117 protein-coding genes, 1 other RNA gene, 1 pseudogene and 1 other annotated feature (2 of these 120 cut by a window edge) are annotated in these 111,348 nt (G+C 55.2%); of the genes and pseudogenes, 78 read left to right on the top strand and 41 right to left on the bottom strand.

Annotation, left to right across the window (positions count from 1 at the left end; translation table 11 throughout):
- From KK102_RS03785 to KK102_RS03755, 8 genes are all read left to right on the top strand, one after another.
- A protein-coding gene (locus KK102_RS03785; RefSeq protein WP_017145563.1) for a phage holin family protein crosses the window boundary here: on the top strand, positions 1-117 show its end. Its footprint begins 279 nt before the window's first position; the window shows 117 of its 396 coding nt (coding positions 280-396); its start codon lies beyond the left edge, outside the window; it ends in the stop codon at positions 115-117.
- A complete protein-coding gene (locus tag KK102_RS03780; protein WP_045338888.1) occupies positions 104-385 on the top strand; it encodes a phage holin family protein in 282 nt (93 codons plus the stop codon). The genes KK102_RS03785 and KK102_RS03780 overlap by 14 nt, the downstream gene beginning before the upstream one ends.
- Positions 385-1,026 (top strand): glycoside hydrolase family 19 protein, encoded by a 642-nt coding sequence (locus KK102_RS03775; protein WP_216356989.1) that lies wholly within the window; start codon positions 385-387, stop codon positions 1,024-1,026. Before KK102_RS03780 ends, KK102_RS03775 begins: the two co-directional genes overlap by 1 nt.
- A 205-nt stretch (positions 1,027-1,231) precedes the next feature.
- The gene (locus KK102_RS03770; protein WP_216356988.1) at positions 1,232-1,510 is read left to right on the top strand and encodes a hypothetical protein; all 279 of its coding nucleotides are present in this window, start codon (positions 1,232-1,234) and stop codon (positions 1,508-1,510) included.
- Complete coding sequence (locus tag KK102_RS22195; RefSeq protein WP_244991987.1) at positions 1,461-1,640, top strand: hypothetical protein; 180 nt, start codon at positions 1,461-1,463, stop codon at positions 1,638-1,640. The genes KK102_RS03770 and KK102_RS22195 overlap by 50 nt, the downstream gene beginning before the upstream one ends.
- A 13-nt stretch (positions 1,641-1,653) precedes the next feature.
- Positions 1,654-2,016 (top strand): hypothetical protein, encoded by a 363-nt coding sequence (locus KK102_RS03765; protein WP_244991833.1) that lies wholly within the window; start codon positions 1,654-1,656, stop codon positions 2,014-2,016.
- Positions 2,013-2,285, top strand: a complete 273-nt coding sequence (locus KK102_RS03760) for a hypothetical protein (RefSeq protein ID WP_216356987.1) — start codon at positions 2,013-2,015, stop codon at positions 2,283-2,285. Before KK102_RS03765 ends, KK102_RS03760 begins: the two co-directional genes overlap by 4 nt.
- Positions 2,286-2,441: 156 nt before the next feature.
- Positions 2,442-3,899, top strand: coding sequence for a glycosyltransferase family 2 protein (locus KK102_RS03755; protein ID WP_216356986.1), 1,458 nt, complete (start codon positions 2,442-2,444; stop codon positions 3,897-3,899).
- A 147-nt stretch (positions 3,900-4,046) separates the two neighbouring features.
- Here KK102_RS03755 and KK102_RS03750 read toward each other — a convergent pair whose 3' ends face one another.
- On the bottom strand, positions 4,047-4,568 hold the full coding sequence (locus tag KK102_RS03750; protein WP_069732457.1) for a hypothetical protein: 522 nt from the start codon (positions 4,566-4,568) through the stop codon (positions 4,047-4,049).
- Between the two features lie 107 nt (positions 4,569-4,675).
- On the opposite strand from KK102_RS03750, the gene KK102_RS03745 reads away from it, so the two are divergent.
- Positions 4,676-5,284, top strand: coding sequence for a hypothetical protein (locus tag KK102_RS03745; protein ID WP_216357357.1), 609 nt, complete (start codon positions 4,676-4,678; stop codon positions 5,282-5,284).
- A 16-nt stretch (positions 5,285-5,300) separates the two neighbouring features.
- On the opposite strand, the gene KK102_RS22190 is transcribed toward KK102_RS03745, so the two are convergent.
- On the bottom strand, positions 5,301-5,480 hold the full coding sequence (locus tag KK102_RS22190) for a hypothetical protein (protein ID WP_077064159.1): 180 nt from the start codon (positions 5,478-5,480) through the stop codon (positions 5,301-5,303).
- Between the two features lie 101 nt (positions 5,481-5,581).
- Here KK102_RS22190 and KK102_RS03740 point away from each other — a divergent pair, with 101 nt between their 5' ends.
- From KK102_RS03740 to KK102_RS22185, 23 genes are all read left to right on the top strand, one after another.
- Positions 5,582-5,938, top strand: a complete 357-nt coding sequence (locus KK102_RS03740) for an HNH endonuclease (RefSeq protein ID WP_149121228.1) — start codon at positions 5,582-5,584, stop codon at positions 5,936-5,938.
- Positions 5,939-5,952: 14 nt separating this feature from the next.
- A complete protein-coding gene (locus tag KK102_RS03735) occupies positions 5,953-6,498 on the top strand; it encodes an HNH endonuclease (protein ID WP_216356985.1) in 546 nt (181 codons plus the stop codon).
- 133 nt (positions 6,499-6,631) lie between these two features.
- Entirely contained in the window at positions 6,632-7,129 is a 498-nt protein-coding gene (locus KK102_RS03730) for a phage terminase small subunit P27 family (protein ID WP_216356984.1), read from the top strand.
- Positions 7,129-8,865 (top strand): terminase large subunit, encoded by a 1,737-nt coding sequence (locus KK102_RS03725; protein ID WP_216356983.1) that lies wholly within the window; start codon positions 7,129-7,131, stop codon positions 8,863-8,865. Before KK102_RS03730 ends, KK102_RS03725 begins: the two co-directional genes overlap by 1 nt.
- On the top strand, positions 8,865-10,169 hold the full coding sequence (locus KK102_RS03720) for a phage portal protein (RefSeq protein ID WP_048210281.1): 1,305 nt from the start codon (positions 8,865-8,867) through the stop codon (positions 10,167-10,169). The genes KK102_RS03725 and KK102_RS03720 overlap by 1 nt, the downstream gene beginning before the upstream one ends.
- A gap of 13 nt (positions 10,170-10,182) precedes the next feature.
- A complete protein-coding gene (locus KK102_RS03715; protein ID WP_216356982.1) occupies positions 10,183-11,031 on the top strand; it encodes a head maturation protease, ClpP-related in 849 nt (282 codons plus the stop codon).
- Between the two features lie 9 nt (positions 11,032-11,040).
- The gene (locus KK102_RS03710) at positions 11,041-12,252 is read left to right on the top strand and encodes a phage major capsid protein (RefSeq protein ID WP_216356981.1); all 1,212 of its coding nucleotides are present in this window, start codon (positions 11,041-11,043) and stop codon (positions 12,250-12,252) included.
- Between the two features lie 42 nt (positions 12,253-12,294).
- Complete coding sequence (locus KK102_RS03705) at positions 12,295-12,621, top strand: head-tail connector protein (protein ID WP_045359099.1); 327 nt, start codon at positions 12,295-12,297, stop codon at positions 12,619-12,621.
- Positions 12,622-12,684: 63 nt separating this feature from the next.
- On the top strand, positions 12,685-12,897 hold the full coding sequence (locus tag KK102_RS03700) for a hypothetical protein (protein WP_216356980.1): 213 nt from the start codon (positions 12,685-12,687) through the stop codon (positions 12,895-12,897).
- 1 nt (position 12,898) lies between these two features.
- Positions 12,899-13,231, top strand: a complete 333-nt coding sequence (locus tag KK102_RS03695; protein ID WP_216356979.1) for a phage head closure protein — start codon at positions 12,899-12,901, stop codon at positions 13,229-13,231.
- On the top strand, positions 13,224-13,763 hold the full coding sequence (locus KK102_RS03690; protein ID WP_216356978.1) for an HK97-gp10 family putative phage morphogenesis protein: 540 nt from the start codon (positions 13,224-13,226) through the stop codon (positions 13,761-13,763). Before KK102_RS03695 ends, KK102_RS03690 begins: the two co-directional genes overlap by 8 nt.
- Positions 13,760-14,125, top strand: coding sequence for a tail completion protein gp17 (gene gp17 / locus KK102_RS03685; RefSeq protein WP_216356977.1), 366 nt, complete (start codon positions 13,760-13,762; stop codon positions 14,123-14,125). The genes KK102_RS03690 and gp17 overlap by 4 nt, the downstream gene beginning before the upstream one ends.
- 55 nt (positions 14,126-14,180) lie before the next feature.
- The gene (locus KK102_RS03680; RefSeq protein ID WP_216356976.1) at positions 14,181-14,672 is read left to right on the top strand and encodes a phage tail tube protein; all 492 of its coding nucleotides are present in this window, start codon (positions 14,181-14,183) and stop codon (positions 14,670-14,672) included.
- 53 nt (positions 14,673-14,725) lie between these two features.
- Positions 14,726-15,106 (top strand): phage tail assembly chaperone family protein, TAC, encoded by a 381-nt coding sequence (locus KK102_RS03675; RefSeq protein WP_023296822.1) that lies wholly within the window; start codon positions 14,726-14,728, stop codon positions 15,104-15,106.
- A gap of 110 nt (positions 15,107-15,216) precedes the next feature.
- Positions 15,217-15,393: a phage tail assembly protein T gene (locus KK102_RS03670; RefSeq protein WP_420842078.1), complete on the top strand. Its 177-nt coding sequence runs from the start codon at positions 15,217-15,219 to the stop codon at positions 15,391-15,393.
- Positions 15,394-15,446: 53 nt separating this feature from the next.
- Positions 15,447-15,905, top strand: coding sequence for a hypothetical protein (locus tag KK102_RS03665; protein WP_023296821.1), 459 nt, complete (start codon positions 15,447-15,449; stop codon positions 15,903-15,905).
- Positions 15,906-15,948: 43 nt separating this feature from the next.
- Positions 15,949-18,429, top strand: coding sequence for a phage tail tape measure protein (locus KK102_RS03660; protein ID WP_155019293.1), 2,481 nt, complete (start codon positions 15,949-15,951; stop codon positions 18,427-18,429).
- Between the two features lie 16 nt (positions 18,430-18,445).
- Complete coding sequence (locus tag KK102_RS03655; protein ID WP_032667419.1) at positions 18,446-19,039, top strand: hypothetical protein; 594 nt, start codon at positions 18,446-18,448, stop codon at positions 19,037-19,039.
- Positions 19,039-19,623 (top strand): hypothetical protein, encoded by a 585-nt coding sequence (locus tag KK102_RS03650; RefSeq protein WP_063843780.1) that lies wholly within the window; start codon positions 19,039-19,041, stop codon positions 19,621-19,623. Before KK102_RS03655 ends, KK102_RS03650 begins: the two co-directional genes overlap by 1 nt.
- A 6-nt stretch (positions 19,624-19,629) precedes the next feature.
- Positions 19,630-20,028: a DUF6950 family protein gene (locus tag KK102_RS03645; RefSeq protein ID WP_216356975.1), complete on the top strand. Its 399-nt coding sequence runs from the start codon at positions 19,630-19,632 to the stop codon at positions 20,026-20,028.
- Complete coding sequence (locus tag KK102_RS03640; protein ID WP_216356974.1) at positions 20,028-22,826, top strand: phage tail tip fiber protein; 2,799 nt, start codon at positions 20,028-20,030, stop codon at positions 22,824-22,826. Before KK102_RS03645 ends, KK102_RS03640 begins: the two co-directional genes overlap by 1 nt.
- Before the next feature lie 3 nt (positions 22,827-22,829).
- A complete protein-coding gene (locus KK102_RS03635; RefSeq protein ID WP_216356973.1) occupies positions 22,830-23,798 on the top strand; it encodes a DUF6453 family protein in 969 nt (322 codons plus the stop codon).
- A gap of 61 nt (positions 23,799-23,859) precedes the next feature.
- Positions 23,860-25,089 carry a hypothetical protein gene (locus tag KK102_RS22185; RefSeq protein ID WP_244991831.1) on the top strand — a complete coding sequence of 410 codons (1,230 nt, stop codon included), beginning with the start codon at positions 23,860-23,862 and terminating at the stop codon, positions 25,087-25,089.
- Positions 25,090-25,155: 66 nt separating this feature from the next.
- On the opposite strand, the gene KK102_RS03625 is transcribed toward KK102_RS22185, so the two are convergent.
- On the bottom strand, positions 25,156-25,395 hold the full coding sequence (locus tag KK102_RS03625; RefSeq protein WP_216356972.1) for a DinI family protein: 240 nt from the start codon (positions 25,393-25,395) through the stop codon (positions 25,156-25,158).
- Between the two features lie 86 nt (positions 25,396-25,481).
- Between KK102_RS03625 and KK102_RS03620 the strand changes: the two genes are divergently transcribed.
- A complete protein-coding gene (locus KK102_RS03620; protein ID WP_216356971.1) occupies positions 25,482-25,721 on the top strand; it encodes a hypothetical protein in 240 nt (79 codons plus the stop codon).
- A 618-nt stretch (positions 25,722-26,339) separates the two neighbouring features.
- Here the strand turns inward: KK102_RS03620 and KK102_RS03615 are convergent.
- Positions 26,340-27,623 (bottom strand): YeaH/YhbH family protein, encoded by a 1,284-nt coding sequence (locus tag KK102_RS03615; protein ID WP_216356970.1) that lies wholly within the window; start codon positions 27,621-27,623, stop codon positions 26,340-26,342.
- A gap of 73 nt (positions 27,624-27,696) precedes the next feature.
- Positions 27,697-29,631, bottom strand: coding sequence for a protein kinase YeaG (yeaG, locus tag KK102_RS03610; protein ID WP_042717518.1), 1,935 nt, complete (start codon positions 29,629-29,631; stop codon positions 27,697-27,699).
- Between the two features lie 433 nt (positions 29,632-30,064).
- Between yeaG and KK102_RS03605 the strand changes: the two genes are divergently transcribed.
- Positions 30,065-30,811, top strand: a complete 747-nt coding sequence (locus tag KK102_RS03605) for a MipA/OmpV family protein (protein ID WP_126543748.1) — start codon at positions 30,065-30,067, stop codon at positions 30,809-30,811.
- 83 nt (positions 30,812-30,894) lie between these two features.
- On the opposite strand, the gene KK102_RS03600 is transcribed toward KK102_RS03605, so the two are convergent.
- Both KK102_RS03600 and gapA read right to left on the bottom strand, forming a co-directional pair.
- The gene (locus KK102_RS03600; protein WP_126543749.1) at positions 30,895-31,779 is read right to left on the bottom strand and encodes a D-hexose-6-phosphate mutarotase; all 885 of its coding nucleotides are present in this window, start codon (positions 31,777-31,779) and stop codon (positions 30,895-30,897) included.
- Positions 31,780-31,853: 74 nt separating this feature from the next.
- Positions 31,854-32,849 (bottom strand): glyceraldehyde-3-phosphate dehydrogenase, encoded by a 996-nt coding sequence (gapA, locus tag KK102_RS03595; RefSeq protein WP_014831506.1) that lies wholly within the window; start codon positions 32,847-32,849, stop codon positions 31,854-31,856.
- Positions 32,850-33,190: 341 nt separating this feature from the next.
- Here gapA and msrB point away from each other — a divergent pair, with 341 nt between their 5' ends.
- Together msrB and KK102_RS03585 are read left to right on the top strand one after the other, a co-directional pair.
- Positions 33,191-33,604 carry a peptide-methionine (R)-S-oxide reductase MsrB gene (gene msrB, locus KK102_RS03590; protein ID WP_126543750.1) on the top strand — a complete coding sequence of 138 codons (414 nt, stop codon included), beginning with the start codon at positions 33,191-33,193 and terminating at the stop codon, positions 33,602-33,604.
- 56 nt (positions 33,605-33,660) lie between these two features.
- Entirely contained in the window at positions 33,661-33,924 is a 264-nt protein-coding gene (locus tag KK102_RS03585; RefSeq protein WP_244991960.1) for a YeaC family protein, read from the top strand.
- 48 nt (positions 33,925-33,972) lie between these two features.
- Here KK102_RS03585 and chiD read toward each other — a convergent pair whose 3' ends face one another.
- From chiD to sppA, 4 genes are all read right to left on the bottom strand, one after another.
- Positions 33,973-35,229, bottom strand: a complete 1,257-nt coding sequence (gene chiD, locus KK102_RS03580; RefSeq protein WP_216356969.1) for a chitinase ChiD — start codon at positions 35,227-35,229, stop codon at positions 33,973-33,975.
- Positions 35,230-35,444: 215 nt separating this feature from the next.
- Positions 35,445-36,086, bottom strand: coding sequence for a bifunctional nicotinamidase/pyrazinamidase (pncA, locus tag KK102_RS03575; RefSeq protein WP_216356968.1), 642 nt, complete (start codon positions 36,084-36,086; stop codon positions 35,445-35,447).
- A 9-nt stretch (positions 36,087-36,095) separates the two neighbouring features.
- Positions 36,096-37,112, bottom strand: coding sequence for an asparaginase (gene ansA, locus KK102_RS03570; RefSeq protein WP_216356967.1), 1,017 nt, complete (start codon positions 37,110-37,112; stop codon positions 36,096-36,098).
- Positions 37,113-37,174: 62 nt separating this feature from the next.
- Entirely contained in the window at positions 37,175-39,031 is a 1,857-nt protein-coding gene (gene sppA, locus KK102_RS03565) for a signal peptide peptidase SppA (protein ID WP_216356966.1), read from the bottom strand.
- Between the two features lie 167 nt (positions 39,032-39,198).
- On the opposite strand from sppA, the gene KK102_RS03560 reads away from it, so the two are divergent.
- From KK102_RS03560 to KK102_RS03550, 3 genes are all read left to right on the top strand, one after another.
- Positions 39,199-39,750 carry an NAD(P)H nitroreductase gene (locus KK102_RS03560; RefSeq protein ID WP_100166983.1) on the top strand — a complete coding sequence of 184 codons (552 nt, stop codon included), beginning with the start codon at positions 39,199-39,201 and terminating at the stop codon, positions 39,748-39,750.
- 116 nt (positions 39,751-39,866) lie between these two features.
- Entirely contained in the window at positions 39,867-40,910 is a 1,044-nt protein-coding gene (selD, locus tag KK102_RS03555; protein WP_216356965.1) for a selenide, water dikinase SelD, read from the top strand.
- A 4-nt stretch (positions 40,911-40,914) separates the two neighbouring features.
- Entirely contained in the window at positions 40,915-42,822 is a 1,908-nt protein-coding gene (locus KK102_RS03550) for a DNA topoisomerase III (protein WP_216356964.1), read from the top strand.
- Between the two features lie 71 nt (positions 42,823-42,893).
- Here the strand turns inward: KK102_RS03550 and gdhA are convergent, their stop codons facing one another.
- Positions 42,894-44,237 (bottom strand): NADP-specific glutamate dehydrogenase, encoded by a 1,344-nt coding sequence (gdhA, locus tag KK102_RS03545; RefSeq protein WP_126543757.1) that lies wholly within the window; start codon positions 44,235-44,237, stop codon positions 42,894-42,896.
- 228 nt (positions 44,238-44,465) lie between these two features.
- On the opposite strand from gdhA, the gene KK102_RS03540 reads away from it, so the two are divergent.
- Positions 44,466-44,738 (top strand): YnjH family protein, encoded by a 273-nt coding sequence (locus KK102_RS03540; RefSeq protein ID WP_089599082.1) that lies wholly within the window; start codon positions 44,466-44,468, stop codon positions 44,736-44,738.
- Here the strand turns inward: KK102_RS03540 and KK102_RS03535 are convergent.
- A complete protein-coding gene (locus tag KK102_RS03535) occupies positions 44,698-45,114 on the bottom strand; it encodes a pyrimidine (deoxy)nucleoside triphosphate diphosphatase (RefSeq protein ID WP_276516102.1) in 417 nt (138 codons plus the stop codon). The genes KK102_RS03540 and KK102_RS03535 overlap by 41 nt on opposite strands.
- Before the next feature lie 75 nt (positions 45,115-45,189).
- Between KK102_RS03535 and KK102_RS03530 the strand changes: the two genes are divergently transcribed.
- Together KK102_RS03530 and KK102_RS03525 are read left to right on the top strand one after the other, a co-directional pair.
- Positions 45,190-45,759, top strand: a complete 570-nt coding sequence (locus KK102_RS03530) for a carboxymuconolactone decarboxylase family protein (protein ID WP_216356963.1) — start codon at positions 45,190-45,192, stop codon at positions 45,757-45,759.
- Complete coding sequence (locus tag KK102_RS03525) at positions 45,752-46,369, top strand: CDP-alcohol phosphatidyltransferase family protein (RefSeq protein WP_216356962.1); 618 nt, start codon at positions 45,752-45,754, stop codon at positions 46,367-46,369. Before KK102_RS03530 ends, KK102_RS03525 begins: the two co-directional genes overlap by 8 nt.
- On the opposite strand, the gene KK102_RS03520 is transcribed toward KK102_RS03525, so the two are convergent.
- The 6 genes from KK102_RS03520 to xthA all read right to left on the bottom strand — a co-directional run bounded on the left by KK102_RS03520 (position 46,366) and on the right by xthA (position 52,547).
- The gene (locus tag KK102_RS03520; RefSeq protein WP_216356961.1) at positions 46,366-47,673 is read right to left on the bottom strand and encodes a sulfurtransferase; all 1,308 of its coding nucleotides are present in this window, start codon (positions 47,671-47,673) and stop codon (positions 46,366-46,368) included. The two genes, KK102_RS03525 and KK102_RS03520, sit on opposite strands and share 4 nt — an antisense overlap.
- A 73-nt stretch (positions 47,674-47,746) precedes the next feature.
- Positions 47,747-48,367, bottom strand: coding sequence for an ATP-binding cassette domain-containing protein (locus tag KK102_RS03515; RefSeq protein ID WP_216356960.1), 621 nt, complete (start codon positions 48,365-48,367; stop codon positions 47,747-47,749).
- A complete protein-coding gene (locus KK102_RS03510) occupies positions 48,367-49,902 on the bottom strand; it encodes an ABC transporter permease family protein (protein WP_216356959.1) in 1,536 nt (511 codons plus the stop codon). The genes KK102_RS03515 and KK102_RS03510 overlap by 1 nt, the downstream gene beginning before the upstream one ends.
- Complete coding sequence (locus KK102_RS03505; RefSeq protein ID WP_185805589.1) at positions 49,875-51,035, bottom strand: ABC transporter substrate-binding protein; 1,161 nt, start codon at positions 51,033-51,035, stop codon at positions 49,875-49,877. The genes KK102_RS03510 and KK102_RS03505 overlap by 28 nt, the downstream gene beginning before the upstream one ends.
- A gap of 15 nt (positions 51,036-51,050) precedes the next feature.
- Positions 51,051-51,734: a TVP38/TMEM64 family protein gene (locus tag KK102_RS03500; protein WP_216356958.1), complete on the bottom strand. Its 684-nt coding sequence runs from the start codon at positions 51,732-51,734 to the stop codon at positions 51,051-51,053.
- 6 nt (positions 51,735-51,740) lie between these two features.
- Positions 51,741-52,547: an exodeoxyribonuclease III gene (gene xthA, locus KK102_RS03495; RefSeq protein ID WP_126543766.1), complete on the bottom strand. Its 807-nt coding sequence runs from the start codon at positions 52,545-52,547 to the stop codon at positions 51,741-51,743.
- A gap of 433 nt (positions 52,548-52,980) precedes the next feature.
- Here xthA and astC point away from each other — a divergent pair, with 433 nt between their 5' ends.
- From astC to ves, 7 genes are all read left to right on the top strand, one after another.
- On the top strand, positions 52,981-54,201 hold the full coding sequence (astC, locus tag KK102_RS03490; RefSeq protein WP_048991592.1) for a succinylornithine/acetylornithine transaminase: 1,221 nt from the start codon (positions 52,981-52,983) through the stop codon (positions 54,199-54,201).
- Positions 54,198-55,232, top strand: coding sequence for an arginine N-succinyltransferase (gene astA, locus KK102_RS03485; RefSeq protein WP_216356957.1), 1,035 nt, complete (start codon positions 54,198-54,200; stop codon positions 55,230-55,232). The genes astC and astA overlap by 4 nt, the downstream gene beginning before the upstream one ends.
- Entirely contained in the window at positions 55,229-56,716 is a 1,488-nt protein-coding gene (gene astD / locus KK102_RS03480) for a succinylglutamate-semialdehyde dehydrogenase (RefSeq protein WP_216356956.1), read from the top strand. Before astA ends, astD begins: the two co-directional genes overlap by 4 nt.
- On the top strand, positions 56,703-58,028 hold the full coding sequence (astB, locus tag KK102_RS03475; protein WP_216356955.1) for an N-succinylarginine dihydrolase: 1,326 nt from the start codon (positions 56,703-56,705) through the stop codon (positions 58,026-58,028). Before astD ends, astB begins: the two co-directional genes overlap by 14 nt.
- Positions 58,029-58,037: 9 nt before the next feature.
- Positions 58,038-59,003, top strand: coding sequence for a succinylglutamate desuccinylase (gene astE, locus KK102_RS03470; protein ID WP_126543770.1), 966 nt, complete (start codon positions 58,038-58,040; stop codon positions 59,001-59,003).
- Between the two features lie 329 nt (positions 59,004-59,332).
- A complete protein-coding gene (spy, locus tag KK102_RS03465; RefSeq protein WP_100166970.1) occupies positions 59,333-59,827 on the top strand; it encodes an ATP-independent periplasmic protein-refolding chaperone Spy in 495 nt (164 codons plus the stop codon).
- A gap of 259 nt (positions 59,828-60,086) precedes the next feature.
- Positions 60,087-60,644: an environmental stress-induced protein Ves gene (gene ves / locus KK102_RS03460; RefSeq protein WP_108416801.1), complete on the top strand. Its 558-nt coding sequence runs from the start codon at positions 60,087-60,089 to the stop codon at positions 60,642-60,644.
- Here the strand turns inward: ves and cho are convergent.
- Complete coding sequence (cho, locus tag KK102_RS03455; protein WP_216356954.1) at positions 60,622-61,500, bottom strand: excinuclease Cho; 879 nt, start codon at positions 61,498-61,500, stop codon at positions 60,622-60,624. The two genes, ves and cho, sit on opposite strands and share 23 nt — an antisense overlap.
- Before the next feature lie 148 nt (positions 61,501-61,648).
- Complete coding sequence (nadE, locus tag KK102_RS03450; protein WP_216356953.1) at positions 61,649-62,476, bottom strand: ammonia-dependent NAD(+) synthetase; 828 nt, start codon at positions 62,474-62,476, stop codon at positions 61,649-61,651.
- 232 nt (positions 62,477-62,708) lie between these two features.
- Here nadE and osmE point away from each other — a divergent pair, with 232 nt between their 5' ends.
- From osmE to chbG, 7 genes and pseudogenes are all read left to right on the top strand, one after another.
- On the top strand, positions 62,709-63,053 hold the full coding sequence (gene osmE, locus KK102_RS03445) for an osmotically-inducible lipoprotein OsmE (RefSeq protein WP_003857836.1): 345 nt from the start codon (positions 62,709-62,711) through the stop codon (positions 63,051-63,053).
- Between the two features lie 240 nt (positions 63,054-63,293).
- On the top strand, positions 63,294-63,650 hold the full coding sequence (locus tag KK102_RS03440) for a PTS sugar transporter subunit IIB (protein ID WP_260591518.1): 357 nt from the start codon (positions 63,294-63,296) through the stop codon (positions 63,648-63,650).
- A gap of 80 nt (positions 63,651-63,730) precedes the next feature.
- A complete protein-coding gene (gene chbC / locus KK102_RS03435) occupies positions 63,731-65,089 on the top strand; it encodes a PTS N,N'-diacetylchitobiose transporter subunit IIC (protein ID WP_126543774.1) in 1,359 nt (452 codons plus the stop codon).
- 47 nt (positions 65,090-65,136) lie between these two features.
- A complete protein-coding gene (gene chbA, locus KK102_RS03430) occupies positions 65,137-65,484 on the top strand; it encodes a PTS N,N'-diacetylchitobiose transporter subunit IIA (protein WP_126543775.1) in 348 nt (115 codons plus the stop codon).
- 11 nt (positions 65,485-65,495) lie between these two features.
- Positions 65,496-66,332: pseudogene (gene chbR, locus KK102_RS03425) on the top strand (transcriptional regulator ChbR); the annotation flags it as partial.
- 110 nt (positions 66,333-66,442) lie between these two features.
- Positions 66,443-67,798 carry a 6-phospho-beta-glucosidase gene (locus tag KK102_RS03420; protein WP_126543776.1) on the top strand — a complete coding sequence of 452 codons (1,356 nt, stop codon included), beginning with the start codon at positions 66,443-66,445 and terminating at the stop codon, positions 67,796-67,798.
- A gap of 11 nt (positions 67,799-67,809) precedes the next feature.
- Positions 67,810-68,559 (top strand): chitin disaccharide deacetylase, encoded by a 750-nt coding sequence (gene chbG / locus KK102_RS03415; protein WP_126543777.1) that lies wholly within the window; start codon positions 67,810-67,812, stop codon positions 68,557-68,559.
- Positions 68,560-68,647: 88 nt separating this feature from the next.
- Here the strand turns inward: chbG and katE are convergent, their stop codons facing one another.
- Entirely contained in the window at positions 68,648-70,897 is a 2,250-nt protein-coding gene (gene katE, locus KK102_RS03410) for a catalase HPII (protein WP_216356952.1), read from the bottom strand.
- A 167-nt stretch (positions 70,898-71,064) separates the two neighbouring features.
- Between katE and cedA the strand changes: the two genes are divergently transcribed.
- Entirely contained in the window at positions 71,065-71,340 is a 276-nt protein-coding gene (gene cedA, locus KK102_RS03405; RefSeq protein ID WP_191091794.1) for a cell division activator CedA, read from the top strand.
- Positions 71,341-71,388: 48 nt separating this feature from the next.
- Here cedA and tcyP read toward each other — a convergent pair whose 3' ends face one another.
- The 4 genes from tcyP to hxpB form a co-directional block, all read right to left on the bottom strand.
- Entirely contained in the window at positions 71,389-72,780 is a 1,392-nt protein-coding gene (tcyP, locus tag KK102_RS03400; RefSeq protein WP_216356951.1) for an L-cystine transporter, read from the bottom strand.
- Between the two features lie 127 nt (positions 72,781-72,907).
- Positions 72,908-73,498, bottom strand: a complete 591-nt coding sequence (locus tag KK102_RS03395) for a metal-dependent hydrolase (protein WP_126543871.1) — start codon at positions 73,496-73,498, stop codon at positions 72,908-72,910.
- A gap of 94 nt (positions 73,499-73,592) precedes the next feature.
- A complete protein-coding gene (gene kduD, locus KK102_RS03390; RefSeq protein ID WP_216356950.1) occupies positions 73,593-74,354 on the bottom strand; it encodes a 2-dehydro-3-deoxy-D-gluconate 5-dehydrogenase KduD in 762 nt (253 codons plus the stop codon).
- A 128-nt stretch (positions 74,355-74,482) separates the two neighbouring features.
- Positions 74,483-75,154 (bottom strand): hexitol phosphatase HxpB, encoded by a 672-nt coding sequence (gene hxpB / locus KK102_RS03385; RefSeq protein ID WP_216356949.1) that lies wholly within the window; start codon positions 75,152-75,154, stop codon positions 74,483-74,485.
- 148 nt (positions 75,155-75,302) lie between these two features.
- Between hxpB and KK102_RS03380 the strand changes: the two genes are divergently transcribed.
- The gene (locus KK102_RS03380; RefSeq protein WP_216356948.1) at positions 75,303-75,839 is read left to right on the top strand and encodes a YniB family protein; all 537 of its coding nucleotides are present in this window, start codon (positions 75,303-75,305) and stop codon (positions 75,837-75,839) included.
- Positions 75,840-75,868: 29 nt separating this feature from the next.
- On the opposite strand, the gene KK102_RS03375 is transcribed toward KK102_RS03380, so the two are convergent.
- From KK102_RS03375 to pfkB, 3 genes are all read right to left on the bottom strand, one after another.
- A complete protein-coding gene (locus tag KK102_RS03375) occupies positions 75,869-76,729 on the bottom strand; it encodes a fructosamine kinase family protein (RefSeq protein WP_216356947.1) in 861 nt (286 codons plus the stop codon).
- A gap of 105 nt (positions 76,730-76,834) precedes the next feature.
- Positions 76,835-77,125 carry a type V toxin-antitoxin system endoribonuclease antitoxin GhoS gene (ghoS, locus tag KK102_RS03370; protein ID WP_216356946.1) on the bottom strand — a complete coding sequence of 97 codons (291 nt, stop codon included), beginning with the start codon at positions 77,123-77,125 and terminating at the stop codon, positions 76,835-76,837.
- 105 nt (positions 77,126-77,230) lie between these two features.
- A complete protein-coding gene (gene pfkB / locus KK102_RS03365; RefSeq protein ID WP_126543872.1) occupies positions 77,231-78,163 on the bottom strand; it encodes a 6-phosphofructokinase II in 933 nt (310 codons plus the stop codon).
- A 295-nt stretch (positions 78,164-78,458) separates the two neighbouring features.
- Between pfkB and KK102_RS03360 the strand changes: the two genes are divergently transcribed.
- On the top strand, positions 78,459-79,217 hold the full coding sequence (locus KK102_RS03360; RefSeq protein ID WP_126543784.1) for a DUF481 domain-containing protein: 759 nt from the start codon (positions 78,459-78,461) through the stop codon (positions 79,215-79,217).
- Positions 79,218-79,479: 262 nt separating this feature from the next.
- Positions 79,480-79,680 carry a YdgH/BhsA/McbA family protein gene (locus tag KK102_RS03355; RefSeq protein ID WP_126543785.1) on the top strand — a complete coding sequence of 67 codons (201 nt, stop codon included), beginning with the start codon at positions 79,480-79,482 and terminating at the stop codon, positions 79,678-79,680.
- A gap of 135 nt (positions 79,681-79,815) precedes the next feature.
- On the opposite strand, the gene yniD is transcribed toward KK102_RS03355, so the two are convergent.
- Positions 79,816-79,923 (bottom strand): small membrane protein YniD, encoded by a 108-nt coding sequence (yniD, locus tag KK102_RS03350; RefSeq protein ID WP_010426102.1) that lies wholly within the window; start codon positions 79,921-79,923, stop codon positions 79,816-79,818.
- 99 nt (positions 79,924-80,022) lie between these two features.
- Entirely contained in the window at positions 80,023-80,115 is a 93-nt protein-coding gene (gene yncL / locus KK102_RS03345; protein ID WP_071985389.1) for a stress response membrane protein YncL, read from the bottom strand.
- Positions 80,116-80,437: 322 nt separating this feature from the next.
- Between yncL and thrS the strand changes: the two genes are divergently transcribed.
- From thrS to selO, 14 genes are all read left to right on the top strand, one after another.
- Positions 80,438-82,366 carry a threonine--tRNA ligase gene (gene thrS / locus KK102_RS03340; RefSeq protein ID WP_126543786.1) on the top strand — a complete coding sequence of 643 codons (1,929 nt, stop codon included), beginning with the start codon at positions 80,438-80,440 and terminating at the stop codon, positions 82,364-82,366.
- A gap of 3 nt (positions 82,367-82,369) precedes the next feature.
- Positions 82,370-82,912 carry a translation initiation factor IF-3 gene (gene infC / locus KK102_RS03335; RefSeq protein WP_023616141.1) on the top strand — a complete coding sequence of 181 codons (543 nt, stop codon included), beginning with the start codon at positions 82,370-82,372 and terminating at the stop codon, positions 82,910-82,912.
- Between the two features lie 97 nt (positions 82,913-83,009).
- On the top strand, positions 83,010-83,207 hold the full coding sequence (rpmI, locus tag KK102_RS03330) for a 50S ribosomal protein L35 (RefSeq protein WP_001124225.1): 198 nt from the start codon (positions 83,010-83,012) through the stop codon (positions 83,205-83,207).
- A 49-nt stretch (positions 83,208-83,256) separates the two neighbouring features.
- Positions 83,257-83,613 carry a 50S ribosomal protein L20 gene (gene rplT, locus KK102_RS03325; RefSeq protein WP_000124850.1) on the top strand — a complete coding sequence of 119 codons (357 nt, stop codon included), beginning with the start codon at positions 83,257-83,259 and terminating at the stop codon, positions 83,611-83,613.
- Between the two features lie 117 nt (positions 83,614-83,730).
- Positions 83,731-83,855: a sequence feature (Phe leader region), on the top strand.
- Positions 83,736-83,780, top strand: coding sequence for a pheST operon leader peptide PheM (pheM, locus tag KK102_RS03320; protein ID WP_001386830.1), 45 nt, complete (start codon positions 83,736-83,738; stop codon positions 83,778-83,780). It overlaps the preceding feature by 45 nt.
- 62 nt (positions 83,856-83,917) lie before the next feature.
- Complete coding sequence (gene pheS / locus KK102_RS03315) at positions 83,918-84,901, top strand: phenylalanine--tRNA ligase subunit alpha (RefSeq protein WP_010426091.1); 984 nt, start codon at positions 83,918-83,920, stop codon at positions 84,899-84,901.
- A 15-nt stretch (positions 84,902-84,916) separates the two neighbouring features.
- The gene (gene pheT / locus KK102_RS03310) at positions 84,917-87,304 is read left to right on the top strand and encodes a phenylalanine--tRNA ligase subunit beta (protein ID WP_216356945.1); all 2,388 of its coding nucleotides are present in this window, start codon (positions 84,917-84,919) and stop codon (positions 87,302-87,304) included.
- 4 nt (positions 87,305-87,308) lie between these two features.
- A complete protein-coding gene (gene ihfA, locus KK102_RS03305; RefSeq protein ID WP_003857805.1) occupies positions 87,309-87,608 on the top strand; it encodes an integration host factor subunit alpha in 300 nt (99 codons plus the stop codon).
- Between the two features lie 103 nt (positions 87,609-87,711).
- Positions 87,712-88,692 carry a vitamin B12 ABC transporter permease BtuC gene (btuC, locus tag KK102_RS03300; protein ID WP_126543873.1) on the top strand — a complete coding sequence of 327 codons (981 nt, stop codon included), beginning with the start codon at positions 87,712-87,714 and terminating at the stop codon, positions 88,690-88,692.
- A gap of 33 nt (positions 88,693-88,725) precedes the next feature.
- Positions 88,726-89,277 (top strand): glutathione peroxidase, encoded by a 552-nt coding sequence (locus tag KK102_RS03295; RefSeq protein WP_042714875.1) that lies wholly within the window; start codon positions 88,726-88,728, stop codon positions 89,275-89,277.
- Positions 89,277-90,032, top strand: coding sequence for a vitamin B12 ABC transporter ATP-binding protein BtuD (gene btuD, locus KK102_RS03290; RefSeq protein WP_216356944.1), 756 nt, complete (start codon positions 89,277-89,279; stop codon positions 90,030-90,032). Before KK102_RS03295 ends, btuD begins: the two co-directional genes overlap by 1 nt.
- A 73-nt stretch (positions 90,033-90,105) precedes the next feature.
- Positions 90,106-90,570 carry a C40 family peptidase gene (locus tag KK102_RS03285; protein ID WP_108416813.1) on the top strand — a complete coding sequence of 155 codons (465 nt, stop codon included), beginning with the start codon at positions 90,106-90,108 and terminating at the stop codon, positions 90,568-90,570.
- Positions 90,571-90,864: 294 nt separating this feature from the next.
- Complete coding sequence (locus KK102_RS03280) at positions 90,865-91,575, top strand: EAL domain-containing protein (RefSeq protein WP_042714871.1); 711 nt, start codon at positions 90,865-90,867, stop codon at positions 91,573-91,575.
- 64 nt (positions 91,576-91,639) lie between these two features.
- On the top strand, positions 91,640-93,082 hold the full coding sequence (gene selO / locus KK102_RS03275; protein WP_216356943.1) for a protein adenylyltransferase SelO: 1,443 nt from the start codon (positions 91,640-91,642) through the stop codon (positions 93,080-93,082).
- On the opposite strand, the gene KK102_RS03270 is transcribed toward selO, so the two are convergent.
- The 8 genes from KK102_RS03270 to ppsR form a co-directional block, all read right to left on the bottom strand.
- Positions 93,079-93,858, bottom strand: a complete 780-nt coding sequence (locus tag KK102_RS03270; RefSeq protein WP_216356942.1) for a heme ABC transporter ATP-binding protein — start codon at positions 93,856-93,858, stop codon at positions 93,079-93,081. The genes selO and KK102_RS03270 overlap by 4 nt on opposite strands.
- Positions 93,851-94,843, bottom strand: coding sequence for a FecCD family ABC transporter permease (locus KK102_RS03265; RefSeq protein WP_126543793.1), 993 nt, complete (start codon positions 94,841-94,843; stop codon positions 93,851-93,853). The genes KK102_RS03270 and KK102_RS03265 overlap by 8 nt, the downstream gene beginning before the upstream one ends.
- Complete coding sequence (locus tag KK102_RS03260; RefSeq protein ID WP_216356941.1) at positions 94,843-95,664, bottom strand: heme/hemin ABC transporter substrate-binding protein; 822 nt, start codon at positions 95,662-95,664, stop codon at positions 94,843-94,845. Before KK102_RS03260 ends, KK102_RS03265 begins: the two co-directional genes overlap by 1 nt.
- A complete protein-coding gene (chuS, locus tag KK102_RS03255; protein ID WP_216356940.1) occupies positions 95,661-96,689 on the bottom strand; it encodes a hemin-degrading factor in 1,029 nt (342 codons plus the stop codon). The genes KK102_RS03260 and chuS overlap by 4 nt, the downstream gene beginning before the upstream one ends.
- Positions 96,690-96,712: 23 nt before the next feature.
- Complete coding sequence (locus KK102_RS03250; RefSeq protein ID WP_216356939.1) at positions 96,713-98,698, bottom strand: TonB-dependent hemoglobin/transferrin/lactoferrin family receptor; 1,986 nt, start codon at positions 98,696-98,698, stop codon at positions 96,713-96,715.
- Between the two features lie 76 nt (positions 98,699-98,774).
- Entirely contained in the window at positions 98,775-98,963 is a 189-nt protein-coding gene (gene hemP / locus KK102_RS03245; RefSeq protein WP_010426061.1) for a hemin uptake protein HemP, read from the bottom strand.
- A 191-nt stretch (positions 98,964-99,154) separates the two neighbouring features.
- A complete protein-coding gene (gene aroH, locus KK102_RS03240) occupies positions 99,155-100,201 on the bottom strand; it encodes a 3-deoxy-7-phosphoheptulonate synthase AroH (protein ID WP_126543797.1) in 1,047 nt (348 codons plus the stop codon).
- 152 nt (positions 100,202-100,353) lie between these two features.
- Positions 100,354-101,187 (bottom strand): posphoenolpyruvate synthetase regulatory kinase/phosphorylase PpsR, encoded by an 834-nt coding sequence (gene ppsR / locus KK102_RS03235; protein ID WP_042719439.1) that lies wholly within the window; start codon positions 101,185-101,187, stop codon positions 100,354-100,356.
- A gap of 335 nt (positions 101,188-101,522) precedes the next feature.
- Between ppsR and ppsA the strand changes: the two genes are divergently transcribed.
- The 3 genes from ppsA (at position 101,523) to KK102_RS03220 (ending at position 107,914) form a co-directional block, all read left to right on the top strand.
- Positions 101,523-103,901: a phosphoenolpyruvate synthase gene (gene ppsA / locus KK102_RS03230; RefSeq protein ID WP_216356938.1), complete on the top strand. Its 2,379-nt coding sequence runs from the start codon at positions 101,523-101,525 to the stop codon at positions 103,899-103,901.
- 233 nt (positions 103,902-104,134) lie between these two features.
- Positions 104,135-105,535, top strand: coding sequence for an MFS transporter (locus KK102_RS03225; protein WP_126543799.1), 1,401 nt, complete (start codon positions 104,135-104,137; stop codon positions 105,533-105,535).
- Positions 105,536-105,538: 3 nt separating this feature from the next.
- Positions 105,539-107,914, top strand: coding sequence for a glycoside hydrolase family 3 N-terminal domain-containing protein (locus tag KK102_RS03220; RefSeq protein WP_216356937.1), 2,376 nt, complete (start codon positions 105,539-105,541; stop codon positions 107,912-107,914).
- 5 nt (positions 107,915-107,919) lie between these two features.
- On the opposite strand, the gene rprA is transcribed toward KK102_RS03220, so the two are convergent.
- An RNA gene (rprA, locus tag KK102_RS03215) (antisense sRNA RprA) lies at positions 107,920-108,027 on the bottom strand.
- 209 nt (positions 108,028-108,236) lie between these two features.
- Positions 108,237-109,352 carry an AI-2E family transporter YdiK gene (gene ydiK, locus KK102_RS03210; protein WP_216356936.1) on the bottom strand — a complete coding sequence of 372 codons (1,116 nt, stop codon included), beginning with the start codon at positions 109,350-109,352 and terminating at the stop codon, positions 108,237-108,239.
- A 200-nt stretch (positions 109,353-109,552) separates the two neighbouring features.
- Between ydiK and ydiJ the strand changes: the two genes are divergently transcribed.
- A protein-coding gene (gene ydiJ / locus KK102_RS03205; protein ID WP_216356935.1) for a D-2-hydroxyglutarate dehydrogenase YdiJ crosses the window boundary here: on the top strand, positions 109,553-111,348 show its 5' portion. Its footprint extends 1,261 nt past the window's final position; 1,796 of the gene's 3,057 nt are visible here — the first part of the coding sequence; it begins with the start codon at positions 109,553-109,555; its stop codon lies off the right edge, out of view.

The raw sequence follows: 111,348 nt of genomic DNA, 5'->3' as shown, positions 1-111,348 counted from the left end.
ATCGTAGCCGCTATTGCTATTAAGCTGCTGACGTTCGTTAACAGCCAGGATTTGGGTAGCCTGTTTGGAATTCTCTCACGTTTACGTGGAGGAGGGACCAGCAATGGTAACAAGTGATCCGAGTGCAATGGCGAATGCCATCATCTGCGGGGTGATCGTTCTTGCCCTCATGTTCTACCAGCGTGGAGGGGCGAGACATCGTCCACTGATATCGCTGATGGCTTATTTCACGGTGCTGGTTTATGCCAGCGTCCCTTTCCGTTACCTGTTCGGCCTGTATCACGAATCGCACTGGTTTGTGGTGCTTGTGAACGTTCTGATTTGCGCTGCTCTTCTCTGGGCACGGGGAAACATGGCGCGCCTGATTGATGCACTGAGGCACTAATGAACCAATCACAATTTCTGAAGGCGGCTGGTATCAGCGCCGGGTTAGCTGCGCGCTGGTTTCCGCATATCGACGCCGCTATGAAGGAATACGGCATCACCGCACCGCTTGATCAGGCCATGTTTATTGCCCAGATGGGGCATGAAAGCACCAGATTTACCCGACTGGTGGAAAACCTGAATTATGCGGCAGAAAACCTGGTCCCTACGTTCGGCAGCCACCGCATCACGCCACAGCAGGCCGCCGCACTTGGCAGAACAGCAACGCAACCGGCAAACCAGAAAGCGATCGCCAATCTGGTATACGGTGGAGAGTGGGGAAAAGAACACCTGGGCAATCAGGTTGCCGGTGATGGATGGAAATATCGCGGTCGTGGGCTGAAACAGGTTACCGGGCTGAGCAACTATCGCAGTTGTGGCCACGCGTTGAAACTGGACCTTGTTACCCACCCGGAGCTGCTTGAACAGGATGAATACGCCGCGCGCTCAGCTGCATGGTTCTATGTCTCTCGCGGTTGCCAGCTTCATTCCGGTGACGTGGAGCGCGTGACACTCCTTATCAATGGCGGCAGAAACGGGCTGGATAAACGCCGCGCGCTGTTTAACCTGGCGAAATCGGTACTCGTACGAAGTAGTGGTTAAGTCTCCTCATTCCTCGTTGGGAAACAGACACTGTAGTTTTACAGGTCAGGGGGGATGAGCTTCACATTGTCTGTAGCTACGAGGATATCGATCCCGGCGAAATGTTTGACGGCATGTGCGAGCTTAAAACCTTCACCTGGCTGAACTGGTCCTTTCCGTCTGGGGAACCTATCAACGTTCGCTCGTTTGAGCCAAAGGTAGCAGCATGAGCATACTGGAAATAATCATTGGCGTTATAGGCGCTATATGTGTTGCCGCAGCTGGTGGCTTTGGCCTGGGCCATATCCGCGGCACCAGCAAAGCGGAAGCGAAAGCAGACCAGCAGCGCACCGAAGATAACGCAGCGGCAACGGTCGCAGCAGCCGAAAGCCGGGTAGAAGCAACGAAAGAGGCCAGCAATGTACAGCAGAATGTTAACCGTATGCCTGATGACGATGTTGATCGCGAGCTGCGTGACACGTGGAAGCGTCCCGGTGGTGGTTGATACCGCCTGTGACTGGGTAAAGCCAATCTACCTGACTGATCACGACATCGACGTTATGGACCGCCAGACGAAGAAGGACATCCTGACACATAACAAATCTTGGGTTTCAAACTGTAGCTTGTTGATGTAGAAAGTATAAGGACTTGGATGATAAGATTGGTCATCTGCTAGGTTTTGAGGTGAACGTGTCATCTATAAATCACATTAAGAACCCTTTAACGATCGTGGGCATCTTTGCTGGGATTGTCGAGATATCGGCAAACTTTGTTCTTCCATTTTTGGATAAAGAAAACCAAGTCACTTATGTTTGGTTTTTGATGTTGTTTCCAACAATTTTGGTAATCATGTTTTTTGCTACTCTGAATTGGAATCACGGAGTGTTGTATGCTCCAAGTGACTATCAAAACGATGATGCATTTGTCCAAATTCATGCACGACAAAAAATGCACTTTGATAACAACCTCATGGAAGGCAATTCAGAAGTATTAGTTACGGTGGAAGAATGATGGAAGTGAATGGCGGCAGCATGAATAATACCAGAGTAATCCTTGATGGTATTAAATATAAGAATGTCACTTTTACTAACTGCATCATGGTGTTCAGTGGTGCAGATACGGGAAGTGCTATGGGATTGAGTGGTTGTAAGTTCATAAATTGTACATGGCACTTTGAAGGTGCAGCGGGTCATACCATTAATTTTTTAAATTCGCTTACATCAGCCATGGGAAAACCCGGCGAAAAACTTCTAAAAAATCTCTTCAAAAATTACAATTAACTAAGTTTATGCAACTAACTGCCTCGCTAATGCGGGGCTTTTTTATGCGCATCGCACGCGCACATCAAAGAAAGTCTTTCAGCTGTGAGCCTGGGCAAACCGTTAACTTTCGGCGGCTTTGCCGTGCGACAGGCTCACGTCTAAAAGGAAAATCAAATGCAGGTCACTATTGATGGTGTCCCGTATGCACCCGCCTGCGCAATTTCATCGCGGATCGGCATTGCGATAACGACACACCAGCGCGCTGACGTTCTGAAACGAGCGCTTGAACAGCACTTGAAACATCTGCCAGCCGGTGCGCTGGTGGTGGTTATTGATGACGGTTCAAAGCCTGCAGCGGTAGTTCCCGACGGCGTGCAGCTGCTTCGCCATGAAACATCACTCGGCATTGTTGCTTCGAAGAACGCTAGCCTGTCAGCCCTGATGGATGCCGGGTGTGAGCATCTGTTTTTATGGGATGATGATGCCTGGCCTATTGCTGATAACTGGCACCTCCCTTACATCCAATCGCCAGAGCCGCACCTGGCTTACCAGTTTCTCGATCTGGCTGGCCGCAACAAGCTGAATGACCTTTCGGTACTTTACCGTGACGATAAGCATGTGGCGTATACCGGGCAGCGCGGCGTTATGCTTTATTACCACCGAAGCGCCATAGAGAGGGTGGGCGGATTCGATCCGGTTTATGGTCGCGGCATGTACGAGCACAGCGACCTCGCCTTGCGCATCCATAACGCAGGACTGACTACGTGGGCTTACGCTGATGTCTTCGGTTCAGACAAGCTGATTCATTCCCTCGATGAGCATGAAGCGGTGGAGCGTTCGGTACCGAGGCCAGACCGCCAGGCGCTGGTGGAACGTAATGTGAAGATCCACAACGAACGACGTGATACCGGCTTTATCGGTTACGTTGAATATCGGCGTCAGCGCGACGTGGTTATCACTACGTTACTGACCAGCCAGCCTGACCCTCAGCGCGGCACGAAAATGACGGCCTCACCTGACATGCTGACCAGGTGGGCGGCTTCGCTTCGGAATTGTGGACGTATTGCGCTGGTGGATGAATTACTGACGGCACCGGCAGATGTTGAGCTGTATCTCGTACCTGACGTGAAGATGAATGTCTACTTTCGTCGCTGGCTGCACATCTGGCAGCACCTGCGAGATCACCCTGAATACCGGTTCGTCTGGTGTACTGATGGTACCGATGTCGAAATGCTTCGCGCGCCGTGGGAAGAAATGGAACCCGGGAAGGTGTATGTCGGTTCTGAACCGAAGACCTACGCTGACTCCTGGGCGAAACAGAATCATCCTGAGCATATCTATCAGGAATTCATTGAAGCGCACCGCGGCGATGTGATGCTTAACGCTGGTCTGCTGGGTGGCACCCGCGCTGATGTAATGGCTTTCGCCCACGGCATCATCCGACTTTACTACCGGATCGAGAGTTATCGTTTCTGGAAGAAAGAACAGGCTGTCGCTGCGGTGGGTGACATGCTGGCGTTTGGTATTGTCGCGCAATCATTCGCTGACAGGCTGGTCACCGGCCCTCTGGTGCATACAGTGTTCAAAACTGACGGAGTCGGGAAAGAAAACGCTTGGTGGAAGCACAAATGAGGTTTGAATCAACGATGAAAATTTTCACTGCTGTGATGCATAAGAATAGTTTCTACATACACGCTGACACTCGGAACCCATTTTGGGTGACACTTAGTAAAAAGCTTGGATGGGGCAAATTTGAATTAATCCGCCCCTCAGATGAATTCAGCCCTTCTGGAGGGCTCTTTGAATTAGTTGAATTGCGTTCGGCAGATTCAGAACCCCCTGAGTCAGTAGCTGTAGGGTCAAATGTTTTATGGCGTCTGCCGGAAGCTCTCGAAGTTTTGAAATCAATCCCTTCTTCTGATCTTCAGGCATATTTGCAACGCGGATTATGTCCTCAAGCGCAATTATAGTGTCGTTGTGAAGACGTACAGTTTGAACTTTTAAAATGGCACTCAAGCCGCCATCATCGAGTAAGAAATCTATACCTTTCTCGGTGATGTAGCATACCGGTGCATTGAAAATAAATTCCACACCGGCCATTGTGTCGCTGCGTACGAATGGTGTTGTTACTAGGCCATGCATTTCGAGATAAAGCATACAGGCCACGAAGTGATCATAATTATCGAACTTTTCAATGAGTTCAATCTCTTGTGACTTGTTCAACGTGTTGGGGGCACAGTCAATAAGTGCGTTGAGAATTTCCAGTTGTAATGCTCTATCGTATTTTCTTGTTTTATCCATGGATTTACTCCTTTGATGGTTACATAAGAGTAACCTGAATAGCCTTATTAGACACCCTGACAAAAGAACAGTAGCCGCCATCGTGCGGCTTTTTTATTGGAGATTCGCTGGTGGCTGAAGAGATTAAGTTTGTGGTGGTCGGCCATTACTCACGCCTGAGACATGCGCAACGCCTTGCTGCGCTGCTGGATGCTTATCTGCTTATTGATGATGGTAACCACGGCGCGAACTGGAATCATCGGCGCGCGCTTGAGTGGGCAGCAGAACAAACAAGCCGGGTAATTGTAGTTGAAGATGATGCTCAGCCTTCAAACAGTTTTACTGAACTGGTGATAGATCACTGGCTAAACCGCTTCCCTGATTCTCTGGTGAGTTTTTATCTCGGTACAGGTCGACCTCCTCAGTATCAAATGCAGATAGCCGAGCGGCTGATTGTTGCTGATAAGACTCAGGCTGACCACATCACGCTGCCGCAGCTGATACACGGGGTGTGCTATAGCGTACCTCCGCAACATATCAATCGCGTGTTGTCTCGCTGGGATAGCAGTAAGCCCGCTGATTATGCAGTGGGTGATGCTTGGGGCGGTGCAGTGGTTTATCCGTGTTACTCGCTTGTGGACCATGCAGACTTTGAATCAGTCGAGAGTCACCCTGACTCAGCGCCACGTACAGAACGGCGACGAGCGTGGAGAATCGCCTGGAAAACCGGCCAGTAGGCCGGTTTAATTAGTTTTATCTTTTGCTGTCTGGAGTCCGTTTTACTGGTTCCCATGTTGCACCAGGTTTTGAAGTTGGTGGCGCCCTATGGTTATCAGGAATGGTTGTGTAATTATCGGTTTGGCCGCCACGCGGACCGCGTTCACGATATACACCGCCATCGCGTCCACTAGACTGACCAGGTTTCAAACCCATAAATACCTCCACGAAATTAACCACAAAAGCGTGGCAAATACACTTTGCAGTAAGAATTTACGTTTTCAACGTGGTGATGACTCAATTTTTTAGGAGTGTTAATGCCATCACAAATACCGCGAGCATGCCGCAAGCGTGGCTGCTCTGGCACAACCACAGACCGCTCAGGCTATTGCCCCAAGCACCTTAACGAAGGCTGGCAGCAGCATCAGCGAGGACAGAGCAGGCATCAGCGAGGTTATGGCAGTAAGTGGGACAGGCTGCGCCCAATCGTTCTCGACAGAGATAAACACCTTTGTCAGGAATGCCTGCGAAATGGAAGGTATACACCCGCTGAGACGGTTGACCACATTAAGCCGAAAGCTCACGGCGGTACTGACGATCTCTCTAATCTGGAATCAATTTGCCGCGGCTGCCATAAAGCCAAGACAGCACGCGAGCGCCTGAACAGAAATTAAGTAACGAGGTGAAGATGACTGAATCGAAACATGGTTCAGGGCTTCCGCACGCCCAAATGAAAGATATTCCCGGTTATCCAGGATATCTGGCAAGTGAAGATGGACTTATTTACTCGCTCCGCTCAGGTAGCGTTCGGCAGCTGTCGATGCGGCTACATAACGGCTATTGGCACGTGAATGTAAACACCGGAGTAAGCAATGATACGAAAGTGAAGAAGCAAGTACACCAGCTTGTGTTGCTTGCCTTCTCCGGGCCAAAGCCATCTGACGCCCATATCACCCGCCATCTGGATGGCAACCCGCTGAACAACAGCAAAACAAACCTCGCTTGGGGAACGCCAAAGGAGAACACTTCTGACAGCATGCAGCACGGAACTGCCGCTTGTCTGCGGCGCGGACAGCGAGCGGTAGCAACAAAATTGAAGCCTGAAATCATCCTGAGCATTGAGCGAGAGGCGAGATCTGGTAAGAGGCTGGTAGAAATTGCAAAGCGCTACGGTATTACGCACACGCATGTTCGCCGCATCAGGGATCATCTGTGCCATCCAGATATTTGGTAAAAGGGGGAGGGCGGGTAAAAACCTCAGGGGAATCACCCCAAAGGACCGCCGCCTAACCTCTTTTCACATCGCCGCAGGTTAGAAAACTTTTTTTATGGGTCCCCCACTCGATGATTAATAGGAGTTTTCGATTATGTCTGGACCACCGAAAACCCCGACCCATCTACGTTTGGTGAGGGGTAACCCATCAAAACGCCCGAACAATGAAAACGAACCAAAACCAGCTTCTGGGGTACCCCCAACGCCGAAGCATTTCGACAAGCAGGGGAAATACTGGTTCAAGCGTATGGCCGAAGAGCTCGATGCGCTTGGCGTCATGTCGCAGCTCGACGCGAGAGCGCTTGAACTACTGGTTGAGGTTTACACCGAGTACCGCCATCACTGCGATACTCTGGAGAGAGAAGGCTACACCTACGCCGTTTACAGCGACGAAGAGCCAGACGAAGGCAAAGAGCGAGAGATTCGCATGATCAAGGCTCACCCGGCCGCCATTATGAAAGCTGATGCCTGGAAACGTCTGCGCGCCATGCTCGGTGAGTTCGGCATGACGCCAGCCAGCCGCTCTAAAGTGAATGCAAAAGGTCCTGATGCGGTTGATCCGATGGCCGAGTTTATGAAAGCGAGGGATTAATGGCTAAAGTTGCAGAAGGCATCCGCTACGCCGAGAGGGTGGTGGCGGGGGAAATTATTGCCTGTGAGTATGTGCGCCTTGCCTGCCAGCGTTTTCTTGACGATCTGGCACACGGCGAAGAGCGCGGTATTTTCTTCAGTGAGCCGCGCGCGCAGCACATTCTGAATTTCTATAATTTTGTGCCTCACGTAAAAGGCGCCCTGGCAGGCCAGCCTATTGAGCTGATGGACTGGCATGTTTTCATCCTGATTAATATTTTTGGTTTTGTTATCCCGCTGGTGAACGAAGAGACGGGGGAAACCGTCCTGCGTAACGACGGCAGCGGTCGGCCGGTGATGGTTCGGCGTTTTCGTACAGCAGATGTTGAGGTGGCCCGTAAAAATGCCAAATCAACGCTTTGCTCTGGCGTGGGGCTTTATATGGCTGGCGCAGACGGCGAGGGCGGGGCGGAGGTTTATTCCGCTGCAACAACCCGTGACCAGGCGCGAATTGTTTTTGAAGACGCGAAAAATATGGTCAAGAAGGCGAAAGCCACTCTTGGGCGGATCTTCGAATTCAACAAGCTCGCTATCTACCAGGAGCAAACGGCCTCCAAATTCGAGCCTTTATCATCAGATGCGAACAACCTCGACGGCCTGAACATCCACTGCGCCATCGTCGACGAGCTGCATGCTCATAAAACCCGTGACGTTTGGGACGTTCTGGAGACGGCCACCGGCGCTCGCCTGCAATCGCTGCTTTTCGGTATCACCACCGCCGGCTTCAACAAAGAAGGTATCTGTTACGAACTACGCGATTACGCAATCAAGGTCCTGCGCGGCCTGGTTAAAGACGATACGTTTTTTGCCATCATCTACACCTTAGATGAAGGTGACGATCCCTTTGATGAAAAAGTCTGGCAGAAGGCGAATCCGGGGCTGGGTATCTGTAAGCGCTGGGATGATCTGCGCCGCCTGGCTAAAAAGGCGAAAGAGCAGGTTTCGGCCAGGATTAACTTTTTCACCAAACACATGAATATCTGGGTTACCGCTGAGTCTGCCTGGATGGACATGATGAAATGGGAAAAATGCGAGTTTATCGCCCCGCAGCACGAACTTAAAACCTATCCCTCCTGGGTTGGCGTTGACCTTTCAAACAAAATTGATATCTGTGCAGCCGCTAAAGTCTGGCGCGCGCCAGATGGCCACGTTCATGCGGATTTTAAATTCTGGCTGCCGGAGGGACGCCTTGAGAAGTGTTCACGCCAGATGGCAGAGCTGTATCGTAAGTGGGCCGAGATGGACAAGCTGATCCTTACCGACGGGGATGTAATCGACCATGCTCAGATTAAGGAAGAGCTGCAGGTGTGGGTTGCTGGCGAGAGTCTGAAAGAAATTGGCTTCGACCCGTGGAGTGCGACGCAGTTCAGCCTTGCGCTGGCAGAAGAAGGGCTGCCGCTTGTGGAGGTACCGCAGACGGTTCGCAATTTCTCTGAGGCGATGAAAGAGGTCGAAGCACTGGTATACGGTGGCCGCTTCCATCACAGCGATCACCCGGTAATGAACTGGATGATGTCCAACGTAACCGTCAAACCTGACCGGAACGAGAACATTTTCCCGAATAAGTCCACACCAGAGGCCAAAATTGATGGCCCTGCGGCTTTGTTCACAGCAATGAGCCGCGTTCTGGTTAACGGTGGCAACGACCAGCAGAATCTCTCCGGATTCTTCAATAATCCCATCATGGTAGGTTTCTGATGAAAAAAAACAAACGGCCAGGCAGGGTTAAAAGCGCTCTGCTTAACTGGCTTGGTGTGCCTATCAGCCTGACTACCGGCACGTTCTGGGAGGAATGGTTTGGTACCAGCAGCAGCGGAAAGGTGGTAACGGCCGATAAAGCCATCCAGCTATCGGCTGTGTGGGCATGCGTAAGACTGTTAAGCGAGTCTATTTCAACCCTTCCGCTGAAAATATACGTTCGACAGCCTGACGGTTCGCGTAAAGCGGCAACCGATCATCCGGCCTATTCGATACTGTGCCGCCGACCCAATTCAGAAATGACACCATCACGCTTTATGTTGATGGTGGTCGCCAGTATTTGCCTGCGCGGGAACGCCTTCATTGAGAAGAAATTCATCGCAAACCGCCTGGTTTCGCTGGTGCCTTTGCTGCCACAGAACATGGTGGTTAAACGTCTCGTGACCGGGGCGCTGGAATACAAATACACTGAAAACGGTAACGAGCGCGTCATTCCCGTCAAAAACATCATGCACATTCGCGGGTTCGGTCTTGACGGTGTTTGCGGCATGATGCCAATGAAAACAGGCCGCGATGTGATCGGTTCTGCAATGGCGGTTGAGGAGTCTGCTGCGAAGATATTTGAACAGGGGCTTCAGAGTTCAGGTTTTCTCTCCGCTGAGAATGCGCTGTCTGACGAACAACGTGAAAGACTTCGCAGCTACATGGCTGCATTTACGGGTTCAAAAAACGCCGGGAAAATCATGGTGCTTGAAGGTGGATTGAAGTACCAGGGCGTCACCATGAATCCCGAAGACGCCCAGATGCTGGAAAGCCGCTCTTTCAGTATTGAGGAAATCTGTCGCTGGTTTCGCGTTCCGCCTTTCATGGTCGGTCACACCACGAAGCAAAGTAGCTGGGCATCCAGTCTGGAGGGCATGAACCTCCAGTTCCTGACGCACACCCTGCGCCCACTGCTGGTGAATATAGAGCAGGAAATAGGACGGTGCCTGCTGGACGGCGATGATGAGGTGTTCGCGGAGTTCTCTGTAGAAGGACTGCTGCGCGCCGACAGCGCGGGCCGTGCTGCGTACTATACCAGCGCGCTCCAGAATGGGTGGATGTCCCGCAATGACGTGCGCCGTCTTGAGAATATGCCACCGATTGAAGGGGGTGATATTTACACCGTTCAGCTCAACCTGACGCAACTGAAAAATCTCGAAAGCAGCAATCCTGCTGTTCAGGCTCTGGCTCTGAGAGAACTGCATAACCACATATTCCCTGACATTTCCTTTGAACAATCTCCGCTGAAACAGGCCGCTTAGGAGCACTTTCCTGATGAGCAAAAAACAACTTCCGGCAGCACCGGCGGGTCGCCCCTGCGCGCGGGTCACCTGTGAAACTTTACCCTCCGCCATGGAACGCTGGGATGGCGGGATCAAAGCTGCGGCCACCGACGACAACAGTATTTCTGTTTTTGATGTGATCGGGCAGGACTACTGGGGTGAAGGCGTAACAGCCAAACGTATCGCCGGTGCGCTTCGGGCGATGAATGGCGCCGACGTCACGGTCAATATTAACTCCCCTGGCGGGGACATGTTCGAAGGCCTGGCAATCTACAACCTTTTGCGAGAATACGAAGGCCGTGTGACGGTGAAGGTGCTCGGTATTGCCGCCAGCGCCGCCTCGGTCATTGCGATGGCCGGGGATGAAATTCAGATCGGTCGTGGTGCCTTCCTGATGATCCACAACTGCTGGGTCTACGCGATGGGTAACCGCCATGACTTTGCGGAACTGTCACAGTCTCTTGAGCCGTTCGATACCGCTATGGCAGACATCTACGCGGCGCGTTCCGGCCTTGATATGGCAGCTGTTCAGAAACTGATGGATGCCGAGAGTTATATCGGTGGCAGTGATGCTGTGGCGAAGGGACTGGCAGACAGCCTGCTTTCTGCTGATGCGGTCAGCGACGGCGACGAATCGCCTGCAGCCGCGCTTCGCAAACTTGATGCATTGCTGGCCAAGACCAACACCCCGCGCTCTGAGCGCAGAAAACTCATTAAAGCCTTATCCGGTGGCATGCCTGGCGCTGTCACCACCAACGACGGTACGCCGGGCGCTGCCGAAGACATCAAACCTGAAACCATCAATTCACTTGAAAGCGCCCTGGCGGCGTTAGTCAAATAAGGACCCTTTATGTCTGAAGTAAACGATATTCTGAAAAAAGTCACTGCCAGCATTGAAGAGGCGACCGGCAAATTCAACGCGAAAGCGGAAGACGCACTCAAAGAGGCGCAGAAGTCCGGCAAGCTGTCAGAAGAAACAAAAGCAGCCGTTGATAAAATGGCTTCTGAGTTCAACGCCCTGCGCGATGCAGAAAAAACGCTGAGGGCCGCTATGGGCGAGCTTGAGCAACATGTTGCCCAGATGCCGCTGGCAAACGCGAAGCATGTTGTGGAATCAATCGGTCAGCAGGTGATCTCTGCTGAAGCGCTGAAAACCTTTGCCTCCGGCGTGGAAGGTGGCAAGCGTATCAGTATCCCGGTTAAGGCCGCAATGACTTCTGCTGATGTGCCTGATGGTGTTGTCGAACCCCAGCGAATTCCTGGCATCGATACGGCACCAAAACAGCGCCTGTTCATTCGCGATCTGATTGCGCCTGGCCGCACTTCCTCCCCGGCTATTTTCTGGGTGCAGCAGACGGGCTTTACCAATAACGCGAAAGTGGTTCCTGAAAATACGCAGAAACCATACAGCGAAATTGAGTTCACGCCGAAAATCACTGGCGTCAGCACCATTGCCCACCTGTTCAAAGCCTCAAAGCAGATCCTGGATGACTTCGCACAGTTGCAGTCCACCGTTGATGCCGAAATGCGCTACGGGCTGAAGTATGCAGAAGAGCAGGAAATTCTCTTCGGTGATGGTACCGGCGTTCATCTGCACGGCATCGTTCCTCAGGCGTCAGCGTTCAATCCGGCGTTCACTGTCGAACAGCAGAGCGGGATTGACGATCTGCGACTGGCAATGTTGCAGGCACAGCTGGCACGCTTCCCGGCATCTGGTCATGTTCTTCACTTCATTGACTGGGCGCGGATCGAGCTGACCAAAGACAGCCTGGGTCGTTACATTCTGGCGAACCCTGCGGCGCTGACTGGTCCGACTCTGTGGGGCCTGCCGGTTGTTGCAACGGAAGCGGCAGCCTTCCAGGGTAAATTCCTGACCGGTGCATTTAACGCTGGCGCGCAAATCTTCGACCGCGAAGATGCGAACGTGGTTATCTCCACGGAGAACGCCGACGACTTCGAGAAAAACATGATCACCATCCGTTGCGAAGAACGTCTGGCGCTGGCTGTGAAACGCCCTGAGGCGTTCGTGTACGGTTCATTCAGCACCGGCGCGGGTAGCTGATAACTATTGCGGCCTTCGGGCCGCTTTTTTCGGGGCAAACAAATGCTTGATCAGAATGTGGTGAAACAGCATTGCCGCATTGATACCGACTTTACGGGTGATGATGCTCTGCTGGAGATTTACACAGGTGCAGCGGCCCGGTACGTCCAGACATGGACACGGCGAACGCTCTATGAAAAGGAAAGCAGCCCTGGCTACGCTGACGATCCGGACCCGATACTGCTCAATGATGATGTTAAGGCAGCCATGCTACTGCTTATCGGTCACTGGTATGCAAACCGGGAATCCGTGTCCATCGGGCAAACCGTTGCAGAGGTCCCGCTTGCAGTTGAAGCCCTGCTTCAGCCATACCGAATTTACGGGGTGTAAATATGGCCTGTTCAGGATGCGCGGAACGGCGTGAGTGGATAAAAAAATGGGCGAAAATTGCATATGAACGAGCAACAGGTAAACGAGCTGTTAACAGTGCTACGCGAACAGACAGAAGCACAGAGGGCGCAGACGGACGCGATAAACCGGCTGGCTGAGTCAAATATGGCGTTATGCGATGTCATTATCCAGTCACTGGCTGAAGATGATGGGGGTGAAATTACGCCACTGAGCGATTTGAAGCCGCAGTATCTCAGCCAAAAAGCCAGGGGGTAGAATGCAGGCCGGGAAACTACGTCACCGGGTAACAATCCAGGAGCCGGTGATGGTTCAAAACCCAGAGACTGGAGCTGTAAATAAAACCTGGCAGGACATAGCAACCGTATGGGCGGAAGTCTCCCCGCTGTCGGCACGCGAGTTTATTGCAGCCCAGGCATCGCAGGGGGAAATAACCACCCGTATCACAATACGCTTTCGACCGGGAGTTACCCGGATGAATCGCATCCTGTTTCGCGGTGGGATATATAACATCGAGGGCGTGCTTCCTGATACGAAAAGTGGCCGCGAATATCTCACGCTTCCCTGCTCAGAAGGGGTAAACGATGGCTGATGGCGTTGAAGTAAGTCTTACCGGACTTGATTCCCTGCTTGGGAAAATGGAGGCAGTATCAGACGTCACCCGTGACAAAGCGGGACGATTTGCGCTTCGTAAAGCCGCTAACCTAATAAGGGACCGTGCCCGGAGTAATGCTGCCCGGGTTGATGACCCACTGACCAAAGAGGCCATCTATAAAAATATCGTTGCCAGCTTTGGTAGTCGTGAATTCCGGAGAACGGGTAACCTGACTTTCCGCGTTGGCGTTATGGGCGGTGCTCGACAGTATGCCCAGACAAAAGCCAACGTCAGAAAGGGGCGAGCCGGTGGAACCTACAAAACAGCAGGCGACAAAGGGAATCCTGGCGGCGACACTTGGTACTGGCGAATGCTTGAATTCGGAACAGAGCATGCAGCAGCACGACCTATCATCCGCCCCGCGATGAACGGTATCGATGGCCCTGTCATTAACGTTTTTGCGGAAGAAATGGAAAAAGCTATCGATCGTGCGATCAGGCAGGCTGTGAAAAAGGGGATCAAAGCATGATAGCGCCTGTTTTTAAAGTTTGTGCAGCCAGCCAGGAGGTTCGCTCCCTGCTGGGAGAATATCCCGTAAGGCTGTACCCCTTCGGCAAGCATTTTGATGAAGTTGTCTATCCCTATGCGGTCTGGCAGAACATTGACGGTGATCCACAAAACTACCTGAAGCAGCGACCTGATATAGACCGCTTTTCTGTTCAGATTGACGTTTACGCCGACACAGATACAGAAGTCATCACGGTTGCGCGGGCGCTTCGTGATGTGATCGAAGGCAGCGCAATAATCACCAGGTGGGGTACGCAGGAACTGGAACCCAGTACCATGAAGTACCGTTATTCCTTCGACGTCGACTGGCTCGTCAAACGATAAACCAACTTTCCATATCACACCGGCGCAGCCGGTTTTTTTATACCCGGAGATAACCATGTCAGTAGTGACTCAAGGCACACAGTTGTACGTGCTCGCGAATGGTGTCGTGAGCGAAATTGAATGCATCACTGCATTTTCACCAGGTGGGAGCCCGTCAGATCAGATTGATGACACCTGCCTGAGCGAACGTAACACCAGAAAATATAAAAAGGGATTGCGTACACCGGGGCAGGCAACGGCCACGCTTAACGCAGATCCTGCTAACGCCAGCCACCTGATGCTCAGCAATATGGCTGAGTCAAACGACCAGAGCGACGTAACATTTGCTATCGGCTGGTCTGATGGCGAATCAGAGCCGACAGCGGGAACTGGTCCGGGTGCTGTAGATGGCCTGGTGCTTCCTCCCGATCGAACCTGGTACGTATTCAAGGGATACGTTTCAGACTTCCCGTTCGACTTTCAGGGGAATACGGTCGTGCAGACTTCTGCCACTATCCAGCGTTCCGGGCAGGGGGCATGGATTCCGAAAGAGCAGTCCGGCAGCTGATCACTGGCGGGGTTGAATCCCCGCGTTTCAACAAACAATATCAGGAAAGATAAATGAAACTGACACTCGACACCCTGAAAGAAACGGGAGCCTTCACCGGACGCCCGGTGGAAAAAGAGATTACCTGGAAATCACAGGATGGTAAGGAACATACAGCGACAACGTATATCCGTCCTCTTGGTTATCACACTGCCACATCAGATGTGCTTGCTGGTCTGGGCCGTATTGATGGAGTTGCTGGGCGTATCGCAGCGTCAATTTGCGATGAGCATGGCCATCAGGTGTTTACGGTTGCCGATGTTACCGGCGAGGCCGATCCAGACCGTGGCGCGCTGGATGGTGGCCTGACGGTGGCGCTGCTGGTGGCTATTCAGGAAGTTAACGATCTGGGAAAGACGGACTCAGCGCAGAAGACGAAATCTGGTGCGAACTAGTCCTTAACGGGATAGGTGGCCGCACTATCGCTGAGGCAAAAGAACGCCTCAGCTTCCGCGAGTTCCAGCAGTGGGTACAGTACCGGCATAAATACGGCAATCTGAACCCGATGATGCGAACAGAGTGGGGGGCGGCACTGGTTTCTTCTGTGCTGGCAAACGTAAACCGTACCAAAAACACTCCTGCCTTCAGCATTGCTGATTTCGCGCCTCATATTGCCGCTGTTGAGCTGGAGGCAGCAAACGAGCCGATCAAACTTGAAGACGCTATGCGTACCTGGGGGTGATACATAAATTTCTCATGTTAAACTGTAACTTGAACTTCAAAGGGGAAGTAAACATGAGAAACTTAGGATGGTTGTTGTCGTTAGGTGGTGTTGCGTTAGGCGTCTTTGCATTACTCATGGATGTAAGCGTTCCTGTCGGAGATGGTTCACGCGTCAACAACATTGGTCTGATGGCTGAGCGGCAGAATTATTTAATTGTTGCAGCGGTTTTGTTTATTGGTGGAATATTGCTTGCAAATAAAACAAAGAGAAATATGCCTAGAAATAATTACAAAGCCTATGACCTATCAACCATAAACAAAGATGATTTCATCAAGGGTGACGGTAGTATTAATTTAGAGGAAGTCCGCAATTTTTCAATCTTCCTGCTTGAAAAACACTCTGGTAAATCGGTATCAGAAATTACTTTCATGAACATGCCTCTTATTGAGCGTATTGCAGGGGAAATGCCTGCCCCTCTTGGGAAAAACTTCAAGAGCGAGCTTGAGCGAAGTCTAAAAGCAAACATATGAAAATCAGCCCGCTATGCGGGCTTTTTTATTTCTGGAGTTAATTATGGCTGGGAAATCACTCGGGACCCTTACACTCGATCTTGTTGCCAAGGTTGGCGGTTTTGTTTCTGGCATGGATAAAGCGGAAAGAGCCTCCCAGCAGTGGGCTAAGCAAGTTCAGAAGGATGCCGCTGAAACTACCAAAGCTTTTGCCTCCATTGGTTCAGCAACAGTTGCTTTAGCCGGCGCTGTTGGTGTTGCTGGTTTTCAGCTTCTAAAATCTACCTCGAAACAAATAGCAGAGACAGACCGTTGGGCTAAATCACTAAATATTTCCACTCAAGAGTTGTTATCGTGGCAGTTCGCTGCCGAAAAGGCCGGTGTGTCCGGCGATCAAATGGCCGATATCTTCAAAGATATTGGTGACAAAATCGGCGATGCGGTCCTGAATAAGTCAGGTGAGGCCGTTGATGCCCTGAATGCTCTTGGATTATCCGCTGAAAAATTATCCAAAGTAAGTCCAGACAAACAACTTCTGGCGATTGGTGAGTCGCTTGGTAAAATCAGCACAAACGCTGAAAAAACCACAGTACTTGAAAGCCTTGGCAATGACCTTTCGAAACTTCTTCCTCTGTTTGATAATAACAATGAGAAGCTTAAGCAGTTTTTAAGTCTCGCTAAAGATTTCGGAGTTGCTCCAGACCCTGCATCAATAGACGATCTCGTTAAAGTGAATCAGATATTCGAGGATATTGAAGCACAGGTTCGAGGGTTAAAATTAGAAATTTCAGCAGGACTCGCCAAAGTAGACTTATCTCCTCTTACAGACTCACTTGATCAATTGAGGAAAGTTTTAACAGATCCAAAGGTTCTTCAGGGTATAACTAACTTAGTGTCTGAGGTGGCAGAGCTTACTGGATGGTTGGTAAAATCAGCTGCTGCGGCTGGACAATTAGCAGCAAGCACAGGTAATAGGATAGCTGCCATCGGTGGTAATATTGACCGAAAAAATCTTGATCAGGTAAAAGAACGAATTGACTGGCTTCAAAGAAACATTGATGCAGGTAACTTTCCTGAAACTGAAAGTATTATTGGCAGTGTGCTCGATTCAAATATTACTCTGGCAAATGCAAAAAAAGAGTTAGAAGATTTAATAAAATTAAAGGGTCAATTAGTTGCTGGTAGCCCAGCAAAACTGCCAATTCAACCTGCAACAGTAGGTGGGGGCTACGCGCTTGATAAAGACGAAACAAACGGGAAGACAAAACCCGATTCAACCCTTAAAAAGCTTGAGTCTTCGTTTAAATCTATGGAGACAAGTTATCTTCGTCAAATTGCTCTGATCGACACTACTGGAAAGAAAAGCGCAGAAGTCACAGAACAACAAAAGCTTCAGTTTGATATTGCGGATGGCAAGCTGGCTGGACTTAATGAAACTCAGAAGACTCGCCTGGAGCAGCTCGCTACTGAGGTTGATCGCCTCAATTCAGTTAAAAAGGCCAATGAGGAAAATATCAGGCTCGCCGAATATGTTGCGAACCTTCAGCGCGAAAATGCTAACGCTGCAAGCTCCCTCGATGCGGATGTTATCGGCGCCGGGTTAGGGGATAAAGCACGCGAACGAATGCGTGAGCAACTCGATATTGAGCGTGAATTTAACGAGAAGCGTGAAGACCTGCAACGCAGATTCCAGAGTGGAGACATTAAGACCTCTACCGAATATGACCGCTATAACCAGGAACTCGATAAGGCACTTGCGGTACGGCTTGAAAAATATCGTTCCCATTATGAGGATCTGGACAAAATTCAGGGCGACTGGCTCGCTGGTGCACAGGATGGGCTGGCAAACTGGATTGACACTTCCAGCGATTATTACAGTCAGGTATCGGGTCTTGTGGGCAACACCCTGGATGGGTTGGTTGACAACATGGCGGATGCACTCAACGGGAATAAAGCGGACTGGGCGGACTGGGCTAACAGCGTGCTGAGCGAACTCCAAAAGGTTCTGCTTAGAGCTATCCTGGTCAATAGCCTCAAGTCTGCCGGTGATAGCGGGCTTCTCGGCTCGCTTGGCGGGATGTTTGGAGGCGCGTCTTCTGGTGGCAGTACGCCATCTGGTGCCTACGATTCAGCCGCTTCTGGTTTAACCCTGAACGCAAAAGGCGGGGTTTATGATTCCCCTGATCTGAGCAAATTCCGCAATGGTATTGTGAACAGCCCTACGATGTTCGCCTTCGCTAAAGGTGCTGGCTTGATGGGTGAAGCTGGGCCAGAGGCGATCATGCCGCTAACCAGAACCGCAGACGGCTCTCTCGGCGTGCGAATGGTAGATGATGCTGTTTCCTCCGTTAGCGCGGGAGGGAATAGCATTCAACAGACCATTCAGCAGCATTTCTCCATTTCCGGTAATGGCGATGCCGCGCTTAAGCAGGCGATGGAGGAGGCTGCCGCTAAAGGGGCCAGAGACGGCGCGAAGAAGGCGCGGCAGGACATGCTGAGTGATTTCCAGACTAACGGGCAGGGCAGGCGACTGCTTGGCGTTTAATAAGGAGTGAATAAGTATGGCTGCGCTTGAATGGCCTGCTGATGTATGCCCGTCGTCTCTGACATGGCGACCGGAAAGTAACACCAAAACATTTCGCTCTCCCTTTAATGGTGCCTCACAGACCGTTCGCTTCCCCGGCACCCGCTGGATCTGCTCCCTGACGTTTAACAACCTTACCGACGATAAATCCCGACGTATTGATGCGCTGGTGGCCGATCTCGATGGTGAATACGGCAGGGTGAAAATTCGCGACTGGGGACGCGAGGGGAGAACGCCCGCCGGAAATCCGGTAGTGCAGGATGCGAACCAGACGGGGACCCAGCTCAGCAGTAAAGGCTGGACGCCCGGCAAGCTCGTACTGCGCACCGGAGATTATCTTACCGTGAACGACGAGCTGAAGATGGTCACTGCTGATGTGACCAGCACTTCAACGGGTACCGCAATGATTCCGATTGCGCCGATGCTGCGTACCTCGCCGCCGGTTAACGGCAAAATTGAGGTGGCTAACCCCTACGGCATTTTTAAGCTGAAAGATAACCAGCAGGGCGCGGGTAACCGGGTTCCTGGCGTGTTTACCAGCTACACACTGGAATTTGAGGAGGCGTTTTAATGCTGTATTCCCCTTTTTCAGATTCGATGATCACCTGGCTCTCCCGTGACAGGGTTACCGCGGTGCTGGCGGCCAACGTCCAGTTTGAGTCCGGGACCGCTTACGTCCATTCCGGCACCGGCACGCTGGTGCTGGGCGGATATGTCTATTACGGCATGGGAACGATGGGCGCCATTGATGATGTCAATGAAACCAACACGACGAGCCCGACGCAACTCAGGATGACGCTTTCCGGCCTGGACATGTCCCTGTTTGCCAAAACGCTTAACGAGCGCTGTGTCGGAAAACCGGCGGAGCTGTATCTGGTGGCTATGGACGACAACGGCGTTGTTCAGGTTGCTGACCTGATTTTTAAGGGTCGGGTATCCGGTACCGGCGCGACGTCGGGGGAGACCAACGCCCTGCAATACACCGTCAGTAACATTTTTGAAGACTGGCAGCGACCGTTCCCGGACCGCTATACGGACGAATCGCATCAGGCCTCCCAGCCAGGCGATCGCATTTTTCGTTACGTCGCACAGATGGCAGAACGTTCTATTTACTGGGGCAGTAAAAAAGATGCGCCAGGATTTACCTATTCGTGAGGAAGCATGAAGCATCCAGACTGGCATAACAGATTAATCGCCGTGATAAGGGCCGCTGAAAAGCGGCCTTTTTTATGGGGCGAACATGACTGCTGCCTGTTCGCAGCCGACTGCGCTGAAGCGATGACCGGGGATAATTTTGCCGACGGCTGGCGCGGGACGTATGACAGCGAAACGGGGGCGAAAAAAGCGTTGCTGCGCGGCGGCGGATCGCTGGAGAAAGTGCTGGCGAAGTACCTTGATGAAGTACCTGTGAAGATGGCCCAGCGCGGCGATATCGCGGTTGTCGAGAATGCTGGTACCCGATGCGCCGGGGTGATTTACGGCGGCACCGTGTGGGTGCCGGGGGAGGAAGGGCTGGTTTGTCTGAGAATTAAGCCACTGAGCGCCTGGAGGGTTCGCTGATGCCTGCTGCTATTCCGATTATCGCCACCGTTGCCGCTGGTGCAGCCGCTGCTAATGGCGCTTATGCCGTTGCAATGGCGATCACGATTGCTGCACAGGTGGCAACGCAGATGCTGACGAAGAAGCCCTCTATTGGTGCTTATCGTGATACCTCCGAAAGAAAGCAGGTCCTGCGCGCGGCTGCCAGCCCGAAAACGGTGGTATATGGCAGGACGGTATCAGCAGGTACGCTTTTCTTCTCCGAAGAGGAAAAAGGCGATCAGACTGATGGCGAATGGCTTCACCTTGCGATCACCCTGGCGGGACACCCGCTCTCCGGTGTAGGAACCATCTATCTCGGTGATGACGATATTGGTTCGTACCCTGATAACGCCACCTACGAAGTACATAACGACCGCCAGACCGCCGATCCGTTTATGCTTCAGAACTGCCCTTCCTGGAAAGAGGACATGATCGGCAAGGGCATTTCCTGGCTACGTGTGTCGCTGAAGTTTAACGCTGAAAAATTCCCCTCAGGTATTCCTAACATCAAGGTCGAGAAAACGGGGCGCAAGGTCTATGACCCGCGCACCGGCCGCACGGAATACAGCAACAACCTTGCGCTCTGCGTGCTGGACTATTACCGCAATTACCTGAAGGTGCCGGATGCGGATATCAACTGGGATCAGTTTCAGGAAGCCGCCAACATTTGCGACGAGACGGTAACGAACGGCGACGGAACCACGGAAAAACGTTACACCTTAAACGGTGAGTTCGACCTGAACGAAAACAAGGCCAGCATTCTTGAAGCGATGCTGGCTGTCGGAGCTGGCGAGCCAACGTACATTGCGGGTAAGCACGGCATTCTGGTTGGTGCGTATTATGGCCCTGCAACCGAAGTGATCACAGAAAGTCAGCTGGCCGGCGATATCGAAATCATGCCGGAAGTATCGCAGTCTGAGCGCGTCAACACCATTAACGGTACCTTTATCGATCCTAAGCAGACCTACGCTGAGGCTGATTTCCCGGCGGTGTCTGTCAGCGAATGGGTTGCTGAAGATGGCGTTGAGATTTCACAGGATCTGAAACTTCGCTTTGTCACCAGTGAGTTTCAGGCTCAGCGCCTGGCAGACATCAAACTGAAGCGCACCCGCATTTCACGCACGATGAATCTCACACTGAACCTGAGCGGCTATCGCTACCGTCCCGGCATGTACGTGAAGGTGAATTTCCCGTCGCTCGGAATCATTAATGTCGAAATGCGCGTGACCGACTGGCGGTTCGGTGTGCAGAACGGGGTGCAGATCACCCTGAAACAGGAGACTGCTGATGTCTGGGGTGATGCAATAGGCAAGCCAATTGAGCGGCCGCCGTTCACGCAGCTGCCATCTGGCGGGGTGGCGCAGCCGCAGAACCTGAAATACACCGTCGAGGAGATTGGGCAGGTGGTTCAGGGCGTGCTGTCCTGGCAGAACATCGGGCAGTTTGTTTACAACAAGGTTGTGATCCGCAAGGCGGGTCAGACGGTGCTCTCTGTTCAGGTTCCGGGTTCCTTTACCCGCCTGACAGGGCTTGTTCAGTCTACCTACACGGCCCACGTCACTGCGGTAAACCAGATGGGGGCAGAGTCGCCGGAGGCATATCTTGAATTCAGCATTCAGGCACCGCCAGCGCCGTCAAGGGTAGATATTGAGCAAAGCTATTTTGCCATCACGCTATACCCGCGCCTGGCAGCAGTGACGAACGTATCAACGCAGTTTGATTTCTGGACGTCCGGAGAAACCAGGCTGCCGAATACCAGCACGTCAACGGTTGAAGGCAGGGCAACGCGTGCCGGGATCGGCACCACCTGGAGCAGCCATAACCTGAAGAACGGGCACACCTATTACTGGTATGTCCGCACGATCAACGCGTTTGGTACATCTGCGTTTGTTGAAGTGGCCGCGCTGTGCCAGACCGATACTTCGGGCCTGATTGACGTCATTGACGAGTCTGTCAGGAATTCTGACGCCATGAAAAACGTGGAGAAGGGCGTTGATACCAACCTTGAAGGTATTCTGCAAAACGCGCTGGCGAATAACGGCACGGTGGAACGCCAGTTCCAGCAACTGGGGGAAGTAAATGCCGAAATCATGACGGTCAGGACAACGATCGCCACGGTAGACAAGGCGTTAGCCCAGCTCACCACCAGTGTTAAGTCTCAGTTCGAAAGCGTTAACTCGCAAATCCTCGAACAGCAAACGGCCATCAGTGATAACACGAAAGCTATAGCTTCCCTTGATACGTATGTTCAGGCAGAGGTTGGAGACCTGACGACGGCGGTTAACCAGAAAATGAACGCCGAGGTGACGAGCAACGGTACAGGCAAGGCTTCATATACCCTGAACCTTGGCATTATCCGTAACGGCGTGAAGTACAACACCGGCTTTGGTATGTCCATTGAGCCTTCAGGTGGTTCTTACAAATCCACGGTTGTATTCGCTGCTGACCAGTTCGGCATCTACTCAGGAAGCGATCCCGGCAACTATGAGGCCGCCTTCTTTGTCTATAACGGACAGGTCTTTATCCGTGACGCGATGATCCAGGACGGCAGTATCACCAATGCGAAAATCGGCAGTTATATCCGCTCGACAAACTTCGCAGCCGGGGTTCGCGGCTGGAATATCGACAAGACCGGCGACTGTGAATTCCACGGCAAACTCTACGCAGACAGCGGTAACTTTGCGTTCAACGGGACCAATGACACGGTCGTTATCAACAATAACGGTATTACCGTCAATATCCCCGGCGGTGGTCGTATCGTCGTTGGTTCATGGTGATTTATGCCTTCAGGACTTTTAATCGATCTCAATGATGGCGGTAAACCGATGGAAATTACCGCCGGATTACGTTGCCCGACATATGGCGGGGCGATAGCCGGCGGTATCGGTAACGTGAATACTGCGACAGTTGAGGGTTACGTGGCCGGTTCGAATGTCATTTTCATACCGACCCAGACGGTAATCAGCGACGAGGGGATATTCAAGCTGGACAGCGTCACTATCTCCGGCGCGAACGTCACGCAGAACTGGAGCGGCAATTCAAACCCCGGATTTCCCAATCCGCAGCGCGTGGCGTTCTCCGGCACGCTGTGGCAGATCCTGCCCGTAAGCCAGAACTCAAATGTTGGCCTACTCGTTCAGAACAGCACTGACTTTACGGCGATCACAACGGCGTCAAGGGTCGGGTACTGCATCTATAAAGCCAGGGTAACTGTCGGTACGTCCGGCTGGGTCACGCCGACCATTGCAGGATTTGATCGCAGCAAATACCTGGTTTGCTGTAAGTGGAACAGCCCTTACACGCTGGACTATGACGGAAACCGGCTGCTGTTTCTTAATGACGGATCAAACACGGAAGACCAGCCCATGAGCGGCACCGTTGATGTGGTCATCTTCGCGGGAGGTGTTTCGCCGGTGGCCGCGAATCCCGGATTCAATATCTATAACGCCGCGGGCCAGTGCACGTTCTCAACTGCGCGGCGCCCGTTCGTTTATCTCGGCGTTAATTTTGTGCCTTCCACCACGGCGCAGACCGTTCCCGGGGGCGGATATGTGCCCGTTGGCCGCTTTGGGCTGAGGGTCCCCAGCTTCGGTGGCGGTCGCATTTATCACTACCACTATGGGCTGGTCATGCAGAACGGGACCCTCAGGGTCGGAAGGGGAGTGTATGTCGGCTGGGCAGACAGGCAGCTGGCGAACGCCGGGGTTACGCCTATTTCACTCCCGGTCATTCCCGATATGTACGTTTAACGACTTCTAACTTACTGAACCTCGCTCCGGCGGGGTTTTTTATTGCTTCAAAGGAGCAACTATGTCCGCAGGAACACTGACTCTGACAAATAATTCAGCCGCGGTAACCGGCAGCGGTACCGCTTTTACCACCGAGCTGGCCGTCGGCGATTTTATTGTTGTGACGGTTGGTGGCATCCCTTATACGCTCGCCATCAAAACGGTGAACAGCAATACCTCCCTGACGCTGGTCAGTAACTATACCGGACCAACGCAGGGCGGCGCTGCATGGTATGCGGTGCCGCGCGTTGCGATGAACCTTGTTACTGCTGCGCTGGTGGCACAAAGCGCAGAAGCCCTGCGCGGCCTGAACTATGACAAACAGAACTGGCAGCGGTTATTCAGTGCATCGGGAAATATAACCGTTACGCTCCCGGACGGTTCTTCATTCACCGGTCCGTCATGGCAGTACATGGTTAATACGGTTGCCACAAAAACGAACGGAGCTGTTACTGTCAACCAGGGCGGGACCGGAGCAACGAATGCCGCTGACGCGCGCACAAACCTTGGTTTGGTAGATTCCAATGGTCTCATTCCAATTACTCTCGGAGGAACCGGAGCGAAAGATGCATCTGGAGCACGCGATAATATTGGAGCGGCTGGGTCAGGCGTGAATAGTGATATAAAACGTATGACAGCAATTGAAGCGCCATTAACAACGTCACTCGGTGCTCCAGCTGGGGGGCTTGTGTCTCAGAAAACGACAAACACATCTTCCAGTTCATTTGCCTGCAAACCATTTGTTGCGAGGTTTGGCACCGGCTCTTATACGCTCAATGCTGCATTTGGTGGGTACATGCACAGCTCAGGGCAGGCTGCCAATAGCGGTGCGTTAATAAGCTTAAGTGATGACGGAACATTTGGTTCGTACTGGTACTTCATTCAGGGCGGAAGCGTTATTCAGACCAGCAACGGGACTATCACTCCAGCCGTATCAGATATCCGTGTCAAGAATGAGAAAAAAGTCATCAGTGAAGAAGAGGCAGTGAGCTTTATTCAGGACTGGGAGTCCATTCTCTATACGCTTAAATGGTCACCCGATAAGGTTCGTGCCGGTTTTCGTGCTCAGGACATTTTGGTACGTAATGAGGAACTGATCGAACGACAGGAGCTTATTGATGGTGAGGGTGGCATTATTGAAGACGGAATGATTGTTGATGTTGCGGAAGTTGCATCAGCGTATCTTGTGCCGGTTGTGAGGCAGTTGATAAGAAGGGTGGCGGAACTTGAAAACCAGTTGAAACAAATTTAACGTCAATTGCCGCTACAACACTAGCGGCATCTTTTAACTACCTTACGATACTAGGCGAGCGGTATGTTATTCTGATGTTAACCACATATCGGAATCTCCAAACATTTCCTCCAGCATGCGATTCAGCTTTTCTCGATCACTTTTGTTGGCATCGCTATTTAAACTGTTCGCCTGCATCGGCTTCACCTTCACTTCGGCATCAGGGAAAATCTGGTGCACCCGCTTCGTCAGCTCGGCCAGAATGATCTCTCTTGCCCCTCCGAGCCCCTCAACATTACGCTTGTCATAAATCAGCTCAACGAACATCACCCTCCCTCCTTACTGACTTGATCTATTGATGTAAAAATACTACTGTATATGTATACAGTCAATGGGCAAGTGAGGGTGCTGCTATGCCTCGTCAATTTGATATTCACGCAGCTTTTTTAGCCTCTATAGAACAGAATCCAAAGGGTTACCTTTGTCTCAATACAAACAAATTCATCAATAAATTGCGCGAGAAGAACTGGCATTTCAGCCAGGCAGACGCTAACGCATGGATTGAGAGATACCAGCCAGATTTCGCTGATAAGACGACGGACGGCAGTGATAACCGTTACTGGATCTTGCGGAATATGGGGAGGGTATTCTGATGGGCTTTCCTTCACCAGCAATGGATTACCAGGAACAGCGGTTAACCATAGATCTGTTATGCGGAATTGATGGGAACAGCAGGGTAATAGAAACGTCATGCGGTTGGGCTGTCATTAACGTTGCTATGAGGCCAGAGCAGGGAGATACGCTATTGATAAGAATGGATAACAGGAACGAGTTTGCAAAGCTATACGGGGCGGCATTGATAACTGAAGATGGTGAAGCGATAGAAGGCGACGCGCTGGATGACGTGGAGGTTTTTGGCGTGCTAACGCATAGTCTTACCAGAGTGGGTAACGATGATTGCCCGGCAATTTGAAGCAGGGTTCAACCATCATTTCACCATTGATTCGCCATTCCATTTTTTGAAAACAAAAAACCAGCCGTAAGAGGCTGGTTTTCAATATGTTTTTGGTCGGCACGAGAGGATTTGAACCTCCGACCCCCGACACCCCATGACAGAAAGACAAAAAACGGTGGATTCTTGTAAGGCTATTTCTCACAAAAAGCATTCCCCAAAATAAAAACTAAGTGGATGAAAAGTATGATGAAAATTGAGCATTTAAACGCAAATAAATCAGCCAGTAAAACGCAAGTAACTGGCTGATTTTAATCATTTAATTTGCGGTTGATGTGCTTTGCTTGTGGAACAGCTCCCGGAATACCGGATAGATATCATCCTGATCGCGGATATGCTGCATGGCAAAGTTATCGAACATCGACTGCAGATGTTCATACTCCCGCCACAGGGTCTGGTGCGCGCGGCGGGTGATTTCGATATAGCTGTAGTAACGCACGACGGGCAGAATTTTCTTCGCCAGAATTTCATGACACAGCGGCGAGTCGTCTGCCCAGTTGTCGCCATCCGACGCCTGTGCGGCATAAATGTTCCACTGCGCCGGGTCGTAACGCTCTTTCACCACTTCATCCATCAGCTTCAGGGCGCTCGATACAATGGTCCCGCCGGTCTCCTGCGAGTAGAAGAACTCGTGTTCATCCACCTCTTTCGCCTGAGTGTGGTGGCGGATATAGACCACCTCCACGTTCTTATAGGTTCTGCTCAGGAACAGGTAGAGCAGAATATAAAAACGCTTCGCCATATCTTTGGTGGCCTGGTCCATGGAGCCAGAAACGTCCATCAGACAGAACATTACCGCCTGGCTGGATGGCTCTGGACGTTTTTCGTAGTTCTTGTAACGCAGGTCAAAAGTGTCAATAAACGGCACGCGGTCAATTTTTGCCCGTAGCTCGGCAATCTCTTTGCGCAGGCGCTCCTCTTCCAGCAGTTGCGCCGGTTCCGTGTTTTCCACGACCTTCAGGCTGGTTTCCAGCTCGCGCAGTTCACGTCGTTTACCGGCCGTCATCGCCGTCCGTCGCGCCAGCGAGTTCTGCAGCGAACGCACGACGCTGATATTGGCGGGCACGCCGTTTGCGGTATACCCCGCGCGATGGGTTTTGTATTCGTTAAGCTGGCGGTGCTGGTTCTTTTTCAGATTCGGCAGCGCCAAATCCTCAAACAGCAGGTCGAGATATTCATCTTTCGAGATTTGGAAGACAAATTCATCCTGACCTTCACCGTCCTGGCTGGCCTGTCCCTGACCGCTTCCAGAGCCGCCGCCACCGCCTTGTGGACGCTCGATGCGGTCATTCTGAACAAAGTGATCGTTACCTGGGTGGACGCGATGGCGCAGACCGCCTCGCCCCTGATGAAACATCGGTTCGCTGATGTCATCAGTGGGGATGGAGACAGACTCGCCGCTGTCTACGTCAGTCACCGAGCGTTTGTTGATGGCCTCGGAGATCGACTGTTTAATTTGCGCTTTATAACGACGCAAGAAGCGCTGGCGGTTCACCGTGCTCTTGTTTTTGCCGTTAAGACGCCGGTCAATAAACCAGGTCATATACCCCCCGTACTGCATTTGCCAACTTGCATTTTGTAGGCCCGGTAAGCGTGAACGCTACCGGGCACTTGTTTTAAGACGATTTGCGCACGCGCAGGTACCATTCGCAGAGCAGGCGGACCTGTTTGCGGGTGTAGCCTTTCTCCATCATACGGTCGACAAAATCGTCGTGCTTTTTCTGCTCGTCGGTTGAGGTTTTGGCGTTAAACGAGATAACCGGCAACAGCTCTTCGGTATTGGAGAACATTTTCTTCTCAATGACCGTGCGCAGTTTTTCGTAGCTGGTCCAGTTCGGGTTACGCCCGTTGTTATGCGCTCTGGCGCGCAGGACGAAGTTGACAATTTCATTACGGAAGTCTTTCGGGTTGCTGATACCGGCAGGCTTCTCAATTTTTTCCAGTTCCGCGTTCAGGGATTCACGGTCAAACAGCTGGCCGGTATCCGGGTCGCGGTACTCCTGATCCTGGATCCAGAAGTCAGCATAGGTAACATAACGGTCGAAAATGTTCTGCCCGTATTCTGAATAGGATTCCAGGTAGGCGGTCTGGATCTCTTTGCCGATGAACTCGGCGTATTTCGGGATCAGGTAGCCTTTCAGGAACTCAAGGTAGCGTTCAGCCTGCTCCTGCGGGAACTGCTCGCGCTCGATTTGCTGCTCCAGGACGTAGAACAGATGCACCGGGTTGGCCGCCACTTCCGCATGGTCAAAGTTAAAGACGCGGGAGAGGATCTTAAACGCGAAACGCGTGGACAGACCGTTCATCCCCTCGTCGACGCCCGCGTAATCGCGGTACTCCTGATAGGACTTCGCTTTCGGGTCGGTGTCCTTCAGGCTTTCACCATCATAGACGCGCATTTTCGAGTAGATGCTGGAGTTTTCCGGCTCTTTCAGGCGCGACAGAATGGAGAAGCGAGACAGCGTTTCCAGCGTTCCCGGTGCGCAAGGTGCGTGCACCAGCTCACTGTGGTTAAGCAGTTTCTCGTAAATTTTGATCTCTTCCGAGATCCGCAGGCAATAAGGCACTTTGACAATGTAAACACGGTCGAGGAACGCCTCATTGTTTTTGTTATTACGGAAGGTGACCCACTCAGATTCGTTGGAGTGCGCCAGAATGATGCCGTTAAACGGCAGGGCGGAAATACCTTCCGTCCCGTTGTAGTTCCCTTCCTGGGTGGCGGTCAGCAGCGGATGCAGCACTTTAATCGGTGCTTTAAACATCTCGACGAACTCCATAATCCCCTGGTTTGCACGGCACAGGGCGCCGGAGTAGCCATAGGCATCCGGGTCGTTTTGCGCGTGATGTTCCAGCTTACGGATATCGACTTTACCGACCAGGGCCGAAATATCCTGGTTGTTCTCGTCGCCGGGCTCCGTTTTGGCGATGGCAATCTGTTCCAGAATTGACGGCCAGACTTTGACGACGCGGAATTTGGTAATATCGCCACCAAACTCGTGCAGGCGTTTTGCCGCCCACGGCGACATAATCGTGCCGAGATAGCGGTGCGGGATGCCAAACTCTTTATCAAGGATCTGCGCATCTTCCTGCGGATTAAACAGGCACAGCGGATGGTCATTGACCGGGCTGCGTTCCCCGTTGGCACTCAGCACGTAAATCGGCACGCGTTGCATCAGGGCTTTCAGGCGCTCGGCAAGCGACGATTTACCGCCACCCACAGGACCCAGTAAATAGAGGATCTGCTTCTTCTCTTCCAGACCCTGAGCAGCATGCTTCAGGTAGGAGACGATCTGCTCGATGGCATCTTCCATGCCATAGAACTCTTCAAACGCCGGATATCGGGCGACGACCCGATTCGAAAAGAGACGGGAAAGCCGTGGCTCCAGGGCAGTATCAACCATGTTAGGCTCACCAATAGCCATCAATAGCCGTTCTGCCGCATTGGCATAGGCACTGCGATCTTGCCGACAGATGGTAAGAAACTCCTGCAGTGTGAACTCTTCGTCCTTGGCAGCTTCGTAGCGCTGGCGATAGTGATCGAATATATTCATGGCATGCCGTCCTTTCGTTTTTTAGCACAGGATAAGAGCCGTTCGTATGAGTAGTGGAGGCTCCCGGAAGAGAATTTCTCGCACCTCACTGCCAGAGCAGCAACCTGTGTGCCAGGTCAGACGCTAAGAAGTGCGGGGGTGTGCAGCAAAATCTCTTCTTAAATTAAAGCGTAGATGGCATTTGCAAAACTTGCATGCTGAGAAAATCTAATTTCAATGACATATCAATAACTCATCCAAAAATTCCCACGTGCGTAATAAGGCGAAGCCGCGTTTTTCATTCAGGGTTCACATAAATGAAAGCAGCCTGTCATCTGAAAAGTAAAAAATAACGGGTTAATCAGACTCATTAGTCAGCAAAAAATTTTGGGATGAACGGGAATGGCGGTTACACTTCACCCGCTGATTATTTGACTACAGGAAAGAATGGATTGTGACCAAACTCAAACTTCTGGCATTAGGCATCCTTGCCGCTACCGCAGTGAACACCGCACAGGCAGAAAGTCAGTGGACTGTTGGCGCGGGCGCGGGTGTCATTAACAGCCCATACAAACAGTATGACCGCGACGTGTATCCCGTTCCCGTTGTCACCTATGAAGGCGATAACTTCTGGTTCCGCGGCCTGGGCGGCGGCTACTATCTGTGGAACGATACGGCTGATAAGCTTTCGATCATGGCGTATTACGACCCGACGCACTTCAAGCCAGGCGACAGCGACAGCAACGCGCTTCGCCAGCTGGACAAGCGCAGAAGCTCGCTGATGGCGGGTCTTTCTTACGTACATAATACCCAGTATGGCTTCCTGCGTACTGCGCTTGCGGCGGATACGCTCGACAACAGCAACGGCTTTATCTGGGATCTGGCGTGGCTTTATCGCTACACCAACGGTGCGCTGACGCTGACGCCGGGCATTGGTGTGCAGTACAGCAGCGAGAACTACAACGACTACTATTATGGCGTCTCTAAAGCTGAATCTCGCCGTAGCGGTTTGAAAAGCTACAGCGCGGATGATGGCTGGGATCCATACCTGGAGCTGACCGCGAGCTATAACTTCCTGGGTGACTGGAACGTTTACGGTACTGGCCGTTACTCCCGCCTGAGTGATGAAATCAAAGACAGCCCGATGGTCGACAAATCCTGGTCAGGCATCTTCTCTGTGGGCGTGACCTACAAGTTCTGAGTGTGCATCTTTAGCGTGCATTCTGTGCATCAAAACGGGGCGCTTGCGCCCCGTTTGTTTTAGTTTGGTGCAGTGGAACCGTATTAACGCTTCACAATCTTGATCGTCTGTCCTAAACGGGACGGTTTTTCTTCGCTTGCTTTCTGCGGCGTGCTCACGCAGGCGGTTTCTACGCAAACAAAGGTTTTATAACCGTCATCCGTTAGGTCCGCCATGCTCACAGAAAGCGCCGGGCCTGGGTTCCAGCCGACTACGTCGCTGTGATGGTGGTGAACCACTTCAATACCGCGATTCAGGGCACCGTCATGGATCACGCTGCATGCTTCCGGGTGCAGGTAAACGCGGTCGGTACGGTCAGGGAACGTTTGTACTCCGTCACTCAGCTTCCCTTCTTTGGCGTTATCGACTTTGTCGATAAAGGTATCGCCAAGGCCGCTCACCTTCACTGCGCTGATGTCACCCACGTTGAAATAGGTGTGCAGGGCGGAGGTGGTTTCAAACTCGCCGTGGGCTTCCAGCTCAATCTCGCAGGTTTTCGCCAGCTTGAAGCGGGCGTACAGGGTGAAATCGTGCGGCCACAGGGCGCGAGTTTCATCGTTTGCCTGCAGTTCAAAGGTCAGCACCGCGCCGTTATCATCTTCGTTGTGTGCTTTCAGCGTCCACTGCTGGTTACGGGCAAAACCGTGAGACGGCAAACCCGGCTGTGCAGAAGGGCCAAACCACGGCCAGCAGATCGGTACGCCGCCACGGATAGCCGCCCCTTTTTTAAATGAGGTTGCATCGCTCAGCCATAAGCCTTCCACTTCTCCTTCCGGTTTCCAGGAGAGCAGGTGGGCGCCGTTCAGCGCCACGGAGGCTTTCACGCGCGGATGGTCTACAACGATAATATCAGCACCGTCGATCTGACGGCGGGAGAGCACAGGGGTAAGTTGTTCGACTACCGGAAGTGCAAAAATTTTATTAATCATTAAGCAATCCTCTGTCTTAAAACAATAAAAAAGGCGACCGAAGTCGCCTTTTTGGATCAAACACTCATCTCAACTTATTTAGAGATGTGAGCGATCAGGTCCAGTACTTTGTTAGAGTAGCCGGTTTCGTTGTCGTACCAGGAAACCAGTTTAACGAAGTTGTCGTTCAGTGCGATACCTGCTTTAGCATCGAACACGGAAGTGCACACTTCGCCGTTGAAATCGGTAGATACAACGTCGTCTTCGGTGTAGCCCAGAACGCCTTTCATTGCGCCTTCGGAAGCAGCTTTGATTGCTTTCTTAATTTCTTCATAAGAAGCAGCTTTTTCCAGACGAACGGTCAGGTCAACAACGGATACGTTAGGAGTTGGAACGCGGAACGCCATACCCGTCAGTTTGCCATTCAGTTCTGGCAGTACTTTACCTACAGCTTTAGCAGCACCGGTAGAGGATGGGATGATGTTCTGAGCCGCGCCACGGCCGCCGCGCCAGTCTTTGTGAGACGGGCCATCAACGGTTTTCTGAGTAGCGGTGGTTGCGTGAACGGTAGTCATCAGACCTTCGATGATGCCGAAGTTGTCGTTGATAACTTTAGCCAGCGGTGCCAGGCAGTTGGTGGTGCAGGATGCGTTAGACACGATATCCTGGCCAGCGTAAGTTTCGAAGTTTGCACCACGAACGAACATTGGGGTGTTGTCTTTGGAAGGACCCGTCAGAACAACTTTCTTCGCACCCGCAGTGATGTGTTTACGTGCGGTTTCGTCGGTCAGGAAGATACCGGTAGCTTCAGCTACAACGTCAACACCAATTTCGTTCCATTTCAGGTTAGCTGGGTCTTTCTCAGCAGTAACGCGGATGGTTTTGCCATTTACAACCAGGTGGCCGTCTTTCACTTCAACGGTGCCGTCGAAACGACCGTGAGTTGAGTCGTACTTCAGCATGTACGCCATGTATTCAGCGTCCAGGAGATCGTTGATACCAACGATTTCGATGTCAGAACGTTTCTGAGCAGCACGGAAAACAATACGGCCGATACGGCCAAAACCGTTGATACCTACTTTGATAGTCATATATTCCACCAGCTATTTGTTAGTGAATAAAAGGTTGCCTGTAAAATTACAAAAACCTTACGCAGCGTCAAGCGGAATCGTGTCAATCATTGCGACAAATCAATCCTGTGACTAACGTTTGTGCGACTGACTCGCCTCACTTTCCCTTTGAGCTAGCAACCACATGGGGGCTGCGGCCGGAATTTTAAAGGCCTCGCAGGATAAAAATGTGAAACAGATCACAATTGCCTGACCGCCTTTTCGCGACACATAAGTTTAGAACAAAAGTGCACGCAAGGGTGTTAATGTTTTGTTAGAATTCGGGTCAGAAGATGTCTGTTTCTACAGCGAGATGTAAGCATATGTCGAACCAACGTAACCCCGACGATTTGAAAAAAAACCTCACAGAAATGCAGTTTTACGTGACGCAGAACCACGGAACGGAACCGCCATTCACCGGGCGTTTACTGCACAACAAACGAGACGGCGTCTACCACTGTCTGGTGTGCGATGCGCCGCTGTTTAATTCGCAAACAAAATATGATTCAGGCTGTGGCTGGCCAAGCTTTTACGAGCCGGTGAGCGATGACGCGATCCGCTATCTGACGGACTCCTCGCACGGCATGGTGCGCACGGAAATTCGCTGCGGAAACTGCGATGCGCACCTTGGGCACGTCTTCCCGGATGGCCCTCAGCCCACGGGCGAGCGTTTCTGCGTGAATTCAGCCTCAATGAGCTTCACTGACGACGAAAACGGCGACCAGGTGAAGGGTTGAAAAAACGATTCAGCAAATTATTCCTTTGAAAGGGCGGGATTGTGAATATTGATGACATGATTAGCGGTATGACGCAGGAGATTTATCAGCGTCTGGTGACCGCCGTAGAGCTGGGAAAATGGCCCGATGGCGTCGCGCTGACCCCGGAGCAAAAAGAGAACAGCCTGCAGCTGGTGATGCTGTGGCAGGCGCGCAATAACACCGATGCGCAGCACATGACCATTGACACCCAGGGCCAGATGGTGATGAAGAGCAAGCGCGAGCTGAAAGAAGACTTTGGCATCACGCCGAAGCCGATTGCGACGATGAAAATGCAATAACGGTGCGGGTTGATGCCCTCTCCCACGGGGAGAGGGCTTAATGTCTTACTACTTATGCGGGATCCCGAGCGACGCCGCCAGCTGTTTCGCTAACTGGTTTTCGTCGTCCGCGCCGTACTCCCAGAACATCGCTCCGGCGAGCCCTTTCTCTTTGATGTAGTCCGCTTTAATCGCAACGGATCGCGGGTTCTCATACGAAATCGCAAACAGCGCGTTTCCATCGGCACCCTTCACCGACAGCCACGGCACTTTTGCCTGGTCGTCCCAGTGTTCGGTAAAGCGCTTCTGCGGATCGTTCAGCAGTTTTTTCACGATATCGTTGTACTTCACATAGGTATCTTTGGTCAGGTCATAGCCGAGCGACTTGAACAACCCGATCTCCTGCGGTCCGAAGTAGGGCTGGGTAACCGGATTTTTTTGCGCATCCGGTTTCGTCCAGTCGATCCCCGGCTCGACGGCGCGTTTCGGCACGCGGCCATAGAAACCGATCCCGAGGTTCATCTGCTGTGGCTTCAGCCCGGCGGCCAGATAATTGTTCACCACAAAATCGACGCTGTATTTATCGGCCGCGGCAACCGTCGGCCAGGCGCTGGAGTCATACAGGTTCGCGTTGAAATACTGCGTCCCGTACGCCATGTCGTAGGTCATCAGGTTGATATAATCGAGCAGCGGGGCGATGGCTTTGACATCCACCCAGCTTTTCGGACTTTCCGCATTCGCGCCTACCGCGATAGTGACCAGTTTTTCCTGCCCGAACGCCTCACGCATCTCTTTCAGCAGGGCGGTGAAGTTATCCCGGTCGGCAGGCGTGCTGGCAACCAGCCCCCACGCGCCGTTGACCGGATACTCCCAGTCGAGATCGATCCCGTCCAGGCCGTATTTATCGACAATCTCCTGCGCGGAGCGGATAAACACCGCGCGCGTCTCTTTGGTTGCCGCTGCGCCAGAGAAGCCGCGCGCGCCCCAGCCGCCAACGGAAAGCAGCACTTTCAGGTTCGGGTTTTGCTTACGCAGAGTGGGGATTAAGGCCAGATCGGACGCCACTTTTGGCGATAGCCAGATCTGATGCAGCTTCGCCGGATCCTTCAGCGCGGCGTTGGTTTCGTCTTTTTCGTCGTTATAGACCAGACCAAACGAGTAGTTCAGGTGGGTGATCTGGCGAACGTCCAGTTTAGTGATATCGCCACCCGGTCCGGCGGTGACATCGCCACCCCCGTTAAAGTAGCCCACGGACATCAGGGAACTGGCGGAGGCAACTGACGCGCAAAGCAAGGGTAATGCTGCCAGCAAGGGCAAACGTTTCATACAAGTTCCTCTTTGACTAAATAAAATTAACCACGCCACGGAAAAGGCGTGGCGAAAAAACAGCCTAAAGAGAATAGCATTGCCGCTTCGCTGAGGATGCGAGGGAGTTCACTTTATGGGGATCGGAGGGGTTTTGCCGGGTGGCGGCTGCGCCTTACCCGGCCTACGGGGAAAGGTAGGCCGGGTAAGCGTCAGCGCCACCCGGCTTAAAAGGCTTACGCCTGCGTTTCCAGCCAGTCTTCGAGCGTATACAGCGTCGCGCCTTCCGCAGCCATATCCATAAACGCCTGGGCGCTGTCCTGCGGGTTAATGTTCACCCCGCGGCAGCCGTCGGTGATGACGCTGACGGTATAGCCCAACTGGAGGGCGTCCAGCACGGTAAACTTCACGCAGTAGTCCGTCGCCAGGCCCACCACGATAAGCTCCGTGATTTCGTGGTGACGTAACCACGCGTCCAGCGCCGTTTTCTGACGATGCCCGTTATCAAAAAACGCGCTATAGCTGTCGATAGCCGGATTTTCGCCTTTGTGGAACACCGCATCGATGGCCTTTTGATTCAGGAGCGGATGCAGCGCCGCGCCTTCCGTCTGCTGGACGCAGTGATCCGGCCAGAAGGTTTGCGCCAGCCCGTCGAGTTCACCCTGGGTGAACGGCTCGACGTCGTGCTGGCTGACAAAGCTGCCGTGATTCGCCGGGTGCCAGTCCTGGCTTGCGACAACCGCTTCGCCGCGGGCTTTGCACCAGTCAATCAGCGTGTTGGCCACGTCAACGGTGCTGTCACCTTCGGCGACGGCCAGCGCGCCGCCGGCGCAGAAATCATTTTGCAAATCGACCAGGAGCAGGGCGCGTTGCTTCATGAGACCTCCTTATTCGTCAGGCGTCAGTTCGCCGCGCAGGTTTTGCATCATCGCGCTGCGAATGGACTGAATGTCCAGATCCTGACTCAGTAAATAGTGAAGTTTAGTCAGCGTTGCCTCGACGGTCATATCGAAGCCGCTGATGACTCCGGCATGTGCCAGCGCGTTACCGGTGGCGTAGCCGCCCATGTTCACCTTGCCGGACATACACTGGGTCAGGTTCACCACCACGATCCCGCGCTCGCTGGCTTCCTGAAGCTCTTTCAGGAATTCGCCGTTCTGCGGGGCGTTGCCGACGCCGTAGGAGCGCAAAATCAGCGCTTTCACCGGCTGACGCAGGAAGTTACGTACCACGTCCGCAGAGATCCCAGGGTAAATCGTCACCACGCCAATCGGTTGTGGGGTAATTGGGTGCACAATCAGCTCACCGGCGGTGTGCGGCGCAGGCGGCGTGCCCAGACGACGGATATGAATACCCGCTTCCAGCAGCGGCTGCAGGTTAGGCGAGGCGAAAGCGTCGAAGCCGTCGGCGTGCGCTTTGGTGGTGCGGTTCCCGCGATACAAACGGTTATTGAAGAACAGCGACACTTCGTTAATCGGATAATTCGCCGCAACATACAGGGAGTTCAGCAGGTTGATCTGCCCGTCCGAGCGCAGCTCCGCCAGCGGGATTTGCGAGCCGGTGACGATAACCGGCTTGCCCAGATTCTCCAGCATGAAGGAGAGCGCGGAAGCGGTAAACGCCATGGTGTCGGTGCCGTGCAGGATCACGAAGCCGTCGTACTGGTCGTAATGGGCTTTAATATCATCCGCGATGTGCTGCCAGTCTTCCGGCGTCATGTCGGAGGAGTCCATCAGCGGCTCGTATTCGTGGATGGTAAAGTCAGGCATTTCCGGGCGGTGGAATTCAGGCATCAGTGCAAGCTGACGCTGCAGGTGGCCGGAGACAGGAATATAGCCGTTTTCAGAGCGCTGCATCCCGATGGTACCGCCAGTGTAGGCTACATAAATCGATTTCTTCTGCATGGGTGTGAGTTCTTGTTCTTCAAAAGAAAAAAATCCCCTCTTCGCGGGAAGAGGGGACGGTTTTAACGGACGTTCGCGCAGGTCAGGCAAAACGCGTAACGACTTTGTGGATCATTAAAGGCCGCGAGCTTATCGCTTTCCGCCTTCATCGCTTTCGCCGCCGTGGCAACAGGCGCAGGCAGGTAAGCCTGCAGCGCCTCCGGCAGCATGGCGCGAACGGAAACGGACATGCTGTCCATTACCATATCGAAGAACGACGGCTCGTCCTGATAATACTCAACGTGCCACTGCTTGAGCTTCGCCAGTTCGGCCGCTTTCTTAACGGCGTCGTCAAAGTCACCCAGACTGTCCACCAGACCGTTGTTCTTCGCGTCCTGTCCGGTCCAGACGTGGCCCTGTGCAATTTGGTCAATCTGTTCTGGCGTCTTTTTACGCGAGTCGGCAACCAGCGTGATAAAGCGCTTGTACCCGTTTTCAATGCTGAGCTGCATCATCTCAGAGACTTCAGGCGGCAGGGATTTCGTCACCGACACATCCGCCAGCGGAGAAGTCGAAACGCCGTCGGTATGCACGCCCAGATAGTCCAGACTGTTTTCCACAGTGTTGATTACCCCGAAAATGCCGATAGAGCCGGTCAACGTGCTTGGGTTGGCGACAATGTAGTTCGCAGGCGTTGAGATCCAGTATCCCCCTGATGCGGCCATTCCGCCCATGGAGACGACAACAGGCTTGCCGGCAGCGCGTGCCGCGGCCAGTTCGGCGCGGATCACCTCAGAAGCGCTCACGCTGCCGCCCGGGCTGTTTACGCGCAGAACAATCGCTTTCACTTTCGGATCAAGGCGCGCATCGCGGATTTGCGACGCGGTGGTGTCCCCGCCAACGTTCCCCGGGGTCTCCTGTCCGTCCATGATAGCGCCGTTAGCGAAGACCACGGCAACGCTGTCCCCGGTCTCATCCGGTTTTTTCGCTGCGTAGTCATACATGCTGATGGCGCTGAAGTTTTTATCCTCTTTGCTCCAGCCAAACTGTTTGGTCAGCGCTTTTTCGACATCTGCACTGGAGCCCAGCGCGTCAACCAGCTTGTTGTCGAGCGCATATTTCGCGGTATCGCCGTCAACCTTCCGCAGCCCGTCCAGCACGCCGCGCGCGCCAGGGAAGACCTGTTCAGCGGTAATCTGACGGTTCGCGGCGATGGTGCCGAGATAGTTCTGCCACAGTTCGCCAATCCAGCGGCTGTCCGCTTCACGGGCGGCAGGGGACATATCGTCGCGGATAAACGGCTCGACGGCAGATTTATAGGTGCCGACGCGGAAGACGTGGGTGGTGACTTTCAGCTTGTCGAGCAGCGACTTGTAATACAGCCCGTTGGTGGCAAAACCATGAAGGTCGACCGTACCCTGCGGCGAGAGCCAAATTTTATTGGCAAAGCTCGCCAGATAATATTGCCCCTGGCTGTAGCTATCGCCCACGGCAATCACCGGCTTGCCGCTGTCGCGGAACTCGCGCAGCGCTTTACCGATGTACTGCATGGAAGGCTGATCGCCTCCGGCAAAATCTTTCAGATCCAGTACGATCCCGGTGATGTTGCGGTCGTCTTTGGCCTGACGAATGGTGTCGACGATATCGAACAGGGAGTTTTCCTGCAGACGATCGGATGTTGCGCCAAACAGCTGGCGGCCAATCACGCCCAGCCGGTTGCTGGTGGAAGGCTTATCAACGATGACGCCGGTGATGTCGAGTAGCAGCGCGCCACGGGTCGAATGCTGAGCCTGGTTGGCGTTGCTGATATGCATCCAGACGCCTACGCAAACCAGCACCAGGAAGATGAAAAAGATGTTCATCACCAGGTTGCGGACGAAGTTGAGCAGTCGCCACGTCCATTTAAAGAAACCGGCAAAGATTCGCCAAAGGGTTCGCATGTATTCTCCCTAACCAGAAAATGACTGTTTCCGTCGCCACTGGACGGTAATGTTGGGTTATCGTAATGACCCAACCGCCACTTGTCAGCAGGAATCGCCTGACACGCTGTAACAAAATCTGCCGTCGTGTTAATTTTGTGAGTAAATTTCAAGAAAGGAGTTAACCAATGGATGCACTTGAACTGCTTGTTAACCGCCGTAGCGCGTCGCGTCTGGCCGAGCCTGCTCCAGCGGGCGAGCAGCTGGAAAACATTCTGCGTGCGGGCCTGCGCGCGCCGGATCATGGCACGCTCCAGCCCTGGCACTTCTTTGTGATTGAAGCCGAAGGCCGTGACCGCTTCAGTGCGTTACTGGAAAAAGGCGCGGTTGCTGCCGGTCAGGATGAGAAAGGGATTGATAAAGCCCGCAGTGCGCCATTCCGCGCGCCGATGATCATCGCTGTCGTGGCAAAATGTCAGGCCGACCATAAGGTGCCGGTCTGGGAGCAGGAAATGTCCGCAGGCTGCGCGGTGATGGCGATGCAGATGGCCGCCGTCGCGCAGGGCTTCAATGGCATCTGGCGCACCGGACCGCTGACCGAAAGTTCAGTCGTGCGTGAGGGCTTCGCCTGCGGCGAGCACGATAAAATTGTCGGCTTCCTCTATCTTGGCACCCCGCAGCTTAAAGCCTCCAGCACCATCAGCGTGCCGGACACCACGCCTTTCGTCAGCCGTTTCTGATAACCCGCGCTAAACTGTCTGGATTCTGAGCATCTGCCGCAGAATTCAGACAGTCATACTTACCTCTTTATGGAATGAGCGCTACCATAGCGCGATTGAGATGACAGGAGACGTCCATGAGCGAGCAAACCATTCGTTTAACGCAGTACAGCCACGGAGCCGGTTGCGGTTGTAAAATTTCCCCGAAAGTGCTGGAGACCATCCTGCACAGTGAACAGGCGAAGTTTGTCGACCCGAACCTGCTTGTCGGTAACGAAACGCGTGACGATGCAGCGGTTTATGACCTGGGTAACGGCACCAGCATTATCAGCACCACCGACTTCTTTATGCCGATTGTCGACAATCCGTTCGATTTTGGGCGCATTGCGGCCACTAACGCCATCAGCGATATCTTCGCGATGGGCGGTAAGCCGATTATGGCGATCGCCATTCTGGGCTGGCCGATCAACATCATCCCACCTGAGATTGCCCGCGATGTTATTGAGGGCGGGCGCTTTGCCTGTCAGCAGGCGGGTATTGCCCTGGCCGGTGGTCACTCTATCGATGCGCCGGAGCCGATCTTCGGCCTGGCCGTTACGGGCGTGGTGCCGACCGAGCGCGTGAAGCGCAACAGCACCGCGCAGGCGGGCTGCAAGCTGTTCCTCACCAAGCCGCTGGGCATTGGCGTACTCACAACCGCCGAGAAAAAATCCCTGCTGAAGCCCGAGCATGTTGGTCTGGCAACGGAAGTGATGTGCCAGATGAACCTGGCGGGTGCGGCTTTCGCCAATATCGACGGCGTGAAGGCGATGACCGACGTGACCGGCTTTGGTCTGCTGGGACACCTGAGTGAAGTCTGCCAGGGCGCTGGCGTGCAGGCGCAGGTCTGGTATCAGGACGTGCCGAAGCTGCCGGGCGTGGAGGAGTATATTGCTCAGGGCGCGGTGCCGGGCGGTACCCAGCGCAACTTCGCCAGCTACGGTCACCTGATGGGCGAGATGCCTGAAGCGTGGCGCAACCTGCTGTGCGATCCGCAAACCTCCGGTGGCCTGCTGCTGGCGGTGACGCCGGAATCCGAAGCCGACGTTCAGGCGACCGCCGCTGAGTTTGGCATCACCCTGACGGCGATCGGCGAGCTGGTGACCGCGCGCGGCGGCCGACCGATGATTGAGATCCGTTAATTCGATGCGGTTGTTTATTGCCGAAAAGCCGAGCCTGGCCCGCGCCATTGCCGACGTGCTGCCCAAGCCGCATCGCAAAGGCGACGGCTTTATCGAATGCGGTAACGGGCAGGTGGTCACCTGGTGTATTGGTCACCTGCTTGAGCAGGCGCAGCCGGACGTCTACGACAGCCGCTACGCCCGCTGGAACCTGAACGATCTGCCCATCGTGCCGGAAAAATGGCGCCTGCAGCCCCGGCCTTCGGTCATCAAACAGCTCAACGTCATCAAGCGCTTCCTGCATGAAGCGGCTGAAATCGTGCACGCGGGTGACCCGGACAGGGAAGGGCAGCTCCTGGTGGATGAAGTGCTGGACTATCTCGAACTGGCGCCGGAAAAGCGCCAGCAGGTGCAGCGCTGTTTGATTAACGACCTGAACCCGCAGGCCGTCGAGCGGGCAATCTCGCGCCTGCGCGCCAACAGCGAGTTTATTCCACTGTGCGTCTCGGCTTTAGCCCGTGCCCGCGCCGACTGGCTGTACGGTATCAACATGACCCGTGCCTACACTATCCTCGGGCGCAACGCGGGCTATCAGGGCGTGCTCTCCGTGGGCCGCGTACAGACGCCGGTGCTGGGGCTGGTCGTGCGTCGTGATGAAGAAATTGAAAACTTCGTCGCCAAAGATTTCTTTGAAGTGAAGGCGCATATCGTCACGCCAAACGACGAGCGCTTTACCGCCGTCTGGCAGCCGAGCGACGCCTGCGAGTCATACCAGGATGAAGAGGGGCGTCTGCTCCATCGTCCGCTGGCCGATCACGTGGTTAACCGTATTACCGGGCAGCCCGCTATCGTCACCAGCTATAACGATAAACGGGAATCAGAACCCGCGCCGCTGCCGTTTTCGCTTTCTTCACTCCAGATTGAGGCGGCCAAAAAGTTTGGCCTGAGCGCGCAGAACGTGCTGGATATCTGCCAGAAGCTCTACGAAACCCACAAGCTCATCACCTATCCGCGTTCGGACAGCCGCTATCTGCCCGAGGAACACTTTGCCGGACGCCACTCGGTGATGAACGCCATCGGCGTGCATGCGCCGGATCTGCTCCCGCAGCCGGCGGTCAACCCGGACACCCATAACCGCTGCTGGGACGACAAAAAGGTGGACGCCCACCACGCGATTATCCCGACGGCCCGCGCCAGCAGCGTCAACCTGACCGACAACGAAGCGAAGGTCTATAACCTGATCGCCCGTCAGTACCTGATGCAGTTCTGCCCGGACGCGGTGTTCCGCAAATGCGTCATTGAGCTTGAGATCGCCAAAGGCAAGTTTGTCGCCAAAGCCCGTTTCCTCGCAGAAGCAGGCTGGCGCACGCTGCTGGGGAACAAAGAGCGTGACGAGGAGAACGACGGCACGCCGCTGCCGGTGGTCGCTAAAGATGATGAACTGCTGTGTGAGAAGGGCGAAGTGGTTGAGCGTCAGACCCAGCCCGCGCGCCATTTCACCGATGCGACGCTGCTGTCGGCGATGACCGGGATCGCCCGCTTTGTTCAGGATAAAGATCTGAAGAAGATCCTGCGCGCCACCGACGGTCTGGGTACGGAAGCAACCCGCGCGGGGATCATCGAGCTGCTCTTTAAGCGCGGTTTTCTTGAGAAAAAGGGGCGCTATATCCATTCGACCGAGCCGGGACGCGCGCTGATTCATTCTCTGCCGGAGCTGGCCGCCAGGCCGGACATGACCGCGCACTGGGAATCGGTGCTGACGCAGATCAGCGAGAAGCAGTGCCGCTATCAGGACTTTATGCAGCCGCTGGTGGGGACGCTTTACCAGCTGATCGATCAGGCGCGCAGCACGCCGGTGAAGCGGTTCAGAGGAATGGTTGCACCCGGCGCGGGTGCGAAGAAACCGTTTAAAAAGAAGAAGAGCGCGGCCTGATACGCCCGGTTTTCTCCCTCTCCCTGTGGGAGAGGGCCGGGGTGAGGGCACCCGGCCGCACGATATAAACCTTAAATCACGCCCTGCCCAATCATCGCATCGGCCACCTTCACGAACCCGGCGATATTCGCCCCGCGCACGTAGTTGGTTTGCGATGCCTCACCGCCGTACTCCACGCAGGCATGGTGAATATCCAGCATGATGTGGTGCAGGCGCGCATCCACTTTCTCCGCCTTCCAGCCGAGACGCGCGGCGTTTTGCGCCATCTCGAGGCCGGAGGTGGCCACGCCGCCCGCGTTAGCGGCCTTGCCCGGCGCAAACAGCACGCCCGCGTCCAGGAACAGGTCCGTGGCGTCGATGGTGGTCGGCATGTTCGCCCCTTCGGCCACCGCTTTTACGCCGTTGCTAATCAACGTACGCGCGGCTTCAACGTCCAGCTCGTTTTGCGTGGCGCACGGTAGGGCGATATCCACCGGCACGCCCCACGGCTGTTTTCCTTCCAGGTAGGTCAGGCCAAACTCCCGGGCATAATCCGCCACGCGACCGTCGCGGCTGGCTTTGATTTCACACAGGCGCGCCAGTTTCTCCGCCGTGAAGCCCGCTTCATCCACCACCGTGCCGCTGGAGTCAGAGGCGGTCACCACGCGAGCGCCAAACTGCATCGCTTTCTCAATCGCGTACTGCGCCACGTTACCGGAGCCGGACACCGCGACGCGCATGCCTTCAAAGCCTAAACCGTGACGCTTGAGCATGGCTTCGGTGAAGTAAACCAGACCATATCCGGTCGCTTCCGGGCGGATCAGGCTCCCGCCAAACGACAGCCCTTTGCCGGTAAAGACGCAGGCGCTGTTGTTGGAGAGCTTTTTCATCATCCCCGCCATAAAGCCCACTTCACGTCCACCGACGCCGATATCACCGGCAGGCACGTCGGTATCGGGGCCGAGGTGACGGTAGAGTTCGGTCATCAGCGCCTGGCAGAAACGCATCACTTCGCCTTCACTTTTGCCTTTCGGATCGAAATCGCTGCCGCCTTTCCCGCCGCCCATCGGGAGCGTGGTGAGGGCGTTTTTAAAGGTCTGCTCGAAGCCGAGGAACTTCAGAATCGAGAGGTTTACGGACGGGTGGAAGCGCATGCCGCCCTTAAACGGGCCAATGGCCGAGTTAAACTGTACGCGCCACGCGCGGTTGACCTGTACCTGATTGCGATCGTCAACCCACGTTACGCGGAACTGGATCACGCGTTCTGGCTCGACAAGGCGTTCAAGCAGAGACATCTGACGGTAGCGTGGGTTTTGTTCAAGGAAGGGCCACAGGGTGGTCATCACTTCACGAACGGCCTGCGCGAACTCGCTTTGGTGCGGGTCGCGCTGCTGAACATGGGCAAGGAAACTTTCCAGAGTGCGTGTCTGATCCATAGATATAAGAGCCTCTTATAGTAATTTATGTATGTTGCTTATGCGATTTGTGTTGTTTTTTTGACTATACCACCCGTACCGCTTTGTGAGGCAAGCAGAAATGTGTGCCGAAAGGGAAATTCATGAGAGAGGGTGGGTCATAACCAAAAGCGATGACGAGATAAATTAAAGGTTCTGCTCAGGTTTACCGTTATAGTCAATATCAGGACACAACAGGAAGACAAGTCGATGAACCGTTACGTGATGACCGCGTTATGTTTGATGTTTACCGCTGGCGCTCAGGCGGACCGCATTCGCCCGGATGTGGAAGTGAACGTGCCGCCAGAGGTATTTAGCTCCAGCGGCCAGCGCGCGCAGCCGTGCAATCAGTGCTGCATCTATCAGGATCAAAACTATTCTGAAGGGGCGGTGGTAAAAGCGGACGGTGTTTTACTGCAGTGCCAGCGTGATGAACGCACCATTAGCACGAATCCGCTGGTCTGGCGTCGCGTAAAAGAATAAAGGCCTCCAGCAGCGGAATATCCGCCGGGGCTAAGTCGTAGGCGAACGCCTCTTCCGGCGTACACCAGGCCAGCGCGCTGTGGTAGTGCGCCGTGAGCTCTCCACTGAAGACGGGAACATGCCAGGCGTGCAGGTTGATTAACCGCTGCGACACTTCGCGCTGGTGGCTTGCCACGTAGCGCGCGGGCTGAGCCACAATGCCCAACTCTTCATGCAGTTCGCGGATCAGCGCCTCGGGCTGGGTTTCACCGGCTTCGACTTTCCCGCCTGCAAATTCCCACTTTCCCGGCTGGTCGGCGTGGGCAGGGCGCTGCGCCAGTAAAATGTTGTCGTCTTTTTCGATGATGGCGGCAACGACATCGAGTGTTTTCAGCATGGTCGTCAATAATTGTTAGCAAAAAAAGACATATTATCGTGCCCTTTCTCAGAGTCCAGCTATCAGGAGAATCAGGTGAAAGAGACCACCGCCTGGGTTGCCCCCATCGAATCCCTTCCCGCCAGCCTTAAGCCGATTGCCGCCATGCAGAAAAAGCATTTTGGCGCGGTGCTGAATCCCACTCGCTGGTGGGGACGCATGCCGCGTCTGTTCTGGCTGGTGGCGCTGTTTGTCGGTTTTCTGGAGCGCCGCAAGGCACGTCTTTCCCCGGTGCTGCGTTCACTGCTGATGACACGCGTGTCGCAGCTGTGTCACTGCGTATTTTGTATTGATGCCAACAGCCTCCGGCTTGCCGAGCGGGCGGGCGCGCTGGATAAAGTTCAGGCAGTGAGCCACTGGCGTGAAAGCGATGTATTCAGCGACGAGGAGTGCGCTGCGCTGGCGTACGCCGAAGCCGTCAGCGCCACGCCGCCTCAGGTGGATGACGTCGTCAAAGCGCGGTTGAAGCAACACTTTACAGACGACGCGATTACCGAAATGACGGCGTTGATTGCGTTTCAAAACCTCTCGGCACGCTTTAATGCCGCGCTCGACATTCCTGCTCAGGGGCTGTGCGCGACCTTTAAAGAGAAACCCCATGCTTGATAAACACCTGCATCCTCGCCTGAAACCTCTCCTTAACAAGCTCGCCGCCGTGCTGGATAAACCCGTTATTACCCCTGATGGCCTGACGTTAGCAGGATTTGCCGTCGGCGTGCTGGCGCTGCCGTTTCTGGCGCTCGGCTGGTATTTTGCTGCGCTGGTCGCCATCGTAATTAACCGCCTGCTGGATGGTCTGGACGGGGCGCTGGCGCGCCGCAGAGGGCTGACCGATGCGGGAGGATTTCTCGATATCGCGCTCGACTTTCTGTTCTACGCCCTGGTGCCGTTTGGCTTTGCGCTCGCTGCTCCCGCAGAGAATGCGCTGGCGGCCGCCTGGCTGCTGTTTGCGTTTATTGGTACCGGCAGCAGTTTTCTGGCGTTTGCGGCGCTGGCGGCGAAGCACGACATCGACAACCCCGGCTATGCGCACAAGTCGTTTTATTACATCGGCGGGTTAACGGAAGGGACGGAGACCATCGCGCTGTTTGTGCTGTGCTGCCTCTTCCCGGCGCACTTTACGCTATTCGCGTGGATATTCGGCGCGCTGTGCTGGCTGACCACCACAACGCGCGTCTGGAGCGGCTACGTGACGCTGAAGTCACTCAACCCTTAGAGAGCGCTTTCTGGCCCGCGCTCACCGGTTGTCACCGGGTTCTGTGGGTGACTGCTCCATTCGTACCAGCCGCCGTCATAGACGGCGACGTTCTTCCAGCCCATCGCGCGGGCGTACATAAAGCTTTCTGACGCCCGCCAGCCGGTGCCGCAGTAAAACGCGACGTGCTGCTCAGGCTGGATGTGCCAGGTCTTCCACATCGCGGCAATGTCGTCGGCGCTGCGCATGGTGCCATCCGGGTTATGGAAATCTTCCATATGGGTCGCGTCGCTGCCCGCGTGACCCCATCGCGCCCCGGCAATATCACCTTTGGGCTTGATGTAGCTGTAGCCGCTGGTTTCGCCGATAAACTCCGGCCACGAACGAATGCTGACCAGCGAGGCATCCTGACGGTGCAGCATGCCGCGCGCCTGCGCCATATCCACCATCAGCTGCGGCTGGCCGGGGATCGGCACACCGAAATCCGGGGCGGGCTTCACGTTAGCGGGCATACCGCGCTCAACCGGCAGGTTGGCCTCTGACCACGCTTTCCAGCCGCCGTCGAGAATGCGAACATCCTTCACGCCCGCATACAGCATAATCTGCGCGACGCGCGCGGCGGCGTAAACGTCGCGGCCATACAAGATGACGGTGGTATCGTGACGGATCCCGTGCTTCGCCAGCATGGCTTTCAGCGCGTCGTCAGAGACCTTATTCCAGAGCGGCTCGCTTTCCACCTCGTTGGTGTCGATGTAGCCCGCGCCGGGGATATGGTTCAGCAGGTAAAATTTCGGTGCGCCCCAGGCGGCTTCAATCACTTTCCAGTCGCCAGCCGGGGCGGCAGCGACCGGTTTGCCTTGCTGCAGCTGGTGGATCCACTGCGGGTAGACGAGTTGTTCAAAGTGCGGCAGGCGCTGTAAACGGTCAGGTGCTTGTAAGGCATCGCTGAGAAGCGACACATGCGCGTATCCGGCCTTCTCCAGGCGGGCTTTAACGGCCTGGTTGTCGGCATCGCGACCGTAAAGGGCAATGGGCGTGGACGGGGTAAGCTGATGCTGTTTTACCCATGCGCCAATCTGCTCGTCGCTCATGGCGCTAAGCCAGGCGGCAGCAAGGTTAAGCGCGGCGGGTTCATGCCCGGAGGGGCTGCTGAGCGTCTGCGGCCAGCCGTTGTAAAACGCGCTCGGGCGAGTGTCAACAGGCGTGCCATGCTGCGCCTGAAGCTGAGACAGCGTCATCGCGTTGGGCATATCAGCCGCCACAGAGGAAAAAGAAGCGAGGCCGCAGAGCAGGGCCAGCGCGGTCAGTTGAGAAACACGTTTCATCGAATAACCTGACGTCAGTAAAAGAGGGGGGCATTGTCGTCTCTCCCGGATCTGAAAACATTGCGTTAGCACATTATTGCCAGCAAGAAATCTCGATCATCTCGCCACCGGGCGGAATGTCTTCCTCATCATGGGTAACCAGCACCGCCGGAATATTACGTTCCCGGATGACGTCAAACACCCACGCCCGAAACGAGGCGCGAAGCGCTTTATCGAGGCGGCTGAAAGGTTCATCCAGCAATAACGCCTGCGGCTCCGCAAGCAGGGCGCGCAGCAGGCTGACCCGGGCGCGTTCTCCGCCGGAAAGCGTCGCAGGGTCGCTGGCAAAATGATTTGCCAGCCCGGCAGAACGTAGCGCTTGCTCAACGCGCTCCCGACGCGCCTCGCCTTTAATGCGGGACGGAAGGGCGAGCATCAGGTTTTGCCCGACGCTGAAGTGGTCAAACAGCAGGGCGTCCTGAAAGAGGATCCCTAAACCGCGCGCTTCCACGGGCAAGGCGTCACAGCGGCGCTCGTCAAGCCACAGTTCCCCCTGCGCTTTAAAATCAGAAGATAACGCCCCCACCATCCAGGAGAAAAGTGTCGATTTCCCGCTGCCGGACGGCCCCATCAGGGTCACTATTTCCCCGCGCGGCACACAAAAATTGACCTGCCGAAAAAGCGGTTCAATGGTGAGATTTTGCACCTTTAACATTAACGTAATCCTCGACGGTAGCGGCCTGCCAGTCTGGATAACAGGGCGGCGATGCCAAAAACGATGCCCGTTACCAGCAGTAGTCCCAGCGCGCGGGTAGCCAGGGTCGGAAGACTTCCCCCGCTGCTGAGCGCCACGGTTTCAGTGGTCAGCGTGGCGAAACGTCCGGCACCCAGCCACAGCGTGGGCATGTATTGCGCCATGCTCACCGAAAACCCGGTGGCAAAAGCCAGTAACGCCGGACGTACCAGCAGCGGACATTTTAGCATCCAGAATATTTTCATCCGTCCCCAGCCAAGCGTTCTGGCGGTAAGGAACAACCTGGGATCCAGCTTTTGCCAGGCAGGTCGCAGCACCAGCAGCGTCCACGGCAGCACCCACAGCAGGTGCCCCCAGAGCACGGCAGCGAACTGCCCGTCGATGCCCAGCGCGAGCGCAACGGCGTATTGACCGGAGACAAGAGGCAGTGCGGGCAACGCGAGCGGCAGCCAGACCCACAGCGCGCCTCGTCGGGGCCCCCATTCGAGCCAGAAAAAACTCAGCCCAAGCGCCAGCACGCCAGAGAGCAGCCCCAGCGTAAGGCTGGTGGTTAACGGGGACAGCGCGGCCTCTTCGGGACGCGCTAAAGCGAGCAGCACGATGGCGCAGAGGATCCCGCATCCCGGTAGCCACCAGGCGAGCGACTTCTCCGGTACCGGCAGGGACGCGCGGCGCCTGACGCCGGAGAGATCTGGCAATGTGCGTCGCCAGACTTGCCAGATGCCGAATCCCACGCCGGCCAGCAGAGCCAGAATCAGGAGTAAGAGAAGGCAAACGAGCGTTCCCTGCGCCTGCTGCTGCGCATCGCCCTGGCTGAGCCACTGCCAGGCCAGCACCGCCAGCGTGGGGGGATTACCTGGCCCCAGAATAATGGCCACGTCCACCACTGACAGCGACCAGGCCAGCACGGCCAGCATCACGGCACCCAGCGCGGGGGCAATGGTCGGCAGGACCAGCCAGCACAGGCGCTGAAGGCGTCCGTAACCCAGGGTACGCAAAACTACGTTCTTCTGCGCCAGCCGCGCTTCAGGCAGCGCGGCATAGAGTGCCCACAGGACAAACGCGCTCTCTTTTACCGCGAGCGTCAGCCCCAGCCCGACGCCATAACGATCGAGCTGCGGTGAGCAAAAAGAGCAGACCCGATAAAACAGACCTCCTTCGGCAAACAGGAGTAACGCGCTGGTCGCGAAAGCGACGTGGGGCACCGCCAGCATCCAGGGCAACTGCGTGCACAAGCGACGCCAGCGTTCTCCGGGCCACAGCAGCGAGATAAACCCCAGGGCAATCACCAGCGAACCCAGTGTCGCAAGCAGCGTCGAGACCAGCGTGGCGGCAAACGCCTGCGGCAGCTGGGGATCCTCTGCCAGCGCCCGCCAGCTATCGAGCGACAGCGCCGGAGCAAACAGCATCGCGACGGCAGGAAGCAGCGGGAGATAAATCACCGCCATTGCCAGCCAAATCGCCGCGCTTAGCGGGTGCCGTAGCGGCGAAGCCATTCCTGCTCCAGCGCGTTAACCCAGGCGGCGTGCGGTTCAGGAAGAACTGCCGGTAGCGCTTCTGGCGTGTGGCTGCGAAGCCGCTTCGCCTCATCGGCGGGTAGCGTTCCCGCGTCCAGCACGCTCGGGTCACCCCACACGGCCGGGTCGGCTTTGCGGATCTGCGCCTGCGGTGAAAGCAGGAAGTTTGCCACCACCTTCGCCCCCGCACTGGCGCTTGCATTCGCCGGAATGGCGACAAAATGGACGTTACCGATCGTGCCGTCCTTAAACCCGAAGCTGTAGCTGTCGTCAGGAAGTTCACCGCTGGCGACCTTTTGCCGGGCATGCGCCGGGTTAAAGGTCATCGACAGAGCCAGGTTGCCGCTGGCGAGCAGGGCATCCATGCGCGCGGGCGAGGGAGGAAAATCTTGCCCTTTACGCCACAGCAGAGGATGCAGCGCGTCGAGGTAGCGCCACAGCGGCGCGGTAACCTGCGGGAAGGTATCATCCGGCGCTTTTTTTAACGCGTCAGGCTGCGCGGTGAGCGTCAGAAGCAGCTGTTCCAGGAACGCCGTGCCGGTAAAGTCAGGCGGGCGCGGATACGTGACGCTGCCCGGATGCTGCTGCGCCCAGGCCAGCAGTGCCTGAGGAGTATCTGGCGGCGCGGGCATGCTTGCTTTGCGGGCGATAAAGGTCAGCTGAGCGCCGCCCCACGGCGATTCTGCTCCCTCGGTTGGGATGGCAAAATCCTCCGTAACCGGTTTACGCGTATCAACGTATCGCCAGTTCGGCAGCTGCTGCGCCCATCCGGTTTGCAGCAAACCCGCCTCTTTTAGGGTGCGGAAATTCTCCCCGTTCACCCAGAGCAAATCGACCGAGCCGTTGCGGTTTCGCCCTGCGGCATGTTCCGTCTGAATGCGTTTTACCGCGTCGGCGGCATCCGCCAGACGAACAATCCTGAGGTCTATCGCATAGTGTGTTTTCATTTCGCCGCTCACCCACTCCAGGTAGCGGTTAACCGCCGGATCGCCGCCCCAGGCGTTAAACCAGACGGTCTGGCCTTTTGCCTGTTGTTGAAGGGAGTGCCAGCTGTCAGCGGCAAAGGCTGGCGTCGCCAGCAGCAGGCCTGTCAGAAACGCGCAAAAACGCACACGGCGCATAGTGCCTCACTTTTTGAACGAAGAGGTGTAACGGGAAAAGAGCCAGCGGGTGGCCAGCGGGAATAACCCCAGTAGTGTAAAGGCGAACAGCATACCCGGCGACAAAATATCGCGCAGCGATGTCACTCTTCCAAGCTCGCGCCCGGCGTTGAGAAAGACAACCGTTGCAGGCAGCATGGCGACCTGACTTACCCACCAGTAGCGACGCACCGTGATGCGGGTCAGCCCCATCAGCAGATTCACCAGGACAAACGGAAACAGCGGCATCAGGCGAAGGGCAAAAAGGTACCCCGCACCGTCACGCGCCATCCCGGCATTGACCGTTTTCATCTGTAGCGTAAAACGCCGTTGCACCCCGTCGCGAAGCAGATAACGGCTGGCGAGCATCGCCAGCGTGGCGCCGAGCGTGGAGGCAAACGACACCAGCAGTACGCCTTCCCACAAGCTGAAAAGTGCGCCACCCAGCAGCGTCAGGATGGCTGCGCCAGGGATCGACAGGGCGCTTACCACGACATAAATAACAAAATAGGTGAGCGCACTTCGCAGGGGGGCCAGTTCGACCTGCGTGAGCAGCGTCTGCTGGTGGATTTTTATCACGTCGAGGGATAGCGTGCCTGGCGGCAGGAGGATGAATGCCAGCGCAAAGGCGCCCAGAAGGGCGCACAGGAAAAGTGTTTTTTGAATGTTCACACAGGGTTACAGCTTGAATTTCGCCCATACCGGCGCGTGGTCAGACGGTTTTTCCATGCTACGAATATCGTAGTCAATACCGGTTTCGATGCAGCGTTCTGCCAGCGGGGAGCTGGCCAGCAGCAGGTCGATGCGCAGGCCACGGTTATCATCAAAGCCTTTTGAGCGATAGTCAAACCACGAGAAGCGATCCTGCGTGTCCGGGTTGGCGGTACGGAAGGTATCTACCAGGCCCCAGTCCAGCAGGCGCTGCATCCACTCGCGCTCTTCCGGCAGGAAAGAGCATTTTCCGGTACGCAGCCAGCGTTTGCGGCTGTCCTCACCGATGCCAATATCCAGGTCGGTCGGGCTGATGTTCACATCGCCCATGATCAGCACCGGATTGTCTTTGTTCAGTTCGGTGGTCAGATAGTCCTGCAGATCCTGATAAAACTTGGCTTTGGCCGGGAATTTGGTCGGATGGTCGCGGCTTTCGCCCTGGGGAAAGTAACCGTTGATCACGGTGATGTTCCCCAGCGGGGAAGGCAGCTCCGCCATGATGATGCGGCGCTGTGCTTCTTCGTCATCGCCGGGAAATCCGCGGCGCACGGAAACTGGCGTCTCTTTGGTCAACAGCGCAACGCCGTAATGGCCTTTCTGCCCATGATAAAAGACGTTGTAACCGAGTTTCGCCACCTCTTCGAGGGGGAACATGTCGTCGTGAACCTTGGTCTCCTGCAGGCCGATCACATCTGGCTGATGTTGCTCAACAATGGCTTCAAGCTGATGAGGACGGGCGCGCAGGCCGTTGATATTAAAAGAGACAAATTTCATAGTCGCTGCCAGTGCAAGGTGAATAGTGCATGGATGGTAGCAGAAATTGTGTCGTCTGTTATCCGCTTCGCCCAATAACTGCGACAGATAATGCCAACGGTGCAATTTTTGCACCATTGTGACGCGCCTTGCCCCCAAACAGCGCGTAAATGGCCAATAAATTTCGCGAGCGATCACAATTCCAGAATTATATTTGGCCTGTGCATACTCTTTCTGATTTTCATGCGGCAAAGCGCCGCTTGTCGTAAAAATATTCACTTTTTATGCAATAACAGTGAATAACTCCATATCGTAACCTATTGATATTCTGTTTCTGTATCCCGTTTATGCATTTTTATCGCTGGCTGGCACGAAGCGTGCAATCTACATTCACAGTGCAAACACTCAATTATTTAACATTCAAATAACCTTTTATTTACCGGATGAGGTCGCTATGTCTCTGTCAATTACGCGTGAAAATTTCGATGAATGGATGATGCCGGTTTACGCTCCGGCGGCTTTTATTCCGGTTCGTGGGGAAGGCTCGCGCCTGTGGGATCAGCAGGGTAAAGAGTATATCGACTTTGCCGGTGGGATTGCGGTGAACGCGCTGGGCCACGCGCACCCGGCACTGCGTCAGGCGCTGAACGACCAGGCGGCGAAGTTCTGGCATACCGGCAACGGCTTTACCAACGAGCCCGCGCTGCGCCTGGCCAAAAAACTGATCGACGCGACGTTCGCCGAAAAAGTCTTTTTCTGCAACTCGGGGGCGGAAGCCAACGAGGCGGCGCTGAAGCTTGCGCGCAAATATGCGCACGATAAATTTGGCACCCACAAGAGCGGCATCGTGGCGTTTAAAAATGCCTTCCACGGACGCACGCTCTTTACCGTCAGCGCGGGCGGTCAGCCGTCCTACTCACAGGATTTCGCACCGCTGCCGCCGGATATTCGCCACGGCATCTATAACGATCTGCAGTCCGCCAGCGAGCTGATTAACGACACCACCTGCGCGGTGATTGTCGAGCCGATGCAGGGCGAAGGCGGCGTGCTTCCGGCGCAAAAAGCCTTCCTGCAGGGGCTGCGCGAGCTGTGCGATCGTCACGATGCGGTCCTGATTTTCGACGAAGTGCAGACCGGCGTGGGCCGCACCGGCGAGCTGTATGCCTATATGCACTACGGCGTGACGCCGGACGTGCTGTCGACCGCCAAAGCGCTGGGCGGCGGCTTCCCGATTGGGGCGATGCTGACCACCGATAAATTCGCCAGCGTAATGACCGTGGGCACCCACGGCACCACCTACGGCGGCAACCCGCTGGCTACCGCCGTTGCCGGACAGGTTCTCGACATCATTAACACCCCTGAGGTGCTGAAAGGCGTTAAGCAGCGTCACGACTGGTTTGTCGAGCGTCTGAATGCCATCAACAGCAAAACGGGGCTGTTTAAAGAAATTCGCGGTCTGGGGCTGTTAATCGGCTGCGAACTCACCGCTGAGTTTGCCGGGAAAGCTAAACTTATTTCACAGGAAGCGGCAAAAGTGGGCGTGATGGTGCTGATTGCCGGTGCCAACGTGGTGCGTTTTGCGCCTGCGCTGATCGTCAGCGAGGAAGAGGTGCAAACCGGTCTGGACCGTTTTGCGCTGGCGTGTGAAAAAGTGAAATCCGGGGTGTCATCATGATGGTCATCCGTCCCGTTGAGCGCGGCGATCTCGCCGGGCTCATGCAGCTTGCCGGTAAGACGGGAGGCGGGCTGACCTCGCTTCCTGCCGATGAAAAAACGCTGTCGGCGCGCATCGAGCGCGCCCTGCAAACCTGGCAGGGGACGTTGCCAAAAAGCGAGCAGGGGTATGTGTTCGTGCTGGAAGACACCGACACGGGGAGCGTGGCCGGGATCTGCGCCATTGAAGTGGCCGTTGGGCTTAACGACCCGTGGTACAACTACCGCGTCGGCACGATGGTTCATGCCTCGAAAGAGCTGAACGTCTATAACGCGCTGCCCACGCTGTTTCTCTGTAATGACCACACCGGTGCCAGCGAGCTCTGCACGCTGTTTCTCGATCCGGCGTGGCGCAAAGAGGGGAACGGCTATCTGCTCTCCAAATCGCGCTTTATGTTTATGGCCGCCTTCCGCGATCGCTTTAACGAAAAAGTGGTTGCGGAGATGCGCGGCGTGATCGACGACACCGGCTACTCGCCGTTCTGGGAGAGCCTGGGCGAGCGCTTCTTCTCGATGGAGTTCAGCCGGGCAGACTATCTCTGCGGCACGGGCCAGAAAGCGTTTATCGCGGAGCTGATGCCGAAACATCCTATCTATACCCATTTTCTCACCCCGGAAGCGCAGGCAGTGATAGGCGAAGTGCATCCGCAGACCGCGCCCGCCCGCGCGGTGCTTGAGAAAGAGGGGTTCCGCTACCGTAACTATGTCGACATCTTCGACGGCGGCCCAACGCTTGAGTGTGACATTGACCGCGTGCGCGCCATTCGTAAAAGCCGTCTGGTGACGGTCTCCGAAGGACAACCCGCGCCGGGCGAATGGCCAGCCTGTTTGGTCTCCAACGAAAACTACAATAATTTCCGCGCCATGCTGGTACGTACTGACCCTAAATGTGAGCGTCTGGTACTGACGGCGGCGCAGCTGGATGCGTTGAAATGTAACGCGGGCGACTCGGTTCGCCTGGTGCGTCTCTGCCCTGAGGAGAAAACAGCATGACTTTATGGATTAACGGTGACTGGGTAACGGGTGAAGGCGACCTGCGGGTAAAAACCAATCCGGTCGGCCAGGCGGTGCTCTGGAAAGGAAATGATGCCAGTGCCGGGCAGGTAGAACAGGCGGGCCAGGCTGCTCGCCGCGCGTTTCCGGCATGGGCAAAACAGCCCTTCGCCGTGCGCCAGGCAATTGTTGAAAAGTTTGCCGGGCTGCTGGAGGCAAACAAGGCCGAGCTGACGCGCATCATCGCGTCAGAAACCAGTAAACCGCGCTGGGAAGCGACAACCGAAGTGACGGCGATGATCAATAAAATCGCCATTTCGGTCAAGGCGTACCACACCCGCACCGGTGAACAGCATACCGAGATGCCGGACGGCGCGGCCACGCTTCGCCACCGTCCACACGGCGTGCTGGCGGTATTTGGCCCGTACAACTTCCCGGGGCATCTGCCGAACGGCCACATTGTGCCCGCGCTGCTGGCGGGCAATACCGTTATTTTCAAACCGAGCGAGCTCACGCCATTAACCGGCGAGGCTGTGGTGAAGCTGTGGGAACAGGCCGGTCTGCCGCCGGGCGTGCTGAACCTGGTGCAGGGCGGGCGCGAAACCGGTCAGGCGCTGAGTGCGCTGAGCGATATCGACGGCCTGCTGTTTACCGGCAGCGCCGGGACGGGCTATCAGCTGCACCGCCAGCTGGCGGGGCAGCCGGAGAAAATTCTGGCGCTGGAGATGGGCGGCAACAACCCGCTGATTGTGGAAGACCCGGATGATATCGACGCCGCGGTGCACCTGACGATTCAGTCCGCCTTCATTACCGCCGGACAGCGCTGCACCTGTGCCCGCCGCCTGCTGGTGAAGCGGGGCGCGCAGGGGGATGCCTTCCTGAAGCGTCTGGTAGAGGTGAGCGCGCGCCTGGTGCCAGCCGCGTGGGATGCCGATCCGCAGCCGTTTATCGGCGGGCTGATTTCCGAACAGGCCGCGCTGAACGTGCTGAAGGCCTGGCAGGACCACGTTGCGCGCGGCGCGAAAACCCTGCTCGAGCCGAAGCAGGTTCAGCCGGGTACCTCGCTGCTGACGCCGGGTATCGTTGAGATGAGCGGCGCGAGCAGCGTGCCGGATGAAGAGGTCTTTGGCCCGCTGCTGTGCGTCTGGCGCTATGACGATTTTGATGCGGCCATTGCGATGGCGAATAACACCCGCTACGGCCTGTCGAGCGGGCTGATTTCACCGCATCGCGAGAAGTTTGAACAACTGCTGCTGGAAGCACGCGCCGGGATTGTGAACTGGAATAAACCGCTGACCGGGGCCGCGAGCACCGCGCCGTTCGGCGGCGTGGGCGCGTCGGGCAACCATCGCGCCAGCGCGTGGTATGCCGCTGATTACTGCGCGTGGCCGATGGCGAGCCTGGAAACCCCGGCGCTGACGCTGCCGGACACGCTGAATCCGGGGCTGGACTTTACCGGAGGGGATCGTCATGAAAGCGCGTGAAGTTAACTTTGACGGGCTGGTGGGGCTGACGCACCACTATGCCGGTCTCTCTTTTGGTAATGAAGCCTCGACGAGGCATCGCTTTCAGGTCTCGAACCCGAAACTGGCGGCGAAGCAGGGGCTGCTAAAAATGAAGGCGCTGGCGGATGCCGGTTTCCCGCAGGCCGTGATCCCGCCGCAGGAGCGTCCGAACGTGGCGGTGCTGCGTCAGCTCGGCTTTAGCGGCACCGATGAGCAGGTGGTCGAAAAAGCGGGGACGCAGACGCCGCACCTGCTCTCGGCGGCAAGCTCGGCCTCTTCGATGTGGGTCGCCAACGCGGCAACCGTCGCGCCGTCAGCCGACACGCTGGATGGCAAAGTTCATCTGACCGTGGCGAACCTGAACAATAAATTCCACCGCGCCACCGAAGCGGAAACCACCGAGCGCGTGCTGCGCGCCATTTTCCAGAATGACGCCCGTTTCGAGGTGCATCAGGCCCTGCCGCAGGTGGCGATGTTTGGCGACGAAGGGGCGGCCAACCACAACCGGCTGGGCGGTGATTATGGCGATCCTGCCGTGCAGCTGTTTATCTACGGGCGGGAAGAGGGCGGTCACAACGCGCCCACGCGCTATCCTGCACGCCAGACGCTGGCGGCGAGCCAGGCGGTTGCCCGGCTGAACCAGGTCAATCCGTCACAGGTGATCTTTGCCCAGCAAAATCCGCAGGTGGTCGACCAGGGCGTATTCCATAATGACGTGATTGCTGTCTCCAACCGTCAAGTGTTGTTCTGCCATGAACAGGCGTTTGCCCATCAGGAAAAGCTGCTCGCCACGCTGCACGAGCGCGTGCGCGGCTTTACGCCCATTCAGGTGCCAACGGAGGCGGTGAGCGTGCAGGACGCGGTTGAAACCTATCTGTTCAATAGCCAGCTGCTGAGCCGCGATGACGGCAGCATGATGCTGGTCCTGCCGCAGGAGTCCCGGGATCATCAGGGCGTGTGGCGCTACCTGACCGAACTGGTGAAGGCCGATAACCCGATTGACGAACTGCGCGTGTTTGATCTGCGCGAAAGCATGGCCAACGGCGGCGGGCCAGCCTGTTTACGTCTGCGCGTGGTCTTGACGAAGGACGAAATGCAGGCGGTAAACCCGGCGGTCATGATGAACGATACGCTCTTTGCGCGGCTGAACGACTGGGTCGATCGCTACTATCGCGACCGGCTAACCCAGGCCGATCTGGTTGACCCGCAGCTTCTGCGTGAAGGGCGCGAGGCGCTGGACGCGTTATCGACAATCCTGCAGCTGGGATCGGTTTATCCGTTCCAGCGCTAAGGGGCTGATATGGAAAATTTACTGGCGCTGACGCTGGCAGACGAAACGCCCGAACAGAGTGAGGGCGATGGCCCCTCATTCCACTGGCGCTGGCTGGGACGGGGCGTACTTGAACTGACGCCGTTTGCGCAGAGCGACGTATCGCTTCTGCTGTCGAGCGGTATTCACGGCAACGAAACTGCACCCGTTGAGATTGTCGACCTGCTGCTTCGCGCGTTGTACCGTGGAGAGATTACGCTCGCGTGTCGCGTGCTGCTGGTGTTTGGCAATCCGCCAGCGCTGGCGCAAAACCAACGTTACCTGGTGAGTGATATCAACCGGATGTTTGGGGGCCGCTGGTCGCAGTTCCCCCAAAGCGATGAAACGGCGCGCGCGCAGTGGCTGGAGAGCGTAGTGACGACGTTTTTTGTCACCGCGGGGGGAACGCGCTGGCACCTCGACCTGCATACGGCTATCCGTGCCTCTTATCATGTGCGTTTTGGTGTCCTGCCGCAGCGCAGTCAGCCCTGGGATGAAACTTTTCTGAGCTGGCTTGGGGATGCGGGGCTGGAAGCCCTGGTCTTCCATCAGTCGCCGGGCGGTACGTTTACTCATTTTACGTGTGAAAACTTCGGCGCGCTGGCCTGCACGCTGGAGCTGGGAAAAGCGCTGCCTTTCGGGGAGAACGATCTGACGCGCTTTGCTCCGACGCACTCTGCGCTTCGGGCGCTGCTCGGCGGCACCGCGCCGGAGCCTGCGCAGGAGCCCGTCGTGCGTTATCGGGTCGTGCAGCAGATTACCCGTCGCAGCGATGCATTCCTTCTCCATATGGCGGCCCACACGCTGAACTTCACGCCGTTCCGTCAAGGGGTACTCCTGGCAGAAGACGGTGACGAGCGATACGAGGTGCAGAAAGCCACAGAGTATGTTTTATTCCCCAATCCGTCCGTGGCATTTGGTCTGCGAGCCGGACTGATGCTGGAAAAATTAGCCTGATCTTTTCCCCTCTTGAAGTGAGAGGGGAAATTATTTTCTTAGCAATGAAAGCGATTATATCTCTTTTGCAGAATATTCCTGGTTAATTGCTTTATTAATAAACTCCACTTCGTTATACTTCTGCATAATCTCTTTAAAATCAGCGTATTGAATATTTATGTTTCACCTCTCCATGTTTTATCCTTAATTCCTTCACATTTGGCGAAAAATTGTTTTTTACACTTTCATTGTTTTACCGTTGCTCTGACTAATTGACGATAAACCCCGTAAAGTTAATATCGTCAACACGGCATAGCGCCGAAGAATAACTGAAAGTAAGGAAATACATTATGCGTAAGTTAACTGCACTGTTTGTTGCCTCTACCTTGGCTCTGGGCGCTACCAGCATGGCGTTCGCCGCAGATACCGCCACCACGACCGCCGCGCCAACTGAAGGCAAAATGATGATGCATCATAAAGGCAAGCCGGGTATGCACCACGAGATGATGATGTTTAAAGACCTGAATCTGACCGACGCGCAGAAACAGCAGGTTCGTGACATCATGAAAAGCCAGCGTGACCAGATGAAACGTCCTCCGCTGGAAGAGCGCCGCGCGATGCATGACATCATTGCCAGCGACAGCTTCGATAAAGCGAAAGCAGAAGCGCAGATCGACAAAATGGCCGAGCAGCATAAAGCGCGCATGCTTGCCCACATGGAAACCCAGAATAAGATCTACAACATTCTGACTCCGGAACAGAAAAAACAGTTTAATGCCAATTTTGAGAAGCGTCTGACAGAACGTCCGGCGCCGGAAGGTAAAATGCCAGCACCAGCCGAATAATCGGCTCACACTCTTAAGACCGCCGGGATCCTGTTCACATAAGCAAAAACGCTGTGGACAGGACCGGCGGTTTTTCTTTCTGCCCCCCTCTTGCCTGCCGCCGCCAGCGCGGTATTCTCCTGTAGTCGCATCAGAGATTTACTAAGGTTTGTCCACTCTGCTGCCGATAATACGTCTGTAGATTTCCAACGATAATAAACAAGACAGCAATGACGGCAATGTCGTTGCCCTGGCGCAGGTTGCGCCCTGAGGAGTGGTGATGGAGTTCTTTGATATCCGTAAGATGCCGGTCAGCCTCTGGCGCAATGGCGCTGGCGAAACACGCGAAATATGTTGTTTTCCTCCCGCGACGCGTGATTTTTACTGGCGCGCCAGCATTGCCTCTATCGCCAGCAATGGCGAATTCTCGTCGTTTCCCGGCGTCGATCGGGTGATCACCCTGCTGGAAGGGGGAGAGGTCACGCTGGATGCCGGTCAGGCATTTTTCCATACGCTGAAACATCACCAACCCTACAGTTTTGCCGGCGATCTGCCGGTGAAAGCGCTGCTGACGGATGGGCAGATGTCGATGGATTTTAATATTATGACCCGGCGGGATTGCTGCCAGGCGAAGGTGCGCGTCGCGGATCGGACCTTCACCACCTATGGCTCCCGCGGTGGCGTGATATTTGTGTTAAGCGGCGCATGGCAGCTCGGCGAAAAATTGCTGACGGCGGATCAGGGAGCCAGCTGGGAGGAGGGTACGCATACCCTCCGGCTGCTGGAATCAACAGGAACGCTGTTGTTCAGTGAAATTACGTGGCTGCCAGGTCATTAAGCGAAATGATCTCGTACTTGCCGGTTAACACGGGTTTGCAGAGTATTTTGTAGCCGTCGTGGTCGAATCCGGCGGGGGTACGCAGCAGGGTTGCGGCGTCTTGCAACGTATCAACGGCGCCCAGCCAAAGCCAGTTGTGGACGATGTGATACTGCGTCATCAATTCACCCACTTCCTTCAGGGCAACGGCGCCCTCCCATGGCCAGCATTTGACGCTGATGGCCGCAAGCCCGGCGAGCAGTCGGGCATTATGTTCCTCAACGCTCTCTTTCCCACAGCAGGCACCCGCGCAGCGTTTCAGCGCCGAGCGGAAACAGGCGCGACCGCGCGTGGTGCCCTCTAACCCTAAAAGGCTGTAGCAAAGCTGTAAATCGTCGGCGAGCGCCTGCAAAGCCTGCAGTGCCGCACGTTTATTGGCGAACAGGCCATAGAGGTTCGGCTCATGGGAAAAATCTACTTCACGGGCGTATACAACCTGCGGTTTGCCGTTGCCGATCTGCAGGGAACAGAGCTGGCGATTGCGGCGAAGCCGCTTATTGAACAGCGGCTGCTGCTCTTTAATCAACCGGGCTTCCAGCAGCAGCGCGCCCATTTCACCCGCCGTCGGACACCAGGTGATGCGTCTCGACTGGCGGAGCATCGCCGCTTCGTCCGGCGTGCGCAGATGGGATAATACCCGGCTGCGAATATTCACGCTTTTACCGATATAGAGCGGTAGGGTGTCGCTTTCGCCGTGAAAGATGTACACGCCCGGCTGTTTAGGCAACGCTTCAAGCCAGGGGCCAAGATGTTCGGGATATTCATAGATAGCCGCCGCTTCAAACTCAAGACGCGGGGCAGATTGACGCCTGCTCACATACTGCTCCATATACTGTTCAGGTATACAGTGTAGCAGGTGTGTTGTGGTTAAAAAAGAGCCGGGTGGCCTGATGCCCTCACCCCGACCCTCTCCCACGGGAGAGGGCGCAAACACGAAAAACGGTAACCAGGTTACCGTTTTGCTTTTATTTCTTCCAGAAGTCGTCGAACACCGTAATCGGCGTGTGACGCTTGTGCTCGGTTTTCAGATACCAGCCTTCGATGATTTTTGCGGTACCTTCATCCAGCTTTTTGCCTTCCAGATAATCATCAATGTTGTCATAGGTGACGCCAAGGGCCGCTTCATCCGGCAGGGAAGGGCGATCGTCTTCAAGGTCCGCTGTCGGCGCTTTCTTATACAGATGCTCAGGACAGCCCAGCGCGGCCAGCAGTTGCTTACCCTGACGCTTGTTGAGACGGAAGATAGGGTTAATGTCGGTGCCGCCGTCGCCGTATTTGGTGAAGAAACCGGTGATCGCTTCTGCCGCATGGTCGGTGCCGACGACGACGCCATTGGTCATCCCGGCGATGCTGTACTGCGCTTTCATGCGCTCGCGGGCTTTTTCGTTGCCGCGAACAAAATCGCTCAGTTCAATACCGGCTTCGCGCAGCGCCTGTTCGCTCGCCAGCACGGAACCTTTAATGTTCACGGTCAGAACACGGTCGGGCTGAATGAAGGCAATGGCGTCCTGGCAATCTTGTTCGTCGGCCTGCACACCATAAGGAAGGCGCACGGCGATAAACTGCAGCGCATTGTCACCCGTTTCTTCACGCAGCTCTGAAATGGCCATCTGGCACAGTTTGCCGGTCAGCGTAGAGTCCTGGCCGCCGCTGATGCCCAGCACCAGAGACTTCAGGAAAGCGTTTGTTTGTAAGTAGGACTTCAAAAAATCAACGCTTCGGCGGATCTCTTCATTTGCATCTACCGCAGGTTTCGCGCCCAGCGCCTGGATAATCTCTTGTTGCAGAGCCATTACGCCCTCCCTATGCAGAACGAGACAGAAAAATGTTATCTGTTAAAACTAACCCTTTGGGCGTAAAACGACAAGGATCACAGTTTCGAGTGCGCTAAATTGCGGCGCTTTAGCAGCTTATCGTTGTTTTATTAGAATTTTCCGAAATTCGCGTGGCGTAACTCGCAAAGTTGAACAATAGTATTTTTTATCCCATGCTTAGATAACACGCTGATAAACAAGAGGACGGAATATGAACAAGAACGTAGCAGGAATTTTAAGCGCAGCGGCGGTACTGACTATGCTGGCAGGGTGTACGGCTTACGATCGCACCAAAGATCAGTTTACCCAGCCAGTTGTAAAAGACGTCAAAAAAGGGATGACCCGTTCGCAGGTGGCTGCAATTGCAGGTAAACCTTCTTCTGAAGTCACCATGATTCATGCCCGGGGTACCTGTCAGACCTACATACTGGGTCAACGTGATGGTAAGGCAGAGACCTACTTTGTCGCCCTGGATGATACCGGTCATGTGATTAACTCCGGCTATCAGACCTGTGCAGAATACGACACCGATCCACAGGCCCCTAAGGCGCAGTAACCGCGCTTGCCTGAGGATGTTAACTAACCGGCCTGTAGGCCGGTTTTTTTATGCAACGCAAATCTTATTTCTTTGCGCGAATTATTTGCCTGAAATGTGAAGAGAGTCAACAAGCCAGGTCAATGAGAGACAATTTGACCCTATCCAGAATTATCCCCTCCTTGTACCATTGCGTATACTCATTTCAACGACAAACAACAGTCAGTAACCTACCCGTCAGCCGGGATAGCAAGTCGAGTGATAGCGCGACGGCGGGGGGCACACAAGAGGGAAGTTATTATGGAAAAGAAACATATCTATCTGTTCTGTTCTGCGGGCATGTCAACCTCATTACTGGTTTCCAAAATGCGTGCGCAGGCCGAAAAGTATGAAGTTCCTGTGGTGATCGAAGCGTTTCCAGAGACGCTGGCGGGCGAAAAGGGCCAGACAGCAGATGTCATTTTACTGGGACCACAAATTGCTTATATGTTGCCAGAAATTCAGCGTTTGCTGCCTCATAAACCGGTCGAAGTCATCGACTCGGGGCTGTACGGTAAGATTGATGGTTTAGGTGTATTAAAAGCTGCTGTTGCAGCCATTAAAAAAGCTGCTAATTAATTATTTATTTTTCCCGTCAAAGAGTTATTTCACACACAATACGCCGTAACATGCGTTACGGCATTTAAGGGTATTTTCCTATGAGTAAAGTCATCGCTTCACTTGAAAAGGTACTCCTTCCTTTTGCTGTTAAAATAGGAAAGCAGCCTCACGTTAACGCCATCAAAAACGGCTTTATTAAATTAATGCCGTTGACGCTGGCCGGGGCAATGTTCGTTTTAATTAACAACGTTTTTCTGAGCTTTGGTGAAGGTTCCTTCTTTTATTCATTAGGAATTCGGTTAGACGCTTCCACGATTGAAACCCTTAATGGTCTTAAAGCCATCGGCGGCAACGTATACAACGGCACGTTGGGTATTATGTCGCTGATGGCGCCTTTCTTTATCGGAATGGCGCTGGCTGAAGAGCGTAAAGTGGATCCTCTGGCCGCAGGTTTACTCTCTATCGCAGCATTTATGACGGTGACCCCTTACAGCGTCGGCGAGGCTTATGCGGTCGGCGCTAACTGGCTGGGTGGCGCAAATATTATTTCGGGTATTGTTATCGGTCTGGTCGTTGCGGAAATGTTCACGTTCATTATTCGCCGCAACTGGGTTATCCGTCTACCGGATAGCGTACCGGCATCGGTATCCCGTTCATTTTCCGCGTTGATTCCAGGCTTCATTATTCTCTCCATTATGGGGATTATCGCCTGGGCGCTCTCTCACTGGGGCACAAACTTCCACCAGATCATCATGGACTCTATCTCTACGCCGCTGGCGTCAATGGGTGGCGTGGTCGGTTGGGCGTATGTCATCTTTACCTCCCTGCTGTGGTTCTTCGGCGTGCATGGTTCACTGGCACTGGCGGCGCTGGACAGCGGTATCATGACCCCGTGGGCACTGGAAAACGTTGCGCTTTATCAGCAGTACGGCTCCGTTGATGCGGCGCTGGCAGCCGGTAAAACCTTCCATGTGTGGGCGAAGCCGATGCTTGACTCCTATATCTTCCTGGGGGGTACCGGGGCGACGTTGGGTCTGATCATCGCGGTCTTTATTGTCTCTCGTCGTGCCGATCATCGTCAGGTTGCGAAGCTGGCGCTGCCGTCAGGCATCTTCCAGATTAACGAACCGATTCTGTTTGGTCTGCCAATCATCATGAACCCGGTGATGTTCATTCCATTCATCCTGGTGCAGCCGCTGCTGGCGGCAATCACCCTGACCGCGTACTACCTGGGCATTATCCCGCCGGTGACCAATATTGCACCGTGGACCATGCCAGCCGGCCTTGGCGCGTTCTTTAACACCAACGGCAGCGTCGCGGCCTTCCTGCTGGCGATATTTAACCTCGGGATTGCAACCCTGCTTTACATGCCATTCGTGGCAATAGCGAACAAAGCGGCAACCGTTATCGATGAAGAAGAGAGCGAAGAGGATATCGCCCTCGCACTGAAATTCTAAAATTGCACGGCGCGGGGCAACCCGCGCCAGCTACAAGGAGCTTAACGATGTTAGATTTGGATAGTATTGTTGCAGACGAAACCGTAGAGAACGATCTGGAAGAAGTGGTGATGGGGCTTATCATCAACTCTGGACAGGCCCGTAGCCTGGCGTATGCCGCACTCAAGCAGGCCAAATTGGGTGATTTCGCTGCAGCAAAAACCATGATGGACCAGTCCCGTCTTGCACTGAATGAAGCGCATCTGGTGCAGACGAAGCTCATCGAAGGCGACCAGGGCGAAGGGAAGATGAAGGTGAGCCTGGTGCTGGTACATGCCCAGGATCATCTGATGACCTCCATGCTGGCGCGCGAGCTGGTGGCAGAGTTAATCGAGCTTCACGAGAAGATGCAGTAAGTCAGGTCAGGCAGCAGGAGGTCAGCACGATGGAAATTAAAACCGCACTTGAGCAGCAGCTGTTTAATGGCAAGAATTTTCACGTGGTTATTTACAACAAGACGGAGAGCGCCAGTGGCCTGCACCAGCATGACTACTACGAGTTCACGATTGTTCTGACCGGCCGCTACTACCAGGAGATCAACGGTAAGCGCGTGTTGCTGGAGCGCGGAGATTTTGTCTTCCTGCCGATGGGCTCCTATCATCAGAGCTTTTACGAGTTTGGTGCCACTCGCATTCTGAATGTCGGCGTCAGCCGACGCTTCTTTGAGAAACATTATCTGCCGCTGGTACCGTTCTGCTTCGTGGCGTCACAGGTCTATCGCGTCAAAAACGAGTTCATGACCTGGATCGAAACGGTTATTGCCTCACTCAACTTCCGCGACAATGAGTTCGACGAGTTTATTGAAACCGTGACGTTTTATGTGATGAACCGCCTTCGCCATCATCGCGAAGAGCAGCAGGTCATTGATGACATCCCACAGTGGCTTCGCAGCACCGTTGAACTCATGCACGACAAAGGGCAGTTCAGCGACAACGCGCTGGAAAATATGGTTTCATTGTCGGGCAAGTCGCAGGAGTATTTAACCCGAGCAACGCAGCGTTATTATCGTAAAACGCCTGTGCAAATTATTAATGAAATCCGCATTAATTTTGCCAAGAAACAGCTGGAAATTACCAATTACTCTGTCACCGATATTGCTTATGAGTCAGGTTACAGTAGCCCCAGCTTGTTTATTAAAACGTTTAAGAAGTTTACTTCGTTCACACCAAACAGTTACCGAAAAAATTTGACGGTAATTAATTAATACCCGGCGATTTTATTCGCCACGAATATTGACGTAATTGCTTGCCCAAATAGCGGGAAGAGAACGCTATACCTTGCAGGCGGTTAACCTGATACGCTAAGGGAGATATTATGCAACAGAAATTAAAAGTCGTAACCATTGGTGGCGGCAGCAGCTATACCCCGGAATTACTGGAAGGTTTCCTGAAACGTTATCATGAATTACCGGTCAGCGAATTATGGCTGGTGGATGTAGAAGAAGGTCAGGAAAAGCTGAATATTATTTTCGACCTGTGCAAACGTATGGTTGAGAAAGCCGGTGTGCCATTGACCGTACATAAAACGCTGGATCGCCGTCTGGCGCTGAAAGATGCTGATTTCGTCACCACCCAGCTGCGCGTCGGCCAGCTGAAAGCACGCGAGCTGGATGAGCGTATTCCGCTGAGCCACGGCTATCTGGGCCAGGAAACCAACGGTGCGGGCGGTCTGTTTAAAGGCCTGCGTACCATTCCGGTGATTTTCGACATCATCAAAGACGTGGAAGAGATTTGCCCGAATGCGTGGGTGATTAACTTCACCAACCCGGCCGGCATGGTCACTGAAGCGGTCTATCGCCACACCGGTTTCAAACGCTTTATTGGCGTCTGCAACATTCCGATCGGCATGAAGATGTTTATCCGCGACGTGCTGGCGCTGACCGACAACGACGAGCTCTCCATCGATCTGTTCGGCCTGAACCACATGGTGTTTATCAAAGACGTGATCGTTAACGGCACGTCGCGCTTTGCCGAACTGCTCGACGGCGTGGCTTCGGGTCGACTGACCGCCGCATCCGTGAAGAACATTTTCGATCTGCCATTCAGTGAAGGGCTGATCCGCTCCCTGAACCTGCTGCCGTGCTCGTATCTGCTCTACTATTTCAAGCAGAAAGAGATGCTGGCTATCGAAATGGGCGAGTACTATAAAGGCGGCGCGCGCGCGCAGGTGGTACAAAAAGTGGAGAAGCAGCTGTTTGATTTATATAAAGATCCAAATCTTAATGTTAAACCGAAAGAGCTGGAGCAGCGCGGCGGGGCATACTATTCCGATGCGGCCTGCGAAGTGATTAACGCCATTTACAACGACAAGCAGGCTGAGCACTACGTCAACGTGCCGCATCATGGCCACATTGATAATATCCCGGCTGACTGGGCCGTTGAGATGACCTGCATTCTGGGTCGCGACGGCGCGAAACCGCACCCGCGCATTACCCACTTTGACGACAAAGTGATGGGCCTGATCCACACCATTAAAGGCTTTGAGGTGGCAGCAAGCAAGGCGGCGTTGAGCGGTGAACTGAATGATGTGCTTCTGGCCCTGAACCTCAGTCCGCTGGTGCACTCCGATCGTGACGCTGAGCAACTGGCGAGTGAGATGATCCTGGCGCATGAAAAATGGCTGCCAAACTTTGCTGCAACGGTTGAGAAACTGAAGTTTACCCACCGTTAAGAGGATGTACGATGGAAAACCTGCTGATCGTAAACGCCGATGATTTTGGCCTGTCGAAAGGGCAGAACTACGGCATCATTGAAGCCTGTCGTCGGGGTGTGGTGAGTTCAACCACGGCGTTGATTAACGGCGAGGCGGTTGAACATGCGGCTCAGCTAAGTCGTGACGTTCCCGAGCTGGGTGTAGGCATGCATTTTGTTCTGACGCTGGGTATGCCGCTTTCACCGATGCCGGGCCTGACGCGTGACGGGCAGTTAGGGAAATGGATATGGGAAATGGCAGAGCAGGACGCACTGCCGCTCGAAGAGATTACCCGTGAACTGGATTGCCAGTTTAACCGCTTTGTTGATGTGTTTGGCAGGGAGCCGACGCACATCGACAGCCATCATCACGTGCATATGATCCCGGCGATTTTCCCGATTGTCGCGGAATTTGCACAGCGTAAAGGCGTCGCGATCCGCGTGGATCGTCAGGTGCCCGGCGTGCCGGACTGCGTTGTGAAATCAACAGATGGGTTCAGCAGCGCGTTTTACGGCGACGAGATCGACGAAGCGCTGTTCCTGAAGGTGCTGGATGAGTCCGCCGCTCGCGGTGAAAAGTCGGTAGAAGTGATGGCGCATCCGGCCTTTGTCGATAACACCGTGCGTAAAAGCGCCTACTGCTGGCCGCGCCTGGCGGAGCTGGACGTGCTGACGTCGCCGTCGCTGAAGTATGCGATTGCCGAGCGCGGGTATCGTCTGGGGACGTTTGGGGATCTTTGAGATAAAGCCCGGTGGCGGCTTCGCCTTACCGGGCCTACAAAACCAATCGAATGTAGGCCGGGTAAGCGCAAGCGCCACCCGGCTTTTTTTACGCTGGGATCTGATCGATCTTGCTGCTTCGCGACCAGACGCGGTGTGCGGCGAGCAAATCAAACAGCTTCGTCATAAAGGCATCGTCAACGTTATCGCCCTCGACAATGCCGTCCTCACCCTGATCGGCCACCTTCAGCTGCGCTTTGAACTGTCGCGCGTCGCCTGCCAGGGCGATCGGTTTCAGGTGCTTATAGGCTTCCAGCAGATAATACACGGCGTCACCGTTGGGCAGCAGGCTGTCAATGTCCCCGCACGGCACAATCACCGCATCGACGGTCAGCGAAGGCGCCCCGGCAAAGGTCGCCGCCACCGGCAGCACGGAACCATCGTCGGCGGTCACTTCGCCCATGCGGGAATAGAGCAGTTTGGCATGTACGCCCTGGGTTTTCAGCGCCTGCATAATCCCCAGCACGTCGCTGGCGCGGGTTTTGTCGTTGAGCAGGATGGCGACCACGCGGCCCTTAATCGATCCGCCCGGTACGGCGTACAGGCTCAGGGACGGATCCTTTTTTAGCCCGTTAACGTCTTTCGGTGGAGCTGCGTTACGTTGCTCATCGGTCAGGGTAATACCCAGGTTACCGGCGACGCTCTGCGCCAGCTGGATGTCGATTCGCGCCAGCTGATCGACCACGCGCTCGCGGATGTAGGTACGCACCACCTTGCTCAGCTCAAAGCTGAAGCCGCCGATGATATGCTGCTGCTCGATCGGCGTCTGGCTGTTCCAGAACAGGCGAGGATGGGCGTAATACTCACCAAAGGATGGGCTGCGTTCACGAATTTTGGTTCCTTCGACGCGCTCCTGATACGACTCAAATCCGCCACGTTTTGGCCCCGGCGGGGTTTCACGCGGCCAGTTATCGTTAATGGAGTTTGGCTCGTAGTTCGCCGGGTTGGTATCGATATCCTGGCGATGCATCCCGTCACGCTGGAAGTTATGGTACGGGCAGGTCGGACGGTTGATAGGAATTTCGTGGAAGTTCGGTCCACCGAGACGGCTGATCTGCGTATCGGTGTAAGAGAACAGACGGCCCTGTAGCAGCGGATCGTTGGTGAAATCCAGCCCCGGCACAATATGACCTGGGTGGAACGCAGCCTGCTCATTCTCCGCGAAGAAGTTATCCGGGTTGCGGTTAAGCACCATTTTGCCCACCAGCTGAACCGGCACCAGCTCCTCAGGAATAAGCTTGGTCGGGTCGAGCAGGTCGAAGTCGAATTTGAACTCGTCCTCTTCCGGGATCAGCTGTAACCCCAGTTCGTATTCCGGGAAGTCTCCGGCTTCAATGGATTCCCACAGCTCGCGGCGGTGGAAGTCCGGATCGCGTCCCGTCAGCTTTTGCGCCTCGTCCCATACCAGCGAGGCTTTACCCGCCACCGGTTTCCAGTGGAAGCGCACGAAAGTGGCTTTGCCATCCGCATTAATCAGGCGGAAGGTGTGGATGCCAAACCCTTCCATGGTGCGGTAGCTGCGCGGAATGCCGCGGTCTGACATCGCCCACATCACGTTGTGTAAGGTTTCAGGCTGTAGGGAAACATAGTCCCAGAAGGTGTCGTGCGCACTTTGTCCCTGCGGTATGGCCCAGTGGGGCTCCGGTTTTACCGCATGGACAAAGTCAGGAAATTTATGCGCATCCTGAATGAAAAACACCGGGGTATTGTTGCCGACCAGATCGAAAATACCCTCTTCGGTATAAAATTTGGTGGCAAAACCACGGATATCGCGCACCGTGTCGGCCGAGCCTGCGCCACCCTGCACGGTAGAAAAGCGCACAAATACCGGGGTAATTTTATCCGGATCGGAGAGGAAATCCGCTTTGGTAATGTCTTTCAGGCTCTTATAGGGCTGGAAGTACCCGTGGGCCGCCGAGCCGCGCGCGTGAACGATGCGCTCCGGTATGCGCTCGTGGTCAAAATGGGTAATCTTTTCCCGCAGGATGAAATCTTCCAGCAGGGTCGGCCCGCGCGTGCCTGCCCGGAGGGAGTTCTGATCGTCAGCAATGCGCACGCCCTGATTGGTCGTGAGCGCAAAACCTTCGCCACCTTTGCGATGTGGCTCGAGCGATTCCAGCTTCTCGTTCCCCGTATCCGGCGATTTCATGCTTCCCGGTGCGGTAGGCTGCTCGCCAGGCGCGGAAGGGCCTGGTGAGGGGCGGTGAGAGCCGTCAGCAGGAGCGAGAGAGTCCATACCCGGTTGCGATTCTTCAGTGCCATGAATCGGTGACTGATGCGTTTTATCTTTGTTCGACATTGCACGTTTCTCCTTTATCCATTGCTAAAAACCCTATTAAGGATAGAACAATGTCGTGAGATGGCTCGCCAACTAAGAGTTTTCACATGCCGTCATTAACGAAAGGAGCCATCTCGCCCACTCTGAGCGCGACGGAAGGTAGTCGGATCGGCTATCATAGAATTTTCCTGCTTCAAGAATTTGCTTTAGTGAACCCGTCGCTTATGAAACCTCTTCGTCAACAAAACCGCCAGGTTATTAGCTATGTGCCCCGCGTTGAGCCCGCGCCGCCTGACCATGCCCTGAAAGTGGAGGGTTTTCGCGACGTCTGGCAGTTACGGGGTAAATACGTGGCCTTTGTGCTGATCGGCGAACATTTCCGCCGCTCACCCACGTTTACGGTGCCGGAGTCCGCGCAGCGGTGGGCGATGCAGATCCGCCAGGATGAAGAGGTTGAAGAATAACAGCCATAAAAAAACCGCCATCAGGCGGTTTTTTTATTTCAACAGTGATTAACGGTGAGCCAGTTCGGCGTCGTCTTCACTTTCCAGAATCGCTTTGTCGGTCTGCTTCAGCCACTGGCTGGTCAGCGTACCGGCGGTCATGGAGCCGCTCACGTTCAGCGCGGTACGTCCCATGTCGATCAGCGGCTCAACGGAGATCAGCAGCGCAACCAGCGTCACGGGCAGACCCAGCGCAGGCAGCACAATCAGTGCGGCGAAGGTTGCACCACCACCGACACCCGCAACGCCTGCGGAACTCACGGTAACAATGCCCACCAGCGTGGCAATCCAGACCGGATCCAGCGGGTTGATACCCACAGTCGGCGCGACCATGACGGCCAGCATTGCCGGGTACAGACCCGCACAGCCGTTCTGGCCAATGGTGGCACCAAAGGAAGCAGAGAAGCTGGCGATGGACTCAGGCACGCCCAGGCGACGCGTTTGCGCTTCCACGTTCAGCGGAATAGAGGCTGCGCTGGAACGGCTGGTAAATGCGAAGGTCAGCACTGGCCACACTTTACGGAAGTATTTCAGCGGGCTGACGCCGTTCACGCCCAGCAGGATGCCGTGCACCACAAACATGATGCCCAGACCCAGGTAAGAGGCGACGACAAAGCTGCCCAGCTTGATGATGTCCTGCAGGTTTGATCCCGCAACCACTTTGGTCATCAGTGCCAGCACGCCGTAAGGCGTCAGCTGCATGACCAGACGCACCAGCTTCATTACCCAGCTCTGCAGGGTATCGATAGCGGTCAGCACGCGTTCACCTTTTGGCGCATCGTCTTTCAGCAGCTTCAACGCAGCCACACCCAGGAACGCGGCGAAGATCACCACGCTAATAATGGAGGTTGGGCTTGCACCGGTCAGGTCAGCAAACGGGTTTTTAGGAATAAAGGAGAGCACCATCTGCGGAACCGTCAGGTCGGCCACTTTACCAACATAGTTGGTTTGGATTGCCGTCAGACGCGCGGTTTCAGCCGTACCCTGGACCAGGCCTTCAGCGGTCAGGCCAAACAGGTTGGTCACCAGCACGCCCACCAGCGCGGCAATCAGCGTAGTGAACAGCAGCGTACCGATAGTCAGGAAGCTGATTTTCCCCAGCTGAGTCGCATTATGCAGACGAGCAACGGCGCTCAGAATAGACGCGAACACCAGCGGCATCACAATCATCTGCAGCAGCTGCACGTAGCCGTTACCGACAATGTTGAACCATTGAATGGAATCTTTCAGTACCGGGTTATCGGAGCCGTAAACAGCGTGTAGTGCCAGACCAAAGGCCACACCCATGACCAGACCGACCAGCACTTTTTTCGCCAGGCTCCACTGTTTGTGGCGAGCCTGCGCGAGAAGCAATAGCAATACAACGAACACAATAATGTTCGCGATGAGTGGAAAATTCATCCCCGTTCTCCTGATTTATTATACGGTCGGTTTTTACCGATCCTGATGGCGCAAGGTTAGCAGAAGTGTGATGCAGCGCTTATATCCAAATGGAATGGTTTATGACAAACGGGATTATTTTGTTTGTTTACTGTTCAATCTGGTGATGAATGAAACGATTGAACTGAAATTGCAGCGAATTGATCATCTGCGACGACCAGCGGACTGCACCATTTTCGGGCAGCGTCTGCGGCATCCAGACGGCGTACGCGAAGAGTGCCATGCACAGAACGCGCTCCAGCTGATTGCCTTTTTGCGGGACGAGAATGGGAAAACGAAAACGCCACCGGCACGGCCACAGGAGGGGGACACCGGCAGGCGTCAGCATATCGGCAAGAATATGGCTTAAATAACCCAGCACCATCCCCTGTATGGCATCTGCCGGCACTATCCAGCTTTCTGGCACTTTTAGATAGAACAGAGTGAGCAGGGCAAACACGGCCAGCAGGCTGTGGGTAAACCCGCGATGGCCAAAGGCTCTGGCAATGGGTTTGGCGATCCACTTCAACCGTTGTCCGAGAAACGACCTGGGGTGGTCGATGTCCGGCAGGAGACAGGTTAATACGGCGGAAGGGACGATATGCCACCAGTCACCCTGTGCCAGCACAGGGGTCAGTTCAGCGTTTTTGGCAAACACTGCGCATGCAATTGAAAAAAGCAGGTGGCCTTCCGCCGTCATGATAAAACCCAACAAACTGTCAATTCATACAGTATAGGGTTTTTATACAGTGTGCGGAAGAGGTGACGGTGTAACTCTTTGTCACAAAGCGGCGTCAGCGCGCCAGCCAGCCACCGTCTACGGCCAGGGTGTGACCGTTGACATAATCCGATGCAGCAGAGGCAAGGAAAACAACCGGACCCTGCAAATCCTCCGGCAATCCCCAACGCCCGGCGGGGATACGCTCCAGGATCGCCTGGCTACGCTGTTCATCATCGCGCAACTGCTGCGTGTTATTGGTCGCCATATAACCCGGCGCAATGGCGTTCACGTTGATGCCATGCGTCGCCCATTCGTTAGCGAGCAGGCGCGTGATCCCCAGAACACCACTTTTAGACGCGGTGTAAGAAGGCACGCGGATCCCGCCCTGGAATGAAAGCATGGAGGCAATATTGATAATTTTCCCACCCTGACCCTGCTGGATAAACTGTTTGGCCACCGCCTGAGAGAGGAAAAAAACCGATTTGAGATTCAGGTTAACAACGTCGTCCCAGTCTTTTTCACTGAATGCCAGGGCATCCTCCCGACGAATGGTGCCCGCGTTATTCACCAGAATATCGATGCGTCCCATCTCGGCAACCGCGTTATCCACTACGCGCTGAATGCTCTCTTGTTGACCGAGATCGGCCCGAATCGCCATAAATCGACGCCCGAGAGCGGTGATGCGCGCGGCCGTTTCGTCGGGAACTTTACGGTTCACGCCAACAATATCGCATCCGGCTTGTGCGAGCGCCACGGCCATGCCCTGTCCCAGCCCGGTATCGCATCCCGTGACGATGGCCACTTTTCCTGCAAGAGTGAAGGACTCCAGTATCATACGCGCCTCAGAAGTAAGGTTATTGTCATTCTGAAGGTAAGAATAGGAGGTGAAAGCGGGAAATGCAATTAAATGAAACGATGTTTTATTTTTATTTCAGGCAGCGGAGGGCTGCCTGAGAGAGAAGGTCACTCGCCGCGCAGATGGGCAACCGTAAGGTCTTCCAGCGAGGCCAGTTTCACATCCGCCAGGGCAAAGCGGGGATCGTGGCGGCCTTCTTCGGCAGGGACAACGATGGAGCGCATGCGTGCGGCTTTGGAGGCCACCATGCCGTTAACGGAATCTTCCAGCGCCACGCAGGTGAGCGGATCCAGACCCAGTTTTGCTGCGCAGTCCATATAGACCTGAGGGTGCGGCTTGCTGTAGGGCAGTTTCTCGGCTGAGGCCAGCGCGTCGAAGCTGTCGCGCAGTTCGAACAGGGACAGCACTTTTTCCAGCATATGCAGCGGCGAGGCGGAGGCCAGCCCGACCTTCAATCCTTGCGCCTTGCACAGGGCGATCGCATCACGCACACCCGGAAGCAGGGGCTTCTGCTCTTCAACCAGCGTAATGGCGCGGTTAATTATACGCGCGGTGACTTCGTCACGGCCGGGGCCAACCCATGGCTGGTGGGCATACCAGAGGTCTACAACCATATCAATGCGCAGTCCCAGCGTATCGGGAAGTTCGCTCCGGCGGCTGATATCGACGCCGAGGCTCGCCATCACATCCAGTTCAGCCCGATCCCACAGCGGTTCAGAGTCAATCAGCAATCCGTCCATGTCAAAAATGGCGGCAAGTATTTGGCGCGGTGTCGACATCACAACGTCTCCTTATCTCAGGTGTTCGACAGACGATACGTGCTAAGCACAATCTGCAATTTAGCATAATGCTTTTAAAGAACGGGCGAAAATGATGGGCAGCAGGTAGACTTAGGCAAAAATAACGCGTCTTTTTGAAGGGGAACGAATGACGTATCAACAAGCTGGACGCATCGCTGTCTTAAAACGTATTGCCGGTTGGGTCATTTTTATTCCGGCTGTGATTTCAACGCTGATTTCCGTACTCAAATTTATGTACGATCACAGCGAAAAGCAGCCGGGTATCAATGCGGTAATGCTTGATTTCGCGCATGTGATGATTGAAATGATGCGTTTCAACACCCCGTTCTTAAACTTTTTCTGGTTTAACTCACCGACACCGAATTTCCATGAACAGGCGAATGTTGGTTTTTGGGTGATTTACGCGCTGATTTTTATCGCGATGGCGTTACAGGCATCAGGCGCGCGCATGAGTCGCCAGACGCGTTTTTTGCGCGAGGGTGTAGAAGACCAGCTCATTCTTGAGCAGGCGAAAGGGCCGGACGGGATGAGCCGCGAGCAAATTGAATCCCGTATTGTTGTGCCGCGCCACACGATTTTCCTGCAGATTTTCCCGCTCTATGTATTACCGGTAGTCATCATCGTGGCCGGTTATTTCTTTTTCTCTCTGCTCGGGTTTATCTAGCGCCAAAGCGGGTGGCGCATGACCGCCCGCTACGCCGCCAGTACCCGCTCCAGTGCGCGCTGCGCATTCACCAGATGTTGACCGCCAAACAGAATTGCCCGATTCAACAGGGTATAAAGTTGATACACCGGCTGGCGGTCGAGGAAGTCAGGCGGCAATGGCGAGATCGACTGGTATCCGTCATAAATCTGCGGCAGCTGTTCAGGATGCAGTGGCAGCATGGCGAGGTCGCACTCTCTGTCACCCCAGTAACAGGCAGGGTCGAAGATATAAGGTCCGTTCGGACCCAGCGCACAGTTATCTGACCACAAATCCCCGTGCAACAGCGAAGCCTGAGGCTGGTGCGCGGCAAGACGCTGCTGCACGTGTTCGACAATGGCGTCAATGTTGCCAAATTCCAGCCCTTTCTCTGCCGCCAGCTCCAGCTGCCAGCCAATACGTTGCTCTGCAAAGAAGGTCGACCAGCGGCGTTGCCAGGCGTTCGGCTGCGGTGTGGTGGAGAGATCGTTGTCGAAATCGAGTCCAAACTGCGGTTGGTCGCTCCACTGGTGCAATCGCGCTAGCTGCTGGCCAAGAATAAACGCGTTATGGGCATCCAGCGGGCGAGCGGGGAGGTATTCCATGACCAGAAAACTGTAGTCGCGGTCGCTGCCCACGGCCCAGACGTGCGGGACGGTGACCGTTTTGCTGCGCGAGAGCAGCTCCAGCTGATCGGCTTCGGCAGTGAAGATGGGGAGAAGTTCACGTTCATCGCATTTAACGAAAAGGTCGCGCCCCGCGTAGCGTAAATGCCACGCGGCGTGGATCTCACCGCCAGGCAGTTCATTACGCAGTTCAATTTCACCTTCACCTAATTGCTCGCTTAAAAGATGACTGATAGCCTGCCACATGATATCTCTCCCATGTTGTCTGCCAGATCATAAAGTTAGCGCAAAACGGCTGTTAAAAAATACGAACTAACGCACACCTGAGCGGTTTAAATTCATACAACGCACTTATTGTTCTTTTTTTCTCCAGCTTTCCCAGGTGTCGACCTCAATGTCCGCATTCTTGTCGGTCACGCTCTCGGCCAGACTGCTTGCCAGGGCGTGAACCTCCTCGCTGCTGAGTGCACTTATCAGGCCAAACGTTAGCGTGCCTAAATCATGAATATTGCCTTCATCGTCCGTGAGTGTGAGCAGAAAATTTGCCCGTGTAAAAGCGTTGTTGAGTTCATTGAGCTCGGTCAGTGACGCTTCATGAATGTTGACGGTAATGACGTAGCGGGTGATGTCACCACTGCTCATAGTTCACCTCATTGTTATCATGAAAGTTTTCTTAGCATAGTCGATAGTACGTTTTTGGCGACTATGGTTCGTCTTTCCCCCTCCCCGGAAGAGAGAGGGGAACGGTTAATTTTGGGACAGATAATCAACAATTTTCTCGGTGTCGGGCAGCGAACAAAGCCGCGTTCCCTGATTGATGGTTGCAGCGCTACCTGCCGCAACGCCGTAGCGCGTCATCTCCAGCAGCGACGCACCCTGCGCCAGCTTCAGCGTCATTGCCCCCACCATACTGTCGCCTGCGCCAACGGTGCTCTGGCTTTTCATGGGGGGTGGCACAACCTGTACAAAGCCCGTTCCATCCGCGGCCAGCGCACCCTGGGGACCAAGAGAAACCACCACGCGCAATGCCTTGCCGCTGCGTATCAGCTCTTGCGCGGCGTTGCGGACGTCATCCGGCTGGGTGAGTTCACGATTCACCAGCGCGCTTAGCTCTTTCTGATTGGGTTTGACCAGCTCAAGGTTGCCTGGCTCCAGAGCGGCTTTTAACGCCTCGCCGGAACTGTCGACGATGCACCGGATGCCCCGCTGCTGGGCTGCCCGAATTAATGCTGTGAGTTTCTCTGTGCTCACGCCCGGCGGCAGGCTGCCGCTAATCACCAGCAAAGCACCCCTTTCAATTGTCAGGACCTTCTCCTCAAGCTGACGAAACTCATCGTCACTCAATTTTGCCCCCGGCATAACAAAGCGGTACTGCTCGCCGCTGGACTCAACGTGAACGTGCAGGTTCTGACGCGTCCAGTCGCTGGCCTCGACGGTCTGCACGGCTACCTGTTCGTCTGCCAGCAGAGACACCAAATGTTCACCAGTGGCACCACCGGCAGGAAAAATCGCCGTCGCTTTGCCTCCAAGGTGGGTAATTGCGCGTGCGACGTTGATGCCGCCACCGCCGGGCTCAAACACCGGGGCGCTACAGCGTAGTTTACCTTCCGGGTAAATCTGTGCGGTTAAGGTAGCGGAATCGAGAGAAGGGGAGAGTGTCAGCGTGTAAACAGGAACCATCATAACCTCCTTTTTGCATGGGTTCCTTTAAGCCTGGCACCAATCGACAGGAAGGCAACGTAAATAACAGTATGATTTTAAATATGAATGCTGACAAAAGTGCGGGATTGTTTTTATAAAATAAAAGTCGTTTTGGGATCGTTCTTATTCAAAAAATGAAATAAGAAAACATTGCTATGTTATTTGCGGCTTTTTATAATTTGTTACCTTTCTCTGGACGCCTTGTCATTGATCCTCAAGAAAGTTTCCGAGACCGTGATGGTCTCTTTTTTTGTTGTATGGACTCCTTAATAAAATGAAGCTTTTGAAGACAGTACCCGCTGCAATGATGCTGGTGGGTGGCGTGTTTGCGTCATTGAATGCAATCGCCGATGATACCGTTTTTACTGTCATGGACGATCCCTCCACAGCGCAAAAACCGTTTGAAGGTAACCTGAACGCAGGGTATCTGGCGCAATCAGGCAACACGAAAAGCTCTTCCCTGACCGCAGACAGCACCTTGACCTGGTATGGCAACACCACCGCCTGGTCACTGTGGGGGAATGCCAGCAACACCTCAGCGAATGACGAACGATCGTCCGAGAAATACGCCGTAGGCGGGCGTAGTCGTTACAATATGACCGATTATGATTATCTGTTCGGTCAGGCAAGCTGGCTAACCGACCGCTATAACGGCTACCGGCAGCGTGATGTCTTCACCGCTGGTTATGGTCGCCAGTTCCTGAACGGACCGGTACACAGCCTGCGTTTTGAATTCGGTCCGGGCGTACGTTATGACGAATACACCGACGGTGATACCAAAACCCAACCGCTGGGCTATGCGTCGGGTACTTACGCCTGGCAGATGACCGACAACACCAAATTCACGCAGGGTGTTTCGGTATTCGGTGCTGATGATACGACGCTGAACTCCGAGACGGCGCTGAATGTGGCCATCAATGAACACTTTGGGTTAAAGGTAGCGTACAACGTGACCTGGAACTCATCACCGCCTGAAACTGCGCCCGATCATACCGACCGCAGGACGACAATTTCGTTGGGCTATAAAATGTAATCTTAATGGGCCGACATTATTTCGGCCCCTTTTATTTTTAGAAATTGTGCTGATTTATATTAAACGGCGTTTTAAAAAAATTGGTCCAAAAATATCTCCCTATTTTCTTCATAATTACATCCTATCCCGAATATTCAGATTATTTGACACGAATTGATAAATAAACTGACTATGCAAAAGTGTGATCCAGATCTACACTGTTGGTACAGGCAAAATACAGCCTAAGGTCTTTTTGCTCTAATTAAGTATGAGATTAATCATCATGAAAACAATCAAAACGGCTGCAGCAGCAATAGTGCTTTCGGCACTCTCTTTTGGCGTATTCGCTGCCGATCGCACAGGTATTAGCACCGCCTCTGATGTTGAAGCGGGTTCAAACATCGCTCCGTCGTCTCAGTCTACCGGTCAGTCAATGAATGATGCGTTTGACGTGCATACGCTGGTAGCCGGTGAGTGGTCCTGATACTTCTTTCGGTTTTAAATCTCACCTTAAAAACCGGATTTTGATGTACCGGTTTTCATCACATCACTGCTGTAAAGATATTCAAAGATATCCAGGGTTTGATCTCTTATTACTTTTGCGAGCAATGCGTTAACGCTAACCCCATATCATTGCAGCCCAGCGCAATAACAACATTGCACCGCAGATTGCAATTAATACGACTACCATTTTCCAGTGCTTCGCGGCAAAGCGTTTTGTTGGCATAACCTCTTCCTTGTCAGTTTATTGTTCCAGTCTACCAAAAAAATGCGGTAAAAATCGCATTAATCGGGACTAAGGGTTATGCCATGGCATTGATTCATGTCAGAACCAATGGAATCTGTCGGCAAGAATCAACACTAAACCGGCAGCGGAAAGGATGTTCAATATCACAACGGTTCTACTGGACACATTCATGTGATGCCCCTTGGGTGTGTAAGGACCTGTTCAATAATAGCTCAGCACTTTTGAATTGCGAGCCATGGTTCGCTAAAGTTCGTTTACTCATACCGATGAGTGAAGGTTCAAACTGGTCGCAGAGGGTGCATTCGCCATTTCATTAGTGTTACCATTAGGGGGCTTGCCGTAAATCCGCATTTGTCTGAAATCGGCGGGAGCATGATGACGAGCCAATTTGACGATTGTTGGTCAGATGGTTTCGCAATCTATTGTTAAATAATGATTATTTTCTTTGTATATGCTCTTATGTGTGGGGCATCACTGCAAATAAGGATATAAAATGCCTGTAATTACTCTTCCTGATGGCAGCCAACGCCATTACGACCACGCTGTTAGCCCAATGGATGTTGCCCTGGATATCGGTCCTGGACTCGCGAAAGCGACCATCGCTGGCCGTGTAAATGGTGAGCTGGTTGATGCGTCCGATCTGATTGAGAGCGATGCGAAGCTGTCTATCATCACCGCGAAAGACGAAGAAGGTCTGGAGATCATTCGTCACTCCTGCGCGCACCTGTTAGGTCATGCGATTAAACAGTTGTGGCCAAACACCAAAATGGCGATCGGTCCGGTTATCGACAACGGTTTCTACTACGACGTTGACCTCGACCACACCCTGACTCAGGAAGATATCGACGCGCTCGAAAAGCGTATGCACGAGCTCGCCGAAACCAACTATGACGTCATCAAGAAGAAAGTCAGCTGGCACGAAGCGCGTGAAACCTTTGTGAAGCGCGGCGAGAGCTATAAGGTCTCTATTCTTGACGAAAATATTTCGCATGATGACAAGCCCGGCTTGTACCATCACGAAGAATACGTCGACATGTGCCGTGGACCGCACGTGCCGAACATGCGCTTCTGTCATCACTTTAAGCTGATGAAGATCGCAGGCGCCTACTGGCGTGGCGACAGCAACAACAAGATGTTGCAGCGTATTTATGGTACCGCATGGGCAGATAAGAAAGCCCTGAACGCCTACCTGCAGCGCCTGGAAGAGGCGGCGAAGCGTGACCACCGTAAAATCGGCAAGCAGCTTGACCTGTACCACATGCAGGAAGAAGCGCCGGGTATGGTGTTCTGGCATAACGACGGCTGGACCATCTTCCGTGAACTGGAAACCTTCGTTCGTTCCAAGCTGAAAGAGTACCAGTATCAGGAAGTGAAAGGCCCGTTCATGATGGACCGTGTGCTGTGGGAAAAAACCGGCCACTGGGACAACTACAAAGATGCGATGTTCACCACCTCGTCTGAGAACCGTGAATACTGCATCAAGCCAATGAACTGCCCGGGCCACGTTCAGATCTTCAACCAGGGTCTGAAATCCTACCGCGACCTGCCGCTGCGTATGGCGGAGTTCGGTAGCTGCCACCGTAACGAGCCATCAGGTGCGCTGCACGGTCTGATGCGCGTTCGTGGCTTTACTCAGGATGATGCGCATATCTTCTGTACTGAAGATCAGGTTCGTGACGAAGTTAACGCCTGTATTCGTATGGTCTACGATATGTACAGCACCTTTGGCTTCGAGAAGATCGTGGTCAAACTCTCAACGCGTCCGGAAAAACGTATCGGTAGCGATGAGACCTGGGATCGCGCAGAAGCGGATCTCGCCGTGGCGCTGGAAGAGAACGGCATTCCGTTTGAATACCAGCTGGGCGAGGGCGCATTCTACGGTCCGAAAATTGAATTTACCCTGTATGACTGCCTCGATCGCGCATGGCAGTGCGGTACTGTACAGCTGGACTTCTCCCTGCCGCAGCGTTTAAGCGCCTCTTATGTTGGCGAAGACAACGAGCGTCAGGTGCCGGTAATGATTCACCGTGCAATTCTCGGTTCTCTGGAGCGCTTCATCGGCATCCTGACCGAAGAGTTCGCGGGCTTCTTCCCAACCTGGCTTGCGCCGGTGCAGGTCGTGGTGATGAACATTACCGATTCTCAGGCAGATTACGTTAAAGAATTGACGCAGAAACTACAAAATGCGGGCATTCGCGTAAAAGCAGACTTGAGAAATGAGAAGATTGGCTTTAAAATCCGCGAGCACACTTTACGTCGTGTCCCGTATATGTTGGTCTGTGGTGATAAAGAGGTGGAAGCAGGCAAAGTTGCCGTTCGCACCCGCCGTGGTAAAGACCTGGGCAGCCTGGACGTAAGTGAAGTGATTGAGAAGCTGCAACAAGAGATTCGCAGCCGCAGTCTTCAACAACTGGAGGAATAAGGTATTAAAGGCGGAAAACGAGTTCAAACGGCACGTCCGAATCGTATCAATGGCGAGATTCGCGCCCAGGAAGTTCGCTTAACAGGTCTGGAAGGCGAGCAGCTGGGGATTGTGAGTCTGAGAGAAGCAATCGAAAAGGCTGAAGAAGCTGGAGTAGATTTAGTTGAAATCAGCCCTAACGCCGAACCGCCAGTTTGTCGTATCATGGACTACGGCAAGTTCCTTTATGAAAAGAGTAAGTCTTCTAAGGAACAGAAGAAGAAGCAAAAAGTTATCCAGGTTAAGGAAATCAAATTCCGTCCTGGTACCGACGATGGCGATTATCAGGTAAAACTCCGCAGCCTGATTCGCTTTCTGGAAGATGGCGATAAGGCCAAGATCACACTGCGTTTCCGCGGTCGTGAGATGGCCCACCAACAGATCGGTATGGAAGTGCTTAACCGCGTCCGTGACGATCTGAGTGAACTGGCAGTAGTCGAATCCTTCCCTACGAAGATCGAAGGCCGCCAGATGATCATGGTGCTCGCTCCTAAGAAGAAACAGTAAGGCCTTCAAGCAGCAAAATCTGTGGAGCCTTCGGGTTTCATAGGTTTTGTTCGCCTATGTTTCGTTTATTTAACAATGCGAAGTGGAAGTTATTAAAATGCCAAAAATTAAGACCGTACGCGGTGCTGCTAAGCGCTTCAAAAAAACCGGTAAAGGTGGTTTTAAGCACAAGCACGCTAACCTGCGTCACATTCTGACTAAGAAAGCTACCAAGCGTAAACGTCACCTGCGTCCAAAAGCCATGGTTTCTAAAGGCGATCTGGGCCTGGTCATCGCGTGCCTGCCGTACGCATAAGTCGTTTCGTTTAACTTTTTTAACTTAGAATAGATACAGGAGAGCACACATGGCTCGCGTAAAACGTGGTGTAATTGCACGTGCACGTCACAAGAAAATTTTGAAACAAGCTAAAGGCTACTACGGTGCGCGTTCACGCGTATACCGCGTTGCCTTCCAGGCTGTTATCAAAGCAGGTCAGTACGCTTACCGTGACCGTCGTCAGCGTAAGCGTCAGTTCCGTCAACTGTGGATTGCGCGTATCAACGCAGCAGCACGTCAGAACGGTATTTCTTACAGCAAATTCATCAACGGCCTGAAAAAAGCCTCTGTTGAAATCGACCGTAAGATCCTGGCTGACATCGCAGTATTCGACAAAGTAGCGTTCACCGCTCTGGTCGAAAAAGCGAAAGCAGCACTGGCATAAGCCAGTTGAGAGAGGGGGCCTGGCTCCCTCTTTTCATATAACCCTGTAAGAAGATTGACATTTACCCGTGCAGGCTTTTCAATAAGGTCTCAACGGTTTTTACCCAACAAGGTAACGCAAGCATGAATGCTGCTATTTTCCGCTTCTTCTTTTACTTTAGCACCTGACTTCAGGAGGCTAGCGCGTGAAAGATGAAACGAAAAACAGCGCCAGATAAGCCTCCCGATGGAGGCTTTTTTTGTGCCTGAATTTGAGAGAATAACTCCACCAAATCGGTGTCTGCACCGACATAATGAGGAAAATCATGTCACATCTCGCAGAGCTGGTTGCCAGTGCAACAGCCGCCATTAATCAGGCCTCAGATGTTGCCGCGTTAGACAATGTTCGCGTCGAATATCTTGGGAAGAAAGGGCATCTGACCCTTCAAATGACAACCCTGCGTGAGCTGCCGCCGGAAGAGCGCCCGGCAGCGGGAGCGGTGATTAACGAAGCCAAAGAGCAGGTTCAGCAGGCGCTGAACGCGCGTAAAGCTGAACTCGAAAGCGCGGTGCTGAATGCGCGTCTGGCGGCGGAAACCATCGACGTTTCTCTGCCCGGTCGCCGCATCGAAAACGGTGGTCTGCACCCGGTAACCCGTACCATCGATCGCATTGAAAGTTTCTTCGGTGAGCTCGGCTTTACCGTGGCGACTGGCCCGGAAATTGAAGATGATTATCACAACTTCGATGCCCTGAACATTCCTGGCCATCATCCGGCACGTGCTGACCACGACACTTTCTGGTTCGACGCTACGCGTCTGCTGCGTACTCAGACCTCCGGCGTACAGATCCGTACCATGAAGGATCAGGAGCCGCCAATCCGTATTATCGCGCCGGGCCGCGTCTATCGTAACGACTACGATCAGACCCACACCCCGATGTTCCATCAGATGGAAGGCCTGATTGTTGATAAAAACATCAGCTTTACCAACCTGAAGGGCACGCTGCACGATTTCCTGAACAACTTCTTTGAGGAAGATCTGCAGGTTCGTTTCCGTCCGTCCTACTTCCCGTTCACCGAACCCTCTGCGGAAGTTGACGTGATGGGCAAAAACGGCAAATGGCTGGAAGTGCTGGGCTGCGGCATGGTGCATCCAAACGTGCTGCGCAACGTGGGTATCGATCCGGAAGTTTACTCCGGCTTTGCGTTCGGCATGGGCATGGAGCGTTTGACCATGCTGCGCTATGGCGTGACCGACTTACGTGCATTCTTCGAAAACGATCTGCGTTTCCTCAAACAGTTTAAATAAGGGCAGGACAGAACAATGAAATTCAGTGAACTGTGGTTACGCGAGTGGGTGAACACCACGCTGGACAGCGAAGCGCTTTCTAACCAGATCACCATGGCAGGTCTGGAAGTGGACGGCGTTGAGCCGGTTTCCGGCGCATTCAACGGCGTGGTCGTCGGCGAAGTGGTAGAGTGCGGCCAGCACCCTAACGCGGACAAACTGCGCGTAACAAAAGTGAACGTGGGCGGTGACCGTCTGCTGGATATCGTCTGCGGTGCGCCAAACTGCCGTCAGGGCCTGAAGGTGGCCGTGGCGACCGTCGGTGCGGTGCTGCCGGGCGATTTCAAAATTAAAGCGGCTAAGCTGCGCGGCGAGCCGTCTGAAGGCATGCTGTGCTCCTTCTCCGAGCTGGGTATTTCTGACGACCACAACGGCATCATTGAGCTGCCGCTGGATGCGCCAGTCGGCACCGATATCCGTGAATACCTGAAGCTTGACGACAACACTATCGAAATCAGCGTCACGCCAAACCGCGCTGACTGCTTAGGGATCATCGGCGTGGCGCGCGACGTTGCCGTGCTGAACCAGACCGAGCTGAACGCGCCGGAGATTGCGCCGGTTGAAGCGACCATCAGCGACGTGCTGCCTATCCAGGTTGACGCTGCGGATGCCTGCCCGCGCTATCTCGGTCGCGTAGTGAAAGGCATCAACGTTAAGGCGCCAACGCCGCTGTGGATGAAAGAGAAGCTGCGCCGCTGCGGTATCCGCTCTATCGACGCCGTGGTTGACGTGACCAACTACGTTCTGCTGGAGCTGGGCCAGCCAATGCACGCGTTCGATAAAGATCGTATCGACGGCGGCATCGTTGTGCGCATGGCGAAAGAGGGCGAAACCCTGGTTCTGCTGGACGGCAGCGAAGCTAAACTGAACGCCGACACCCTGGTGATTGCTGACCACAGCAAAGCGCTGGCAATGGGCGGTATCTTCGGGGGCGAGCACTCAGGCGTGAACGACGAGACGCAAAACGTCCTTCTGGAATGCGCGTTCTTCAGCCCGCTCTCCATTACCGGCCGCGCACGCCGCCACGGTCTGCATACCGATGCCTCTCACCGCTACGAGCGCGGCGTTGACCCGGCGCTGCAGTACAAAGCGATGGAACGTGCGACCCGCCTGCTGATCGACATCTGCGGCGGCGAAGCGGGTCCGGTTATTGACGTGACCAACGAAGCGACGCTGCCTAAGCGTGCCACCATTACCCTGCGCCGCAGCAAGCTGGATCGCCTGATTGGCCATCACGTTGCCGATGCGCAGGTGACCGACATCCTGACGCGTCTGGGCTGCGAAGTGACCGAAGGCCAGGACGAGTGGAAAGCCGTTGCGCCATCATGGCGTTTCGACATGGAAATTGAAGAAGATCTGGTGGAAGAAGTGGCCCGCGTTTACGGCTACAACAACATTCCTGATGAACCTGTGCAGGCAGGTCTGGTGATGGGCACCCACCGTGAAGCCGACCTGTCCCTGAAGCGTGTGAAAACCATGCTGAACGATAAAGGCTACCAGGAAGTGATCACCTACAGCTTTGTGGATCCAAAACTGCAGCAGCTGATCCATCCGGGCCAGGAAGCGCTGATTCTGCCAAGCCCGATCTCCAGCGAGATGTCCGCGATGCGTCTGTCCCTGTGGACCGGCCTGCTCGGCACCATCGTGTACAACCAGAACCGCCAGCAGAACCGCGTGCGCATTTTCGAAAGCGGTTTGCGCTTTGTACCGGATAATCAGGCAAATTTAGGCATCCGTCAGGATCTCATGCTGGCGGGGGCGATCAGCGGTAACCGCTATGAAGAGCACTGGGATCTGGCAAAAGGTACGGTTGATTTCTACGATATGAAGGGCGATCTGGAAGCCATTCTCGATCTGACCGGTAAATTATCTGAAATTGAATTCCGTGCGGAAGCGAATCCAGCCCTGCATCCGGGCCAGAGCGCGGCGATTTATTTAGACGGTAAACGCGTTGGTTTCATTGGGGTTGTTCATCCTGAGCTGGAGCGTAAGCTGGACCTGAATGGCCGTACCATCGTGTTCGAGCTGGAGTGGAACCCGGTTGCAGACCGCGTTATTCCTCAGGCGCAGGACGTCTCGCGCTTCCCGGCGAACCGCCGTGATATCGCGGTTGTGGTCGCTGAAAACGTGCCCGCAGCAGATATTTTGGCCGAATGTAAGAAAGTTGGCGTAAATCAGGTAGTTGGCGTAAACTTATTTGACGTGTACCGCGGCAAGGGCGTAGCAGAAGGTTTCAAGAGCCTCGCTATTAGCCTTATCCTTCAGGATACCAGCCGTACACTCGAAGAAGAGGAGATTGCCGCTACCGTCGCCAAATGTGTAGAGGCATTAAAAGAGCGATTCCAGGCATCATTGAGGGATTGAACCTATGGCGCTTACAAAAGCTGAAATGTCAGAATATCTGTTTGATAAGCTTGGGCTTAGCAAACGGGATGCCAAAGAGCTGGTAGAGCTGTTTTTCGAAGAGATCCGTCGTGCTCTGGAAAATGGTGAGCAGGTAAAACTCTCCGGTTTTGGCAATTTTGATTTGCGAGACAAAAACCAACGTCCGGGTCGCAACCCGAAGACGGGGGAAGATATTCCCATTACAGCCCGCCGCGTGGTGACCTTCAGACCCGGCCAGAAGTTAAAAAGCCGTGTCGAAAACGCAACGCCTAAAGCAGAGTAATATGAACTAACTAAAAAGGCCGCTATTGCGGCCTTTTTTCTTTGCGCTCTTCTGCAAACCCACCGTAAAATCAATTACATCTCACGTGACTAAAACCATACCCATGCTTGATTTTGCCCATCGCCAGCACCGTTCAGATCGACGTCGCCTGCTTCTGCTTGCGCTGCTGCTCATTGTGGCCGCTGTCGTTAGCCTGTGCGCGGGGGACAGATGGCTGGGGCCGGAAAGCTGGTTGGGTCCCGATGGCCAGCTTTTCGTCTGGCAAATACGCCTGCCGCGCACGCTGGCGGTGATCCTGGTGGGGGCCGCGCTGGCGCTGTGCGGCACCATCATGCAGGCGCTGTTTGAAAATCCGCTGGCGGAGCCCGGGCTGCTTGGCGTGTCGAATGGGGCTGGCGTGGGGCTGATTGCGGCTGTCATGCTGGGGGGCGGGACACTCTCAGCGTGGAGCATTAGCTTTAGCGCTATTCTCGGCGCCTTGCTGATAACCATCATTCTTCTGCGTTTTGCCAGACGGCATCTGTCGACCAGTCGGCTGCTGCTTGCCGGGGTGGCGCTGGGGATCATCTGCAGCGCGTTAATGACCTGGGCGGTCTATTTTTCAACGTCGTTCGATTTGCGCCAGCTAATGTACTGGATGATGGGCGGATTCGGTGGCGTCGACTGGCGGCAGGGCTGGCTGATGGCGCTGTTGATCCCGGTCATACTGTGGACCTCTTTTCAGGCACAGCCGCTGAATATTCTCGCGCTCGGCGAAACGTCGGCTCGCCAGCTCGGCATGCCGATTAGCTTCTGGCGCAATGCGCTGGTGATTGCCATTGGCTGGATGGTGGGGGTGAGCGTGGCGCTGGCGGGAGCGATTGGCTTTATCGGGCTGGTTATCCCACATCTGTTGCGTCTATGCGGTATTACCGACCATCGGACGTTACTTCCGGCCTCGGCGGTTGCCGGGGCGGCAACGCTGCTGGTGGCTGACATCATCGCCCGACTCGCCCTGAGCGCAGCCGAACTGCCGATTGGTGTAGTGACCGCTACGCTGGGCGCGCCGGTATTTATCTGGCTACTCTTAAAAGCTGGACGTTAAATCACTACCCGTAAGACAACCTGAGGGAATGCTATGCAGACTGATATTCTGAATACCGAAGTGACCACCATTGACGGCGAGAAAACCACGCTGGAAGGCTACAAGGGCAACGTGTTGCTTATCGTCAACGTGGCGTCTAAATGTGGCCTGACGCCGCAGTACGAACAGCTGGAGAACATTCAGAAAGCCTGGGAGAAAGACGGTTTCACCGTACTGGGCTTCCCGTGCAACCAATTCCTGGGCCAGGAGCCGGGCAGCGAAGAGGAGATTAAAACCTTCTGCAGCACCACCTATGGCGTGACGTTCCCGCTATTCAGCAAGATCGACGTCAACGGTGAAGACCGCCACCCGCTCTATGCGAAGCTGGTGGCCGCAGCGCCGACCGCCGTGGCGCCAGAGGGCAGCGGTTTCTATGAACGTATGGCAAGCAAAGGGCGTGCGCCGCTCTATCCTGACGATATCCTGTGGAATTTTGAAAAATTCCTGATTGGTCGTGACGGCCAGGTTGTCCAGCGTTTCTCACCGGATATGACGCCTGAAGATCCGATCGTCATGGAGTCTATCAAGCTGGCGCTGGCGAAATAATGACGTTGCTGATGCAGCTCACGGACGTCGCCGATAAGGGGCGTCTGGAGCCGGTAACCGGTGCTATCAATGCCGGAGAAATCCTGCATCTTGTTGGGCCAAATGGGGCCGGTAAAAGTACCCTGCTGGCACGCATGGCGGGCCTGACCTCTGGTCCGGGCGAGATCGTGCTGCAGGGGCACGCCCTTGCCGACTGGTCACCGGTATCGCTGGCACATCGGCGTAGCTATTTAGTTCAGCAGCAGGTGCCACCGTTTGCGATGCCGGTCTGGCACTATCTGATGCTGCATCTGCATAATAAAAACAGCGCCACGCTGCTCTCGGATGTCGCGACGGCGTTAGGGTTAGACGATAAACTCACCCGTCACGTCAGCCAGCTCTCCGGTGGGGAGTGGCAGCGCGTGCGTCTGGCCGCGGTTATCCTGCAGATCCATCCGGCAGGAAATCCTCACGGACGCTTGCTGCTTCTGGACGAGCCGATGAGCGGTCTGGATGTCGCCCAGCAGGCGGCGCTGGATACCCTGCTAAGCGGGTTGTCCCGTCAGGGGATAGCCGTCGTTATGAGCAGTCATGACCTTAACCACACGCTGCGTCATGCCCACAGGGTCTGGCTGCTGTCGCGAGGAAAAATGATTGCCAGCGGCGCGCGTGACCAGGTTCTTACGCCTCCAAATCTTGCCCGCGCCTACAATATGTCGTTTCGCAGACTGGACATAGAAGGGCATAAGATGCTGATTTCTACCGCGCAAGAGTAACCGTTTCTTGCCTGGTAGCCTACTTGCACGCTAAATTACAAAAAGAATAAAAAAGCAGAGGATTCGTCTGGACATGCGATTCTGGTTTCTCTTTGTGGCAGCGCTCTTTCTTGCGGGATGCAGTAGCCATCGTGCGCCACCCCCTAACGCCCGGCTCTCGGATTCAATCACCGTGATTGCCAGCCTGAACGACCAGTTAAGCAACTGGCGCGGTACGCCTTATCGCTACGGCGGTATGAGCCGCGGCGGCGTGGACTGTTCTGGTTTTGTTCTGATGACCTTCCGCGATAAGTTTGATTTGCAGCTTCCGCGTGAAACGCGCAAGCAAGCTGAAATAGGCACGGAAATCGACAAAGATGAGTTACTGCCTGGCGACCTGGTCTTTTTCAAAACCGGTTCGGGTGAAAGCGGTCTCCATGTTGGCATTTACGATACGGATAACCAGTTTATTCATGCTTCGACCAGTCGTGGAGTGATGCGCTCTTCGCTCGATAATGTCTACTGGCGTAAAAATTTCTGGCAGGCGCGGCGTATTTAGTCGCGCCTTGACGGCTTAACGCTGGCGGCAGGGTAACTAATAAACTATGCCGCTTTTAATCATATAAGATGATTAAAGTTAAATTTACGAAGAATTAGTTATGTCCAGATGTATCTGTTTTATCTAAAACTGGCTATTACACATCAACCAGGATAAGATTAATTTAGATTCAGGGATAAATCTGAAAAACATTACGGAACTGATGAAATTAATCTTATTAAAATCAAGACAGTGGAATTGTGTCGTCAATTGCTCCAGGATGTCCTCTCTCATCTTTAATGCGGGGCGAGTGCAATGATTATTACGCTAGATAATGCCTACAAGTCTGAACTTTTGCTGCAGCCTGCGCGTAATAGCGCCGGGGAGCTTAAAGGTTTAGAGCTTGTGGTTAACTTTGCTGGCGTTGACACGGAGGTGAGGATCCCTACCGAACTGGTTATCCCGCGTCTTTCACCCGCAGAAGAGTTAGCGCTGTTTCAAGAGAAACTGCAATTGCTCGACACCTGTAAACTGTTCTTTATTCAGCACCAGTTAATTGCATGGATCAATATTACACCTGTAATAGTTGAGTTTTTATTAACGAATGGAAATGCTGTTTCATTACTTGAGCGCTATCCTTTTCTTGAGTTTACTGTTAATGAGAACTATCCAGGTTTAAATAATGGAAAAGACGATCTGAACCTGGCGAGAATGGCAATCCATTTTCCTTTAGTGCTGACAAACTTTGGCGCAGGTGCAGCATCTCTCAAAGCGGTTTATGACGGTTTGTTTAAGCGCGTAATACTGGACAAGGGGTTTATCCAGCAGCGGGCTGCAGCGCTTTCTTTTGAGCCCTTTATGCGCGCTATTCTCTGGCAAATCACCCCACACTGCCAGTCGGTTATGGTATCCGGGATTGACGATCACAGCCTGTTGCAGCGCGTGCTGACGTTTAATTTTGGCGCGATGCAGGGAAGTCTCTGGCCTGCCGTACCGGCAGAGCAGGTGACAACGCTCGTTCAATGATAACCCTTCTCTTCGCCCGTGTTTAAGACCCGCTAAACCCTCTACACTAAAAGCAGGAGGACCTATGACCCTGTCTTTTACTGCACGCTGGCATGACGAGTTGCCTGGCTTTTATACCGTACTCAAACCTACACCGTTACACCATTCCCGTCTTATCTGGCATAACGCGCCGCTGGCAGACGAGCTGGCGATCCCGCCTGACCTGTTCCAGCCTGCAGAAGGGGCTGGCGTCTGGGGCGGCGAAACGCTTTTGCCGGGCATGCAGCCCCTGGCTCAGGTCTACAGCGGCCACCAGTTTGGCGTCTGGGCGGGGCAACTGGGTGACGGCCGGGGGATCCTGCTCGGTGAACAACAGCTTCCCAACGGGGAGACGGTTGACTGGCACCTGAAAGGCGCAGGTCTTACCCCCTATTCGCGAATGGGCGACGGGCGCGCGGTGCTGCGCTCAACGATCCGCGAAAGCCTGGCGTCGGAAGCCATGCATGCGCTGGGGATCCCTACCACGCGCGCGCTGTCGATTGTTACCAGCGACACGGCGGTTGCGCGTGAGACGATGGAGCAGGGGGCAATGCTGGTCCGCATCGCTGAAAGCCATCTGCGCTTTGGTCATTTTGAACACTTTTACTATCGCCGCGAGCCGGAAAAAGTTCGACAGCTTGCAGACTATGCCATTCGCCGCCACTGGCCGCAGCTGCAGGGCGAAGCGGAAAAGTATGTTCTCTGGTTCCGCGATATCGTCGCCCGTACCGCCTCAATGATTGCCCGCTGGCAGACCGTCGGGTTTGCGCACGGAGTCATGAATACCGATAACATGTCCCTTCTGGGACTCACCTTCGATTACGGTCCGTACGGCTTCCTTGATGATTACCAGCCGGGTTACATCTGTAACCATTCGGACTATCAGGGACGCTACAGTTTTGATAATCAGCCTGCTGTAGGGTTGTGGAATCTACAACGCCTTGCGCAAAGCCTGTCGCCTTTTATTGACGTCGATGCCTTGAACAATGCGCTCGACGGCTATCAGGAGGTTCTGCTGCGGGAGTATGGTGCGCTGATGCGCAACAAGCTGGGCCTGCTGACCCAGGAGAAGGGTGATAACGAATTACTGAACACCTTGTTTGCGCTGATGGCGCGGGAAGGGAGTGACTACACCCGCACCTTCCGGATGCTGAGCCAGACGGAGCAGAACAGCGCGGCGTCACCGCTGCGTGACGAGTTTATCGACAGGCAGGCGTTTGACGACTGGTTCACGCTCTACCGCTCGCGGCTTCAGCAGGAGCAGGTGGACGATGCAACCCGCCAGGAGAAGATGAAGGCCGCGAACCCCGCAATGGTGTTGCGCAACTGGCTGGCGCAGCGGGCGATTGAGCAGGCAGAGCAGGGACAGTACGACGAGTTACACCGCCTGCATGTGGCGTTGCGCACGCCGTTTGCCGACCGGGACGATGACTACGTCAGCCGCCCGCCTGAGTGGGGCAAGCGGCTGGAAGTGAGCTGCTCAAGCTAGGGGGCGAGAAATACCTGCGGCGCGGCGTGAGCCGGATGTTGACCCACGTGCAGCTGTGCGCCATACCAGTGGGCCAGCGCATCGGCCTGCAGGACGGCCTCCGGTGTGCCTCCGGCGACCAGCCTGCCGTTATGCAACAGCAGGATCCTGTCTGCCCACAGCGCCGCCAGATTGAGATCGTGCAGCACTACGCAGACGTGCAGATCCTTTTGACGGGTCAGCGATCTCAACAGCCGCAGCAGATGCTGCTGATGATAGAGATCCAGCGCGGAGGTGGGTTCATCCAGGAACAGCCAGCCGCGCGGAGCACCGTCGCACCAGAGCTGCGCCAGCGCGCGAGCAAGCTGGACACGCTGCTGTTCGCCGCCGGAAAGCGCCGCAAATTGCCTTCCGGCAAGCGGTAAACATTCGGTGATCCGCATGATTTCCTGAATCACTGCCGCTTCAGGCGTGTGCGTCCACGGTGCGCGGCCCATGCCGATAACGGCCTCCACCGGCCAGTCAAATCCCAGCCGCGTGTTTTGTCGCATTACCGCCCGCTGGCGGGAAAGCGCGTCCGGACGCCATGCGCTGAGGGGTTTCCCCGCCAGAAGGCAGTGCCCGCTGGCAGGCTTGAGATAACCCGTTAGCAGCCGTAATAACGTCGATTTCCCGGCACCGTTCGGGCCAATTAGCGCGATCAGTTCACCCTGCGACAACGACAGCGAAATGTCGTTGATTATCGTGCGTCGTCCCGCCTGAAAAACAATATTTTCAGCGCAATAGCGGTCAGTCATGTTGCCCTCCACGACGGAAGATAAGCCAGAGAAACCAGGGGGCGCCAAGAAGGCTGGTCAGCAAACCGACCGGCATTTCAGCTGGCGCGACCAGCGTTCGCGCGGCCGTATCCGCAACCAACAGCAGCGAAGCCCCGGCGAGGACCGAACCGGGGATCGCGGCCCGGTGATCCGCGCCCAGCCACATACGCATCAGATGCGGTACCACCAGCCCCACAAAGCCGATCACGCCGCTGACCGCCACTGCGGCAGCAACCAGCAGGGCGCTGCACAGCAGCAGGATCCGCTGTACGACGGCGACATCGACACCCAGATAGTGCGCTTCCTCATCACCGAGCTGCAGCACGTTAAGCGCGTTCGCCAGCCGCCAGATAACCAGAACGGTAGGCGCCATCAGCGAGGCGACGGCCAGCAGCGTCGACCACTGCGCCTGACCGAGGCTGCCCATTCCCCAGAGCGAAAGCTGGCGAAGCTGCGCATCGTTACTCACCCAAGAGAGGACGCCGACCGCCGCGCCGCACAAGGCGTTTATCGCAATGCCAACCAGTAACAGACGTGACAGGGAGCTGTTACGCTGCTGGCTGAGCAGGAAGATCGCAACGGTAGCGGCCAGCGCGCCGAGAAAGGCTGCCAGCATCGGGGCGTAAAGCATCACCAGGGCAGGTAACGAGAGCGGAAGAACGACCCACAGCGCAACCGCCAGCGCCGCGCCGCTGCTGATGCCGAGCAAACCCGGATCCGCCAGGGGATTGCGAAACAGTCCTTGCATCACGCATCCCGCCAGCGCCAGCGACCCGCCGATGACCAGTGCCAGCAGCACGCGAGGCAGGCGGATCGTCAGCCAGATTTGACGCAGCGCCTCGTCGCTGCCGCTCCACAGCAGGCTGATCGGCAGGCGCAACGCGCCAAAGCCGGTGGCCGTGAACGTCAAGAGGGAGAGCAGGGCAGCCAGCAGCCACAGCGAAACCGTAACCCGTTGGGACATCAGGGGAGTTGCTCCGCTTTGGCGCGCAGCTGCTGGATCGCTTTCGGCGTTCGCACGCTAAAGCCCAGCAGCGCCATGTCATCAATCGCCAGCATCTGTCTGTTCCGCCCGGCTGGCGTTTGCGCCAGACCCGGCAGCGTCCACAGATTTTCTTCACCGCCCAGCGCCCGCACGCCGTCCTGCGAAATCACCACCAGGTCGGGCTGGCTGGCAATCACGCCCTCCTGCGACAGCGGCTGATAGCGGGAAAATCCCTGCATTGCGTTCTGTAAACCCGCCGCACGGATGGCGGCATCCGCGCCGGTCTGCTGCCCGGCAGCCATGGCGGTCATCCCGCCGTGGTTAAGAATAAACAGCACCCGCTTGTTCAGCGACGACGTGGGCAGTGCGGCCAGCTCCGCGTGCAGCGTTTTGCGCAGGATTTCTCCCTGCGCCTGCTGGTGCGTTGCTTCGGCGATCGTCCGGACTTTCTCGTCAATCACGCTCAGGGCGTTACTGGCGGGAACGGTGATCACCCTGACGTGGCTTTGCTCAATCTGCTTCAGCGCCAGAGAGGGCTGAGCCTGAGCGCTCGCCAGCACCAGCGTGGGACGTATGGACAAAATCCCCTCTGCATTAAGCTGGCGCAGATAGCCCACGTCTGGCAGGTCGTTCGCCGCCTGCGGCCACTGGCTGGTGCTGTCGCGCGCGACCAGAGAAGACTGTGCGCCAAGGGCATACACGATCTCCGTGACGTCGCCGCCGAGGGTGACAATTTTCTCCTGCGCGGCGGCAAACGCCACCAGAGGCAGGGCGCTCAGCAGGGCAAACCAGCTTTTCATGCGGCCATCCCTTTTGGCATCAGGGCGTCAATCTGGCTGCGCCACTGGCTCTGCTCCGGCTCGCCTTCGGTACGCTGACCATACAGCTGGGCGATTTGCGTACCGTCGGCGGCAAACAGTTCCAGGCTGGTGACATGCCCGTCAGACGTCGGTTTGCGCGTGACCCACGTTTCCGCAATGGATCCCTCAAGCAGATGCAGCGTAAAGGCGGCGTTAAAGACGTTCAGCCAGCCTTTCATCGGTACGACTTTTTCCACCGCGCCGGTGAAGATCTGCACGCAGCCGCGGTTGCCCACGAAGACCATGATTTCGTTACCGTCCTGACGTGCCGTTTCCAGCAGCTGCGCCAGCGCGCTGTTCTCAACTTTGCAGGCGAGGTCGTCGCCCACGAGGCGAAACGCCTGCTGGCGGCTGAGGTTATGGCGCTTCAACAGGCTGAAGAACTGATGAACGTCGGTCATGGCGCGCCACTCTTTGTCCACACGCGCGGCATCCGCATTTTCAGCGTGAGCCGGAGTATCGGCAGCCTTCAGATCAAGCGGCGGGTTGTCGGCAAAGATAAAACGGGTCAACACGTCGCCCCAGGCGGAGACGTCGGTATTGTCCGTGGTATACACCTTCAGCAGGGCATCGCCCTGACGATCGAAGAACTGAATGCTCTGGCGCTCGCCGCGTGCGGTGGTTTCGCTGATGTGAAACACGCTCGCCCACTGGTTGAGGAACAGGCGCAGATCCAGCGCGCGGGGGTTCAGCACCAGCCCGGCGTGGCCGTTCAGGTGCTGGTTGGTAAAGCTCCCGACCTGCTCGTGCACGGCGTAGTCGTTGCGGCAGATGCACATGGTTTCGCCCACGGCTTCCAGCGCGCCTAAAATCTCGCGGATTTCACCGTGCAGTCGCCAGGCGTCGTGACCTACCCGGGCAAAGGTCAGCTCCGCTTCGCTGATGTTCATTAACCCTGCGATGTCACGCGCGTATTTACCCGGATTCTCTTCTTTTAACTCAAGCCAGCGTGTGTAGTGATTCATTGTCTCATCCTTCTTAATATGCGTTACCACTGATAACTCACGAAAATCTTACCGTTACGACCGTCCTGCGGGATCCCCTGCGGTGACCAGTACGCTTTGTCGAAGGCGTTACCTAGCACCAGCGTGGTGGTCACGCCTTTGAGCTGTTCCTGACCTTTATAGCTGACGTAGAAATCATTGACCGCATAGCCCGGCTGTTTACTGTAGCTGCTGCTGATATGCGTTGAGCGATCGACAAAAGTACCGATCCAGCCGACGGAGAACCCGCTTTGCGCCACCGGGATATCCAGCTTGCTGGTGACGGTGTCCGGGTTAATGCTGGAGATATACTCGCCGGTATTGGTGTCTTTGCCGCGCGTGCGGTTGTAGGCCACGTCGAGGTTGAACAGGTCGGCGGAGTATTTCGCCATTACGTCCCATCCCCAGATTTTGGCGTTGGGGACGTTATAGGACATGGTGGTCGCCGCGGCAAAATCGACGGTGGTGGAGATGTAGTCTTTGGCTTTGGTATCGAAATAGCTGGCCTTAAACTCCAGCGCATCGTTGGCAAGCATCAGATCGTCAAAGCGCAGACCAAAACCGAACTCCTGGGTTTTGTTGGTTTCCGGGCGCAGGTTCGGGTTGGGTACCCAGTAGTTGGTGTAGAAGCTGCCGATGGAGAAGTGTTTCGCATCGTTATACATCTCGCCCATGGTCGGCGCGCGGAAGGCCTGCGCATAAGAGCCGAACAGCATCAGCCAGTCGGTTGGGCTGACGGTTAACCCGGCGCGGGATGACCACTTATCGGCATCCACATCGTCGTAACCCTCGCTGCTGCCGCGATAATTGTCGTAGCGCGTACCGCCCAGCAGGGTCACGGGCAGATCGCGCAGGGTGATCTCATCCTGCAGCCAGCCGGAGCTGAAATCGATTTTGGCATTCGGGAAGCCGGTTGTCGCACCGCCCGGGCGTTGCTCCTGACGATAGTATTCGCCGCCGTAGGTCAGGAGATGAGACGCGAAGGAGTCGCTGAACAGACGGGTGCGGTTTTCCACTTTGCCGCCTTTGGTGGTCTGCTTGCGGAACTCGCCGGTGCCGTCGACGTTCTGGGCGTTAATGCGCGCTTCGGACCAGTAGACTTTTGCGTCGGCGTTCAGCCAGTCGTTACCTTCCGGTGCAAGGTGGTAGCCAAGCTGCGCATCACGCTGGATGGTGGAGCGGTCGGTCATCGGGTTGCTGCTGTCGGTCGCGTCGGTGGTTTGCGGGTTTTTCGGCTCCTGCGCGTCGTTGTTGTAGTAGCGCAGGGAGCCGCTCAGGGTTTGAGCCGGGTCGATTTTCCAGCTCCCTTTTGCCAGCATGTTATTAATGGATTCGTCGTTAGGCGCCGTTGCACCGTCACTCTGGCGAATATCACCGCGATCCCGGCTCGACCATGCCACCAGACCGTCCAGCGTCTCGGTACGGCCGTAGGCGCTGGCACCCATTCCGATGCTGCGATCGCCCGTCGCGCCCGTACCAAACACGCGGTAGCCGCTGTTCTTGCCCGGCTCCAGCAGATCGCCGGCGTCGGCGGTGTCATAGGAAATCACGCCGCCCAATGCGCCGCTGCCGTACAGCAGAGCGGAGGGGCCGCGCACCACTTCGATACGTTTGATCAGCGCAGGGTCGAGGAAGGTGCTGTTGAGGTGGCCGGTATCGGTTCCCTGACGTACGCCGTCGACCAGGACCAGCACGCCGCGACGGTCGTAACCGCGCAGGTTGACGTCCTGACCATTCGTGCGGCCGGTGCCGTCCAGCGTCAGACCGGGGACCTTGCGCAGCAGGTCGGCGGCAGAGCTGGCGGTCTGGTTTTCCGGGGCGGTGGCGTCAATGACGCTGACCATCATCGGCGCCTCAAAGGCGCTGCGGGCGTTGCCGGTGGCGGTTACGGTGATGTCGTCTGTGGCGGCAAACGCAGCCCCCGGCAGGGTGCTGACAATCGCCAGCGCCAGAAGTGACGGACGTAAAGACGTGGAATGCAGGTGTGGCATAGCAACTCTCCATAAGAATTGAAAAGCGCTGGCTGCCTGGGGATAACCTGGGTGGCTGGCGAAATTATCGTGTTGTTTATTTAGTCAGGATCAGTTTTCCGGCATGGGTCTGGCGCAGAAGATAGTGCTGGCCGTCATGCTCGATAATGACCCGCCCCTCATCACCGAGCAGGGTTTTGCTGTCGATACGGCGATCGGTGGAGGTGGGGGAAGGCGCTGTGTGTGTTTTTATTGGCGTTGCCGCGCTGTTATCCGTACGTGACATAATGTTTATAAATAACAATCAATGTAACAATGATAATCATTATCAATAAACTGCAAATTCACGGCAAGCGTTTTTGTGAAAATTGTGTGACGGGATCAAAATTGGGGGTGAGGTGCGGTCTGATGCCCTCACCAACAGGGAGAGGGCACGGATCGTAGGTCGGGTAAGCGCAGCGCCACCCGACAATAACATCAGAAGCGAGAATCAACCGCAGCTGCCAGCTTCTCCAGCAGCAGCTCGCTGTCTTCCCAGCTCAGGCACGGGTCGGTGATCGACTGGCCGTAAACCATCTGCTGTCCGGTAACGATTTTCTGCGTGCCTTCTTTGAGGAAGCTTTCCGCCATAATGCCTGCCACGGCGGTGGAACCGCTGCGGATCTGCTGGCAGATCTCATCGCAGACATCCAGCTGGCGACGGTGCTGCTTCTGGCAGTTGCCGTGGCTGAAATCCACCACCAGGTGTTCCGGCAGGTCGAACTCGGCCAGCGTTTCGCAGGCTGCTGCGATATCTTGCGCATGATAGTTCGGTTTTTTGCCGCCGCGCATAATGATATGCCCGTACGGATTACCGCTGGTCTGGTAGATGGTCATGTGACCGCTCTTATCCGGCGACAGGAACATATGGCTGGCACGCGAGGCGCGGATCGCGTCGACCGCAATTCGCGTGTTGCCATCGGTCCCGTTTTTAAAGCCGACCGGACAGGAGAGGGCGGAAGCCATCTCGCGGTGGATTTGGCTTTCGGTGGTGCGTGCGCCAATTGCGCCCCAGCTGATCAGATCGGCGATAAACTGCCCGGTCACCATATCGAGAAACTCGGTCGCCGTCGGAACGCCCAGCTCGTTGACCTGTAAAAGCAGCTTCCGCGCCAGCTCAATACCGTGGTTCACGCGATAGCTGCCGTTGAGGTCAGGATCGGAAATCAGTCCCTTCCAGCCCACCACGGTACGCGGTTTTTCAAAGTAGGTGCGCATGACGATCTCAAGGCGATGCTGATACTTGTCACGCATCCCCTGAAGACGTTTTGCATAGTCCATCGCGGCATCCAGGTCGTGAATGGAGCAGGGGCCAATCACCACCAGAAGACGCTTGTCTTCGCCGTTCAGGATTTTTTCAATGCGGCGGCGGGACGCCGTTACATGTTCCGCAACGCCTGCGGAAACGGGGTGCCGCTGGGCCAGTTCAGCCGGAGTCACCAGGCTATCAATGCGCGCAGTGCGGAGTTCGTCGGTTTTGTTCATGGAATGTCTCAGAATTTTTTTGCTTCATCGGCAGACTACCGGGAAGTGATGGGCATCACCTTAAACCAATCCCTGCTGATTTCAAGTTCGGGGCAAATTCGCCCCGATGATGCCCATTATGATAACTGAAACTGGATTAATGTACTAGCATATTAGTACATTCGGCGATTCAGCCCCATGATGTCGAGGATTTTTGTAGCAATTTCTTCTACAGAATAGTTGGTGCTGTTCAGCCACGGGATCTGGTTTTTGCGGTACAGCGCTTCCACTTCGGAAACCTCCATCCGGCACTGGCGCATGGAGGCGTAGCGGCTGTTCTCTCGGCGCTCTTCGCGGATGGCCGCAAGGCGCTCCGGGTTGATGGTCAGGCCGAACAGCTTGTGCTGCAGCGGCTTAAGGGCGGCGGGCAGCACCAGGTTATCCATATCATCAGCGATGAACGGGTAGTTTGCGGCGCGAATGCCAAACTGCATCGCCAGATACAGGCTGGTCGGGGTTTTGCCGCAGCGCGACACGCCAAGCAGGATCACCTGCGCCTGGTCAAGATTACGCAGCGAGATCCCGTCGTCGTGGGCGAGGGTGTAGTCAATGGCGGCGATACGCGCATCGTACTTGGTCAGGTTGCCGGGGTTCAGCCCGTGTGTACGGTGGGCGATGGGCGTGGGGTCGAGCTTGAGCTCGCTCTGCAACGGTGCCACCAGCGCCTGCACGATATCCTGACAAAATCCTTCACTTTGCAGAATGATGCTGCGAATTTCCGGGATAACAATCGAGTAGAACACCAGCGGGCGCACGCCGGTCTGCTGGAAAATGGCGTCAATCTGGTCTTTCACCGCTTTGGCGCGGCTCTCATTTTCCACAAAGGGAAGCGTGATGCTGTTAATCGAAACGGGAAACTGCGACATCACCGCGTGCCCCAGCACCTCGGCGGTGATCGCCGTACCATCAGAAATATAAAAAACGTGACGATCGACAGCACTATCCATTTTACCCACCCTGAATATCAGACGTAATTGTCTGAAAGCATAAATTAAAAAAGTAATTTACACAGCAAAGAACTTATCCTAATTATGAATGAAACGGTGTTTTTGATTTTCCTGAAAAGTGGATTTCATTTTTCAAATAGCGACTTTATTTTTGGGGTTTCTGGCTGAATATAGAGGAATCATCGGGTTAATCGTTGATGGGAAAGTATCCGAAAAGTTGAAAATTTAAATTGCTTACACGATTCACCGTTTTTTTAGCGGAAGTAAATATGCCAGTATAAATACGTAGTCAGGTGTTTCTTACTCCGATCAAATATCACAAAAGGATTGTTTCGATGTCCAACAATGGCTCGTCACCGCTGGTGCTTTGGTATAACCAACTCGGCATGAATGATGTAGACAGAGTTGGGGGCAAAAATGCCTCCCTGGGTGAAATGATTACAAATCTGTCCGGTATGGGTGTTTCCGTACCAAACGGGTTTGCCACCACCGCCGATGCCTTTAACCTGTTTTTAGACCAGAGCGGTGTAAACCAGCGCATTTACGACCTGCTGGATAAAACGGATATTGATGACGTCACCGAGCTTGCCAAAGCCGGGTCACAAATCCGCCAATGGATCATCGACACACCTTTCCAGCCGGAACTGGAAAAAGCCATTCATGACGCGTACAACCAGCTCTCCGCTGACGATGCGCAGGCCTCCTTTGCCGTGCGTTCTTCTGCGACCGCAGAAGATATGCCGGACGCCTCGTTCGCCGGACAGCAGGAAACCTTCCTGAACGTTCAGGGCTACGATGCGGTGCTGGTGGCGGTGAAGCACGTGTTTGCTTCCCTGTTTAACGATCGCGCCATCTCCTATCGCGTGCACCAGGGCTACGACCATCGCGGTGTGGCGCTCTCCGCCGGCGTGCAGCGCATGGTGCGCTCGGACGTGGGCTCATCCGGCGTGATGTTCTCCATCGATACCGAGTCCGGCTTCGATCAGGTGGTGTTTATGACCTCCGCGTGGGGTCTGGGTGAGATGGTCGTGCAGGGCGCGGTAAACCCTGACGAATTCTACGTCCACAAGCCTACGCTGGCGGCTAACCGTCCGGCAGTGGTGCGCCGCACCATGGGCTCGAAAAAAATCCGCATGATCTATGCCCCAACCCAGGAGCATGGCAAGCAGGTTAAAATTGAAGATGTACCGCAGGAGCAGCGCGACCGCTTCTCCCTGACCGACGCCGAAGTGGAAGAGCTGGCGAAGCAGGCGGTGCAGATCGAAAAACACTACGGCCGTCCGATGGATATCGAATGGGCGAAAGACGGGAACACCGGCAAGCTGTTTATCGTGCAGGCGCGTCCGGAAACCGTCCGCTCACGCGGTCAGGTGATGGAGCGTTATACGCTGCACGCGCAGGGCAAAATCGTGGCGGAAGGCCGCGCCATCGGTCACCGTATCGGTGCCGGTCCGGTGAAAGTGATCCACGACATCAGCGAGATGAACCGCATTGAGCCAGGCGATGTGCTGGTGACCGACATGACCGACCCGGACTGGGAACCGATCATGAAGAAAGCGGCAGCCATCGTCACCAACCGCGGCGGTCGTACCTGTCACGCGGCGATCATCGCCCGCGAGCTGGGTATTCCTGCGGTTGTCGGCTGCGGTGATGCCACCGAGCGCATGAAGGACGGACAGAACGTGACCGTCTCCTGTGCCGAAGGCGATACCGGCTACGTGTATGCCGATATCCTCGACTTCAGCGTGAAGAGCTCAAGCGTGGATACCATGCCGGACCTGCCGCTGAAGATCATGATGAACGTCGGCAACCCGGACCGCGCGTTTGACTTCGCCTGCCTGCCGAACGAAGGCGTAGGCCTGGCGCGTCTGGAATTCATCATCAACCGTATGATCGGCGTTCACCCGCGCGCGCTGCTGGAGTTTGACGACCAGGATCCGAAGCTGCAGAACGAAATCCGCGAAATGATGAAAGGCTACGACTCGCCGAAAGAGTTCTACGTCGGTCGTCTGACCGAGGGGATCGCGACGCTGGGTGCCGCCTTCTATCCGAAACGCGTGATCGTGCGTCTGTCTGACTTTAAGTCTAACGAATACGCCAACCTGGTCGGCGGCGAGCGCTACGAGCCGGAAGAAGAGAACCCGATGCTGGGCTTCCGCGGGGCCGGACGCTACGTGTCCGACAGCTTCCGCGACTGCTTCGCGCTGGAGTGTGACGCGGTGAAGCGCGTGCGCAACGACATGGGGCTGACCAACGTGGAGATCATGATCCCGTTCGTGCGTACCGTAGACCAGGCGAAAGCGGTGGTGGACGAGCTGGCGCGTCAGGGGCTGAAGCGCGGCGAGAACGGGCTGAAGATCATCATGATGTGCGAAATCCCGTCTAACGCCCTGCTGGCCGAGCAGTTCCTGGAGCACTTCGACGGCTTCTCTATCGGTTCGAACGACATGACGCAGCTGACGCTGGGTCTGGACCGCGACTCAGGGGTGGTCTCCGAGCTGTTCGACGAGCGTAACGAGGCGGTGAAGGCGCTGCTCTCCATGTCCATCCGCGCGGCGAAGAAGCAGGGTAAATACGTCGGGATCTGCGGTCAGGGACCGTCCGACCATGAAGATTTTGCCGCCTGGCTGATGGAAGAGGGAATTGATAGTCTCTCCCTGAACCCGGACACCGTGGTGCAAACCTGGCTGAGCCTGGCGGAACTGAATAAGTAACGCCGCACTGAACAGAAAAGGCGAGGATATTATTCCTCGCCTTTTTTATTTCCCCTCTTATTTGCTCCCCATCACAAATAAAACAAAAAACCAAATATCATAATTTGTCTGTTAATTTAGACAATTGTTAGCGCGCAACGCGTTGCTAATACTTGAGCCTTACTGCGCATTTCTCTTCAGATGATGCGCAACTGGTTGAAATACGTTTTAACCTGATAAAAAGGCAAATAACAATGACACTCTCCTCTGTATTACGTACGAAAGATAAAATAGGTTACGGATTAGGCGATATGGCCAGCGCGCTGGTCTGGCAAACGGCGACGTTATTTCTCGCCTATTTTTATACGGACGTTTTTGGCTTGCCCGCCGCGATTATGGGCACCATGTTTTTAGTGGTGCGCGCGGTCGATGCATTTATCGATCCCTGCATTGGCGCGCTCGTCGACCGCACGCAAACGCGGCACGGTCGTTTTCGCCCCTGGCTGCTGTGGTTTGCCATCCCGTTTGGCGTGAGCTGCCTGATTACTTTCTATGTACCGGACGTTGGGCCGACGGCAAAAATCGTTTATGCCTGCGTGACCTACGCGATTTTAAGCCTGATTTACTCCGCGATTAACGTGCCTTACTGCGCTATGCCCGGTGCGCTGACGCTGGATCCGCGCGAACGTCACTCTTTGCAGTCCTGGCGCTTTGGGCTGTCGTTTATCGGCGGGCTGATCGTGACGGTGATTGCCCTGCCGCTGGTGTCACTGCTGGGTCAAGGTAACGTACAGAGAGGCTATTTCTATGCCATGAGCCTGATGGGGCTGCTGGGTATTGTTTTATTCTTCTGCTGCTTCCTGATGACCCGCGAACGTTATTCGCCGCGCAATGATACTTCCGGATCCATGGTGACGGATTTAAAGCTGCTGGCCAAAAACAGCCAGTGGCGAATTGTGTTCGTGTTTAATATTTTGCTGTTAACGGCGGTCGTGACGCGCGGCTCTGCAACCATGTATTACGTCAACTACGTGCTGCTGCGCCCGGAGCTGGTCTTTGCCTTTATTGTTTCAGGCATGGTGGCCTCATTAAGCGGGGCATTATTATCTGAACGCCTGCTCGGGAAATTTGATCGCGTTCGCGCCTATCAGTGGACCATTATGACTTTCGTGATTTTCGGCGCGCTGATTTTCTTCATTCCGCCTTCGCAGGTCTGGCTGATATTCGGCCTCAACATCGTTTTTAGCTTTATTCAAAACCTGACCACGCCGCTTCAATGGACCATGTTCTCGGACGTGGTGGATTACGAAGAGCACCGCAGCGGTCGTCGTCTGGACGGTCTGGTCTTCTCTACCGCGCTGTTTGCCATCAAGTTTGGGCTGGCGCTGGGCGGGGCCGTGGTCGGTTGGGTGCTCGGCATGGTGGATTACGCCCCGGGCCAGGTGACGCAGGCGCCGCACGTGCTCTCTACCATCAACGCGCTCTTTACGCTCATTCCTTGCGTGCTGTTCCTCTGCATGGTGGCGCTTCTTTCCATTTACAAACTCAACAGTCGGCTGGTGGATTCCATTGCCCGTGAACTTGCGGGCAAGCGTGATGTGCGTCCCGACGCAGGAAAGCTCAGCCCGGCAACCCATTCTGCAATACAGGAGTAAAACATGACGGCTATCTATAAGGACGCAGGACGTCCGGTACACGAGCGCGTCGCCGATCTGCTGGCGCGTATGACCCCGGAAGAGAAGTTTGCCCAGATGCACGCGTACTGGCTGATCCTCGATGAAAACGGCAACCACCGCGAACGGAGCGATCTGAGCGATGAGTTCGCCGGCGTGAGCGAGCAGGCTGCGCTGAGCGAACGGCTGAAGCTGGGCGTCGGGCAGATCACCCGTCCGCTCGGCACGCACATCGTTGATGCGAAAACCGGCGTGCGCGCGGCAAACCGCCTGCAGCGGATGATGATGGAAGAGACGCGTCTCGGCATTCCGGCGCTGTTCCATGAAGAGTGTCTGGTGGGGCTGCTGTGTAAAGACGCCACGCTGTTTCCGTCGTCGCTGAACTACGGATCGACCTGGGATCCGGCACTGGTGCAGCGCGCGGCAGAGCAGATTGGCAAGGAGGCGCGCTCCGTCGGCTGCCAGCAGGGGCTGGCGCCGGTGCTGGACGTGTCCCGCGACGTGCGCTGGGGGCGTACCGAAGAGACCTTCGGCGAAGATCCCTGGCTGGTGGGCGTGATGGCGACCGCCTACGTCAAAGGGTTACAGGGCGATAAGCGCGACCTGCTGGCGACCCTGAAGCATTACGTTGGCCACTCGTTTAGCGAAGGGGCGCGCAACCACGCGCCGGTGCACCTCGGGTTCAGCGAGCTGAACGATACCTTCCTGCTGCCGTTTGAAATGGCGGTCAAGCTGGCAAACGCCGGGTCGGTCATGCCCGCCTACCACGATATTGATAATCAGCCGGGGCACAGCGACAGCTTCCTGCTTACCACCGTCCTGCGTGAACAGTGGGGATTCGACGGGATTATTGTGGCGGACTACGGCGGCGTCAGCCTGCTGCATCAGCACCACGGGATTTCCCACGATGCAGCGGAGTCCGCCGCGTTGGCCTTTAACGCCGGGCTGGACGTTGAGCTGCCGAAAGATGACTGCGCGCGCCATCTGGCGGAAGCAGTAGAGCGTGGGCTGATTTCTATGGCGAAGGTGGATGAGATCGTGGCGCGTACGCTGACGGAAAAATTCCGCCTTGGCCTGTTTGAACGTCCCTATGCCGATGAGCAGGGCGGCGATCTGCAAAATGAGACGACCCGGCAGGCGGCGCGGGATGTCGCGACAAAGTCGATCACGCTTCTGGAAAACAATGGCATCTTGCCCCTCGGCGGAAAGCCTCGCGTTGCGCTGGTCGGCCCGACGGCAGACGATCCGCTGGCGTTACTCAGCGGTTACAGCTTCCCGGTACACCTGATCATCAGCGACATGGTAGAAGAGACGTCGCAGGTGACGACCCCGCGCGCGGCGCTGGAACACTATCTGGGTGCATCGAACGTGCGCTATGCCAAAGGGTGCCACATCATTGAAAAACGAATGGCGGGCGCGCCGGTCTTCCCCGGCGACAGCGGCGGTAAGCCGATGCAGCAGTCGCCGGTTTCACTGAGCACCGCACTGATCCCCGAGGCGGTCGACGCCGCGCAACACAGTGACGTGGTAGTGGCCTGCGTTGGCGATCTCGCCGGGCTGTTCCAGAGCGGCACCGTGGGTGAAGGCTCAGATACGGACTCATTGAATCTGCCCGGCGTGCAGCAACAGCTGCTGGAAGCGCTGGTCGCCACCGGTAAACCGGTGATCGTGGTGATGACCGGCGGGCGTCCGTACAACCTTCAGGGGCTGGAAGATAAGGTGGCCGCGCTGATGATGGCCTGGGCACCCGGGCAGGAAGGGGGCTGGGCGATTGCCGATGTGCTGACCGGACGCGCCGAGCCGCAGGGCCGGCTGGTGGTCAGCGTACCCAAAAGCGCAGGCGCGATGCCGTTCTACTACAATCACAAGCTCAAAAGCGGCGGCACGCCGTTTGCGTTCCATTTCGGTTCGCGTTACCCGTTTGGCTTCGGCCTCGGCTGGACGCAGTTTAGCTGGGGAGCGGCAAAAGTGGCGGCATCCAGCGTGCCGGTTGACGGCGAGGTGACGCTGAGTGTGGATATCACCAATTCCGGGGAACGCAGCGGCAGCGAGGTGGTGCAGGTCTACGTCAGGGATAAGGTCGCCACGCAGGTGCGGCCGCTTCAGGAGCTGAAGGCCTTCCAGCGCGTCACGCTCTCGCCGGGCGAAACCGCCACGCTCACCTTTATCTTACCGGTGGACATGTTCAACTTCACCCGTCGGGACGGGAAGCGCATCGTCGAGCCGGGTGAGTTTGAACTGCAGGTTGGCGCATCGTCGGCGGATATCCGCGAGACTGTGACGGTCAATGTGACAGGGGAAACGCGGGTATTGCCTGCTGAGTGGCGGATGCTCGGTACCTGTGAGGTTAAGCGCGCGTAGTCAGGATAAAAAAAAGCCCATCGTGGGAGATGGGCAAAGACTACACACAGCAATTCGTTGTTTCACTCAGGGGATTTCCATGCTTATAAATCAAGGCTTTGATTTATAACCGTGTCCTAATAGTAGGCATGTCGGCTTTTAGCGTCGATCAGATTCGTCTCAATAGTTAAAGAGACGTAAAGATTTCTTGAGGTTAGCAGCGGGTTTGCTGCTGAAATAGCGGGTCTGACCAGTGCGTAATGAATAAATACTTTAGCAGCATTAAAGTATTGTGAGGGGGAATGTAGGCCGGGTAAGCGCTAGCGCCACCCGGCAAAGAAACTTAATGCGTGTTCTTCTCTTCCAGCGCTTCCAGTTCGCTCAGGATCGCATCCGGGTTCGTTCCCGGAGGGGGAACTTCATGCACCCAGGCCGAGAAGAGACGCCATGTCACTGCGAGCAGCACCGGGCCAATAAAGAGACCGATCATCCCAAACGCGATTAACCCGCCGATCACGCCTGACAGGATCAGAATCAACGGTAAATCAGCACCCATGCGGATCAGTATCGGGCGAATGACGTTATCCATGGTGCCGACCACGCAGCTCCAGACCAGAAGCACGGTGCCCCAGGTGGTATCGCCCGTCCAGTAGAGCCAAATGATGGAAGGCACCAGTACCAACAATGGTCCCAGTTGCGCAAGACAGGTCATCAGCATGACAACGGTAAAGACGGTGGCGTACGGCACGCCGGAAATGGCCAGGCCGATACCGCCCAGCACCGCCTGCACCAGCGCGGTGACCACCACGCCCAGCGCAACGGCACGGACGGCTTGCGCAGCAAGCAGCACGGCGGCATCGCCGCGTTTACCCGCCAGTCGGGTGGCAAAATGACGCACCCCAAGGGCAACCTGCTCACCGCGCCAGTACAGGAGCGCGCTAAAGACCAGCATCAGCGCACAGTGCATCATAAAGCGGCCAATATGCGCCGCCTGACCGACAAACCAGGTGGTGGTGGTGCCAATATACGGCCGCACTTTCGCGATCAGCGCGCTGCCGCCCATCTCCAGCAGGCTGTGCCAGCCGCTGTAGAGTTTCGCGCCGACCAGCGGAATGCTGTTAAGCCACGCGAGATCCGGCAACGTCAGATCCCCGCTGGTGGCGGCACGGATAACCGGGCCACTGGAGTCGACAAGACTATTTACCAGCAGGGCAATCGGAATAATAAACAGCATGAACAGCAGCAGCGTCATGACCAGCACCGCCAGGCCACGGCGGCCAAACAGCAGTTTCTGCAGCCGTAATAGCAGTGGCCAGGTGGCGACGACAACGGTAGCGGCCCACGCAAAGCCAAGCACGAAGGGTTGAACAATCCACAGACACGCAATAATCATCAGGGCTAAAAACAGCACCGACAGCAAAATTTGCGCAACATCCCTGGGCTGACGAAGATTGACCATAAATGTAACTTTCCTTAAATGAACACCAGCATGGCTGGCGAGAACGTGAATCGCCTTTCTCTAATCATTAGTGATATCGGCGATTTTTGACAGGCGGATTTTGCCCGTAATTCTGCTGAGCGCATAAGAAAAAAATGTGATAAAAAGTTGTGATACAACGCAAACGATTTCCACAACAACTCTAATTAGGGTCGACAGTGATGATCCCACAGATTTCTCAGGCACCTGGCGTCGTTCAGCTGGTGCTTAATTTTTTGCAAGCACTGGAGCAACAGGGTTTTACAGGTGATACCGCCACGAATTATGCCGACAGGCTGACGATGGCGACCGATAACAGTATCTACCAGCTTCTCCCCGATGCCGTCGTTTTTCCACGCTCTACGGCGGATGTGGCGCTGATTGCCCGTCTGGCCTCGCAGGAGCGCTTCACCTCTCTGGTTTTCACCCCGCGCGGCGGCGGTACCGGCACCAACGGGCAGGCGCTGAACCAGGGCATCATCATCGATATGTCCCGCTATATGAACCGCATCATTGAAATCAACCCTGAAGAGGGATGGGTGCGCGTGGAGGCGGGGGTTATCAAAGATCAGCTTAATCAATTCTTAAAACCGTACGGCTACTTTTTTGCGCCGGAACTGTCGACCAGCAACCGGGCGACCATTGGCGGGATGATCAATACCGACGCATCCGGCCAGGGCTCTCTGGTCTACGGTAAAACCTCCGATCACGTGCTGGGCGTGCGCGCGGTACTTCTGGGGGGCGACATCCTTGATACCCAGCCAATGCCGGTCGAGCTGGCCGAGACGCTGGGTAAAGAGAGCACGGCGAGCGGGCGGATTTATCGCACCGTGCTGGAGCGCTGTCGCGATAACCGCCAGCTGATCCTCGACAAATTCCCGAAACTGAACCGCTTCCTGACGGGTTACGATCTGCGTCACGTCTTTAACGACGACCTGACCCAGTTCGATTTAACCCGCGTGCTGACCGGTTCGGAAGGTACGTTGGCGTTTATTACCGAAGCGCGTCTGGATATCACCCGGCTGCCGAAGGTGCGTCGCCTGGTGAACGTTAAATACAACTCCTTCGATTCTGCCCTGCGCAACGCGCCGTTTATGGTGGATGCGCGGGCGTTGTCGGTGGAAACCGTTGACTCAAAAGTGTTGAACCTGGCGAGGGAAGATATCGTCTGGCATTCGGTCAGTGAGCTGATTACCGATGTACCCGACAAAGAGATGCTCGGTCTGAACATCGTTGAGTTCGCCGGCGATGACGCCGAACTGATCGAACGTCAGGTCAGCACGCTGTGCCAGCGGCTGGACGAACTGATTGCACGCGGTGAAGGCGGCGTGATCGGCTGGCAGCTGTGCAACGATCTCTCCGGCATTGAGCGTATCTACGCGATGCGTAAAAAAGCAGTGGGGCTGCTCGGGAATGCGAAAGGGGCCGCGAAGCCGATTCCGTTTGCCGAGGATACCTGCGTGCCACCGGAACATCTGGCGGATTACATCGTTGAATTCCGCGCGCTGCTGGACAGCCACGGCCTGAGCTACGGCATGTTTGGCCACGTGGACGCGGGCGTGCTGCACGTGCGTCCGGCGCTGGATATGTGTGACCCGCAGCAGGAGATCCTGATGAAGGAGATCTCCGACGACGTGGTGGCCTTAACCGCCAAATATGGCGGCCTGCTGTGGGGTGAGCACGGCAAAGGGTTCCGCGCGGAGTACAGCCCGGCGTTCTTCGGGGAGCAACTCTTCGGTGAACTGCGTAAGGTCAAAGCGGCCTTCGACCCGGATAACCGCCTCAATCCCGGTAAGATTTGCCCGCCGGAGGGCGTTGACGCGCCAATGCTGCAGGTGGATGCAGTCAAGCGCGGCACCTATGACCGACAAATCCCGATTGCGGTACGCTCCTCCTGGCGTGGCGCGATGGAGTGCAACGGCAACGGCCTGTGCTTCAACTTCGATGTGAAGAGCCCGATGTGCCCGTCGATGAAAAT

This window comes from Enterobacter quasimori, assembly GCF_018597345.1.
GTDB lineage: Bacteria > Pseudomonadota > Gammaproteobacteria > Enterobacterales > Enterobacteriaceae > Enterobacter > Enterobacter mori.
This window is presented reverse-complemented; position numbering and strand designations above follow the sequence as displayed.

Excerpts from the sequence above, each read along its gene's own strand:
- KK102_RS03780 (WP_045338888.1), top strand. The coding sequence starts at position 104 with ATGGTAACAAGTGATCCGAGTGCAATGGCGAATGCCATCATCTGCGGG.
- KK102_RS03775 (WP_216356989.1), top strand. The coding sequence starts at position 385 with ATGAACCAATCACAATTTCTGAAGGCGGCTGGTATCAGCGCCGGGTTA.
- KK102_RS03770 (WP_216356988.1), top strand. The coding sequence starts at position 1,232 with ATGAGCATACTGGAAATAATCATTGGCGTTATAGGCGCTATATGTGTT.
- KK102_RS22195 (WP_244991987.1), top strand. The coding sequence starts at position 1,461 with ATGTTGATCGCGAGCTGCGTGACACGTGGAAGCGTCCCGGTGGTGGTT.
- KK102_RS03760 (WP_216356987.1), top strand. The coding sequence starts at position 2,013 with ATGATGGAAGTGAATGGCGGCAGCATGAATAATACCAGAGTAATCCTT.
- KK102_RS03755 (WP_216356986.1), top strand. The coding sequence starts at position 2,442 with ATGCAGGTCACTATTGATGGTGTCCCGTATGCACCCGCCTGCGCAATT.
- KK102_RS03750 (WP_069732457.1), bottom strand. The coding sequence starts at position 4,568 with ATGGATAAAACAAGAAAATACGATAGAGCATTACAACTGGAAATTCTC.
- KK102_RS22190 (WP_077064159.1), bottom strand. The coding sequence starts at position 5,480 with ATGGGTTTGAAACCTGGTCAGTCTAGTGGACGCGATGGCGGTGTATAT.
- KK102_RS03740 (WP_149121228.1), top strand. The coding sequence starts at position 5,582 with ATGCCATCACAAATACCGCGAGCATGCCGCAAGCGTGGCTGCTCTGGC.
- KK102_RS03735 (WP_216356985.1), top strand. The coding sequence starts at position 5,953 with ATGACTGAATCGAAACATGGTTCAGGGCTTCCGCACGCCCAAATGAAA.
- KK102_RS03730 (WP_216356984.1), top strand. The coding sequence starts at position 6,632 with ATGTCTGGACCACCGAAAACCCCGACCCATCTACGTTTGGTGAGGGGT.
- KK102_RS03725 (WP_216356983.1), top strand. The coding sequence starts at position 7,129 with ATGGCTAAAGTTGCAGAAGGCATCCGCTACGCCGAGAGGGTGGTGGCG.
- KK102_RS03720 (WP_048210281.1), top strand. The coding sequence starts at position 8,865 with ATGAAAAAAAACAAACGGCCAGGCAGGGTTAAAAGCGCTCTGCTTAAC.
- KK102_RS03715 (WP_216356982.1), top strand. The coding sequence starts at position 10,183 with ATGAGCAAAAAACAACTTCCGGCAGCACCGGCGGGTCGCCCCTGCGCG.
- KK102_RS03710 (WP_216356981.1), top strand. The coding sequence starts at position 11,041 with ATGTCTGAAGTAAACGATATTCTGAAAAAAGTCACTGCCAGCATTGAA.
- KK102_RS03705 (WP_045359099.1), top strand. The coding sequence starts at position 12,295 with ATGCTTGATCAGAATGTGGTGAAACAGCATTGCCGCATTGATACCGAC.
- KK102_RS03700 (WP_216356980.1), top strand. The coding sequence starts at position 12,685 with ATGAACGAGCAACAGGTAAACGAGCTGTTAACAGTGCTACGCGAACAG.
- KK102_RS03695 (WP_216356979.1), top strand. The coding sequence starts at position 12,899 with ATGCAGGCCGGGAAACTACGTCACCGGGTAACAATCCAGGAGCCGGTG.
- KK102_RS03690 (WP_216356978.1), top strand. The coding sequence starts at position 13,224 with ATGGCTGATGGCGTTGAAGTAAGTCTTACCGGACTTGATTCCCTGCTT.
- gp17 (WP_216356977.1), top strand. The coding sequence starts at position 13,760 with ATGATAGCGCCTGTTTTTAAAGTTTGTGCAGCCAGCCAGGAGGTTCGC.
- KK102_RS03680 (WP_216356976.1), top strand. The coding sequence starts at position 14,181 with ATGTCAGTAGTGACTCAAGGCACACAGTTGTACGTGCTCGCGAATGGT.
- KK102_RS03675 (WP_023296822.1), top strand. The coding sequence starts at position 14,726 with ATGAAACTGACACTCGACACCCTGAAAGAAACGGGAGCCTTCACCGGA.
- KK102_RS03670 (WP_420842078.1), top strand. The coding sequence starts at position 15,217 with ATGATGCGAACAGAGTGGGGGGCGGCACTGGTTTCTTCTGTGCTGGCA.
- KK102_RS03665 (WP_023296821.1), top strand. The coding sequence starts at position 15,447 with ATGAGAAACTTAGGATGGTTGTTGTCGTTAGGTGGTGTTGCGTTAGGC.
- KK102_RS03660 (WP_155019293.1), top strand. The coding sequence starts at position 15,949 with ATGGCTGGGAAATCACTCGGGACCCTTACACTCGATCTTGTTGCCAAG.
- KK102_RS03655 (WP_032667419.1), top strand. The coding sequence starts at position 18,446 with ATGGCTGCGCTTGAATGGCCTGCTGATGTATGCCCGTCGTCTCTGACA.
- KK102_RS03650 (WP_063843780.1), top strand. The coding sequence starts at position 19,039 with ATGCTGTATTCCCCTTTTTCAGATTCGATGATCACCTGGCTCTCCCGT.
- KK102_RS03645 (WP_216356975.1), top strand. The coding sequence starts at position 19,630 with ATGAAGCATCCAGACTGGCATAACAGATTAATCGCCGTGATAAGGGCC.
- KK102_RS03640 (WP_216356974.1), top strand. The coding sequence starts at position 20,028 with ATGCCTGCTGCTATTCCGATTATCGCCACCGTTGCCGCTGGTGCAGCC.
- KK102_RS03635 (WP_216356973.1), top strand. The coding sequence starts at position 22,830 with ATGCCTTCAGGACTTTTAATCGATCTCAATGATGGCGGTAAACCGATG.
- KK102_RS22185 (WP_244991831.1), top strand. The coding sequence starts at position 23,860 with ATGTCCGCAGGAACACTGACTCTGACAAATAATTCAGCCGCGGTAACC.
- KK102_RS03625 (WP_216356972.1), bottom strand. The coding sequence starts at position 25,395 with ATGTTCGTTGAGCTGATTTATGACAAGCGTAATGTTGAGGGGCTCGGA.
- KK102_RS03620 (WP_216356971.1), top strand. The coding sequence starts at position 25,482 with ATGCCTCGTCAATTTGATATTCACGCAGCTTTTTTAGCCTCTATAGAA.
- KK102_RS03615 (WP_216356970.1), bottom strand. The coding sequence starts at position 27,623 with ATGACCTGGTTTATTGACCGGCGTCTTAACGGCAAAAACAAGAGCACG.
- yeaG (WP_042717518.1), bottom strand. The coding sequence starts at position 29,631 with ATGAATATATTCGATCACTATCGCCAGCGCTACGAAGCTGCCAAGGAC.
- KK102_RS03600 (WP_126543749.1), bottom strand. The coding sequence starts at position 31,779 with ATGATTAATAAAATTTTTGCACTTCCGGTAGTCGAACAACTTACCCCT.
- gapA (WP_014831506.1), bottom strand. The coding sequence starts at position 32,849 with ATGACTATCAAAGTAGGTATCAACGGTTTTGGCCGTATCGGCCGTATT.
- msrB (WP_126543750.1), top strand. The coding sequence starts at position 33,191 with ATGTCGAACCAACGTAACCCCGACGATTTGAAAAAAAACCTCACAGAA.
- KK102_RS03585 (WP_244991960.1), top strand. The coding sequence starts at position 33,661 with ATGATTAGCGGTATGACGCAGGAGATTTATCAGCGTCTGGTGACCGCC.
- chiD (WP_216356969.1), bottom strand. The coding sequence starts at position 35,229 with ATGAAACGTTTGCCCTTGCTGGCAGCATTACCCTTGCTTTGCGCGTCA.
- pncA (WP_216356968.1), bottom strand. The coding sequence starts at position 36,086 with ATGAAGCAACGCGCCCTGCTCCTGGTCGATTTGCAAAATGATTTCTGC.
- ansA (WP_216356967.1), bottom strand. The coding sequence starts at position 37,112 with ATGCAGAAGAAATCGATTTATGTAGCCTACACTGGCGGTACCATCGGG.
- sppA (WP_216356966.1), bottom strand. The coding sequence starts at position 39,031 with ATGCGAACCCTTTGGCGAATCTTTGCCGGTTTCTTTAAATGGACGTGG.
- KK102_RS03560 (WP_100166983.1), top strand. The coding sequence starts at position 39,199 with ATGGATGCACTTGAACTGCTTGTTAACCGCCGTAGCGCGTCGCGTCTG.
- selD (WP_216356965.1), top strand. The coding sequence starts at position 39,867 with ATGAGCGAGCAAACCATTCGTTTAACGCAGTACAGCCACGGAGCCGGT.
- KK102_RS03550 (WP_216356964.1), top strand. The coding sequence starts at position 40,915 with ATGCGGTTGTTTATTGCCGAAAAGCCGAGCCTGGCCCGCGCCATTGCC.
- gdhA (WP_126543757.1), bottom strand. The coding sequence starts at position 44,237 with ATGGATCAGACACGCACTCTGGAAAGTTTCCTTGCCCATGTTCAGCAG.
- KK102_RS03540 (WP_089599082.1), top strand. The coding sequence starts at position 44,466 with ATGAACCGTTACGTGATGACCGCGTTATGTTTGATGTTTACCGCTGGC.
- KK102_RS03535 (WP_276516102.1), bottom strand. The coding sequence starts at position 45,114 with ATGCTGAAAACACTCGATGTCGTTGCCGCCATCATCGAAAAAGACGAC.
- KK102_RS03525 (WP_216356962.1), top strand. The coding sequence starts at position 45,752 with ATGCTTGATAAACACCTGCATCCTCGCCTGAAACCTCTCCTTAACAAG.
- KK102_RS03520 (WP_216356961.1), bottom strand. The coding sequence starts at position 47,673 with ATGAAACGTGTTTCTCAACTGACCGCGCTGGCCCTGCTCTGCGGCCTC.
- KK102_RS03515 (WP_216356960.1), bottom strand. The coding sequence starts at position 48,367 with ATGTTAAAGGTGCAAAATCTCACCATTGAACCGCTTTTTCGGCAGGTC.
- KK102_RS03510 (WP_216356959.1), bottom strand. The coding sequence starts at position 49,902 with ATGGCTTCGCCGCTACGGCACCCGCTAAGCGCGGCGATTTGGCTGGCA.
- xthA (WP_126543766.1), bottom strand. The coding sequence starts at position 52,547 with ATGAAATTTGTCTCTTTTAATATCAACGGCCTGCGCGCCCGTCCTCAT.
- astC (WP_048991592.1), top strand. The coding sequence starts at position 52,981 with ATGTCTCTGTCAATTACGCGTGAAAATTTCGATGAATGGATGATGCCG.
- astA (WP_216356957.1), top strand. The coding sequence starts at position 54,198 with ATGATGGTCATCCGTCCCGTTGAGCGCGGCGATCTCGCCGGGCTCATG.
- astD (WP_216356956.1), top strand. The coding sequence starts at position 55,229 with ATGACTTTATGGATTAACGGTGACTGGGTAACGGGTGAAGGCGACCTG.
- astB (WP_216356955.1), top strand. The coding sequence starts at position 56,703 with ATGAAAGCGCGTGAAGTTAACTTTGACGGGCTGGTGGGGCTGACGCAC.
- astE (WP_126543770.1), top strand. The coding sequence starts at position 58,038 with ATGGAAAATTTACTGGCGCTGACGCTGGCAGACGAAACGCCCGAACAG.
- spy (WP_100166970.1), top strand. The coding sequence starts at position 59,333 with ATGCGTAAGTTAACTGCACTGTTTGTTGCCTCTACCTTGGCTCTGGGC.
- ves (WP_108416801.1), top strand. The coding sequence starts at position 60,087 with ATGGAGTTCTTTGATATCCGTAAGATGCCGGTCAGCCTCTGGCGCAAT.
- nadE (WP_216356953.1), bottom strand. The coding sequence starts at position 62,476 with ATGGCTCTGCAACAAGAGATTATCCAGGCGCTGGGCGCGAAACCTGCG.
- osmE (WP_003857836.1), top strand. The coding sequence starts at position 62,709 with ATGAACAAGAACGTAGCAGGAATTTTAAGCGCAGCGGCGGTACTGACT.
- chbC (WP_126543774.1), top strand. The coding sequence starts at position 63,731 with ATGAGTAAAGTCATCGCTTCACTTGAAAAGGTACTCCTTCCTTTTGCT.
- chbA (WP_126543775.1), top strand. The coding sequence starts at position 65,137 with ATGTTAGATTTGGATAGTATTGTTGCAGACGAAACCGTAGAGAACGAT.
- KK102_RS03420 (WP_126543776.1), top strand. The coding sequence starts at position 66,443 with ATGCAACAGAAATTAAAAGTCGTAACCATTGGTGGCGGCAGCAGCTAT.
- chbG (WP_126543777.1), top strand. The coding sequence starts at position 67,810 with ATGGAAAACCTGCTGATCGTAAACGCCGATGATTTTGGCCTGTCGAAA.
- katE (WP_216356952.1), bottom strand. The coding sequence starts at position 70,897 with ATGTCGAACAAAGATAAAACGCATCAGTCACCGATTCATGGCACTGAA.
- tcyP (WP_216356951.1), bottom strand. The coding sequence starts at position 72,780 with ATGAATTTTCCACTCATCGCGAACATTATTGTGTTCGTTGTATTGCTA.
- KK102_RS03395 (WP_126543871.1), bottom strand. The coding sequence starts at position 73,498 with ATGACGGCGGAAGGCCACCTGCTTTTTTCAATTGCATGCGCAGTGTTT.
- kduD (WP_216356950.1), bottom strand. The coding sequence starts at position 74,354 with ATGATACTGGAGTCCTTCACTCTTGCAGGAAAAGTGGCCATCGTCACG.
- hxpB (WP_216356949.1), bottom strand. The coding sequence starts at position 75,154 with ATGTCGACACCGCGCCAAATACTTGCCGCCATTTTTGACATGGACGGA.
- KK102_RS03380 (WP_216356948.1), top strand. The coding sequence starts at position 75,303 with ATGACGTATCAACAAGCTGGACGCATCGCTGTCTTAAAACGTATTGCC.
- KK102_RS03375 (WP_216356947.1), bottom strand. The coding sequence starts at position 76,729 with ATGTGGCAGGCTATCAGTCATCTTTTAAGCGAGCAATTAGGTGAAGGT.
- ghoS (WP_216356946.1), bottom strand. The coding sequence starts at position 77,125 with ATGAGCAGTGGTGACATCACCCGCTACGTCATTACCGTCAACATTCAT.
- pfkB (WP_126543872.1), bottom strand. The coding sequence starts at position 78,163 with ATGGTTCCTGTTTACACGCTGACACTCTCCCCTTCTCTCGATTCCGCT.
- KK102_RS03360 (WP_126543784.1), top strand. The coding sequence starts at position 78,459 with ATGAAGCTTTTGAAGACAGTACCCGCTGCAATGATGCTGGTGGGTGGC.
- KK102_RS03355 (WP_126543785.1), top strand. The coding sequence starts at position 79,480 with ATGAAAACAATCAAAACGGCTGCAGCAGCAATAGTGCTTTCGGCACTC.
- yniD (WP_010426102.1), bottom strand. The coding sequence starts at position 79,923 with ATGCCAACAAAACGCTTTGCCGCGAAGCACTGGAAAATGGTAGTCGTA.
- yncL (WP_071985389.1), bottom strand. The coding sequence starts at position 80,115 with ATGAATGTGTCCAGTAGAACCGTTGTGATATTGAACATCCTTTCCGCT.
- thrS (WP_126543786.1), top strand. The coding sequence starts at position 80,438 with ATGCCTGTAATTACTCTTCCTGATGGCAGCCAACGCCATTACGACCAC.
- rpmI (WP_001124225.1), top strand. The coding sequence starts at position 83,010 with ATGCCAAAAATTAAGACCGTACGCGGTGCTGCTAAGCGCTTCAAAAAA.
- rplT (WP_000124850.1), top strand. The coding sequence starts at position 83,257 with ATGGCTCGCGTAAAACGTGGTGTAATTGCACGTGCACGTCACAAGAAA.
- pheS (WP_010426091.1), top strand. The coding sequence starts at position 83,918 with ATGTCACATCTCGCAGAGCTGGTTGCCAGTGCAACAGCCGCCATTAAT.
- pheT (WP_216356945.1), top strand. The coding sequence starts at position 84,917 with ATGAAATTCAGTGAACTGTGGTTACGCGAGTGGGTGAACACCACGCTG.
- ihfA (WP_003857805.1), top strand. The coding sequence starts at position 87,309 with ATGGCGCTTACAAAAGCTGAAATGTCAGAATATCTGTTTGATAAGCTT.
- btuC (WP_126543873.1), top strand. The coding sequence starts at position 87,712 with ATGCTTGATTTTGCCCATCGCCAGCACCGTTCAGATCGACGTCGCCTG.
- KK102_RS03295 (WP_042714875.1), top strand. The coding sequence starts at position 88,726 with ATGCAGACTGATATTCTGAATACCGAAGTGACCACCATTGACGGCGAG.
- btuD (WP_216356944.1), top strand. The coding sequence starts at position 89,277 with ATGACGTTGCTGATGCAGCTCACGGACGTCGCCGATAAGGGGCGTCTG.
- KK102_RS03285 (WP_108416813.1), top strand. The coding sequence starts at position 90,106 with ATGCGATTCTGGTTTCTCTTTGTGGCAGCGCTCTTTCTTGCGGGATGC.
- KK102_RS03280 (WP_042714871.1), top strand. The coding sequence starts at position 90,865 with ATGATTATTACGCTAGATAATGCCTACAAGTCTGAACTTTTGCTGCAG.
- selO (WP_216356943.1), top strand. The coding sequence starts at position 91,640 with ATGACCCTGTCTTTTACTGCACGCTGGCATGACGAGTTGCCTGGCTTT.
- KK102_RS03270 (WP_216356942.1), bottom strand. The coding sequence starts at position 93,858 with ATGACTGACCGCTATTGCGCTGAAAATATTGTTTTTCAGGCGGGACGA.
- KK102_RS03265 (WP_126543793.1), bottom strand. The coding sequence starts at position 94,843 with ATGTCCCAACGGGTTACGGTTTCGCTGTGGCTGCTGGCTGCCCTGCTC.
- KK102_RS03260 (WP_216356941.1), bottom strand. The coding sequence starts at position 95,664 with ATGAAAAGCTGGTTTGCCCTGCTGAGCGCCCTGCCTCTGGTGGCGTTT.
- chuS (WP_216356940.1), bottom strand. The coding sequence starts at position 96,689 with ATGAATCACTACACACGCTGGCTTGAGTTAAAAGAAGAGAATCCGGGT.
- KK102_RS03250 (WP_216356939.1), bottom strand. The coding sequence starts at position 98,698 with ATGCCACACCTGCATTCCACGTCTTTACGTCCGTCACTTCTGGCGCTG.
- hemP (WP_010426061.1), bottom strand. The coding sequence starts at position 98,963 with ATGTCACGTACGGATAACAGCGCGGCAACGCCAATAAAAACACACACA.
- aroH (WP_126543797.1), bottom strand. The coding sequence starts at position 100,201 with ATGAACAAAACCGACGAACTCCGCACTGCGCGCATTGATAGCCTGGTG.
- ppsR (WP_042719439.1), bottom strand. The coding sequence starts at position 101,187 with ATGGATAGTGCTGTCGATCGTCACGTTTTTTATATTTCTGATGGTACG.
- ppsA (WP_216356938.1), top strand. The coding sequence starts at position 101,523 with ATGTCCAACAATGGCTCGTCACCGCTGGTGCTTTGGTATAACCAACTC.
- KK102_RS03225 (WP_126543799.1), top strand. The coding sequence starts at position 104,135 with ATGACACTCTCCTCTGTATTACGTACGAAAGATAAAATAGGTTACGGA.
- KK102_RS03220 (WP_216356937.1), top strand. The coding sequence starts at position 105,539 with ATGACGGCTATCTATAAGGACGCAGGACGTCCGGTACACGAGCGCGTC.
- ydiK (WP_216356936.1), bottom strand. The coding sequence starts at position 109,352 with ATGGTCAATCTTCGTCAGCCCAGGGATGTTGCGCAAATTTTGCTGTCG.